General features: G+C 37.8%; 95 protein-coding genes and 3 pseudogenes (1 of these 98 cut by a window edge). 55 read left to right on the plus strand and 43 right to left on the minus strand.

What is annotated here, in order from left to right; translation table 11 throughout:
* On the plus strand, positions 1–1,630 hold the 3' portion of the coding sequence (gene ribBA / locus CFPU101_RS05370) for a bifunctional 3,4-dihydroxy-2-butanone-4-phosphate synthase/GTP cyclohydrolase II (RefSeq protein WP_206814299.1). Its footprint begins 38 nt before the window's first position; the window shows 1,630 of its 1,668 coding nt (coding positions 39–1,668); the start codon falls outside the window, past its left edge; its stop codon occupies positions 1,628–1,630.
* A gap of 3 nt (positions 1,631–1,633) precedes the next feature.
* On the opposite strand, the gene CFPU101_RS05375 is transcribed toward ribBA, so the two are convergent.
* Entirely contained in the window at positions 1,634–1,900 is a 267-nt protein-coding gene (locus CFPU101_RS05375; protein WP_206814300.1) for a MoaD/ThiS family protein, read from the minus strand.
* 312 nt (positions 1,901–2,212) lie between these two features.
* Between CFPU101_RS05375 and CFPU101_RS05380 the strand changes: the two genes are divergently transcribed.
* The 9 genes from CFPU101_RS05380 to CFPU101_RS05420 all read left to right on the plus strand — a co-directional run bounded on the left by CFPU101_RS05380 (position 2,213) and on the right by CFPU101_RS05420 (position 6,997).
* Positions 2,213–2,752 (plus strand): type IV pilin protein, encoded by a 540-nt coding sequence (locus CFPU101_RS05380; protein ID WP_206814301.1) that lies wholly within the window; start codon positions 2,213–2,215, stop codon positions 2,750–2,752.
* 214 nt (positions 2,753–2,966) lie between these two features.
* Complete coding sequence (locus CFPU101_RS05385; RefSeq protein WP_206814302.1) at positions 2,967–3,305, plus strand: DNA-binding transcriptional regulator; 339 nt, start codon at positions 2,967–2,969, stop codon at positions 3,303–3,305.
* A 3-nt stretch (positions 3,306–3,308) separates the two neighbouring features.
* A complete protein-coding gene (locus tag CFPU101_RS05390) occupies positions 3,309–3,848 on the plus strand; it encodes an RES domain-containing protein (RefSeq protein WP_206814303.1) in 540 nt (179 codons plus the stop codon).
* A 70-nt stretch (positions 3,849–3,918) separates the two neighbouring features.
* Entirely contained in the window at positions 3,919–4,296 is a 378-nt protein-coding gene (locus CFPU101_RS05395) for a hypothetical protein (protein WP_206814304.1), read from the plus strand.
* Between the two features lie 39 nt (positions 4,297–4,335).
* On the plus strand, positions 4,336–4,695 hold the full coding sequence (locus tag CFPU101_RS05400) for a retropepsin-like aspartic protease (protein WP_206814305.1): 360 nt from the start codon (positions 4,336–4,338) through the stop codon (positions 4,693–4,695).
* 84 nt (positions 4,696–4,779) lie between these two features.
* Entirely contained in the window at positions 4,780–5,172 is a 393-nt protein-coding gene (locus CFPU101_RS05405) for a hypothetical protein (protein ID WP_242577782.1), read from the plus strand.
* Complete coding sequence (locus tag CFPU101_RS05410; protein WP_206814306.1) at positions 5,173–5,571, plus strand: retropepsin-like aspartic protease; 399 nt, start codon at positions 5,173–5,175, stop codon at positions 5,569–5,571.
* 112 nt (positions 5,572–5,683) lie between these two features.
* Entirely contained in the window at positions 5,684–6,196 is a 513-nt protein-coding gene (locus CFPU101_RS05415) for a type IV pilin-like G/H family protein (RefSeq protein WP_206814307.1), read from the plus strand.
* Between the two features lie 21 nt (positions 6,197–6,217).
* Positions 6,218–6,997: a hypothetical protein gene (locus CFPU101_RS05420; RefSeq protein ID WP_206814308.1), complete on the plus strand. Its 780-nt coding sequence runs from the start codon at positions 6,218–6,220 to the stop codon at positions 6,995–6,997.
* A gap of 6 nt (positions 6,998–7,003) precedes the next feature.
* On the opposite strand, the gene CFPU101_RS05425 is transcribed toward CFPU101_RS05420, so the two are convergent.
* From CFPU101_RS05425 to CFPU101_RS05435, 3 genes are all read right to left on the minus strand, one after another.
* Positions 7,004–7,621 (minus strand): Uma2 family endonuclease, encoded by a 618-nt coding sequence (locus tag CFPU101_RS05425; RefSeq protein ID WP_206814309.1) that lies wholly within the window; start codon positions 7,619–7,621, stop codon positions 7,004–7,006.
* A 137-nt stretch (positions 7,622–7,758) separates the two neighbouring features.
* Complete coding sequence (locus tag CFPU101_RS05430; protein WP_242577783.1) at positions 7,759–8,013, minus strand: hypothetical protein; 255 nt, start codon at positions 8,011–8,013, stop codon at positions 7,759–7,761.
* Between the two features lies 1 nt (position 8,014).
* Positions 8,015–8,239 (minus strand): hypothetical protein, encoded by a 225-nt coding sequence (locus CFPU101_RS05435; protein WP_206814310.1) that lies wholly within the window; start codon positions 8,237–8,239, stop codon positions 8,015–8,017.
* Positions 8,240–8,314: 75 nt separating this feature from the next.
* Between CFPU101_RS05435 and trmFO the strand changes: the two genes are divergently transcribed.
* The 6 genes from trmFO to CFPU101_RS05465 are packed head-to-tail and all read left to right on the plus strand — an operon-like array spanning position 8,315 to position 14,932.
* On the plus strand, positions 8,315–9,655 hold the full coding sequence (gene trmFO, locus CFPU101_RS05440) for an FADH(2)-oxidizing methylenetetrahydrofolate--tRNA-(uracil(54)-C(5))-methyltransferase TrmFO (RefSeq protein WP_206814311.1): 1,341 nt from the start codon (positions 8,315–8,317) through the stop codon (positions 9,653–9,655).
* Positions 9,652–10,563: a homoserine kinase gene (thrB, locus tag CFPU101_RS05445; protein ID WP_206814312.1), complete on the plus strand. Its 912-nt coding sequence runs from the start codon at positions 9,652–9,654 to the stop codon at positions 10,561–10,563. The genes trmFO and thrB overlap by 4 nt, the downstream gene beginning before the upstream one ends.
* 12 nt (positions 10,564–10,575) lie before the next feature.
* Entirely contained in the window at positions 10,576–11,790 is a 1,215-nt protein-coding gene (locus CFPU101_RS05450) for a glycosyltransferase family 4 protein (protein WP_206814313.1), read from the plus strand.
* 18 nt (positions 11,791–11,808) lie between these two features.
* Complete coding sequence (locus CFPU101_RS05455; RefSeq protein ID WP_206814314.1) at positions 11,809–12,738, plus strand: glycosyltransferase family 2 protein; 930 nt, start codon at positions 11,809–11,811, stop codon at positions 12,736–12,738.
* A gap of 14 nt (positions 12,739–12,752) precedes the next feature.
* Positions 12,753–13,718, plus strand: a complete 966-nt coding sequence (locus CFPU101_RS05460; RefSeq protein WP_206814315.1) for a GDP-mannose 4,6-dehydratase — start codon at positions 12,753–12,755, stop codon at positions 13,716–13,718.
* A complete protein-coding gene (locus tag CFPU101_RS05465; RefSeq protein WP_206814316.1) occupies positions 13,715–14,932 on the plus strand; it encodes a glycosyltransferase family 4 protein in 1,218 nt (405 codons plus the stop codon). The genes CFPU101_RS05460 and CFPU101_RS05465 overlap by 4 nt, the downstream gene beginning before the upstream one ends.
* A gap of 38 nt (positions 14,933–14,970) precedes the next feature.
* Here CFPU101_RS05465 and CFPU101_RS05470 read toward each other — a convergent pair whose 3' ends face one another.
* A complete protein-coding gene (locus CFPU101_RS05470; protein ID WP_206814317.1) occupies positions 14,971–15,183 on the minus strand; it encodes a hypothetical protein in 213 nt (70 codons plus the stop codon).
* Between the two features lie 315 nt (positions 15,184–15,498).
* Between CFPU101_RS05470 and purU the strand changes: the two genes are divergently transcribed.
* The 4 genes from purU (at position 15,499) to CFPU101_RS05490 (ending at position 19,135) form a co-directional block, all read left to right on the plus strand.
* Positions 15,499–16,353, plus strand: coding sequence for a formyltetrahydrofolate deformylase (gene purU / locus CFPU101_RS05475; RefSeq protein ID WP_206814318.1), 855 nt, complete (start codon positions 15,499–15,501; stop codon positions 16,351–16,353).
* 281 nt (positions 16,354–16,634) lie between these two features.
* Positions 16,635–16,796, plus strand: coding sequence for a hypothetical protein (locus tag CFPU101_RS05480; RefSeq protein WP_206814402.1), 162 nt, complete (start codon positions 16,635–16,637; stop codon positions 16,794–16,796).
* A gap of 5 nt (positions 16,797–16,801) precedes the next feature.
* Positions 16,802–18,727: an AAA family ATPase gene (locus CFPU101_RS05485; protein WP_206814319.1), complete on the plus strand. Its 1,926-nt coding sequence runs from the start codon at positions 16,802–16,804 to the stop codon at positions 18,725–18,727.
* Between the two features lie 9 nt (positions 18,728–18,736).
* Positions 18,737–19,135 carry a hypothetical protein gene (locus tag CFPU101_RS05490; protein ID WP_206814320.1) on the plus strand — a complete coding sequence of 133 codons (399 nt, stop codon included), beginning with the start codon at positions 18,737–18,739 and terminating at the stop codon, positions 19,133–19,135.
* Positions 19,136–19,177: 42 nt separating this feature from the next.
* Here CFPU101_RS05490 and CFPU101_RS05495 read toward each other — a convergent pair whose 3' ends face one another.
* Positions 19,178–20,347, minus strand: coding sequence for a DNA sulfur modification protein DndB (locus tag CFPU101_RS05495; protein ID WP_206814321.1), 1,170 nt, complete (start codon positions 20,345–20,347; stop codon positions 19,178–19,180).
* Positions 20,348–20,437: 90 nt separating this feature from the next.
* Here CFPU101_RS05495 and dndC point away from each other — a divergent pair, with 90 nt between their 5' ends.
* A complete protein-coding gene (dndC, locus tag CFPU101_RS05500) occupies positions 20,438–22,054 on the plus strand; it encodes a DNA phosphorothioation system sulfurtransferase DndC (protein ID WP_206814322.1) in 1,617 nt (538 codons plus the stop codon).
* 50 nt (positions 22,055–22,104) lie between these two features.
* On the opposite strand, the gene CFPU101_RS05505 is transcribed toward dndC, so the two are convergent.
* Together CFPU101_RS05505 and CFPU101_RS05510 are read right to left on the minus strand one after the other, a co-directional pair.
* Entirely contained in the window at positions 22,105–22,305 is a 201-nt protein-coding gene (locus CFPU101_RS05505; RefSeq protein ID WP_206814323.1) for a hypothetical protein, read from the minus strand.
* Between the two features lie 88 nt (positions 22,306–22,393).
* A complete protein-coding gene (locus tag CFPU101_RS05510; protein ID WP_206814324.1) occupies positions 22,394–22,642 on the minus strand; it encodes a hypothetical protein in 249 nt (82 codons plus the stop codon).
* A 56-nt stretch (positions 22,643–22,698) separates the two neighbouring features.
* Here CFPU101_RS05510 and dndD point away from each other — a divergent pair, with 56 nt between their 5' ends.
* From dndD to dndE, 4 genes are all read left to right on the plus strand, one after another.
* A complete protein-coding gene (gene dndD, locus CFPU101_RS05515; RefSeq protein WP_206814325.1) occupies positions 22,699–24,687 on the plus strand; it encodes a DNA sulfur modification protein DndD in 1,989 nt (662 codons plus the stop codon).
* Positions 24,688–24,690: 3 nt separating this feature from the next.
* The gene (locus tag CFPU101_RS05520; protein WP_242577784.1) at positions 24,691–25,128 is read left to right on the plus strand and encodes a GUN4 domain-containing protein; all 438 of its coding nucleotides are present in this window, start codon (positions 24,691–24,693) and stop codon (positions 25,126–25,128) included.
* Positions 25,107–25,250, plus strand: a complete 144-nt coding sequence (locus CFPU101_RS25455) for a GUN4 domain-containing protein (protein ID WP_242577785.1) — start codon at positions 25,107–25,109, stop codon at positions 25,248–25,250. Before CFPU101_RS05520 ends, CFPU101_RS25455 begins: the two co-directional genes overlap by 22 nt.
* A 193-nt stretch (positions 25,251–25,443) precedes the next feature.
* Complete coding sequence (gene dndE, locus CFPU101_RS05525) at positions 25,444–25,884, plus strand: DNA sulfur modification protein DndE (protein ID WP_206814326.1); 441 nt, start codon at positions 25,444–25,446, stop codon at positions 25,882–25,884.
* Here the strand turns inward: dndE and CFPU101_RS05530 are convergent.
* Entirely contained in the window at positions 25,874–26,410 is a 537-nt protein-coding gene (locus tag CFPU101_RS05530; protein ID WP_206814327.1) for a DUF2062 domain-containing protein, read from the minus strand. The two genes, dndE and CFPU101_RS05530, sit on opposite strands and share 11 nt — an antisense overlap.
* 56 nt (positions 26,411–26,466) lie before the next feature.
* Between CFPU101_RS05530 and mnmE the strand changes: the two genes are divergently transcribed.
* On the plus strand, positions 26,467–27,834 hold the full coding sequence (gene mnmE / locus CFPU101_RS05535; RefSeq protein WP_374191932.1) for a tRNA uridine-5-carboxymethylaminomethyl(34) synthesis GTPase MnmE: 1,368 nt from the start codon (positions 26,467–26,469) through the stop codon (positions 27,832–27,834).
* Between the two features lie 69 nt (positions 27,835–27,903).
* On the opposite strand, the gene psbA is transcribed toward mnmE, so the two are convergent.
* Positions 27,904–28,974: a photosystem II q(b) protein gene (psbA, locus tag CFPU101_RS05540; RefSeq protein ID WP_206814329.1), complete on the minus strand. Its 1,071-nt coding sequence runs from the start codon at positions 28,972–28,974 to the stop codon at positions 27,904–27,906.
* A 352-nt stretch (positions 28,975–29,326) separates the two neighbouring features.
* Between psbA and CFPU101_RS05545 the strand changes: the two genes are divergently transcribed.
* Positions 29,327–29,554 carry a DNA-directed RNA polymerase subunit omega gene (locus CFPU101_RS05545; RefSeq protein ID WP_206814330.1) on the plus strand — a complete coding sequence of 76 codons (228 nt, stop codon included), beginning with the start codon at positions 29,327–29,329 and terminating at the stop codon, positions 29,552–29,554.
* 101 nt (positions 29,555–29,655) lie between these two features.
* A complete protein-coding gene (locus CFPU101_RS05550; protein WP_206814331.1) occupies positions 29,656–30,078 on the plus strand; it encodes a SufE family protein in 423 nt (140 codons plus the stop codon).
* 16 nt (positions 30,079–30,094) lie between these two features.
* Here the strand turns inward: CFPU101_RS05550 and CFPU101_RS05555 are convergent, their stop codons facing one another.
* The 3 genes from CFPU101_RS05555 to CFPU101_RS05565 form a co-directional block, all read right to left on the minus strand.
* Positions 30,095–30,643, minus strand: a complete 549-nt coding sequence (locus tag CFPU101_RS05555; protein ID WP_206814332.1) for a transcriptional repressor — start codon at positions 30,641–30,643, stop codon at positions 30,095–30,097.
* A gap of 119 nt (positions 30,644–30,762) precedes the next feature.
* Complete coding sequence (locus tag CFPU101_RS05560; RefSeq protein WP_206814333.1) at positions 30,763–31,629, minus strand: pentapeptide repeat-containing protein; 867 nt, start codon at positions 31,627–31,629, stop codon at positions 30,763–30,765.
* Positions 31,630–31,942: 313 nt separating this feature from the next.
* Positions 31,943–32,185: a DUF433 domain-containing protein gene (locus CFPU101_RS05565; RefSeq protein WP_206814398.1), complete on the minus strand. Its 243-nt coding sequence runs from the start codon at positions 32,183–32,185 to the stop codon at positions 31,943–31,945.
* Positions 32,186–32,461: 276 nt separating this feature from the next.
* Between CFPU101_RS05565 and CFPU101_RS05570 the strand changes: the two genes are divergently transcribed.
* Positions 32,462–33,976, plus strand: a complete 1,515-nt coding sequence (locus CFPU101_RS05570; protein ID WP_206814334.1) for a sodium:alanine symporter family protein — start codon at positions 32,462–32,464, stop codon at positions 33,974–33,976.
* Between the two features lie 2 nt (positions 33,977–33,978).
* On the opposite strand, the gene CFPU101_RS05575 is transcribed toward CFPU101_RS05570, so the two are convergent.
* On the minus strand, positions 33,979–34,413 hold the full coding sequence (locus tag CFPU101_RS05575; RefSeq protein ID WP_206814335.1) for a nucleoside deaminase: 435 nt from the start codon (positions 34,411–34,413) through the stop codon (positions 33,979–33,981).
* Positions 34,414–34,560: 147 nt separating this feature from the next.
* Between CFPU101_RS05575 and CFPU101_RS05580 the strand changes: the two genes are divergently transcribed.
* Positions 34,561–35,739 carry an RNA-guided endonuclease TnpB family protein gene (locus CFPU101_RS05580; RefSeq protein WP_206814336.1) on the plus strand — a complete coding sequence of 393 codons (1,179 nt, stop codon included), beginning with the start codon at positions 34,561–34,563 and terminating at the stop codon, positions 35,737–35,739.
* Positions 35,740–35,826: 87 nt separating this feature from the next.
* Here the strand turns inward: CFPU101_RS05580 and CFPU101_RS05585 are convergent, their stop codons facing one another.
* The 4 genes from CFPU101_RS05585 to smc form a co-directional block, all read right to left on the minus strand.
* A complete protein-coding gene (locus tag CFPU101_RS05585) occupies positions 35,827–36,111 on the minus strand; it encodes a YkvA family protein (RefSeq protein ID WP_206814337.1) in 285 nt (94 codons plus the stop codon).
* Between the two features lie 153 nt (positions 36,112–36,264).
* Complete coding sequence (locus CFPU101_RS05590) at positions 36,265–36,948, minus strand: hypothetical protein (protein ID WP_206814338.1); 684 nt, start codon at positions 36,946–36,948, stop codon at positions 36,265–36,267.
* Positions 36,949–37,050: 102 nt separating this feature from the next.
* Positions 37,051–37,788 carry a PD-(D/E)XK nuclease family protein gene (locus tag CFPU101_RS05595; RefSeq protein WP_206814339.1) on the minus strand — a complete coding sequence of 246 codons (738 nt, stop codon included), beginning with the start codon at positions 37,786–37,788 and terminating at the stop codon, positions 37,051–37,053.
* Positions 37,789–37,820: 32 nt separating this feature from the next.
* Positions 37,821–41,381: a chromosome segregation protein SMC gene (gene smc / locus CFPU101_RS05600; protein WP_206814340.1), complete on the minus strand. Its 3,561-nt coding sequence runs from the start codon at positions 41,379–41,381 to the stop codon at positions 37,821–37,823.
* Positions 41,382–41,763: 382 nt separating this feature from the next.
* Here smc and CFPU101_RS05605 point away from each other — a divergent pair, with 382 nt between their 5' ends.
* Positions 41,764–41,976: a peptidoglycan-binding protein gene (locus CFPU101_RS05605; protein ID WP_206814341.1), complete on the plus strand. Its 213-nt coding sequence runs from the start codon at positions 41,764–41,766 to the stop codon at positions 41,974–41,976.
* 19 nt (positions 41,977–41,995) lie between these two features.
* Here CFPU101_RS05605 and murG read toward each other — a convergent pair whose 3' ends face one another.
* Positions 41,996–43,060, minus strand: coding sequence for an undecaprenyldiphospho-muramoylpentapeptide beta-N-acetylglucosaminyltransferase (gene murG / locus CFPU101_RS05610; RefSeq protein WP_206814342.1), 1,065 nt, complete (start codon positions 43,058–43,060; stop codon positions 41,996–41,998).
* Between the two features lie 75 nt (positions 43,061–43,135).
* On the opposite strand from murG, the gene CFPU101_RS05615 reads away from it, so the two are divergent.
* From CFPU101_RS05615 to CFPU101_RS05625, 3 genes are all read left to right on the plus strand, one after another.
* A complete protein-coding gene (locus CFPU101_RS05615; RefSeq protein WP_206814343.1) occupies positions 43,136–43,945 on the plus strand; it encodes a nuclear transport factor 2 family protein in 810 nt (269 codons plus the stop codon).
* Positions 43,946–44,052: 107 nt separating this feature from the next.
* Complete coding sequence (locus CFPU101_RS25460; RefSeq protein WP_242577787.1) at positions 44,053–46,971, plus strand: valine--tRNA ligase; 2,919 nt, start codon at positions 44,053–44,055, stop codon at positions 46,969–46,971.
* Between the two features lie 204 nt (positions 46,972–47,175).
* Positions 47,176–48,156, plus strand: coding sequence for a GTP-binding protein (locus tag CFPU101_RS05625; protein ID WP_206814344.1), 981 nt, complete (start codon positions 47,176–47,178; stop codon positions 48,154–48,156).
* A 25-nt stretch (positions 48,157–48,181) separates the two neighbouring features.
* On the opposite strand, the gene CFPU101_RS05630 is transcribed toward CFPU101_RS05625, so the two are convergent.
* Positions 48,182–51,472, minus strand: a complete 3,291-nt coding sequence (locus tag CFPU101_RS05630; RefSeq protein WP_206814345.1) for a PAS domain S-box protein — start codon at positions 51,470–51,472, stop codon at positions 48,182–48,184.
* A gap of 222 nt (positions 51,473–51,694) precedes the next feature.
* Here CFPU101_RS05630 and CFPU101_RS05635 point away from each other — a divergent pair, with 222 nt between their 5' ends.
* Genes CFPU101_RS05635 through CFPU101_RS05645 form a run of 3 tightly spaced genes read left to right on the plus strand, consistent with a single transcriptional unit; the run spans position 51,695 to position 53,968 of the window.
* The gene (locus tag CFPU101_RS05635) at positions 51,695–52,465 is read left to right on the plus strand and encodes a GTP-binding protein (RefSeq protein ID WP_206814346.1); all 771 of its coding nucleotides are present in this window, start codon (positions 51,695–51,697) and stop codon (positions 52,463–52,465) included.
* Complete coding sequence (locus CFPU101_RS05640; RefSeq protein ID WP_206814347.1) at positions 52,462–53,271, plus strand: metallophosphoesterase; 810 nt, start codon at positions 52,462–52,464, stop codon at positions 53,269–53,271. Before CFPU101_RS05635 ends, CFPU101_RS05640 begins: the two co-directional genes overlap by 4 nt.
* Before the next feature lie 10 nt (positions 53,272–53,281).
* Positions 53,282–53,968, plus strand: a complete 687-nt coding sequence (locus CFPU101_RS05645; RefSeq protein ID WP_206814348.1) for a metallophosphatase — start codon at positions 53,282–53,284, stop codon at positions 53,966–53,968.
* Positions 53,969–54,248: 280 nt separating this feature from the next.
* Here the strand turns inward: CFPU101_RS05645 and rppB are convergent, their stop codons facing one another.
* From rppB to CFPU101_RS05670, 5 genes and pseudogenes are all read right to left on the minus strand, one after another.
* Complete coding sequence (rppB, locus tag CFPU101_RS05650) at positions 54,249–55,622, minus strand: two-component system sensor histidine kinase RppB (protein WP_206814349.1); 1,374 nt, start codon at positions 55,620–55,622, stop codon at positions 54,249–54,251.
* Positions 55,609–56,310 (minus strand): two-component system response regulator RppA, encoded by a 702-nt coding sequence (rppA, locus tag CFPU101_RS05655; protein ID WP_206814350.1) that lies wholly within the window; start codon positions 56,308–56,310, stop codon positions 55,609–55,611. The genes rppB and rppA overlap by 14 nt, the downstream gene beginning before the upstream one ends.
* Positions 56,311–56,412: 102 nt before the next feature.
* On the minus strand, positions 56,413–57,120 hold the full coding sequence (locus CFPU101_RS05660; protein WP_206814351.1) for a phosphate ABC transporter permease: 708 nt from the start codon (positions 57,118–57,120) through the stop codon (positions 56,413–56,415).
* 50 nt (positions 57,121–57,170) lie between these two features.
* Positions 57,171–57,997, minus strand: a pseudogene (gene dapB, locus CFPU101_RS05665) (4-hydroxy-tetrahydrodipicolinate reductase).
* 47 nt (positions 57,998–58,044) lie between these two features.
* A complete protein-coding gene (locus tag CFPU101_RS05670) occupies positions 58,045–59,253 on the minus strand; it encodes a glycoside hydrolase family 10 protein (protein WP_206814352.1) in 1,209 nt (402 codons plus the stop codon).
* 118 nt (positions 59,254–59,371) lie between these two features.
* Here CFPU101_RS05670 and CFPU101_RS05675 point away from each other — a divergent pair, with 118 nt between their 5' ends.
* Complete coding sequence (locus CFPU101_RS05675) at positions 59,372–59,602, plus strand: hypothetical protein (protein ID WP_206814353.1); 231 nt, start codon at positions 59,372–59,374, stop codon at positions 59,600–59,602.
* 29 nt (positions 59,603–59,631) lie between these two features.
* Here CFPU101_RS05675 and CFPU101_RS05680 read toward each other — a convergent pair whose 3' ends face one another.
* From CFPU101_RS05680 to CFPU101_RS05690, 3 genes are all read right to left on the minus strand, one after another.
* Positions 59,632–60,762 carry an ABC transporter permease gene (locus tag CFPU101_RS05680; protein WP_206814354.1) on the minus strand — a complete coding sequence of 377 codons (1,131 nt, stop codon included), beginning with the start codon at positions 60,760–60,762 and terminating at the stop codon, positions 59,632–59,634.
* Positions 60,763–60,825: 63 nt separating this feature from the next.
* Positions 60,826–60,984 carry a type II toxin-antitoxin system HicB family antitoxin gene (locus CFPU101_RS05685; RefSeq protein ID WP_206814355.1) on the minus strand — a complete coding sequence of 53 codons (159 nt, stop codon included), beginning with the start codon at positions 60,982–60,984 and terminating at the stop codon, positions 60,826–60,828.
* A gap of 302 nt (positions 60,985–61,286) precedes the next feature.
* Positions 61,287–62,798, minus strand: coding sequence for a UbiD family decarboxylase (locus tag CFPU101_RS05690; RefSeq protein ID WP_206814356.1), 1,512 nt, complete (start codon positions 62,796–62,798; stop codon positions 61,287–61,289).
* A 152-nt stretch (positions 62,799–62,950) separates the two neighbouring features.
* Here CFPU101_RS05690 and CFPU101_RS05695 point away from each other — a divergent pair, with 152 nt between their 5' ends.
* Genes CFPU101_RS05695 through brnA form a run of 3 tightly spaced genes read left to right on the plus strand, consistent with a single transcriptional unit; the run spans position 62,951 to position 63,765 of the window.
* Positions 62,951–63,199, plus strand: a complete 249-nt coding sequence (locus tag CFPU101_RS05695; protein ID WP_206814357.1) for an AbrB/MazE/SpoVT family DNA-binding domain-containing protein — start codon at positions 62,951–62,953, stop codon at positions 63,197–63,199.
* Complete coding sequence (locus tag CFPU101_RS05700) at positions 63,186–63,530, plus strand: type II toxin-antitoxin system PemK/MazF family toxin (protein ID WP_206814358.1); 345 nt, start codon at positions 63,186–63,188, stop codon at positions 63,528–63,530. The genes CFPU101_RS05695 and CFPU101_RS05700 overlap by 14 nt, the downstream gene beginning before the upstream one ends.
* A 13-nt stretch (positions 63,531–63,543) precedes the next feature.
* On the plus strand, positions 63,544–63,765 hold the full coding sequence (gene brnA / locus CFPU101_RS05705) for a type II toxin-antitoxin system BrnA family antitoxin (RefSeq protein ID WP_206814359.1): 222 nt from the start codon (positions 63,544–63,546) through the stop codon (positions 63,763–63,765).
* Positions 63,766–63,769: 4 nt separating this feature from the next.
* Here brnA and CFPU101_RS05710 read toward each other — a convergent pair whose 3' ends face one another.
* Positions 63,770–64,894, minus strand: coding sequence for a TIGR03032 family protein (locus CFPU101_RS05710; protein WP_206814360.1), 1,125 nt, complete (start codon positions 64,892–64,894; stop codon positions 63,770–63,772).
* Positions 64,895–65,089: 195 nt separating this feature from the next.
* On the opposite strand from CFPU101_RS05710, the gene CFPU101_RS05715 reads away from it, so the two are divergent.
* Positions 65,090–66,124 carry a PEP-CTERM sorting domain-containing protein gene (locus CFPU101_RS05715; RefSeq protein WP_206814361.1) on the plus strand — a complete coding sequence of 345 codons (1,035 nt, stop codon included), beginning with the start codon at positions 65,090–65,092 and terminating at the stop codon, positions 66,122–66,124.
* A gap of 500 nt (positions 66,125–66,624) precedes the next feature.
* A complete protein-coding gene (locus CFPU101_RS05720) occupies positions 66,625–66,960 on the plus strand; it encodes a hypothetical protein (RefSeq protein ID WP_206814362.1) in 336 nt (111 codons plus the stop codon).
* A 35-nt stretch (positions 66,961–66,995) separates the two neighbouring features.
* Here the strand turns inward: CFPU101_RS05720 and CFPU101_RS05725 are convergent, their stop codons facing one another.
* The 3 genes from CFPU101_RS05725 to CFPU101_RS05735 form a co-directional block, all read right to left on the minus strand.
* Positions 66,996–68,249 (minus strand): MFS transporter, encoded by a 1,254-nt coding sequence (locus CFPU101_RS05725; RefSeq protein ID WP_206814363.1) that lies wholly within the window; start codon positions 68,247–68,249, stop codon positions 66,996–66,998.
* A 162-nt stretch (positions 68,250–68,411) separates the two neighbouring features.
* On the minus strand, positions 68,412–68,948 hold the full coding sequence (dps, locus tag CFPU101_RS05730) for a DNA starvation/stationary phase protection protein Dps (RefSeq protein ID WP_206814364.1): 537 nt from the start codon (positions 68,946–68,948) through the stop codon (positions 68,412–68,414).
* A 163-nt stretch (positions 68,949–69,111) separates the two neighbouring features.
* Positions 69,112–69,843: a glutathione peroxidase gene (locus CFPU101_RS05735; RefSeq protein WP_206814365.1), complete on the minus strand. Its 732-nt coding sequence runs from the start codon at positions 69,841–69,843 to the stop codon at positions 69,112–69,114.
* Positions 69,844–69,967: 124 nt separating this feature from the next.
* Here CFPU101_RS05735 and CFPU101_RS05740 point away from each other — a divergent pair, with 124 nt between their 5' ends.
* Positions 69,968–70,189 (plus strand): hypothetical protein, encoded by a 222-nt coding sequence (locus tag CFPU101_RS05740; protein ID WP_206814366.1) that lies wholly within the window; start codon positions 69,968–69,970, stop codon positions 70,187–70,189.
* A gap of 45 nt (positions 70,190–70,234) precedes the next feature.
* Here the strand turns inward: CFPU101_RS05740 and CFPU101_RS05745 are convergent, their stop codons facing one another.
* From CFPU101_RS05745 to CFPU101_RS05755, 3 genes are read right to left on the minus strand one after another with little or no spacing between them, the layout of a single operon-like run.
* Complete coding sequence (locus CFPU101_RS05745; RefSeq protein ID WP_206814367.1) at positions 70,235–71,119, minus strand: PD-(D/E)XK nuclease family protein; 885 nt, start codon at positions 71,117–71,119, stop codon at positions 70,235–70,237.
* 1 nt (position 71,120) lies between these two features.
* The gene (locus tag CFPU101_RS05750) at positions 71,121–73,190 is read right to left on the minus strand and encodes an ATP-binding protein (RefSeq protein ID WP_206814368.1); all 2,070 of its coding nucleotides are present in this window, start codon (positions 73,188–73,190) and stop codon (positions 71,121–71,123) included.
* 9 nt (positions 73,191–73,199) lie between these two features.
* Positions 73,200–73,958, minus strand: coding sequence for a hypothetical protein (locus tag CFPU101_RS05755; protein WP_206814369.1), 759 nt, complete (start codon positions 73,956–73,958; stop codon positions 73,200–73,202).
* A 155-nt stretch (positions 73,959–74,113) separates the two neighbouring features.
* Between CFPU101_RS05755 and CFPU101_RS05760 the strand changes: the two genes are divergently transcribed.
* Positions 74,114–75,391 carry a dihydroorotase gene (locus CFPU101_RS05760; protein WP_206814370.1) on the plus strand — a complete coding sequence of 426 codons (1,278 nt, stop codon included), beginning with the start codon at positions 74,114–74,116 and terminating at the stop codon, positions 75,389–75,391.
* A gap of 5 nt (positions 75,392–75,396) precedes the next feature.
* Complete coding sequence (locus CFPU101_RS05765) at positions 75,397–76,578, plus strand: lipopolysaccharide assembly protein LapB (RefSeq protein WP_206814371.1); 1,182 nt, start codon at positions 75,397–75,399, stop codon at positions 76,576–76,578.
* A 152-nt stretch (positions 76,579–76,730) separates the two neighbouring features.
* Here the strand turns inward: CFPU101_RS05765 and CFPU101_RS05770 are convergent, their stop codons facing one another.
* Together CFPU101_RS05770 and CFPU101_RS05775 are read right to left on the minus strand one after the other, a co-directional pair.
* On the minus strand, positions 76,731–77,360 hold the full coding sequence (locus tag CFPU101_RS05770; RefSeq protein WP_206814372.1) for a hypothetical protein: 630 nt from the start codon (positions 77,358–77,360) through the stop codon (positions 76,731–76,733).
* 820 nt (positions 77,361–78,180) lie between these two features.
* Positions 78,181–78,363, minus strand: a complete 183-nt coding sequence (locus tag CFPU101_RS05775; protein WP_206814373.1) for a hypothetical protein — start codon at positions 78,361–78,363, stop codon at positions 78,181–78,183.
* A 100-nt stretch (positions 78,364–78,463) separates the two neighbouring features.
* On the opposite strand from CFPU101_RS05775, the gene coaD reads away from it, so the two are divergent.
* Positions 78,464–78,937, plus strand: a complete 474-nt coding sequence (coaD, locus tag CFPU101_RS05780; protein WP_206814374.1) for a pantetheine-phosphate adenylyltransferase — start codon at positions 78,464–78,466, stop codon at positions 78,935–78,937.
* Between the two features lie 39 nt (positions 78,938–78,976).
* The gene (locus tag CFPU101_RS05785; protein WP_206814375.1) at positions 78,977–79,654 is read left to right on the plus strand and encodes a transposase; all 678 of its coding nucleotides are present in this window, start codon (positions 78,977–78,979) and stop codon (positions 79,652–79,654) included.
* Positions 79,655–80,030: 376 nt separating this feature from the next.
* Here CFPU101_RS05785 and CFPU101_RS05790 read toward each other — a convergent pair whose 3' ends face one another.
* The 6 genes and pseudogenes from CFPU101_RS05790 to CFPU101_RS05815 all read right to left on the minus strand — a co-directional run bounded on the left by CFPU101_RS05790 (position 80,031) and on the right by CFPU101_RS05815 (position 81,392).
* Positions 80,031–80,225 carry a hypothetical protein gene (locus tag CFPU101_RS05790; RefSeq protein WP_206814376.1) on the minus strand — a complete coding sequence of 65 codons (195 nt, stop codon included), beginning with the start codon at positions 80,223–80,225 and terminating at the stop codon, positions 80,031–80,033.
* A 52-nt stretch (positions 80,226–80,277) separates the two neighbouring features.
* Positions 80,278–80,430, minus strand: a pseudogene (locus CFPU101_RS26230) (integrase core domain-containing protein); the annotation flags it as partial.
* A gap of 15 nt (positions 80,431–80,445) precedes the next feature.
* Entirely contained in the window at positions 80,446–80,766 is a 321-nt protein-coding gene (locus tag CFPU101_RS05800) for a DDE-type integrase/transposase/recombinase (protein ID WP_206814377.1), read from the minus strand.
* Between the two features lie 36 nt (positions 80,767–80,802).
* On the minus strand, positions 80,803–80,955 hold the full coding sequence (locus CFPU101_RS26235) for an IS3 family transposase (protein ID WP_206814400.1): 153 nt from the start codon (positions 80,953–80,955) through the stop codon (positions 80,803–80,805).
* A gap of 14 nt (positions 80,956–80,969) precedes the next feature.
* Positions 80,970–81,155, minus strand: coding sequence for a hypothetical protein (locus CFPU101_RS05810; RefSeq protein ID WP_206814378.1), 186 nt, complete (start codon positions 81,153–81,155; stop codon positions 80,970–80,972).
* A 99-nt stretch (positions 81,156–81,254) separates the two neighbouring features.
* Positions 81,255–81,392 (minus strand): hypothetical protein, encoded by a 138-nt coding sequence (locus CFPU101_RS05815; RefSeq protein ID WP_206814379.1) that lies wholly within the window; start codon positions 81,390–81,392, stop codon positions 81,255–81,257.
* A gap of 478 nt (positions 81,393–81,870) precedes the next feature.
* Here CFPU101_RS05815 and CFPU101_RS05820 point away from each other — a divergent pair, with 478 nt between their 5' ends.
* From CFPU101_RS05820 to CFPU101_RS05850, 7 genes and pseudogenes are all read left to right on the plus strand, one after another.
* The gene (locus tag CFPU101_RS05820; protein ID WP_206814380.1) at positions 81,871–82,368 is read left to right on the plus strand and encodes a glycine zipper family protein; all 498 of its coding nucleotides are present in this window, start codon (positions 81,871–81,873) and stop codon (positions 82,366–82,368) included.
* A gap of 23 nt (positions 82,369–82,391) precedes the next feature.
* A complete protein-coding gene (locus tag CFPU101_RS05825) occupies positions 82,392–83,888 on the plus strand; it encodes a DUF1254 domain-containing protein (RefSeq protein ID WP_206814381.1) in 1,497 nt (498 codons plus the stop codon).
* 100 nt (positions 83,889–83,988) lie between these two features.
* Positions 83,989–84,495, plus strand: a complete 507-nt coding sequence (locus CFPU101_RS05830; protein ID WP_206814382.1) for a hypothetical protein — start codon at positions 83,989–83,991, stop codon at positions 84,493–84,495.
* Between the two features lie 136 nt (positions 84,496–84,631).
* Positions 84,632–85,111 (plus strand): hypothetical protein, encoded by a 480-nt coding sequence (locus CFPU101_RS05835; RefSeq protein WP_206814383.1) that lies wholly within the window; start codon positions 84,632–84,634, stop codon positions 85,109–85,111.
* Positions 85,112–85,951: 840 nt separating this feature from the next.
* The gene (locus CFPU101_RS05840) at positions 85,952–86,278 is read left to right on the plus strand and encodes a hypothetical protein (RefSeq protein ID WP_206814384.1); all 327 of its coding nucleotides are present in this window, start codon (positions 85,952–85,954) and stop codon (positions 86,276–86,278) included.
* A 63-nt stretch (positions 86,279–86,341) separates the two neighbouring features.
* On the plus strand, positions 86,342–87,148 hold the full coding sequence (locus CFPU101_RS05845; protein ID WP_242577788.1) for a DUF2092 domain-containing protein: 807 nt from the start codon (positions 86,342–86,344) through the stop codon (positions 87,146–87,148).
* 22 nt (positions 87,149–87,170) lie between these two features.
* Positions 87,171–87,379: pseudogene (locus CFPU101_RS05850) on the plus strand (RNA-binding protein); the annotation flags it as partial.

Genomic DNA, 87,379 nt, shown 5'->3' on the forward strand with positions numbered 1-87,379 from the left:
AATTGACGCTGCTTTAGCAGAAATTAAGGCAGGACGTTTGATCGTTGTTGTAGATGACGAAAACCGAGAAAATGAGGGAGATCTGATCTGTGCGGCTCAATTTGCTACCCCTGACATTATAAATTTTATGGCTGTCCATGCCAGAGGTCTAATCTGTCTGGCAATGACGGGAGAACGGCTAGACGCATTGGATTTACCCTTGATGGTGACAAAAAATACCGATAGTAATCAAACAGCTTTTACGGTTAGTATTGATGCCTCGCCACGTTTGGGGGTTTCTACAGGCATTTCCGCAGACGATCGCGCTAAAACCATCCAAATCGCCATTAATCCCGCCTCACGCCCCGATGATCTGACTCGTCCTGGTCATATCTTCCCCATTCGTGCTAAACAAGGTGGAGTTCTCAAACGGGCAGGACATACCGAAGCGGCGGTAGATTTAGCCCGTTTAGCAGGGTTGTATCCAGCAGGGGTGATTTGTGAAATCCAAAATTCTGATGGCTCGATGGCTAGATTACCACAGTTAGCCGAATATGCGAAAAAATATAATCTGAAGCTGATTAGTATTGCAGATCTGATTAGTTATCGATTAAAACACGATCGCTTTGTTTATCGTGAAAGTGTTTGTAATTTTCCCAGTCAATTCGGTGAGTTTAAACTGTATGCCTATCGTAATACATTAGATAATACAGAACATTTGGCGATCGTGAAAGGAGATCCGTCACAGTTTGGTGATCAGACTGTAATGGTACGAATGCACTCAGAATGTCTTACAGGAGATGCGTTAGGATCACTACGCTGTGACTGTCGGATGCAGCTACAAGCGGCTTTAAAAATGATCGAACAGGCGGGGTTAGGTGTTGTGGTGTATCTGCGTCAGGAAGGGCGCGGTATTGGTCTGGTGAATAAATTAAAAGCTTATTCCTTACAAGATTTGGGACTTGATACCGTAGAAGCAAATGAACGATTAGGATTTCCCGCCGATTTGCGCGATTATGGAATGGGCGCACAAATGTTAAATGATTTGGGTGTGAAGAATATTCGACTGATTACCAATAATCCGCGAAAAATTGCAGGATTAAAGGGTTATGGTTTAGAAGTGGTGGAAAGAATGCCCTTACTCATTGAAGCAAATGATTATAATTCCAGTTATTTAGCCACCAAAGCCGAAAAATTAGGTCATTTACTGCTTAATAATTATTTAGTCACCATTGGGATCGATTGGCAAGAACCTACAGAAACCGTCGCCCAACGCTATGAGAAATTAGAAAAACTTCGACATTTAGGTCGATCCGCGCAATTATTATTACAGGAAGAAGTTAGACCCGTTGCGATCGCACTTTTTAATAAAGCATCTTTAATCTTCCATCTCGGAGTTGATCAATCTCAAGAAATTCCCCTAGATTGGTATCAAAATCAAGATTCTCCAATTCTTAAAGGAATTTTCGACATTTTAGATCATTTAGTCACTCTCGCACCGATTAAACGTTTAGAGTTTCTAGTCTCTGATGGTACTGATCCGATGCTAAAACTACAAGTGAATCTCGATCGTAAAACCTTTTCTTTAGCTCAAAAACCTTCAGAAATTCTACAACACTTAGAAACACAACTGATTTATCACTTTAGCTAAAAACTAACCCCCACTGACAGGAGGAATTAAAACTACTTCATCCCCATCATTAACTAAAGTATCAGCATCGACAAATTGAAGATTTAGCCCAAAACGGGTGACACTTTGCCATTGTGCTAACTCAGGATGGTCGAGTAGGATTTGATTAAGGATATCCTTTACAGGAACCGAAGACGAAAAATACAGTATTATTTCTGGTACACCGTATGCCTCTTGATAAGCGGCAAATAATTTAACCGTAACTGCAATCTCAGAAGAATTCGTGATCATAAGCATTTGAGAACAACACTCGCATCTATTTTAAACGATCGCTTATGTAGGGATTTTGTACTATTTTTTTCTTAATTATACCTCTCCCCGCCTTCGGCACCCCTCTCCTACAGGAGAGGGGCAGGGGTGAGGTCATTAATTTATACCGATTATTTCAACAGATTTGCTAATGGTATCCAACAACCCAAAACCCTTACTAAACCAAGCTTTTAGGAAAACTCAAAAAATTTTTTTTTTAGGTGATATGTAAATTGATCGAAGTGGGTACATTGTATCTAGAAGAAAAAAACTACCTACCACAAGGAAAAATCAATGAATACCCAATTTAAAGTTAAATTTCTCAACCACCTCGCTAAAAAGAAAAAAGATAACAAAGGTTTTACATTAATTGAACTATTAGTTGTTGTCATCATCATCGGTGTACTTGCTGCGATCGCTCTCCCCAACCTCCTCGGTCAAGTTGCTAAAGGCAGACAGGCTGAAGCCAGAACCACTCTTGGCGCACTCAACCGCGCTCAACAGGCTTATCGTCTAGAAAAAGCTGTGTTTGCTCCAGGCCTTAGTTCTCTACCCGTTACAGCCAATTCCCTTCAATACTATGGCCAACCCAGTGTTGCGGCATCGTCTACTCCTGCCTTAGGTGCGAATGCACAAATGCTTCCTACCACTGCATATACCAATGATATAAAATCTTATGCTTCTGCGGTAGGTCAACAAAACGACGGTACTTATAGTGCAGTTGTTTGTGAAGAGAAAGGTAATCCATCTGCGGGTACAAATGCTACTGCTACTGCTGGAACTGCTAGTGGGCCTGCTACTTGCGATACTGCCAATAGTGATCCAGTCAACTAAGCCTCATCGGTTAAATATCGCTTAAATTCCATATTTGTCTGACGGAAGGATTGATTTTACCTTCCGTATTTTTGTTTAATGTTTTTAACAAATAGTAAACATTCAAAACGACTGTTAACGTAAAAGTTTGAAAAAGGAAGCCTTTCTAATGTCTGGACAAATGACGAGAATATTTTAATATAGTAAGTGTAAGATTTAACTTTTTTTTCTGGTCATGCTCTCAAGCGATGTCTTAAATCCACAAGTTATTCGGCAAATGCTTCATCTATCCCAAGAACGGATGAGTCATTTACTGCACGTTAGTACTAAAACCTTATGGCGATGGGAAAATACATCTACTGCTCCTAATAGCGTAGCTCTTCAACATCTATCTAAGCTAAAGCAAATTGCTTCTCTTGCTTCTAAAGTCTATACTCCTGAAGGGATTGAAACTTTTTTGTTTACCCCAATCGAAGAGTTTGATTTTCTAACCGCTTATGACATGATAGCTTTAGGAAAACACGAACAAGTGCTAGGAGCCTTAGCTGCTGACTATGAAGGGCTTGGTTATTAGCCGATGCTTCTTGATTTAATTGAACCTTGGTCAGGGGAAGCATTTCGACATCTTCCCGATGGTGATTACGATGTTTACGATTTCCGCTATGCAGGTTTGGCTCAGAATAATCGCTGGAATTTATTTGGAGAATCGACGTTATATTTAGCAGGCTCTATTGATGTTGCTGCCGCCGAATGGTCACGTCATTTTCAATTTGATCGCCCTCAGAAATTGGCCGCTCAAACCAAAAGAAGAAAGGTTTACTGTTTTGAAGTAAGTCTAAATCGAACTTTGAATTTATGTGAGCCACAACTCTGGGAAGAATTATCGCTCTTAAATGCGCCAAATTGTTTTCTAGAGAAAAATGTTGCTAGAGCGACTGCCCAGTTTATTCGGCAAACCACTGAGGTCGAAGCAATCTTTGTGCCGTCGATGGCTTTTTTAGATCGGTTGGATAAGTGGGTCTTAGTGATCTTTTTAGAAAAATTGTCTAATGTTGACCCTAAACAGTTTTTGCCAACGGTTAATGACTATGGTTACTTAAATGTTGAAAGTGTCTGAACTGCTATGAACAAGCTATCAGTATTAATAGTAGCTAAAATAAAAAAAAAACCTTATGTCTGAACTCAAAATGACTACACAACAACAGTTAGAAGCTATTGAAGCGCAATGGGAAGAAGAAGACCCCCGAATTTTAGAAGCTGCTAGAGAATTTCTTAAAGATGATCTTTCAACTGATGAAGAAAATGAAAAGCTTAAAAAAGCATATTTACACAGAGGGAGAGAAAAAGAATATGAGTATGAGTCAAAACAAGAATATTTATTTTATAAACACTTACCAAGCTTAATTAAAAATTATTCAGGTTTGTATGTATGGTTTGAAGATGGTGAAGTGAAAGACTATGACCAAGATGAAGTAACTTTATGTGGTAGAGTGGTCAGAAGTGATGCAGTAAGAGAGAGAGAAATACGAGCTATTTATGTTAATAAAGTGCCTGAACTCAATTAAATGATCATTAGTCCATATCGAAAAATCAATAATCTTTACGTGCCATCTATTAAAATTCAATTTGCTAACCCTAATAATTTGCAATTGAACTTATATGAGTATGGACTTTTAGACACAGGTGCAGATGTTACTTTAATCCCAGACTTTATAATTAGAGAACTTAATCTTCGTAATATGCGAGAGGAGAACAGAATAACAGTTAGAGGAATTAATAATAGTCGTATGCAAAGTATTCCATATCTGATAAGTTTTAGTTTTGATTACCAATACTTTTTTGACTCAGTTGTCTATGATATTACTGAAACAGAATTAAGAGAAATCATTATAGGACGAAACATTCTTAATCAATTTTCGATTAGATTTGATGGAATTGACAAAAGAATTATTATTAATCCTTAAAAATATTGTTCATAATAAAATAATAGGTAGTAATCAGTTGGCTGATACTTAATGAATTGTAGCTAAAATCAAGAGAAAAACCTTATGTCAGAACTCAAAATGACTACACAACAGCAGTTAGAAGCTATTGAAGCGCAATGGGACGAAGATGATCCTCGAATTTTAGAAGCTGCAAGAGAATTTCTTAAAGATGATCTTTCAACCGAGGAAGAAAAAGAAAAAATTAGAACAGTTCAATTTCAAAGGGGTAGAGAAAAAGAATATATTTATGAGGAAAGACAAAGTGAGCTATTTTATCAACACTTACCAAACTTGATCAAAAAGTATTCAGGTTTGTATGTCTGGTTTGAAGATGGTGAAGTCAAAGATTATGACCAAGATGAAGTAATCTTATGTGGTAGAGTAATTAGAAATGATCTTGTACGGAATAGAGAACTAAATGCTATCTATGTTAATAAAGTTCCTGAACTCAACTAAATGATTATTCGTCCTTATCAAAAAATTAATAATCTTTACGTTCCTTCTATCAAAATTCAATTCGCTAATTCTAATAATTTACAATTAAACTTATATGAATATAGTCTGTTAGACACGGGAGCGGATGTTACTTTAATCCCCTATTTTCTAATTAATGAGCTTAATCTTCCTCAAATCAAAAACCAAAATCGTATAACAGTTAAGGGAATTAATAATCGTCGCCTAGAAAGTCTTCTATATCTTATAAGTTTTAGTTTCGATTACCAATATTTTTTTGACTCAATTGTTTATCATATTCCTGAAATAGAATTAAGAGAAATCATTATTGGTCGCAACATTCTTAATCGGTTTTCTATTAGATTTGATGGAATTGACAGAAGAATTATTATTAATCCTTAAAACTATTATCGGCTAAAGCGAAAAAACTAAGTTTTAACTAACGTGACAGGTTTTTAGCGCAATGTGGGTACTCTGTATCTAAAGACATCCCTACCACAAAGATACAAAGACGATGAATACCTACTTTACAGCCCAATTTCTGCAAAACCTTGTACGAAAGAAAGAAAATAAAGGTTTTACGCTAATTGAACTTTTAGTAGTGGTCATTATTGTCGGTGTTCTTGCTGCTATTGCCATGCCATCACTTTTAGGACAAGTTGTTAAAGGAAGGCACGCTGAGGCTAGAGCGATGTTAGGGGCGTTGAACCGCGCACAAATGGCGTATCGCTACGAAAAGGCGATTTTTACCAAAATACAAGATTTACCGATCGTAGTTCCTGCACCTGGTTTATACTACTCTTTTGTCGATGATGGAACTCCCGACACATTTCATGGCGCACAGAAAGCAGTCGCTTTACCCGCTTACGACAATGATATTAATAATCACGCATCAGCAGCAGGACAAACCGCATCGGGTGGATATACTGCGGTGTTATGCGAAGATGAAGAACCTACTCAGGATGATGTGACCACGACTCATACATCAGGTGTTGTCTCTTGTGTCAATGGTATTAGTTTAAAATAAAATTTATCTAATTAGCAGTTTATGATAACAAGTTTTAATCAACAGTGGCTTAAAACAATTGGTTTAGTGAGTGGGTTAATTGCCTGCTTAGGTGGCATCAGTTTTTTACAACAAACTCGTATTAATGTTGTAACCAGCCAACTCAGTTCTAGAGACTTTCAACAGGAAGCCAATACCGATAAAATTCAAGTTAATGTCCTAAAAAATATGCCTGCTTTTGGGTTGAAAAATTTATTAGCAGACTGGTCACTCTTGCAGTTTATTCAATACTATGGGGATGAGGAAGCCAGAAAAGTCACTGGATATGAATTGAGTCCAGATTATTTAGATATTATTGTCAAAAATGATCCTCGTTTTGTGAAATCCTATTTATTAATTTCTCCTGCTTCTTCGATTAATGCAGGACTACCTCAAAGAACAATTTTGGCAATGAATCAAGGTTTAGAAAAATTAAATCCTCAGATTTCCGATGCTTATCTTATTTGGCTCTATAAAGGTGTTGATGAACTCTTATTTTTAGGAGATATTCCAGCCGCTAAACACTCCTATACAATGGCAGCAGATTGGGCTAAAATTGCCAATAACCCACGTTTAGAACAAGCGGCTCGTGGCACAGTAGAATATCTTTCTAATAATCCTGATAGTAGTCAGGCGCAAGTCGGAGCATGGTTTTTAGTTTGGGTAAATTCTCGCGATAAAAACACTCGTACAATGGCTCAAAATATGATTGAAAAGTTAGGTGGCAAAATTGTTATGGGTGAGCATGGTCAAGTTTTCGCAGTTCCTCCAAAAAAACGTTAATCTAATTTACTCTCCTCTAAATATTTCTTCTACGGTTAATTTTAAATCAGAAAAATTCTTAGATTTAGTTAACTGATTACCTCTAAATTGTTTCGATTGATATTCACCATTTTCTAAATGATAAATGGTTAGAGTTGGTTGCTTAGGAGAACCGATAAATTTCCTGCCACCCAAACCTAAATAATCAATAATCCAATATTCAGCAATTTCCAAGGTTTCATAAACATCTAACTTGAGGGCATAGTCATCACTCCAATTACTACTAACTACTTCAATCACTAACTGAATTGTTTGTCCAAAGATAATTGTAGATTCTTTTTCCCATCTTGGTTCACTTTTGATTAATTCTTTTTTTGAAACTATAACATCTGGCTCATAACCCGACAAATCATCAACCTTAATCAGACATTCTTTAGGAATAAAATAAGGTAAACCTAATCGCTTAATTTCAAAACTCAATTCATTCATGGAAAAACTCGCAATTTGAGAATGCTTTCCTCGCGGTTTAGGTATTCTAGTAATGACTCCATTGTGCAATTCATAGCAATATTCTGCGTTCTCTGGATACCATTCAATAAACTCATCGAAATCAAACAAATTAGGTTGAGAGAATGCTTTAATCATAAAACTTAAGGATTACTTAATAAGTCTAATTCTTGAATAAAACGATAATCTTTTTGATTTTTAGTTAATAATGGAATAAATTCAATAATAGTTGTTGCTGCAATCCAAGAATCAGGAATTAATAACCCATGACTAAGTCAATAAGTTTTAATTAAATTTAAAGCTTTTTCTGAAATATTGCATTCAATAAGAACTTGATAATTTCTCAAAAAACTTTCGAGTTTTTGCAATTCTGTTTTATTTTTACAGCCGACTACTAACTCCATTTGAGTAATAATACTAATCGCTAATGTTGATGATTTCGATTCTTGTTGAATTCTATTAACAGCATTAATGACTCCCATACCTACATCAATCAAAATATCAGTATCTACTAAAATTTTATTGGGCATCTTAAATCATCCATTCTGAGCGACGTAGTTGGCGTACCCATTCGTTACTTTCTTTTAGATCTTCTCGATCTTGCCACATTCCAATAAAATGTTCATTTTCCATCCTTAAAGGTTGCACTTGTACGGGTTGAGAAGTTTTCTTTAACTCAATATCAAGTAAGTGCCTTTCCTCTAGACTTAAAGAATTAATAATATTTACTAAAGAATTAATTAATTGAGTATTCATAATCAGCGTTCAATAATAGTTCTAGAATTCTTTTATTGTACAAAGAGACACAACTCTAAGTTAAAATAGCGATCTATGAATGATTCTACTGTTCACGTTATTGGCGGTGGTTTGGCTGGAACTGAGGCAGCATGGCAACTCGCAAACGCGGGTATTCCAGTGGTTTTTTCGGAGATGCGTCCAGTGCGAACCAGTCCCGCTCATCATACTGCTTTCTTAGCCGAGTTAGTCTGTAGTAACTCCTTTGGTGCCAAAGAAAGTGATCGCGCTACAGGTCTCCTGCATGAAGAATTACGCCGTCTTAACTCTATTATTATCCAAAAAGCCGATCAACACGCGGTACCTGCGGGCGGGGCTTTAGCGGTAGACCGAGCGATCTTTAGTCGAGAACTCACGGAAACCCTAGCCAGTCATCCGTTGATTGAATTTCGTCGTGAAGAAGTAACAGAAATCCAGAAAGATAGTATAGTTGTTCTAACCACTGGCCCGCTTACCAGTCCCGCTTTAGCACAAGACTTACAACGCTTTACAGGGATGGAATATCTCAGCTTTTTTGATGCAGCGAGTCCCATTGTGACGGGAGATTCGATTAATCGAGATGTTGCTTTCTTGGCTTCTCGCTACGATAAAGGGGAAGCAGCCTACTTAAATTGTCCGTTTACTAAAGAACAATATATTGACTTTTATCGTGAATTGTGCATAGCCGAGCAAGCCGAATTAAAAGACTTTGAACGAGAAACGGCGAAATTTTTTGAAGCTTGTCTCCCCATTGAAGAACTTGCTAGACGCGGTGAAGAAACGATGCGTTATGGCCCACTGAAACCTGTTGGACTATCAGATGCGCGTTATGAAAGACAAAGACCCTATGCGGTGGTTCAATTGCGTCAAGAAGATAAAGCGGGGCAACTCTGGAACATGGTTGGTTTTCAGACGAATTTAAAATGGGGTGAACAGAAACGCATTTTTAGTATGATTCCAGGGCTAGAAAATGCTGAATTTGTCCGAATGGGTGTCATGCACCGTAATACTTTTATTAACTCCCCTCAGTTACTTTCCCCCAGTTTACAGTTTAAATCTCGTCCGACTCTACTCGCAGCAGGGCAGTTAGTCGGGACTGAAGGTTATATCGCAGCCGCAGCAGGAGGATGGTTAGCGGGAACGAATGCAGCAAGATTAGTTTTAGGACTTGAACCTCTAACCTTACCTGTAACAACCATGATGGGGTCATTATTTGAGTTTATCAGTTCCGCTTCTCCTAAGCACTTTCAGCCAATGCCCCCGAACTTTGGTATTTTACCTAGTTTAGAAAAGCAAATTAAGAGTAAACGGGAACGATATCAAGCATATCGCGATCGCGCTTTAGCGGATCTAGACACTTGGAAACTTCAACTTAAACAACCTTGTTTAACCCTATGACTTCTGTTACTGTCACTGTTCCTGCAACAACCGCAAATATCGGCCCTGGTTTTGACTGTCTGGGGGCCGCTTTAACCTTATACAATGAGTTCACTTTTACTACTGTTGATTCCCAAACTCCCCTAGAAATTATTGTTAGAGGGGATGAAGCGGCTAAAGTAGGAACAGACAAAGATAATTTACTCTATCAGGCTTTTTTAAGGTTATATCATCATGCAGGACTCACCCCACCCCCAGTAAAAATCGAAATTGGTTTAAAAGTACCTCTAGCGCGGGGTTTGGGAAGTTCGGCGACGGCTATTGTTGGTGGGTTAGTTGGTGCAAATGAACTAGCGGGAAAACCGTTTAGTCAGAATGATGTGATGGAACTTGCGATCGCTATTGAAGGTCATCCTGATAACGTGGTACCTGCTTTGTTGGGCAAATGTCAGTTATCGGTAGGTGAAGCAGGAAACTGGCAAATATGCGAAATTCCCTGGCATGATGATATTGTTCCAATTGTAGCAATTCCAGACTTTGAACTCTCGACTGAAGCAGCACGCGCCGTATTACCCAAAGAGTATAGCCGACAGGATGCAATCTTTAATGTTGCTCATATGGGTTTGTTGATACGCGGACTTGAAACAGGAAATGGAAATTGGTTAAGTAAGGCAATGGATGATATGATTCATCAACCCTATCGTTTAACCTTAATAAAAGGATATGATGCGGTTAAACTGGCCGCTTTAGCGAGTGGGGCTTATAATGTGGTGATTAGTGGTGCAGGCCCGACTTTACTCGCTTTAGCCTATCGTCAGCAAGCTGAATATGTGGTGACAGCGATGCGCGAAACTTGGATGATGGAGGATGTCGAAGCAGATGTACAGATTTTATCTTTAGATCAGATGGGAACAAAAGTTATCTATTAATGAACCCAAGTTATGAAAATTTTAGCCCTTTCCTCGATTTTTCCCTACCCACCCACAAAAGGGAAAAGTGAGAGGAGAACCTATAATTTTCTCAAATATTTGAATGAAAATCATTCGGTGACACTGGTTATACAAATTGAGCAAGATTCAAGACCAGAACTCGATCACGTGAGAGAATGTGTCGATGATGTGATAATTTTCCCAAAAAATACCGAAAAACTATCTAAATTCAGTCAATGGCAATATTTTCTACAACAAGCAACGCCGTTTAATCTCCTAGAAGACTATAACCCAAAGATCCAGAGTTGGTTAGATGAGAAAATAAAAACTCATCAGTTTGATGTCATTACGTGTGAAGGTAGCGAAACAGCAATTTATATTCCTTCCCATTGGCAGAATATTTTACCAACTATACTTAATGTACATCGATCGCCCTATGGTATTAGTCAACATAAAATCAATCATCATATCTCAGAGAAACAATGGACAGAACCGCTAAATTTACCGTTGTTGCGACGCTATGAGCAGAAATTGTATCCAAAATTTTCTTCAATTGTCACAATGACCTATGAAGATCGACAAGCCCTTAAAACTTTTGATTTAGAAGTACCGATTACAACGATTCCCAATGGAATTGATCTGATTTTATATCCCAAACGTCCCACAAATCAAGGCGGACAACGTATTGTATTAATGGGAGCAATGGATAAACCTGCCAATATTGATGCAGCGCGATTTTTCAGTCTAGAAGTTTTTCCCCATCTACGACAACGTTATCCAGATGCAACTTTAGAAATTGTCGGTCTTCGTTTAACTCCTCCAGTCATTGAATTAGGACAATATGCAGGAATTACTATTGTTGATGAAGGCGTTTCTATCGTTGAATATCTTCATTGGGCGACTGTTTGTGTACTACCATTACGTCAAGGTCGAGGAATTAAGCGTAAAACCGTAGAAGCTTTAGCCGTCGGTATTCCCGTCGTCGCTAGTGATATCGCCTTGCAACATCTCACAGTTGATGGTTCTGATGTACCACTTTGTGCCATGCGGGCGAATAGTGTGGCTGAATATGTTTATGCGCTCGCTCGTTTGTTTGAAGATGCTAAATTACGGGAAAAACTATCCGTCAATGGACGAACCCTGATCGAACAAGAATTCAGTTGGGAAAAAAGATCGCAACGTTATGAGCAAGTTTTGTGTCAAACATACGATAAATTTACTAATTAAATAGAAACAATATTACATATGTCGATTCCTAAAATTGCTGGCATCATCTGCACATACAACCGAGATTATTTTCTCGGTGGTGCGATCGATAGTCTATTAGCCCAAGACTGCCAAGACATTGAGCTAGTGGTAGTGGATAATGGCTCAAGCGATCGTACATCAGAAGTCGTCGAAAAACGGCTTTCTGACCCACGCTTAAAATATGTTTATGAACCCGTCGTTGGTTTATCGGTCGCTCGTAACACAGGTGCCGCTAAAAGTCAAGCCCCCATTTTAGCTTATTTAGATGATGATGCCGTCGCGAGTCCCCAATGGTTGCGCCTGTTACTAGAAGCCTATACCACTAATGAAAAACTCGGCGTAGCTGGTGGAAAAGTCACCCTGATTTGGCCCAATGGTCAAACCCCACCTAAATGGATGTCAGATAGCCTTGCTGGTGGATTAGGGGCGTTTGATTTAGGAGATCAACCCCTACTGATTGAACAGCCGAATCTTACTCCTAGAGGCGTAAATTACTCACTCAGACGGGCTTTCTTAGAACAGGTGGGCGGCTTTGATCCCAACTTAGGACGCATTGGTAAACGTTTACTTTCCAATGAAGAATTGTATATGACGGAGTTAGCCTTAAACAATGGCTGGCAAGTGGCTTATTTACCAGATGCTTTGGTCGAACACAATGTCTCACCCGAACGCATTAACCCCAACTGGTTTTTACAACGGGGTTGGTGGCAAGGAGTCAGCGAACACTATCGAGAAGAAATAGCGGGACGAACGGGGTTAAGACAAATCACCAGAGGAAGTGAACGTCTCGTTAGAGGATTATACAAAGCCACAAAATATATTAATAATCCCTCACTGCGTTTTGATAATTTAGTCTATGCTTATGGTCAAATTGGCTATCTCAGTGAAGCGGTTAAAGGAATGGTTAGTAAAGAAAAACCAGAATAAGGAAATTAAATAAAATGACTAAAAAAGCATTAATTTGTGGAATTTCAGGACAAGATGGGGCTTATTTAGCTCAATTACTGCTGCAAAAAGGTTATACGGTGTGTGGCACTTCACGGGATGCACAAGCTTCATCGTTTCGGAATTTAATTCGTTTGGGGATCAAAGATCAAGTCAAACTAGAATCAGCCTCCCTCAATGATTTTCGGAGTGTGTTACAGGTTTTACTCAAAATTCAACCCGATGAGGTTTATAATCTAGCAGGTCAAAGTTCGGTCGGTCTTTCCTTTGAACAACCCGTCGAAACCCTCGAAAGTATTACTATAGGAACCTTAAATCTACTCGAAGCCATTCGCTTTACGGGTGCGCCGATTCGCTTCTATAATGCAGGTTCAAGTGAATGTTTTGGCGATATTGGAGATTGTGCTGCTGATGAAATGACTCCGTTTCGTCCCCGAAGTCCCTATGCAGTGGCTAAGTCGGCTGCCTTTTGGGAGGTGGCAAATTATCGGGAAGCTTATGGGATTTTTGCTTGTTCGGGTATTTTATTTAACCACGATTCACCGTTACGTCCAGAACGCTTTGTGACACAAAAAATTATTGCGGCTGCTTGTCGGATGGCTAAAGGGAGTTCACATAAGCTTTATTTAGGGAATATATCCATTCAACGGGACTGGGGATGGGCCCCTGAGTATGTTGAAGCAATGTATTTGATGTTACAGCATGATCAACCTGATGATTATGTGATTGCTACTGGAGAAAGTCGCAGTTTAGAAGATTTTGTCAAAGAAGCTTTTGCTGTGGTGGGATTAAATTGGGAAGATCATGTATCGACAGATGCGAGTTTATTACGTCCGACGGATCTCGCTATTAGTCGCGGTAATCCCACTAAAGCGAGAGTACAATTAGGCTGGCAAGCTCAATATAAAATGAATGACATTGTGCGGATGATGGTTGAAAGTAAAATGCAGGGTGAGATATGAAGATTTTGATGATTAGTTCGACTTTTCCCTATCCACCTACACGCGGGGGAACTTGGAATAGAACCTTTAATCTTCTAGCTAGAGTGGCTAAAGAATATCCCGTTACTTTGGTTGCCCAGCGTTCACCAGAAGTTACTGATGACCAAGTAGAAGCATTAAGGCAGTTTGTTGATGAACTCGTTTTATTTCCACGTCCCCCTGAAGTGACTTACGGACTGGTGGGAAAATTAAAAAATGTTGGTCAGTTTCTTTGGGATGGAACACCCCCAAATGTCCGTTTTCTCCATTCTCAGGTAATGCAGGATTGGATTGATCAAGCGGTAAAATCAAAAAAGTTTGATGTAATTACCGCAGAACACCACGCGAATGAAGTTTTTATTCGTCCAGAATGGAAAAATCAGCTAACAACGGTGATTGATGTTCATAGTTCAGTATATCGGACTTGCAAAAATCAGTTAGAAACAGGAATATCGTCTAATCCTTGGCGCGATCGTCTTTTTCTCCCTCTCTTACGTCGTTATGAACAACAAACGATGCAGGATTTTTCTTGCGTGGTGGTGACAACTGATGAAGATGTTAAACAGATGCAAGAGTTTGTCCCCAGTGACAAGATTCATCTGATCGCTAATGGGGTTGATTTAGAAACGTTTCCCTATCGTAATGGTGATCCTGAGGGTCATCATTTGGTGTTTGTTGGGAGTTTGGATTATTTCGTGAATATCGATGCGGCGATTTTTTTGGGAACGGAGATTTTACCCGCACTTCAAGAAAAATACAGTAATGCAACTTTAACATTAGTGGGTGCAAAACCTTGTGCAGAAGTGCTTGCTTTGGCTGAACGTCCAGGAATTAAGGTAACAGGTAGTGTTCCCTCGGTCGCAGAATATCTTCACCATGCTACCGTTGCGGTGATGCCATTACGGACGGGTTTTGGGATGAAGTTAAAGACTCTTGAGGCCTTAGCGGCTGGTGTTCCTCTAGTGGGAAGCGATCGCGCTTTAGAAGGAATTGAAGTCGATTCTTCTAATGTACCATTACGGGCGTTACGAGCAAATCAAGTGTCTGAATATGTCGAAGCGATTAGCCGTTTATTTGAAGATGCAACACTTAGAAATACTTTATCCCAGAATGGACGTGCTTTGATTGAACAAGAATATACGTGGGATTATTTAGGTAAGCAATATACCCAATTAATTACACAAAAGTTCGTGTAATCTGATTTAGAGGCGCGTTGGTTGGCGCGTCTCATCAATTATTGCTCATTCAAATCTAGTTTTACCGTCGGTCTCGGTGTTTCTTTTAGTCCTTGCCGATAGTCTGTCAGTTTCTTCTGAAAATATCCGATAACCTGCTGAGGTTGGATAATTTGCTGTCCAATCAGATCGGGTTTAGATGAGTTTTCTAGAGCAATGACAAAATAAAGTGGAATGGTGACTGTTGCTGCCCAAAAAATTCGTTTTAGCATTTCCTCCTCCACTACACATCTAAAAATTGAAAATCGTTATTTCTTACAATAGATGGATGTTGTATTTATTGTAAAAGTTTCTGTGACACTCTTTGAATTGGATCAAGTATTTTATGTTTGGTGAAATAACACTTAATCAAAAAATTTACAGATTGATTTAATAATTCAATAAATGATAGGTTACTTTACTTTTGTTTACAAGATTAAATTCAGCAAATGATGACATAACAAATAAAGTTTAAAAGCTTAACTGTCTTCCCAAGAAAGAAATAAAATAGGTGTTTACACATCAAATCAATCCGTCATGCTTGTGTTATGAATAGTCCCACTGCTACTTTATTAATTTCTTGTCCAGACCAAAAGGGTTTAGTTGCGAAAATTGCTAATTTTATTTATGCTAATGGCGGAAATATTATTCATGCTGACCAACATACTGATTTTTCGGCGGGTTTATTTTTGATGCGAATTGAATGGCAGTTAGAAGGATTTAATTTACCTAGAGATGTCATTGCACCGGCTTTTGCTGCGATCGCCAAACCTCTCCAAGCCGTTTGGCAGCTTCATTTCTCGGATACTATTCCCCGTATAGCGATCTGGGTCACGAAACAAGATCATTGCTTGCTAGATTTATTGTGGCGAATAAAATCTAGGGAATTTCTAGCAGACGTTCCCCTTGTTATTAGTAATCATAACACACTAGAAGCGATCGCCCAACAATTTGGAATTGAATTTTGTCACCTTCCCATCACAGCAGAAAACAAAAATCAACAAGAAGCAAGACAGTTAAAACTTTTAAGAGAATTAAAAATCGACTTGGTGGTTTTAGCGAAGTATATGCAGGTATTGACTCCAGAGTTTATTAACTATTTTCCCAATGTGATAAATATCCATCATTCATTTTTACCTGCTTTTGCGGGAGCGAATCCTTACTCTAGAGCGTATGATAGGGGTGTTAAAATTATTGGTGCAACAGCCCATTATGTAACAGCAGATTTAGATGAAGGGCCGATAATAGAACAAGATGTAGTTAGAGTCTCTCATCGGGATACTGTCACTGATTTAATCCGAAAAGGAAAAGACTTAGAACGAGTGGTTTTAGCGCGGGCCGTTCGAGTACACTTACAGAATCGAGTATTAGTGTATGGTAATAGAACTGTCGTTTTTGCTTAGATTTTGGGCTTTCTTAAGATAACAGTTTGAGATAGTGGGACGTAAGACAATACAACGTAGAGACGTGTTAGGTATTGTGCACGTGCGGCGCGGAATCAATCTGAGGTTATTGTTAGATTAGTAGAAGAATTGGGTCATTATGGGATAAGCTATTCGGATTTACTGTAAACGAGGTATCAACCAATGAATATTACTTTAACATCGGAACTAGAACAGTTGATTACAACTCAGCTAAAAATAGGTCAATATCAAAAAGCAGTCTCTCAACAATAAACTTGGTTATGGACAAAAAAATTAAAGAACTCGCAGCAAAATATAACATTCCAGAACAACTGCTCAAAGAAGCAATGGAATTAGAAAAAGACAAGGTAAACTTGAATAATCGTCGATTAGTGCCGAAGTTAATCGAATTGATAGAACGATACACAGACTCCTCGGACTAAATTCTATGTCACTGCAACTTAGGCAAATTCGCTTAAAAAACTGGAAATGTTATCAAAAGCAGCAATTACGACTCAATCCTCAGATTAATTGTAATGTTTGGATTATTTTCGGACAAAATGGTTATGGCAAAACGTCTATTTTAGAAGCAATACTTTGGTGTCTCTATGGAAATGAAGGGGTACCGACAAAAGACCTATCTAAATATTTTAATCGCGTGGCAGTCAAGAAAAATCCCTCATTAGATATGTGCGTTGAACTGTCTTTTCATGAAACCACCCAAAGCAGAAATTATTATATCAGTCGAACCGCTAAACGAGTGATTCGGGGAAATACTGAGTATGCAGAGGTAGAGGAAGCAACATTTAATATTGATGGAACGAGTAAGAATAATGCTAGAGAGTATATAGAAAGTTTATTACCGCGTCTGTGTAAGGATTTTTTCTTTTTCGATGGGGTGAAGATAGAACAATATGCAGTACTGACACAAACCGATGAAACCAAAGACGCGATAGAGAAGATTTTGGGTATTCCAGAACTGAGAAATCTTAAAGAAGATGCTGAGAAAGTGTTACAGAGTCTAGAAAAGAAAATTAGGGAATTAGGACAAGCAAATCATAAATTGCAGCAAAATACAAAACAATTACAGGAGATACAAGTTAATATCGAACTCCATTGCGGACAACTCGAACACGCAAAACAAACCCTAGAAGTCGATGTAAAAATCTATAACGATGCAAAAGAACGCGCTAAACAAATTGAAGATTTACGCAGTAAGCTTGAAACAGTAGCTAGATTAGAACAAAGGCAAGAAATTCTTAAAGATAAGCTTAAAAATGCCGAGAAAGAAGTCGAAAATGCGCTAAAGAAAGCATCCATGCCACTTTTAATCGGATTTGTTCGAGAAATGGTCGAAGAATTACAACGCCAAACCATTAAAACCACTCGTTTCTCTGCGTCACTGATCCAACTACAAGAACTCTTAAACAGTAAAAATTGTTTATGTGGTCGTTGTTTGGATGAAAGTTCGCGTAACTATATTCGAGAACAACTCACACAAATTGAAGCAGGAAAATTAACTCAAGAAGCTATCAAACAGGATGAATTAAAGACTAGACTATCTCTCCTTTTACAATATCATAAACCTAATTTGGAGGATATTTTAACTACACGCGATCGCCTAGGCGAAGATTTAGATAACCTCAAACAAGAAATTACTCGCTATAAACACGAGACAGAAGGAACAAACCAACAAGAAGCCGCCGAAATCTGGCGTAAAGTTGGAATAAGTGAACGAAAAGTCCAAGAAACCAGAGAAATAACCGAACGATTGACCAAAGACATCGAAGAATTGAAAAATCAAGAAAAAAAACTACGCCAAACCATCGAAACCTTAGCAGGACAAGATAAAGAAACCGCAACCCTCAGCTTACAAGTTAGACTAGCAACAGGACTTAAAGCAGCAGCAGAAGAACTGATTAACTGGCATATCCATCAGAGTAAGCGTACCATTGAAGAACATACCACCGCACGTTATCTTCAAGTCACCAACAAACCCGAAGAATATACAGGAATAGAAATTAAAAATAATTATACTCTGGGAGTCAGAACCGTCACAGGAGATATCCTCAACCCAGAAATCTTAAGTCCAGGGGAAAAAGAAGCATTAGCCTTTGCCTTTATTACAGGTTTAAATCTAGCATCGAATACCGCCGCACCGCTAGTCATGGATACCCCGTTCGGTCATCTTGATACTGCACATCAGAAGAATATTGTCAAGTCTTTAGGACAAATGTCTTCTCAAGTCATTTTACTCGCAACAGACCGAGATTTCCCCGATCCCTTACTCCAAGAAATTAAACCTTATCTTGCCGAAATTCACTACATTCGTCGTAAAAATGCCAGTGAAGATGCGTCCATTATCGAATCATAATTATATAGTATGCAACGTTTTGATATTAATGCGATCGTTCGTCCCACACCAGAAGCAAAAAGATACTTAGACGTTTTGAAAAATAACGGGTCATTTAATCGAATGATTGATGCGTATATTTTTGCTGCTTCCTATGCGATGAAACATGATTTAGATATACTTCCCCTTCCTACTGGACGTTCAGACCTAGTATCATTGAGTCTGATTGATGAAGATATTCGACTCGCATTAGAAGCAAGCATTCATATCCTTTGTCAGCGCAAGGGTGAAAATACTCCTAGCGATAGTAAAGAAGTCCTCGACATACTCACCCAATACGCAGAAGCAGGAATCAAAGTCTTAAAACAGCGTTGGAAGGGAAAAGTAGGTATTCAAATTCAAGATGACATTCGTCGAATTGTTATGTAGGGTTTTGGAAACCAAGCCCTTTTAAACTTAAAATGTATTTAATTACTCTAATTGATTTTTGACGCTATCAATAGCCATTTGTACTAAGCCCATAGTAGCACTGATTCTATAAGGGTTCGCAGCATTTTTAGAATTTGGATTAACTTTAACAATATTTCCTCTCCACAATTCACTACTTGTTGACCAATCTAATTTTGCTAATTGTGAGATTTGCTCTGAATTAAAAATATTGCTGTCTTGTTCATAAGTTCCATGTATTAAACGTCCCAAAACTTCTAAGCCAACGCTACGCCCTAAAATACAATTTACTTTAAATTTATTAATTTGTTCAACTGTTAAATTATCAATCTGCAATCTTGATATATCCCGTGTTTGAGCGCATTCGGAGAAAAATTGATTTAGACAAATACTTAAAGCTTTCGATGCTTCTTCAACGTTTATATCTTCTAGATCTCCATCAAGCTTACCAGTAAAAGAAAAACTAACTAGCTTGACTATGTAATTAGCCGTATAAAGTAATTTCTTTTTAGCTGTAGGAGTATCTTTGATTCTCTCAGTTTTATTTTTAAAGATAAAAACTTGTTTAATCAAATTTTTAACAATTCCAACTTTTCCTTCAAATTCTCCAAATGATAAAAGTAATGACTTATCTAATGACCTAGTTTGTGCCATATCTTTAAAATCAGTTTGACATTGATTAAAATTTTCTTCTAGAACAAGTGTGATAGGAAAGTCATTATCTCCAATCAACTCACCAGTTGGACTTTCAATTAATTCATGAATCGCCCGTTTCCGATGTTGTCCATCTGTAATATCAAGTTTGACACCTCGTGGAATAACGACAAAACAGATTCCTCTTGCTAACTCAGTTATTGTAATTCTATTTGGAGCGATATTAGCTGTTAATGTTCCTAAAATCCATGGTTTATTATTTTTAATGCGCTTAATTATATAGTCTTTTACTTCTTCTACATGACCTTGTACTTCTGGTCTATTTTTTCCCGAATCTGGATCATTGTTGTCAGACGGTTTAGCTTGTAGTAAAGTTGGTAAATCATGTGCTGGAACATTAATTTGCACCATTTTTCGCTTACCTTGCTGAAAAATTAAACCGATATAGCACTTATCACGATAGTGTTGAGCAAAGTAAGGTTCTAGAGCTTCATTCAATCGTCGATTAAGCTCTGTGGGGAAAAGCGTATCGTTAGACATAAAATGGAGATGTGCAGGAAAAAATGCAGATATATCTATGCTAATAATCCCTGACCAGCCCTGAAATCCCAAAAAATACTGATCTTAGTTATGCATGAACCTCAAACATCCCTTTTTCCAAACCGTACAATTACGGAATTGGTAGAAGATATAGAAAACTTAACTAGGGAAATTCAGGAGTTATATTGTTTTGATGATATTCCTTGGATTATTGGGGTATCTTGGGGAAAAGATAGTACAACAGTTTTACAGTTAATTTGGAATGCGATCGCTACTTTACCACTAGAAAAACGACGTAAGACTATTTACGTTATCACTACAGATACTATGGTAGAAAATCCTATTGTTTCTTGTTGGGTACAGAAATGTATAGTACAGCTTAAAAATGCTGCTCAAAAACAAGAAATGCCAATTCAACCCTATTTGCTTCATCCATCATATAATGCTACTTTTTGGGGATGTTTAATTGGAAAAGGCTATCCCGCACCTCGTCCTAGTTTTCGTTGGTGTACGGATCGCATGAAAATTAACCCAGTTAATAACTTTATTCGGAATTTAGTTAGAACACATGGCGAAACAATAGTAGTTTTAGGAATTCGCAAAGCGGAGAGTATTCAGCGTGCCACAATCATGAAAAAATATGAACAAAATAGAGTAAGAGAGCGTCTTAGTCCTAATGTTCGTTTACTTAATTCTCTAGTTTATACTCCTATAGAAGATTGGCGAACTGATGAAATATGGTTGTATTTGATGCAGTGGGAAAATCCTTGGGGGGGTAATAATCAAGATTTATTTGCGTTATATAGAGGCGCAACAGCAGATAATGAATGTCCTTTAGTTGTCGATACTTCTACGCCTAGTTGTGGTGATTCTCGTCTAGGTTGTTGGGTTTGCACAATGGTAAGCAGGGATAAATCGATGGAAGCGATGATTCAGAATGACGAAGAGAAAGAATGGCTACAACCTCTATTAGATATTCGTAACGAATTAGGAATAGAAGACGATCGAGATAAAAGAGACTTTCGACGAATTTACGGTAAAGTAGAACTTTTTGGAAAAGAAAAAATCGAACCGATACCAGGTCCGTATACTAAAAAATGGCGAGAATATTGGTTAAAACGAGTCCTAGAAGCGCAGGTACAAGTGAGAAACACCGCACCTGATGAGTACAAAAATATTACACTGATTACACCTGAAGAACTCAGTGAAATTCGTCGTATCTGGTTAGAGGAGAAACACGAATTTGATGACAGTTTACCTAAAATATATGAGGAAGTGACAGGAGAAACTTATCAAGATACTCGTTTGGTCGTCGATAACCATTTTCTCGGTAGCGATGAATGGGATATCTTAGCGGATATCTGTCAAGATGATACAATGCACTTGGAATTAATGGCAAAACTCCTCGATACTGAACGACAATTTTATGCGAAGTCTCAGCGTAAGGGAATCTATCAAGATTTAGAAAAATGTTTTGAGTCGAGTTCTCGTCAAAAAGATGATGCTATTGAAAATGCCCACCTACAACGTAATTTAAAAATGTCTTCAGAGTCGGGTGATATTGACGAATTTAAAGCACATCTTAATCAAGAAAATAATGAAAGACAGCAACCAGTCAAACAACCAACTAAAGAAGATACTACTAATAAACAACTCTCTCTATCTTGGGCAAATCTTAAATATCCTTCTCAACAGGAAGAAGAATAATTTCTTCGTATAAAGTTTTTGTTTCTCTGTTCATCGGGAGACACCTTTAATTATTCAGATTGGGTCATTTTCTGTATTCTTCTTAACCGATAAGCTGTTAGAGGACTGTTTTGGATATCTTCTTCTAATTTTTCAATTAAATTATCTAGTTGAGTAATACCTTCATCCATACGCTTCACTACAGCCTGTAATTGTTCTACTTCTTTCTTTCTAGTTTCTGCGTCAGGTATTCTCGGTGTTTGACTTGTCATAAATTCCAATTCCTTTTAATATCTTCAATACTGGCTTGAATGACATTTATTGTCAATTCTGCGTCAAAGAGCGTTCTATTTAACAATTCTAGATTAGCACGATCGGCTCTGGCTGTGACTCGTAGATTCTTTTTAACACAACATGAAAGCGATCGTAGTAAAATAAAGAACGTTCTTTAATATTTTGTAATTCTTCTAATTCAGCTAAAGTTTCTATAGTCTCTCCAAATTGTTCAAAAATTACAAATTCTATTCGAGTCGTTTGGTCAGTAATGTCTAAAAAAGTTTTCTGTAATTCAAAAATATGATAAATCACCTCATTTGCTAATTTTGCCATTGCTTTATAATCTTTTATATTTCATAATTATTTTATCACTATAATTTTAAAACTCGATGATTTTTACTGAATTAGTTTTACAAAACTTTGGCCCCTATTTAGGTCGTCAAGTCATTAATCTAAACCCACAAATTAACCCTGATGAAAGCCGTCCTATTATTCTTTTAGGAGGAATGAATGGCGGGGGCAAAACAACGTTAATGGATGCGATTAGACTAGCTTTATATGGACAACGATCGCAATGTTCTACTCGTAATAATCTTAGTTATAGTGACTTTCTGATTCAAGCGGTAAATAGTCAAGCTACAGCCGTTGATCAAACTAGAATTGAACTGGCTTTTAAACAAATTATTAATCACGAATGGCGAGAATTTAGAGTTGTACGTTATTGGGATAAATTTCTTAAAGATGGCAAGGAACATTTAGGTATTCTTGATGAAGACTGGCCAGATGAAGCACTTTCTAATACTTGGGATGAATATATTGAAAATTTATTACCTTTAGGCATATCTAATCTCTTTTTATTTGATGGTGAACAAGTCAAAGAATTAGCAGAACAAGAAATACCACCGCCAACAGTAATTGAGGCTATTCAATCATTATTAGGATTAGAATTAATTGAAAGATTATCAGTAGATTTAGATGTTTTAGCCAATCGGAAACGAAAAAATATCGTTGATAAAAATCAACTTTATGATTTAGAAGAAATAGAAACTAAAATTAATCAAGCAAAATTAAATAAAGAAGAAATAGAACAAAAAATAGAATTTATTAAAGAACAGCTAGACCAAGCAAAACAAAAATATGATGAAGCTTTAGATAAATTTAGAATTGAAGGTGGAAAAATAGCCAGCGATCAAAGTCAAAAAGAAAGTCAGAAAAAAGCTTTGGAAAATACAATTAATTCTTTACGTGACGAATTTCGAGAAATAGCGGCTGATGTTTTGCCGTTAGGTTTAATGACCCCACTTCTCAAACAAGCTAAACTACAAACTCAACAAGAATTAAAAGTTATTCAAAATAAAGCAACACAAGGTGTTTTGGTAGATAGAGATAACCGTCTATTAGAATATCTTGCCTCACTTTCACTAACACCAGATAATATCGCAAAAATAGAATTTTTTCTACAACAGGATAACCAAACACTACAACAAGAAATTAACACTTACGGAGAACCTTGGTTAGGACTAGAAGAAGAAGGACTAAAACAACTTGAAACGATTCTAAATCATCGTCTAATTTATCAAATTAACTTGACTAGAGATAAATTTAAACAGGTACAAACTCTAGAAACAGAAATTGATACTATAGACAGAGAATTAGTAGCAGCAGCTTCACCTGAAGACTATGAAGTTTTAGATACTATGGTTAAAACAACTCAAAAAGAATATTTTGATTTACAAGAACAATTATCGATATTCACTCGTCGTCAACAAGAAGCACAAAAAGTGTTTGAACAAGCTAAAAAAGAATTGATTAAATATGGTGAACAGTATTTAGCAAGACAAAATAATGAACACATTATACAATCGGCAGGAAAAGTTCAACAAACCTTAGCGATCTTTAAAGAACGTCTTACCTTGAAAAAACTCAATAAATTAGAAGGAGAAGTAACCGAATGTTTTCGTTATCTCTTACATAAATCTAATTTGGTTCATCGCATTGCTATTAATACCCAAAATTTTAGCCTTTCTCTGTTTGACCCCGAAGGACAACCCATTGCAAAACATCGTCTTTCTGCTGGCGAAAAACAGTTACTTGCTATATCATTTCTCTGGGGACTTGCTAGGGTAACAGGGCGCAATTTACCCATTGCTATTGATACTCCTTTAGGTCGTTTAGATTCCTCTCACCGTAATAATTTAATTGAACGATATTTCCCAACGGCTTCCCACCAAGTTATACTGCTTTCAACTGATACGGAGATTGGCGAAAATGAAGTTAAGCAACTCACCGAACAAGGAAGCATCGCACGACAATATCTGTTAGAATACGATCCACAAAAGCGTCAAACTATTATTCACCCTAATCGTTATTTCTGGTAATTTATGTCTGATCAAACATATGATGAAATCCTGACACAACTCAAAACATTGAATGAGAAGATAGCACATTTAGAAGATATGTTTCTTCTGGTTCCAGATCTCTACCGCTACCAAAAACTACAGAAATGTTTAATTGAGGGTGACTGGTTTGAAGCAGACTTAGAAACGATAAAAGTGATCTTAGCAGTGACTGGAAAAGAACAAGATAATCTTAGACCTGAAGATATTCTCTCCTTTCCTCTTGATGTTCTTAAAGTGATTGACCAACTTTGGCTAAAATATAGTAAAAATCGTTTTGGTTTTAGTCTGCAATTAAAAGCCTATCAAAAACTAGGCGGCAATAAATCCACTACCATTTCTCACGATCGTAAATTACTCGAACAATGGGGAGAACAATTAGGCTGGCGACAAAAAGACCAATGCGTAAATGTGATGAATTAGACTATAGCTTAAATGCCCCTCTTGGCTGTCATCCCTCTCAATGGTGGAACTCTCCTTATGGCTCAAAAATGACTCATTTCTTTCTTTCTCGTCTGATGGACTGCAATTATTGTCAGGGGTAAAAAATTCATTAAAAAAAGAAAAGGGGACTTGACAAAAGCTACAAATTTTGCGAAAATTCTTATATAATGGAAATCCGTGCATTTTAGGATAAATAATCATATTTCCATTATTTGACAGTCTAAATATAAAGATACCAGAAACAAGAAAAACTAGCAAGAAAAACTCGAAAAATTTTTCCTCTATTTCAAAAAAATGGAATCACCGATCGAACGATTTCGCCTTTCCCAAACCGCTAAAGATCAACTGATTAAACTGAAACGCTACACCAAGATCGATCAATGGAATATCTTATGTCGTTGGGCGTTTTGTCGTTCCCTAGCTGAACCCAGTATCCCTTCACCAATTCCTATTCCTGCAGACAGTAACCTAGAGATGTCGTGGCGAGTCTTTGGGGGAGAAATGGCAGATATATTATTAGTCGTCCTCAAACAACGCTGTCATAACGATGGACTCGGAACCGACAAAGAAACCCTTACTCAACAATTTCGCTTACACCTACATCGAGGTATTGGTTATTTAGCAGGGAGTGAACCCCCTATTAAGAAGATTGAAGATTTATTGATTCTGGCATTAGATAATACAGAAGAAGAAACTAAACCGAAAGGGAAAAAGAAAACAAGAATTAGGGGATAAAATTTCTTCGTCTTCTATTTCGCCACCGATAAATCACACGAAGACTCACGAAATAGCTAATTGTAGCAACAATAACACCAACAACAAACGAACCAAAAAACAGAGTAATCACAAAACTCCAGCCTAATTGCATCATCGCATCAAAAGACTGCCAACTCTGCTCAAAACGTTGCTCAGTAACAGACGAATTCCATGAACCTAATAACCATTCGCCTACCTTATAATTAAAGCCAAAAATCGGCACATAAGTTAGAGGATTACTCACCCAAGTTGCGGCAGCAGCAGCTATTTTATTCCCTCGAATTAAAATGGACAAAAACACTGCAATAATAATTTGTAACCCCATCCAAGGAAACCAACCCGCAAAGACACCCGATGCTATTCCTCTAGCTATTTCTTTTGGATGACCATTAAGACGAACAAACCTAAGATACCAATAGCGAAAAAATCTTGTTCCATTCCAGCTATTACGCCGAGATTTGCTTTTTTCCCGAAAGGCGACCGCAGAAAGACGCTTTTTAGTCATTAGATTATCGTAATAAAATATTAAATATCTCAATTGTAATCTAGAAATTTGTGACACTGATCCCCGCAGATACTATTGTAGCGATCGCTACTGCCATTGTCCCACAACAAGGTAGTATCGGTATTGTGCGTTTATCGGGACAAAATGCCCTAAAGATTGCCAAAACGCTTTTTTACAGCCCAGGAAAGCAAATTTGGGAAAGCCACCGCATCTTATACGGTTATATTCGCCATCCCCAAACTCAACAAGTAATCGATGAAGTTCTATTACTTCTTATGTTAGCCCCTCGTTCCTACACCACTGAAGACGTAATTGAAATTCATTGTCATGGGGGAATTATCCCTGTACAACAAATCTTACAACTGTGTATAGAACAAGGCGCAAGACTTGCCCAAGCAGGAGAATTTACCCTGAGAGCCTTCCTCAATGGTAGACTCGATTTAACCCAAGCTGAAAGTATATCAGATCTAGTCGGTGCCAAATCTCCCCAAGCGGCACAAATTGCCCTTTCTGGGTTACGAGGAAAACTTGCCCACTCGATCCATCGTCTTAGAACCACTTGTTTAGATATTTTGGCTGAAATAGAAGCGAGGATCGATTTTGAAGAAGATTTACCCCCACTTAACGAACAAGAAATACAAGAAAACTTAACCCAAGTTTTGCACCAAGTCCATCAAATTCTAGCGACAGCAGATCGCGGTGAACTCCTCAGAAGTGGGCTAAAAGTTGCGATCGTCGGTCGTCCTAATGTGGGAAAATCAAGCTTATTAAATGCGTGGAGTCGAAGCGATCGCGCCATTGTAACGGACTTACCTGGAACTACCCGCGATGTCGTCGAATCTCAATTAGTTGTAGAAGGAATACCGATCCAAGTCTTAGATACAGCAGGCATTCGTGAAACCGAAGATACCGTCGAAAAAATTGGCGTAGAACGATCGCGCCAAGCTGCCCAAAATGCCGATCTCATTTTATTCACCATTGATGCCCAAACAGGATGGATAACCGAAGATCACGAAATTTACCAACAAGTCCAAGACCGTCCTCTAATTCTCGTGATCAATAAAATCGATCTCGCTGATCCCCAACTCGCCGCCAATGCACATTTTGCTAAAATTGTCAAGACATCTGCTGCTAACAATCAAGGAATCGACGCACTCGAACAAGCAATCTTAGAAACGGTCAAAAGCGAAAACTTAACCGCTAGTAATCTAGATCTAGCTATTAACCAACGCCAAGCGGCTGCTCTCACCCAAGCCAAAATGGCCTTAGAACAAGTCCAAGAAACCATGAATAACCAACTTCCCCTAGACTTTTGGACGATCGATCTAAGAAGTGCCATTCAATTCCTTGGCGAAATCACAGGAGAAGAAGTCACTGAATCCGTCTTAGACCGAATTTTTAGCCGCTTTTGTATTGGGAAATAAAATAAAGACGCACTTTCTTTAGCACGTCTCTACTTTGATTATTCTATTTTACAATTCTTAACGAATTGCTTATCCTGCGATTGAAGGAGCAGAAATCGGTTCAGCCGAAGCTAAATCTAAGGGGAAGTTGTGAGCATTTCTTTCGTGCATAACTTCCATACCAATTCCTGCGCGGTTTAACACATCAGCCCAAGTACCAATGACACGACCTTGAGAGTCGAGAACCGACTGGTTAAAGTTAAAACCATTGAGGTTGAATGCCATTGTGCTGACACCCATTGCAGTAAACCAAATACCAACGACGGGCCAAGCACCGAGGAAGAAGTGTAAAGAACGACTGTTGTTGAATGAAGCATATTGGAAGATTAAACGTCCAAAGTAGCCATGAGCAGCAACAATGTTATAGGTTTCTTCTTCTTGTCCGAACTTGTAACCATAGTTGAGAGACTCGCTTTCAGTGGTTTCACGAACTAAGGATGAAGTTACTAGAGAACCGTGCATCGCACTGAACAAAGAACCACCAAAGACACCAGCCACACCTAACATATGGAAGGGGTGCATGAGGATGTTATGTTCAGCTTGGAAGACAAACATAAAGTTAAAAGTTCCAGAGATCCCTAGAGGCATTCCATCAGAGAAAGAACCTTGACCAATGGGATAGATTAAGAATACGGAGGTCGCTGCGGCTACAGGTGCGCTGTATGCAACACAGATCCAAGGACGCATTCCTAAACGGTAGGATAATTCCCACTGACGACCCATCCAACAGAAGATTCCAATTAAGAAATGGAATACAACAAGCTGGTAGGGGCCACCATTGTACAGCCATTCATCTAAGGAGGCTGCTTCCCAAATGGGGTAAAAATGTAGACCAATAGCGTTAGAAGATGGCACAACTGCACCAGAGATGATGTTGTTTCCTGTTAATAAGGAACCAGCAACAGGCTCTCTGATCCCGTCGATATCAACAGGAGGAGCAGCAATAAAGGCAATAATGAAGCAAATGGTAGCGGTTAGCAGTGTGGGGATCAAAATCACACCAAACCAGCCGACATAAATACGGTTGTTGGTGCTGGTGATCCACTGACAAAAACGCTCCCATGTGGAGTAATTGTCTTGTGAACGTAAGGTAGTAGTCATGAATAATACATTTGATGAAACAAAAAAAATGAATGTAGCAAAGATAACTTTGCATCATATGTTCAAGTATATTTACATCTCTTTGAATTGACGCATTTTTTTTTGTATATTTATATTAAAAATTATTGTTAAATTTTAATATAAATGTTGTTTTATTAAAGAATGACTGTTCAATTTAATATAACTTTATAAAAACATCCCAACCGTTAATACGTCGTTGCTCAAATCTCAATTGATTTTACATTCCTTAAACAAAATTAAGTTTATCGTAATATTGGCCCGATAGTGTTAAATTTTCATCTAGTGGGCTATCCTGCTCGATTTCTTTTAAACACTCAATAGTCTGAAAAATATGCTCAAACGATTTACCATTAATTCATCTGAAATGATGTATAGAACCGATCGACTAATGGGTGCTACAACAAACCGTTATCGGATAGTTGTACAGGTCGCACGACGAGCCAAACGCTGTCGTCTCGAAGACTTAGAAAATATAGATGACCCAATGATGAAACCCGTCATTCGTGCAATTGTCGAAATGTCCGACGAACTGACCGAACCCGAATTATTAGGAGACTAATCCTAGTTAAAATGTTAAGATAAATTTACATAAAAATTTTTGTTAGGTGAATCGTTCTCACCTAGCAAATGACTTGAAAAAAAGATCTGTGATTTTGCCAGATGACAGCTACATCATTACCCCCAAACTTAGCGCGTATCGTTGAAAAATTCCAACGCCGTACCGACCCAAAACAGAAATATGAACAACTTCTCTGGTATGCCAAAAAACTAGAACCGTTTCCAGAAGAAGACAAAATCCCAGATAATAAAGTGAGTGGCTGTGTCTCTCAGGTGTACATTACGGCTGAATTAAAAGACGGAAAAGTTTGGTATAAAGGTGATTCTGATGCTCAACTGGTCAAAGGTTTAGCGGCTTTTTTAATTGAAGGACTGAGCGGGTTAACCCCTGAAGAAATCATCCAAATTACGCCAGATTTTATCGAAGATACGGGATTAAAGGTGAGTTTAACCCCGTCACGTGCTAATGGTTTTTATAACATCCTGCAATTAATGAAGAAAAAAGCCTTGGTGAAAGCAACTTGAAACCTCAGCTTACTTCTTATTCATCATCTAAATCATCATCATCTAACAAATGTAGATGAGAAACATGACCCGACATAATGGCCCGACTGCATGACCAATTACTTGGTAAAGCGGATGGCCAACCCATGCGTAAAGCTTCTGGACAAATCGCCATCACCGTTAACTGACAATCAATCAGTTGAAACCCTTCTTTCTCAGACTGTTTTAGACTGTGTTTAAGAATCGAATCATTATTAAATTCGATCGTCTTATTACATTGAATACAGACGAGGTGGTGATGATGATGAGGATAGGGTTGATTTAGTTCATAGTGTTTATGACCTTCTGCTAATTCAAGTTCTCGCAAAATTCCCATCCGAGACATTAACTTAACGCTACGGTAAATCGTCGATAAACTAATTCCTTCTCCGCGTTTATCCAAAAGAAGATGTAATTCTTCAGCACTTAAATGATTTCCCTTGGGAAGATTTTGGAAAACGTGCAGAATCTTTTCGCGTTGGGGTGTTAAACGCCATCCTCTGGCATTCAATTCAGCTTTCAAGGACGAGGCAGTATATGGAGGCATAAGCGATAACCCTTCAAAAAGTGCTGCTTACAAAGACCATGATAGACGTTATAAGCTCTCATTTGCAACAACTCTGAATAATTGAGAACTTCTATCGATATCAAATTCTTAACCCATTCTTAAGTATGAATGGAACCATCGGGCAAAATTGCACCTTTTAAAAACGCACCCGTCAATTTAACCATAATTTTTTTGCCATAACCCACTTTTGCTCCTCGTAAGTCAGCTTCTCTTAAATCTGCTCCGCTTAGGTCAGCCCCGATTAAATTTGCTTCTTGTAAATTAGCACCTCTAAGATTCGCTTCTAACAGATTAGCTCGAAACAAATTAGCGCCTGTTAGATTTGCTTTCTCCAAATTAATTTGATGCAAAAAACTATCACTAAGATCTGCACCAGAAAGATCAGCTTCAGTTAAATTTCGACCTGATAAATCTCTCTCTTTTAAATTAGCTCCCCGAAAATCGGCTTTAGAGTAATCTCGATAATAAGGTCGTTTAGTTGATTGATTGTCGTAATAATCAGAAGAACGGGGATAAGGTGAAGACGGGTAAGTCGTCTGATGAAATTGATCTGAATTAGTGGAAGAACGGGGATAGGGTGAAGACGGATAAGTTTGGTGAGAATGAGAAGATTTTGTAGAACGATGGGAAGAAGATGGGTTAGTCTTAGCTGAATGATTGGACTGATTTTTGCTAGACGAGGAATTTTGAGACTGAGTAGAAGTCGTTTTAGCCGACTTAGTTTGAGAATTTGATGTAGCCTCAGAGATTTTACCATTTTTCTTATACAATAGACGCAACTGATCCCGCGCATGATTAATTTCTTGTAACTTCGCGGTAGCCTTTTCTAAAAGACGCTCATTATCTTTCGGCAACCGGTCAGGATGCCAAATAAAAACCAAATCCTTATAAGCTTGGTTGATTTCTTCGAGGGACGCTCCAGAATCTAAACCCAATGCCTTATAGTAACGCTCTAATTCTTCCATCCACAAGCTCCCCTACCTGTTTAGTGATTGGCGTTCGCTAGATACGAGTGTTTGATGAGTCATCTGCTTTTTATGCGGTGCTTGCTCAGTCATTACTTCTAGAATAAACTTCTTAGGGCAAACTTGGTCAAAACCTTATAAAAAATACCGAAAGCAATAAAGAGCCTCCAAGCATGAATTGATCTTAGATACCTCAAGTGATTAACAGCAAGCGTCGAGAACGAATACGGTTCGGCTTAACTGTAACCATTGCTCCATATTCTAAATCATCACTTCACAAAGTAAAGTAGAAGCAGAATAAGGCAAACCTTGATCAAGCAGCAGTTTCATTATTTTGAGAGAATGCAATAATGCGATCATCTAGATATGAAGAGGCAAAAATGAGGGCTTGTTGAATATCTTCATCTTCTAATTCTGGAAATTCTTGTCGTAATTCTTCTTGACTGGGATAAGTAGCTAATAGCTTAATCACTCGACGAACAGTAAGACGTAGGTTACGAATACAAGGTTGTCCGTTCATGCGAACAGGATTGATAGTTATCCGATCTAATTTCATACCTAAAGTTTTGTGCAATTTTTATATTGGTGATCCTAGCGTACAATGCTAGACAGAGTGGGTAGCTTGCTCAGAACTTTTCGGCTAATCTATTGATCTAAAACTAAATCCAATTGTCATTATTGATCAGCTATAAAACTTTTTAAAAAATTGCAGAATTGTTGACGTACTGAATTAACCAAAGTTTAAAAAAATCTAAAAAAGCTTAATTCGTACGATTTTATAGAGAATTAACTTGTAATATATGATGCACTTATTTTTCTGTTAAATTCCTGCATGGTATTTCAAAAACGATTTTGGTTATCCATCGTCATCATCATTGCTAGTATCCCCAGTGTTGCTCTAGCCTTCAATCAAACAACGGAACCAACAGGATTATTAAATCAGCTTTTCCAAGGCGTTTATCAAATTCTTTCGGCAATTTTGGGGTTTAGTATCGCTGGAATGCCCTTAATCGTCTTGTGGTTGATTGCAGGCTCATTTTTCTTCACCATACGAATGAAGTTTATTAATTTTCGAGCCTTGAAACACGCCATTGATATCACACGGGGAAAATATGATGATCTCGATGAACCGGGGGAGGTAACCCATTTTCAAGCTTTAGCAACCGCCCTTTCTGGAACAGTGGGTTTAGGAAATATTGCAGGTGTAGCCCTTGCAATTAGTGTCGGTGGGCCGGGTGCCGCTTTTTGGATGACGGTGGCGGGTTTTTTGGCGATGACGATGAAGTTTGTCGAGTGTACCCTAGGTCAAAAATATCGTATCCTTCGCCCTGATGGGACGATCGCAGGTGGCCCGATGCACTATCTCGAACAAGGTCTAGCCGAAAAAGGATACCCTAAATTAGGAAAGCTATTAGCCATTCTATTTTGTATTTTCGCCATGATCGGTGGTGGTTGTGGTTCAACCATGTTTCAAACCAATCAATCTTATCTGGCAGTGGCGCAAGTTTTCCCTTGGTTTGTAACTCATGCTTGGGTTTACGGACTTATTATGGTGTTATTAGTAGGTCTGGTCATTTTAGGCGGTATTCAAAGCATTGGCGCAGTTGCAGGTACCATCGTTCCTTTGATGTGTGGGATCTATGTTCTAGCGGCGTTATGGGTCATCAGCGCGAACATTTCTATGCTACCTACAGCAATTAGCCAAATTATTACAGAAGCTTTTCACCCGCAAGCAGTGGCAGGTGGCATGATGGGAACTTTAGTACAAGGGTTTCGACGGGCGGCTTATTCTAATACCGCAGGGCAAGGTGTTGCGGCGATCGCTCATGCAGCAGCCCAAACGAATGAACCCGTTAGAGAGGGTATTGTTTCCCTGCTCGAACCTTTGATCGATACTATTATTGTTTGTAATTTGACGGCTTTAGTAATGGTAATTACGGGTGCTTATAATAATCCTCAATTTAGCGGACTGAATGGAACCCAATTAACCCAAGTGGCTTTCGGTAGTGTTATTTCTTGGTTTCCCTATATCTTAGCGGTTTGTATTTTCTTATTTGCCTACTCAACGGTGATGTCTTGGGGATACTACAGTGAGTTGTGTTGGGAATATCTGTTTGGGAAAAAAGGTAATTTGTTATTAAAATCAGGTTTTTTAATGATTGTCTTTTTAGGTGCGGTGATTAATCCGAAAATTTTTATTAATCTAAGCGATTTAATGCTAATTTCTGTCGCTTTTCCGAATTTACTCGGCTGTTATTTCCTCGGTAACGATGTGGCTTTAGATTTAAAAAGTTATATGACGCGACTGCAAAGAGGAGAATTTCAGCTAGAATTGATCTCTAGATAGAACTATTCTCCGATATCTTCATTCCATAATTCGGGCTTTTCTTGAATAAAATCTTGCATCAGTTTTTGACAGTCTTCTAAATCAAGATCAATTACTTCTACACCCTGAGATTCCATAAATTCTCTGGCACCAGGAAAAGTCTTAGATTCTCCTGCAATCACTTTTTTAATCCCAAACTGTACCACCGCCCCCGCACACAAATAACAAGGCATCAAAGTAGAGTAAAGTGTTGTCCCTTTATAATTACCAATTCGTCCCGCATTCCTTAGACAATCAATTTCTGCATGAGTCATCGGATCACCCTCTTGTACTCGTTTATTATGACCCTTACCGATGATTTTGCCATCTCTTACCAAAACAGAACCGATAGGAATCCCCCCCTCACTTAATCCTTGTTTGGCTTGGGTGATCGCTTCTTGCATAAATTCATCGTTCATCTGATGTTAACCTCTTGAAATTAACCAAATTATCGAAAATTTTGGGTTGTTCTACCCCGTCCTTCTACGACAACGACTTTTAAAAGTCGCAGGCTTTACATTTTCCTAATTTTAAATTACCATAATAATGCAGGTTTGGTAAGATAAATGTTAAAAGCGTATAAATACCGTATTTACCCAACGAGTGAACAGCAAAACCTGTTAATTAGGTCGATGGGTTGTTGTCGTTGGTTTTACAACTACGCTCTTAACTTAACGTCTTCTACTTACAAAGAAACTGGTAAAGGATTAAGTCGCAATGACATCATTAATCTTTTGCCAACCCTCAAAAAAGAGTATGAATGGTTAGCAGAAGCTCCATCTCAATCTCTACAACAAGTAGCCTTAGACTTATCTAGTGCTTTTCTTAATTTCTTTGAGAAACGAGCTAAGTATCCTAACTTTAGGAAAAAGCATAAAGTACAGTCAATTAGATTTCCTCAACAAGTTAAATTAGATGGGGAATATTTAACGCTACCTAAACTTAAAAAAGTTTACTGTAAGGTTTCTAGATTGCCAAAGGGTCAACTTAAATCTGTTACTGTTTCGATGACACCTACTGGGCAATTCTATGCTTCTTGTTTATATGATGATGGGCTTTTAAAGCCAGCGATTAATACTAAGGGTAAAGCTGTTGGTATTGATGTCGGGCTAACTTCCTACATTGTTACTTCTAATGGTAGCAAGTATGGCAATCCTAAATACTACAGAAAATATGAAGAGAAATTAGCTAAAAAACAAAAACAACTAACTCGTAAACAAAAAAGTTCTAACAATCGTAATAAAGTGCGAGTAGTTGTAGCTAAGGTTCATGAAAAAATAGCTCGATGTCGAGAAGATTTTCTACACAAACTAACCCGTAAATTAGTAGACGAAAACCAAGTCATAGTAGTGGAAAATCTAGCAGTCAGAAACATGGTCAAGAACTCAAAACTAGCTAGGTCAATTAGTGACGCTTCTTGGGGAATGTTTTGTACTATGCTTAAATACAAGGCAGAATGGGAAGGGAAAATCTATATTGAAGTTGATAGGTTTTTTCCTAGTTCCAAAACCTGTAATATTTGTTTGAATCAAGTTGGTAGCTTGCCACTTGATGTCAGGTTCTGGGATTGTTCTAACTGTGGAGCTAAAAATATTGATCGTGACATTAACGCGGCTAGAAACATCAGAGATGAAGGTTTACGGATTTTGGCGGGAGGGCATCTCGCTACAGCTTCTGGAGGAAGAGTAAGGCCAAGTAAAGGCACTGCTTTTACGAGGCGTTTTTCGATGAAGGAAGAATCCTAGCCGTAAAAGGCGGGAGTTGTCAAACCAACTTAAAGCAAAAAGTGAGCCATACTACAGCCCACTTCTTTTTTAAAAAGATTTTATCTTCTAACCAATAGTTTCGCTTTTAATTTCTACTTCAACGGGTTGATCATTCGTTGGATTTTTGCTTTTTGCTTGGAGTTTCTGAGTTAATAAAGCGGAAACTTCAGACACCAGTAAAGTCACGATAATTCCGTCATCAAGCCAGCCAATAATCGGAATAAAATCTGGAGCGAAATCAATCGGACTAATTAAGTAAAGGATAGATGCACCAATTAATAACCAACGATATTTAGGATTGCGGATCGTTTCTTTATACCAGTTATAAAAAGATTGAGCAAAGTTGTTCATGAAAGAAAACCCCAAAACATTTCACATACTTTTATCTTCTAAGAAATTTTCGGGTTAGATAAGTGAGGATTCTACTCGCTCTAAGGCGTGAAAACCCCACTCAGAACACGGATAAGCGTTGTGAGCAGCTTTTAGACTTGTGTCTATCTAAAGTTAAAATGATTGTCCAATATCTATAACTTTAGTCGTACTTCCACGATTGAGAAAAACTTGTTGATTCTGGATTTTCATGACAACCCAACCATTAACATTTTCACCGATCGTAGCTCGTTTAGTGGCTCCATTGGTATCGAATAATGCAGAAGAACGATCGCCCAATTCCAAAATCCCAACCAATTTACCTCCACTCTTATGCAACTGCATAGGAGGAGGTGAGGGAATCGCTGAGGGTGCGACTGTGACGACTGGAGGCGGTGGTGGTGGGATTTTGACAGCAGTGGGGGCTACTTTTTTAGGTTTATCGGGCGTAAATGAGGGATTTTGTGGATAAACAGGGATATAAATACGTTCGACTGGAGACGCAGGAGGTGTCATCACGGGTGGGGGTGGGGGTAAGGGAGACGCTACCTTAACTACAGGTGGAATGGGTATCTGTTTAGGGGTTGGTTTGGCGACTGGTGGAGTGACTATTTTAGATTCAGTTGTTGGTACACTAGCGACAACCTCTTGATTTGCTGAAGAGATGTTTGTGTTGGTTGATGCGATGCTGATGGGTTTGGCTTTTTGGTGAGTAAATATCCACGTGACGGTTAACCCAAAGTAAAGACTTGCGATAACAAACAATAGTTTATCTAGGGGTACTTGTACAACCTGTCTGGATCTGGAGTAGTAAGTCATTTTCTTGATTAAGCTGCTCTACAAATGTCTCTATACTCTGTTTACCCAAAAAACGGAGTAAATTTAACAATCTGCTTAATGCTCAAAAAAATTTAATAATTTCTAACTTACGGTAGTTGTGTTATTGCCTAAGTTTACATCCTCAGCATAACTATAAACTTCGATGCCTAAATTTTGGGCTACACTTAAAGCAGCAGGATGTACCATCGGCGAGATCACCAGTTTACGAGTTGCTTGACGTTGATGACGCTTCTCGTAAAACATGACTTTCTTCATAAAACTATACATATCGGGTTTACTCATTGATGATTTAATTTCAGCAATGATGAGTGTACCGTTTTGGATAATCAAATCTAATTCTATCTGTTCAGGGCGACCAAATACTTCTCCTTGATCATCATATTCTGTAATACTAACGACTTGGACTTGAAAAGAGTCTTGTAAAATACCTTGTAAAGCACTCCGAAAAGATTGCTCTGTATACAAACCCCATCTAGCACCCAAAGCACTGATCGTACTATCATGCTTGTTACCTAAACGTTTAATTTCTTGTAACATTTGATCAAGACGCTTATCGTTTTCCTGCCATTGACGCTGGTTTTCGTCCCACTTAAGTTGGTTTTCCTGCCATTGACGCTGGTTTTCATCCCATTTGCGTTTCTGTTCTTCTCTATCTTGTCGCAATTCGGCTAAAATCTGATCGAAACGGCTTTCGGTTTCTTGTTTGCCAGCAAAATAGTTATCCACCGCTTGTACAATGATTCTTCGCATTTCTGTGTCTTGTAAAAGCGACGGTAATTCTCTTTTGATGATTTGTTTGATATCATCTTCTGTTGTCATATAAACCGTTGTTTTTAAGCCTATTCTCTATCTTATACTTTAATTCCCAAAACTTGAGTATAAGACCCTCTAGCCTGTGTAACTCCTATGGTACGTTGAGATGCTTCAATCATAGGACGACGTAAACTAACAACAATAAACTGCGCTTGTTGCGCTTGTTTTTGGATCATTTTAGAAAGTTTTTCGACATTGGCACCATCTAAAAACATATCCACTTCATCAAAAGCATAAAAAGGAGAAGGACGATATCTTTGTAAAGAAAAGATAAAACTCAAAGCGGTTAAAGATTTTTCACCACCTGACATAGAACTTAATCTCTGCACGGGTTTTCCTTTAGGATGAGCGACTAAAGTTAATCCCCCATTAAATGGATTTTCTGCATCTTCTAATTGTAAATAGCCATCACCATCAGAAAGTGTGGCAAAAATCTTTTTGAAATTTTCATTAACGGCATCAAACGCTTCTTGGAAGGCTCGCATTCTGAGGGTAGTAAAGTTTTCAATTCTCAAAAGTAACTCGGTTCTCTCTCCTGCCAGTGTCGTTAATTTATCATTTAATTCTTCGATTCTTTCTTTGGTTTTATCATACTCTTCTAGTGCCAACATATTTACAGGTTCCATTGCTTCTAAGCGTTTTTGTCCTAAACGGATTTCATTTTGTAGTTTATCAATCTGACTCGTTAAACTGTCCTGATTTTGTAGAATTTCAGATGAGTTTGATGTTTCAGGTAATTCACTTTGTTGTTGTTGGATTTGCTCTAGTAATATTTTTAAATTATCTTGTCTTTCTTGTTGAGTCGTATTGATTTTTTCTTGTTGCCAGATTAATTGTTGTTGTTGATTTTGCAAAGAATGTAAACTATTTTCTTTTTGCTCTCGTTGTTGTTTAGTTTCTCCTAATTTTTCTGTGGCTCGTTCTAGTAATATTTGTGTTTCAGTGATTTGTTCAGTCAAGATTTTAATTTGATTTTGTAACTCAAGTTGTTGTTGAGTATTATTTTCTCTTTGTTCAGTTAAAATATTTAATTTCTGATTAAGTTCCTGATTTTGCTCATGATTTCTTCTTAAGTTATTAACTAAATCTTTTAAAATCGATTCTTGTTGTCTTAAATATTGGTCTTTTTGATAGAGTTCTTGTTCTGCTTTTTTAATAACCGTTTGTATATTTTGCCATTCTTGATGAGTTTGAGATTGTTCTAACTCTGATAATTTTTTTTGTTCTTGATGCAAATTTTTTTCTAAATCAGGAATTTCTAACTCTAAAATTTTTAAACGTTGTTGAGCCGTTTCTAAATTGTGTTTATTTTGTAAAACTTGTTGTTTTAGTTCTACTTTTTCGGTCTCTAAACGCTGTAAATCCTTTTGTATCTGTGAAAATTGTAATTGTTTTTCTCGCCCATTTTGACGAAATTCTGTAATTTCCTGAGTTGTTTTTTTAACTTGTAAACTTTTTTCTAATATTAACTCTTCACTGCGTCCTAAAATTTGTTCAATTTCTGCTAAACGACGTTTTAAAAGTTCGGCTTCTTCTGATTCTTTATTATTCGATATCCCAAAATGAATCGTTGAGCGTGTGGGTTGGCTTCCTCCTGTCATGGCACCACTCATTTCTAATAATTCGCCTTCTAAAGTAACAATTCGATAATTCCCTAAATATCGTCTTGCATCATCAATATTTTCAAAAACAATCGTGCTACCAAAAACATAACCAAAAACATCTTTATAACGAGACTCATAAATAATCAAATTAACCGCTAAATCAATAAAACCTCTAGCCGTTTTCAGTGATGAAATATCTTGAAATCGTTGAGAACGTATTTTATTAAGAGGTAAAAATGTAGCGCGTCCTGCTCGTTTTTGTTTGAGTAAAGCAATACCCGCCGATGCTACACTATCATCATCGACAACAATATTACTTAATCTAGCACCCGCAGCAATTTCTAAAGCTAATTGATATTGGGGTTGAACGTCTCCTAATTTTGCGACTAACCCACAAACCCCAGATAAGTCTGATTGTAAAATAATTTGTGTTGTATAAGTTCCTTGTGCTTCCTGTTGTGCTTCCTTAGTTGCTTCGAGTTTATCGAGTTCTCTTTGTTTGTCTCTTTGTTCTTTTTGCAGACGTTTTTGAGTATCTTGTTGTAGAGTTAGAACTTGTTCTTGTATTGTTAACTGTTGTGCTTTTTCTTGAAAAATTTGTTCAAAGTTCTCCACATCTTGATGAAGATTTTCTGCTTCAGTTTTTTTCGTTATAATTTCGGTTTCTAAAAGCTGTAAACGTTGAGTTTGTTCAACAATGAGACTTTGTAAACGTTGGGTTCGTTCTGTCAATTGTGCTTGTTCAGTGCGATAGGGATTAAGCTGTTCTTGTAAACTATTAATTTGACGCGTTAAATTAGTTTGTTCCTGTACCCATGCTTCTGATGCTACTGCAATAATTTGTGCTTGTTCTCGATTTTGTTCAAGAGTATTTTTAGCTTGCTGATACTGTTGAGTTAGAAAAGGAAGTTGTTCAGTTTCTACCGTATTTTTTTCTTGATTGAGTTGTGTTAATTGTTGTTGATATTGTGCTATTTCTTTTTGAATTCGTTCAATATCAGATTTATGAGTCTGAAACAATGCTTCTAATTCTTGTTGTCGTTGTATGAATTGCTGACGTTGTACTTTTTGGGTAGCGAGTTTTTCAGAAAGTGATAAATGTTCCTCCTCTCCTAATGCTTTGACTTTAATATTAAGTTGTTCGAGTTCTGTTGCAGTTTGCTGTATTTGTGTAGTTAATGTAGTGAGTTGGGTTTGTAGTTGAACTAATTCATTTTCTCCAGTCGTAATTTGAGTCTGTAGTTGCTCAGATTGTTCTTGCAGGAGATACCATTTTAAAATGACTTCGGTGCGTTGTTTCTCTTGAATATCTGCTTTAAGTTTTTTGTATTTTTCTGCTTTCACTCGGTCGGTGTCGAGACGTAAGAGCGATCGCATTAATTCTTGTTCTATAATATGACAACGCTCTTCTCGTTCGCGGACTGATTCTAGAGTTTCTTTCGTCTTCTCAATTTTACGGTCAAATTCAGCAACTCCCGCTAATTCGTCAATAATTTCGCGTCTTTCTTTGGAGTTCATCGTAATAATTCGCGTCACATCCCCCTGCAACACGACATTATATCCTTCGGGATAAATCCGAAAATGGTTTAATTGTTCGTGTAATTCGCTAACGGTACAGGACTCACCATTGATATAGTAATTGGATGTATAATTGCCCCCTTTTCCCACCCGTAAGCGTCGGGTAACCGTCCATTCCCGATGATGTCCATTCCCGTTGTTTTCTGTGTCGTCTGATAAATCAAAGGTTACCGACACACTTGCTTCAGGGGTATGGCGGTTACTACCATGATTATGATTGACTAAATCAGGTAATCTTTCGGCCCGCATTCCCTTAGAAGACGCTAACCCTAAACAAAACAGTAGCGCGTCTAGAATATTGGATTTTCCTGAACCATTGGGGCCAGAAACAACCGTAAATCCAGGTAAAAGGGGTATCGGAGTTGTCCCCCCAAAAGATTTAAAGTGGGATAATTCCACCCGCTTAATATAGACCATAAGCGCAAAAATCTAAGAAAATCGGGGTAGTTTTATCAGATTAATTTATCTAGTTTAACAGCTTCGACAGCAAGAACGGGCTTGATGTTCCGAAGTCCATACATCACAAAATGGCATTTTACAAAACAATTTATGTAATTTCATGCAAAAATAGTATTCTTTCAATGCTAATTGTCAAAAGAATTTATCATTAAATTTGCTTATATATAAAAATTTGTTGTTAAATAAAAGTAGTTTCACCCACTTGGATGAATCAATCTTGTGAAGTCTACTAAGTTTAATTACTTTAATCTAGTTAATAAAGGGGAGATTGAATCAGAGTAATACTGTAGAGATTCTTTCATGAGCATCTATTTTTAATCCTAAAATTCCGAGTGATACCATGCCTACATTACATCTAGGAAGTCAAGGAGAGCTAGTCATGATCTTACAGGAATATTTGTCTCAAATCGGTCATTATGATGGCTTGATTGATGGTTATTTTAATCTCCAAACCTATGAGGCAATCAGAGAATTTCAAAAACAAGTTGGCATTTTCCCGCGTGGTATTGTAGACTCGAAAACTTGGAAAGCGATCATCAATTATTCTTTTTGAGAATAAACCATATTTCTAACTACTTTTTCACTAAATTACGGATTAAATCAGCTAATCGACTGGCACTATCTACATCAGCTAAACTGACAGCTTGAATTGCCATCTCTTCGAGTTTTTGAGGTGATTTGAGTAAATCTAAAACGGTACTTTCTAACCATTGTGCTGAAATTTCATTCTGACGGCAAAGATAGGCTGCACCCGCATCAGCAAATACTTTCGCGTTATAAAACTGATGGTCTTCGGCCGCAAAGGGATAAGGAATGAGAATAGATGGCGTTTTGGTTACTGCTAATTCTGTTAATGTTCCTGAACCTGAACGGCTCACCGCAAGAGTAGCACGCTGCAATAGTCCAGCCATATTATCATAAAACGGTAAAGAAATATAATGGGGATGCTTCAAACTATTGGCTTCTGGGTCTTTTTCTCCAGTTAAATGTACAATATAAGCACCTGTGGCTAACCATGCGATCGCACATTGTCTGACAATTTGATTAAGTGCCACTGCACCCTGTGACCCCCCAACGACGACAATCAGGGGAACATCAGTCGGAATATCCAAATCTATCGGTTGAGGTGTGAGAAATGAAAAGCGAACGGGCGTACTAACCCATTGAGTTTTAGAACGTTTGAGATACTTTGCCGTTTCCTGAAATCCAATAGCAACCACATCACAGAAAGGGCCTAACAAAGTCGTCACTTTCCCTGGAATCGAATTGGATTCATGTAGAATAACAGAAATACCTTGGAGACGTGCGGCCAAAATTGCAGGCCCTGCAATATAACCTCCAGTACTAAAAACAACATCAATTTTTTTTTGTCTCAGCAGTTGTTGTACTTGGAAAACAGCCGCAATTTGCCGTACCAGAATTTGTAACGTCTTAAGACCTAAACGAGTTTGAAATCCCTCAATCGGTATAGTATGAAGAGGATAAGACTTTGGAACTAAAGTTTGTTCTAAACGGTCTGGAACGCCTAACCATTCAATTTCATAATCATTTAATTGTTCTGCTACTGCAAGTGCTGGGAAAAGATGTCCCCCTGTTCCACTAGCAGCAATCAATAATCGAGTGGGTATTTTAGTCATTCGTTTACCAATCAAAATGAATGGTTAAATATTACTACCAACTAACTCTCATTACAACTAAACTACAAATTAATAATGCGTCATTCTAATTCACTCCAGCCACGTTTCCTCCTAAAATTATTTAGCTATACACTTCCTTTTATTTTAAGTTTCGGACTAACTTTAAGCATTACAAAAACCTTGCAAGCGGCTAATAGTGCTACCAACGCTCCTGCAGAATTGAAAAATCTGATTAGTCAACTTGAAACCGCCGCTAATCAAAGAAATCATAAACAGGTGATGGAATTCTACAGCCCTAAGTTTACTAATTCAGATGGATTAACTTATAATACCGTCAGCCAATCTTTAACCAAATTTTGGGAGCAATATAATCAAGTTAAGTACACAACAACGATAGACTCTTGGGAAAAAAAGGGTGATCAATTAATTGCAACCACAACAACAACCATTCAAGGAACAGGAAAATTTAAAGGCAGACCCATGACTTTAAATAGTACGATCAAATCTCGTCAACAGTTCCAAGGCAATAAACTAATTTATCAAGAAGTTTTATCCGAACGCAATGAAATTACATCGGGTCAAAATCCGCCTAAAGTTGAAATTCGTATTCCAGATCAAGTCAAAGTAGGACAAGATTTCGATTTTGATGTTATTCTAGCCGAACCCTTGGGCGATAGTTTACTCGCAGGGGCCGCAATAGATGAAAAAGTAGAAAGTGATCGTTATTTAGACCCCAAAACCTTAGACTTAGAATTATTACCAGGTGGTGGCATTTTCAAACGCGCCAAAGCACCCATTACTCCCGAAAATCGCTGGTTATCTGCTATACTGATTCGCGGCGATGGCATGGTTCTCATTACCCAACGAATCAAAGTAGAAAAATAATCACTATTTCTAATTACCTTAAGCCCTAGTTAAACAGCTAGGGTTTCTTTTGTCGTAGAATGATTAAATTAGGATCTTAAAATGGCATATCCTTCACTCTTTTATTCATGACTGCAACCATTCCCAATCTATCGACTCAATACGACCCGAAAACAACCGAAACAAAATGGCAAAAGTATTGGGAAGAAAACGAGATCTTTAAAGCAAACCCAAACCATTCAGGTGAACCGTTTTGTGTTGTGATCCCTCCCCCAAATGTAACGGGAAGTCTCCACATGGGTCACGCATTTGAGGAAGCCCTGATTGATACAATTGTACGCTATCAACGGATGAAAGGACGTAATACCCTCTGGTTACCAGGGACGGATCATGCTAGTATTGCTGTCCAAACCGTATTAGAAAGACAACTCAAAGAGACGGGAAAAACCCGTTTTGACATTGGACGGGATGCCTTTTTAGAACGCGCTTGGCAATGGAAAGAACAGTCAGGAGGTACCATTGTTAATCAGTTGCGACGTTTGGGTGTATCGGTAGACTGGACACGAGAACGCTTTACCATGGATGAAGGTTTATCCCACGCGGTTAGAACTGCTTTTGTCCAACTCTACGAAAACGGATTAATCTATCGGGGAAATTATTTAGTCAACTGGTGTCCTGCGTCTCAGTCTGCGGTTTCTGACTTAGAAGTTGATAGTAAAGAAGTTGATGGTAATCTTTGGCATTTTCGCTATCCTCTCACGGATGGTAGCGGATTTATCGAAGTTGCAACAACTCGCCCAGAAACCATGTTAGGGGATACCGCCGTAGCTGTAAACCCCAATGATGATCGCTACAAACATCTCATCGGAAAAACCCTTACTTTACCCATTATGGGTCGAGAAATCCCCATTATTGCTGATGAACTCGTTGATCCTTCTTTTGGGACAGGCTGTGTTAAAGTAACTCCCGCGCATGACCCTAATGATTTTGAGATGGGAAAACGTCACAATCTTCCATTCATTAACATCATGAATAAGGATGGAACGCTAAATGAGAATGCAGGGGAGTTTGTTGGACAAGATCGTTTTGATGCGCGTAAAAATGTCGTAAAACGCCTTGAAACTGACGGAGTATTAGTAAAAGTAGAAAATTATCGCCATACCATTCCCTATAGTGAACGGGGTAAAGTTCCCGTCGAACCGTTACTATCTACCCAATGGTTTGTTAAAATCGCGCCTTTATCCCAAAAAGCGTTAACCTGTTTAGATGATGCAAACTCCCCTCGTTTTGTCCCCGAACGTTGGACAAAAGTGTATCGAGATTGGTTAGTAAAATTAAAAGATTGGTGTATCTCGCGTCAGTTATGGTGGGGTCATCAGATCCCCGCATGGTATGTAAAGAGTGAAACCAATGGGGAAATAACTGATAATACTCCTTTTATTGTCGCTTATTCAGAAACAGAAGCAATTCACAAAGCCAAACAACAATATGGCGAAAATATTCAACTTGAACAAGATCCCGATGTCTTAGATACATGGTTTTCGTCGGGTTTATGGCCGTTTTCTACAATGGGATGGCCCGAAAACACCAAAGATTTAGAAACATATTATCCTACAACCACTCTAGTAACAGGATTTGACATTATCTTTTTCTGGGTAGCCCGTATGACTATGATGGCAGGATATTTTACCAATCAAATGCCATTTAAAGATGTTTATATTCACGGTTTGGTCAGAGACGAAAACGGGAAAAAAATGTCTAAAACGGCTAATAACGGCGTTGATCCCCTCGTTTTAATCGATCAATATGGCACCGATGCACTACGCTATACTCTCATTAGAGAAATTGTAGGGGCAGGACAAGATGTCAGCTTACAACTTAATCGTTTATTGTATCGGATTAAAAATGATCCATCCGAGATTACAAAATTAACAAAGAAAGAAAAAGAAGAATTAATCAAACCCTTGTTACCGATCTCTGACTCTATTCCCCTACTCGGACGAATTAAAAATAAACCCTCGGAATGGGAAAAATTATCGGATGCAGAACAGGAAGAATTAATCAAGATATTTTCAGAAAACTTAACATTATCGGAGTCTGTCGAAGCATCCCGCAACTTCGCAAATAAGTTATGGAATGCGTCGCGTTTCGTCATGATGAATCTAGACGGGAACACACCGCAAGAATTGGGTTATCCGAATGTAGATGATTTAGAGTTATGCGATCGCTGGATTCTCTCCCGTTTTTCCCAAGTCGTTCAACAAACCCAACAGTATCTAGATGTTTATGGACTAGGAGAAGCAGCGAAAGGACTTTATGAATTTATCTGGAATGATTTTTGTGACTGGTATATCGAATTAGTCAAAACCCGTCTCTGGCAAAAAGAGACAACATCCCGTGTCGTTGCACAACAAACCTTAGCCTATGTTTTGGAAGGAATTTTAAAACTGCTCCATCCTTTTATGCCTCACATCACTGAGGAAATTTGGCACACCCTGACACAAAAAACCGATGCAGTCCTCGCATTACAAGCTTATCCCTCAATTGATGTCGAAAAAATTGATCTAAATCTCGAAAAAACCTTTGATCTCCTGTTTGGAACCATTCGTACCCTGCGAAATCTCCGCGCTGAAGCTGAAATTAAACCAGGGGTAAGCGTGAACGTCATTTTGCAAACAGAAAGCGAACTCGAACGCGAAATACTCAACGCGGGCAAATCATATATTAACGATATTGTCAAGGTAGAAAGCTTAACAATTACGCCGCAATTACAGGAAGAAATCAAACAAGCGATCGCAGGAGTCATCGGCACAGTTCAAGCATTGATCCCCTTATCTGGAATTGTTGATATTAGCGTCTTACGAACCAAACTTGAAAAGAATCTCAGTAAACTAGAAGGAGAAATTAAAGGAATTAGCGATCGTTTAAATAATCCCAATTTCGTCGGCAAAGCCCCCGAAGAAGTAGTACAAAAGACCAGAGAAGCACTAGCAGAAGCGCAAAAACAAGCCGAAATTCTGCGAGAACGCTTAAAACGACTTGAATAAATCTCTACTATCAATGACTCGCTCATTAAAAGGCGAGTTTATTTTTACCTCACCCCAGCCCCTCTCCTACAGGAGAGGGGCTGGGGTGAGGTCATTAATTTATATAAGTTATTTCAAAGGATTCAATATTACTTTAATATTAAATGTAAAAAGATTTAAACTAATATGTAATGCAAGTGTTCTGTTTTTAAAGTTTGAGCAGAAATGACTAATTTACCCAGTATTGCTAAACGAGGATTACCTGTCACAATTATTACAGGTTTTTTAGGAAGTGGAAAAACGACTTTAGTCAATGAAATTTTACAAAATAAGCAAAATCTAAAAGTAGCTGTTTTAGTTAATGAATTTGGTAATATCAATATCGATGCTCAATTGCTGATGTCTATCGATGAAAATATGGTTGAGCTAAGTAATGGCTGTATTTGTTGTACGATTAATGATGGTTTAGTAGAAGCAATTTATCGAATCTTAGAACGAAAAGATCAAATCGATTATGTCATTATTGAAACCACAGGGATAGCCGATCCACTGCCAATTATTTTGACTTTTGTCGGAACAAAATTACAAGATTTAACTTATTTAGATTCGATTATTACGGTTGTTGATGCAGAGGGATTTAATACAGAACATTTTCATAGTGAAGCTGCATTAAAACAGATTCGTTATGCAGATATTATTTTACTGAATAAAACAGATTTAGCAACACCGCAAAAACTCTCCGAATTAGAAAATTATCTGAAGAAAACTAAAAAAGAAGCTAGAATATTATTGTGTCAATATAGCCAAGTCCCGTTACCTTTACTTTTAGATCTTCAATTAACACCTATTGAAACCTATCAATTAGAAGCCTTAAAAGAAGAAAAACATCATCACCACTCAGATCATTTAGAAAACGATGGATTTGTAGCCGTATCTTTTCAAAGCAATCAGCCTTTTGATGTTTATAAATTTGAGAAATTTATCATTAATGAAATACCTATAGAAGTCTTTAGGGGTAAAGGAATTATTCGATTTGCAGGAAGTAAATTACGGCATATATTTCAACTCAGTGGGACACGTTATGATCTCAAATCTGAAGCTTGGAAAGATGCGCCAAATAGTCAATTAGTGTTTATTGGTCGTCATTTAGAATCTGAGAAAATTATTCAATTACTTCAAGAATGTTTAGTTACAGAAAAAATATAGCGATCGCACACTACGAACAAATTTCTTAATGAGTTAAAGGTTGTTTTGGCCAAGTAAAGCGAAATGTTGCACCGCTACCTAATTTAGATGTTACAGAAATCTCGCCGCCTTCGGTTTCTATAATTTTTTTAACAATTGATAAACCAATTCCCGTACTTTCTTTGACATCACGAGAGTTAAGGGTTTGAAAAATGCCGAAGATCTTTTCGTGGTTTTCGGGAGCAATGCCATTACCATCATCAGAAACAGCAAATTCATAAAATTGTCCCTTTTCAGTAGCCGAAATCTCAAGCTGTCCATCGAGGCGAGGATGGTGTTTAATTGCATTGCTGATGAGATTAGCAAAAACTTGAGAAAGAAGCAAACGTTTAGTAACAATTGTGGGTAACTCTGATTCAATTTTAATGCTAAAAGTTGGGGGTATTACAAGAGAGTCAAAGATTTCGTCAAGCAATTCTCTAACCTTCACTGATTGGGTTTCCACTTCTGTACGTCCCACTCTAGAATAGACCAGTAATCCATCGATCATTGCTTCCATTCGTTCGACTCGATTCCGTAAAAGCTGCATTTGACGTTGATTGTTTTCGTCTAATTGTTCTTGAAGATCGTCTTCAATCCATTGGGAGAGATTAGAAATCGCCCTCAATGGTGCTTTTAAATCATGTGAGACAATATATGTAAAATTATTTAATTCTTGATTACGCTCAGCTAAAAGATCAGTTGTTCGTATCAAAGAATGATTTAACTGAGCTAGTTCTTTTGCTCTTTGTTTTTGTTGAATTTCAGCTTGCTTGCGTTCAGTAATATCTTTAAAAAAGATGGCGACTTTGCGGCTTTCTGGCTGCTCAAAGCGGAAAGCATAAACATCAAACCAACGATTCATTTCTTCGGCTTTATTTTCAAAGCGAATCGGTTCCCCAGTCACTGCGACTTTACCATAAATTTCAAACCAATGATGATCATGATTGGGAATTAACTGACGTATTGTTTTACCCTCTACATCTTTAAGCCCTGTTTGTTTTTCAAACGCTGGATTAATTTCTAAAAAGCGGAAATCAAGCGGTTGAGCGTTTTCATCAAACAGCATCTCAATAACGCAAAAACCATCCTCAATCGATTCAAACAGCGATCGATAGCGTTCTTCGGAACGGCGTAAACTTTCCTCGGCTTGCTTACGCTCGGTAATGTCCATAACTGAGCCGATATAACCCTTGAATTCACCATCGATTCCAAACCAGGGACTAGCCGCATCAATGCAAGTACGATATTCACCGTCTTTGCGCCGTAAGCGATATTCTAGTTGAAACGCACTCTTCTGACGATTAGCATCAAGAAAGATATTTTTAGAGGTTTCGCTATCTTCGGGATGTACTACCTCTAGCCAACCTAAACCTAATCCTGTTTCCTCAGTTTGTCCAGAAAATTCGTACCAACTTTGGCTAAGGTAAGTGCAGTAACCAGTGGCATCAGTGACCCAAACCATGACGGGAGCATTATCCGCCATATTTCGGAATTTCTCTTCATTCTCACGCAACAAGTCTTCTACTTGCTTTTGTTGGGTGATATCCCGCGAAATAGCAACGAGTTGTGTGACTTCTCCAGACGCATCTCGAATCGGTGTAATAATGCTATCCCACCACTTTGGCTTACCTTTCCTTGTAAGACGGTAGCCTTTAAATTGACCAATTTTACCTAAAGCGGCTGTGGCGATCGCTTTTTTCGCCTTCTCTTGATCTTCACCCTGCCAGAAACTCAGCCAGTCGGCATTACGGACAGATGTAAAATTGTCAATTTCTAAAAGGCGTAGCCCACTTGGATTCATGTATAGAATTTCGTTGTTCAATGATAAAACTTTAATACAGTCATTAGAGCTTTCTAAAATCCGTTCCTTTAGCTCCTCACTGTCTCGTAGCGCCTTTACTGCTTGTTGACGCTCAGTAATATCTATAGCTATTCCAATCAGCTTTTGAACATTTCCCTTTTCATCTAGCCATGCTTCACCGCGTTCATCTAGCCAGACAATTTCGCCATTATCAGGACGAATAAAACGGAAAACTGAATGATAGCCTTTTCCAGTCACCACCGCATTTTCTACTAACCTCTGATGTCGTGCGCGATCTTCTGGATGAATTAACGCAAATCCTTGCACGGATGCTTCAATTTTACTCAGACCATAGATTGACGATAAATTATCCGTAGTAATAATCGTATCGGTGAATGGGTTCCATTCCCAAGCGACTATTCTTCCCACTTCTACAGCCAGTCGTAACCGTTCTTCATTTTGCCTTAAAGCTGTTTCTGTTTGTTTACGTTCACTAATATCACTATAAATAAGCGCAAACTTTCCATCATCGTTTTTACCAACTTTATAAGCGTAAATATCAAACCAGCGACTTAAACTCGATACATAGCTTTCAAATCGAATCGTTTCGCTTTTTTGTGCCACACGGAAACAAGTTTCATACCAACTATCATCAAGATTGGGAATCAAACTCCGCATGGTATTACCGATCGTTTCTTCGATTGTAAATCCAGTCATCGCCTCATGAGCGGGATTAACTTCAAGGATCAATACATCAAACGGCTTACCATCGTCATCTAAAATAATTTTACACAGGGCAAAAGCTTCACCCATCGAATTGAACAGTGTTCGATATTGTTCTTCAGATTCGTTTAAAGCTTTGTTCGACTGTTCGCGTTCAAAAACAATACTAGCGACTTGGGTACCATACTCGGCTAATCGGTATTCCCAATCCGTCGGCGATCGCGCCTCATCAAAACACAACATCAAAGAACCCAGAGCCAAGTTATCCACGCCCAGTATCGGTGTAGAATAACACGCTAGTATTCCATGAGCGACACATAAATTTCGCCATTCTTGTGACCACCGAGTATCATTGGCGATATCTGTACAGATAACTGGCTTACCACAATATACTGCTGTACCACAGGTACCAATGGCAAGCTCATTAATGGGAGCATCCTTAAGTCCTTGTCCGAATGACGACGGAAAAGTTGGAGTAATGGAACGGTAAAATTTAAGCCGTAGGTCATCAGCCAGTAGAATACAAGCCCGTACACCTGAATTAAGTTTAGACACGGAGGCACACAGGGATTTCAGACATTCATCTATCGGTTTTCCAGATGCGATCAACTTTAATAATCTATTCTGTTCAAGCAGCAAAAGTTCAGCCGATTTCTGTTCGGTCATTTCTTCGGCAACTATCAATCTATTTTGGTTTTCAGACTCCCAACTAGAAGGTCTAGGCGAGTTCTGTAGCAATTCATCTAGGAGCAGATTAGTGTCTTCAGTCATCGACTTTGCTTCTTTCTTGAGAGATGTTTACTTAGAACAAAAGTATTAAGGTAATTACCAGTTTAAATCACTTAGACGTTATAGTTTCGCATAATTGATGAAATATTAAAATAATCTAAAGATAGATAGTTATTAACTTTCAGAGCCGAAATTTGAGCCTTCACATCGTTTGATTACGAAGTTATCTACTATAATGATAATCATTATCATTTTAAGAACATCATGATTACTGCTGTTACTGGGCCACCTGGAACGGGTAAAACATATTGGATACAAGAACAGATGGCTAAAGCAAAAGAAAATATAGGTTATTATAGCCCTCGTACTGAATCCATTCCTATTGACATCATTTATTTACAAAGCGAATATCCTCACCTAAAAATCTTGACGACAGAAAATTTAAAACTAATATCGGAAAAGACCAATATTTATCTAGAACTTCCTTGGTATTTAGATTTATTGAGTATCGAACCCTTTTTAAAACAACTTAATTGTCATCGAGTAGCGATCCTTCCCCCCAATATCTCTAATACAGGGTGGCACAGTTGGGCCGATGAAGTTATTCCTAGTATTGGTTTAGAACATCAAGAATTAACTTTAGAGGCAAAAACTCCTTTAGAAGTTCATCGAGGAATTTTAACAGGAGAAGTTCTAGACTATACGAGTTTAATAACGTTCTGGAGTGAATTAACACAAAATGCTTATGGGGAAATTAAACGCATTAAAGGCATTTTTGATATTTTTGATGGGCAATCCATCTATGGTGATTTTGTTCAAGGATTTACACAAGAAGAATTTTCTACCCTAGACTTACCCCGACATTTAGAAGGTAGACCCACCCGTTTTAGTGGTTTTGAAATCGTCGGACGAGATTTAGATAAAACAGGAATTGCTCAAAGTATCAATGATTGCTGTTTAAGCGACTCAGCCATTAATTACTATCAACAACAAGTCAAAGCAACCTTAGAATTAGAAGTAGAGATGAGCCGATGAAAATAGCCGTTATCTCTTGTATTCACGGGAATATTAAAGCCCTCAATGCTGTTTTACGGGATATCGCTCAAAACACCTGTGATCAAATTTATTGTTTGGGAGATTTAGTGGGATATGGCCCCTATCCAAATGAAGTCGTTGAAACGATTGCTGCACTAGAAATACCTACCGTACAGGGATGCTGGGATGAGGATATTATAGAAGGATTAAATGCTTGTGAGTGTAGTTATCCGTCTCTTTTAGCAGAAAGAAGAGGAAAAATCGCCCATGAATGGACAAACCAACAAATTACCTCAGAAAATCGTGATTTTTTAGCACAACTTCCCCATACTCTCAAAAAAAATAACCTTTGTTTTGTACACGGAAGTCCTCACAGTAATCATGAATATCTTTTACCTGAAATCGATTCTTTTACGGCATTAGAACGAGTGTTATCATCGGGTGCAGATATTTTATTCTGCGGTCATACTCATATTCCCTATGTACGTTCATTAAAATCGGGAAATTTACAAATCAGTGTTATTAAACCGCAGGAAAACGAGCATCTAAGTTTTACAGCACCCCTGAAGCGCATCATTAATGTTGGTTCAGTAGGTGAACCGCGTCACGGTCGCCCAAATGCAACTTATGTTATTTATAACACTGATACGGATACTGTAACTTTGCGAGAAATTGAATATGATTACCAGTCGGTTTGTGCCGAAATTATTGAAGTCGGTTTACCTTCGATCTTTGCTTGGCGTTTAGCAAAAGGTCTAGAATTCGCCGAAAAAGCCGATGATCCAACTCATATATGTGAACGCTAGGGGGGGGACTATGTGGGCAATTTTAAGTGGGATAGAGGGCAATCTAACCGCATATGAAGCAGTTTTAGAAGACCTCTCCGAATCAGTCGAATCATTGTATATTTTAGGGGATTTGGTGGGGATTCGAGGAGACAGCGACAAACTCATTCAGCGTGTACAGTTTCCCTATTTAGACGAACTAGAACCGAATATCTGTTTAGGTTGGTGGGAAGAACAGTGTTTTATTCTACATGGTATCGGCAAAACAGGAGAACCCACCGAGTTAATCGAGCAATATGGTACAGAGATTATTAAAACTTTATGGAATGCTGTTTCTCATGAGTCGGTGGAATGGTTACGAGGTTTAGATTTTGGTTTTGTTGAACTCGATTTATTATTGATTCATGGTAGCAGTATCAGTGTCAGTGAAGCGTTAAACCCTCAGACCCCCGCTTGGTTAATGCTAGATAGAATACAACGAATGCAAGTCAATCAGCTTTTTTGTGGACGATCAGGACAAACTTTTATCTATGATGTACAAGAAGGTTCTTTAGTGGATTCTGTTCAAACCTTAGATCATCAACACACACAAACCGTATCTACATCTAATAAACGTGTTGTCGGGGTGGGAAATGTCGGCAAAGAATTCGGTAAAGCAACTTATACTCTTTATCACCCCCATAACAATAAAGTTGAGTTTAAAACAGTGATCTATTAACTCGAAAAATCGAAGTCATCTATAAATGATCGCCACATTAATAATACTAACGACGACAAACGGCAATAAAATTAAACAAATCTTGTAGAAATACAACTACGGTAGGGCATACCGAAAGTAAACGTGCAGGCGTGAGAACCACCTAGGTAAGAATGATATTACAAGGCCGAATACGTTTAAGTGGACTCGTTAAATCAAGAATCTCACGCCCTAAAAAGGCGGAGAGAGTGTCAAATCCTGTATTCAGAAAAATAGGAATTTAATTTCTTTTTTTTTCTCATCAATAATCTGCTAAGGATAAGTGAATTGTAAAAATACTACCTTTGCCTAGTTCACTTTGTACATTTATACTACCCTGATGAGCTTGTACAATAGCAGAAGCGATCGCTAATCCTAATCCTGAACCTCCTGTTTTGCGAGAACGTGCGCTATCCACTCGATAGAAGCGATCAAAAATTCGTTGCTGTTCAGAAAGTGGAATACCAATACCTGTATCATGGATCTCAATTATTCCATAATGATCAACACGATTTAATGTAACTTGTATTTTTCCTGTAGTAGGTGTGTACTGAATTGCATTGATGATTAAATTAGAAACCAGTCGATACAGTTGTTCTAGATTCCCTTTCACATTGAGGGATTGATTGACTAAAATATTTTTAGTTAGTGTAATGTCGGCTGATATAGCGAGTGCGGATAATTCTTCAACTAAATCACTAACAAGATCATTAAGACAACACAATTGATTAAGCTGTGTCATTGGTTGTCTATCTAAGCGGGATAATAGCAGTAGATCATTTACCAGTGTGGCTAATCTTCGATTTTGTCGTTCAATAGTCGTTAAAATTTCTTGTGTTTCTAAAGGATCTAAACGATTTCTAGTTGATTCTATAGTTGCTAAGATAGCTGCTAATGGGGTGCGTAATTCATGGGCTACATCTGCTGTAAACTGTTGAATTTGCTGATAAGATTGATAGATGGGTTTCATGGCTAATCCTGCTAACCACCAACTAGAAGCCCCAATTACAAGCAGAACGATCGGCAAACCTAAAAATAAAATTAATCTAATCGTTGAAAGATAATCATCAAATTCTTGAAAACTTTTTCCGATTTGTAAGTATCCCCAGTTATCGTGATGATTTGTGTGTAATGTTAAAGTAATCTGATGATAGCGTTTTCCTTTTTGATTTTGAATAATTTGCCATTGTTGATCAATAGGAAATGAAGAGACTTGCGGAGGCATTCCGACAAAGGCAAGCAGACATCCTTTTGTATTTAATAAACGTAAATAATAGTTACCTTGTCCGATTACACTTAAGACATGACGATTGGATACTTTAGGTTTATCAATAGCAACAGAACAGTTGTTATTAGAATAAAGTTCAGAAAAACAAGAATTACCCTGAGTGCAAAGATCGGGTAAAAGCTGATAAACAAGCGGTTCAAGCTGTCCGACGTTTTGCAATTTAAGCTCTAGATTATCATGTATCGTTCCTGCTACTGAAGTGATTTCTCGATCAATTGCCACCATATGAGCATGAGCGATCGCCTTATATACCCCAAATCCTGATAGACTTAAGATAATCCCCATAACGCCCGCATACCAAAACGCCAAACGTACACGAGTTTGATTAAATAAGCTATTTTGCTGCATGAGAATTTAAACGATAGCCAACTCCGTGTAGGGTTTCAATTAATTCCCCACAGTTGAGTGTTTCTAATTTACGACGTAACAAGCGAATTTGAGCCGCTACTACATTACTAACAGGTTCGGCTCCAATTTCCCAGATTTGATTCCGAATTTGTTCGCTTTTTAGAATTTGATTTGGATGTTCCATGAGATACTCTAATAGTTGAAACTCTTTTGTAGTTAAAGTAATTACTTGTTGTTGTCCAAAATGCGCTTCAACATAAACGGTACGTGTGCCATAATCAAGTGTTAGTCTATTAACCTGTAATCTTTGGGGATGAAGTTGTGGCGATCGTCTTTGTAAAGCGCGAATTCTCGCTAGTAATTCTGCACGACGAAACGGTTTAACCAGATAGTCGTCTGCACCTGCATCAAGACCTTCTACCTTATCTTCTAATTGATCTTTTGCTGTTAACATTAAAATTAATAACGGACAATTTTTTGTTCTCAATCGTCTACACAGTTCAATTCCCGATAGCCCAGGTAACAACCAATCAAAAATAGCTAAAGTATAATCTGTCCATTTATTCTGTAGATAAGACCAAGCTTCATCGCCATTTTGTACCCAGTCAACAATATATTTTTCCTGAGTTAAAATTCTTTTAATTGCTTCTCCTAAATCTGTTTCATCCTCAACTAACAAAACCCTCATACAATTTACTACCGATTATTTGAGCTAACTTGTTCATTATCCAATATTAAATAAAAGCTTTGATTTCTATAGTTTTGCTAAAGTGCTAATCAATCATCATCTTTAATTTCGTCGTTTTCGCTTCACAATATAACTACCTGGGCGACGTTCTTTTGTATTAGTTTTCCCAGTACCCCCTAATTCTTGACTCACTTGTCTAAAAACATCCCGACGCAGATAAGGATATTCTCCCACCCAGAGATTTTGTTGCGGTAGATATACATCTGTAATTTGAGAAATTGTCTCTAAATCGGGTTGTTTGGATAAGACTAATAATTCGGCAACTGCACCTGGACGAATACCTTTATAGATGCGACGTAATGGGGCTTGTACCGTGACTTTAAACCCAGATTGATCCCCTACTAATAGATTAATCCGTTTTTCGATATTTTCAATAATTACAAGATCACCGCGTTGATTAACGGTTTCTTCTTCTCCCACTAATTCTTCAGTAATAAACGCATCTAAAACCCTACCACGCCAAAAACCACTATAGGGAATACGACGATAAGTATTATTTCTGAGACTGGCTAAATAAACAGGACACCATAACCAATAGAGTCCCGCAATAATATCTAAAATTAGTTTAATCGTAAATCCACCTGGCCCGAATAAGTTTCCCACTAACCAAGTGATGGTTAAAGCTACCACCGAAATGAGTAAACGTCTTAATAAATCTGACCATTTGCCCCAATAATAACCATACTGCGCTCCAGTAGCAATAATGGGGATAATCTGTTCAAAAGTTTCACGAGTGAGAGGAACAAGCATAGTTTCAGTTATTAGTCATCAGTCATCAGATTTTATTGATTTATGTTTTTCTAGAGAATCTTTTCTAAACCATAAACTAAGCTTTTAAGTTCAGTCACTTTACGAATGGAGAGTAAGACACCTGGCATATAACAAGACCGATCGCTGGTATCATGTCTAAGGGTGTAAATTTCACCTAGTGCGCCAAAAATTACCTCTTGATGGGCGATTAAACCAGGTAAACGAATACTGTGGATGTTAATATTTTCGCCAACAATACCGCCTCTAGCTCCTTTGATTGTTTCTTTTTCCTTGACTTTTTGTGGATTATATGCACTACCTAGTTCGGATAAAAGTTCAGCCGTTTTGATAGCGGTTCCACTGGGTGCATCGGCTTTTTGATTGTGGTGTAGTTCGATGATTTCAACGTGTTCAAAATATTGGGATGCTTGCAATGCAGCTTGTTGTAAGAGTACCATCCCGATACTGAAATTAGGAATAATTAAACATCCTGTACTTGCTTTTTCGGCAAATTCGGCAAGATCTTGAATTTGCACGGGGGTTAGTCCCGTTGTACCAACCACAGGACGCACCCCATAGGCGATCGCACTCCGCACATTATCGTAAACCCCTTCAGGATGGGTAAAATCGACCATTACGCCTTGTACTTTTTCTTGGGTAGCCAGCACCAAAATACTTTGTAAATCGTCTAAAACAGGCACTTCTAAGGCACCACAGCCCGCGATTTCGCCGATGTCCTCGCCTCGATTTCAGGGTTGCGATCGACTGCACCAACTAACATCAGATCGTCTGCATTGGCGATCGCTTTGATGACTTCGCGTCCCATTTTTCCAGCCGCGCCGTTGACTACTACGGGTATCGGTGCATTCATCGTCATTGTGATAGATTTATTCTAGGTTCCTTTTGCAATTGTAAACGAATTGACTACCCTTTTGAGGCTTGGGGACTCCATCCTCGAAAGATATTAGGATGAATGGCAGAAGTGGGAAACAAATCTTTAAAAATAGTACGACGTTGTTCAAGGGGTTCATCTGCTATGTTCCACAAACTTTCATAGAAGAAAAACGAAACACCAGCAAAACCATTTTCACGAGCGATTTTAACTTGTTCAGCAATATTTTTTCGATTAACGGGACGACCTTTTAAACCTGAGAGAATACCAATTCCTACAGGGATATGAGTTTTAGCCAGTTGTAATTCACTTTTTTGTAATTCCCGAATATAATCATTGATATTAGAGCGATAGACTTGGATCACTAATTCTTCAATTAAACCCATACGTTCCCAGGTATGCCAATCTAAAAGAAAAGCTTCTAAAGAGAAAGTTTGAGGATTTGGGGACACGGAAACAACAGCCTCAGAATTATTAAGTTTAATGGCTTGAACTAACTGCTCCATATATGCTGTAATTTTATCTGCTCTCCATTGAATCCAATCTTTATCTAAATGATTAGTAGGTGGTAATTTTCCTTGATGTTCTTGTTGATAAAGTTGTACGGTGAGTGAATCATAACCAAAATCAGACGGATAACCAAAATGATCATCAAATTGAATCCCATCAATGTCATAATTATTCAATAACTCAACGACTAAATCTGTAATAAATTCTTGGACTTCGGGATGTAAAGGATTTAACCAAACACGTTGATGTACCTTTCCTTCTAACCAAATAGTACTTTTGTCTCGACGTTGAGTTAACCATTCAGGATGACGTTTTGCTAATTCCGAGTCTGCGGGTGCCATAAAACCAAATTCAAACCAAGGAATAACCGTCATTCCTTTTCGATGTCCTTGATCTAAAATTTCTTGGATAATATCTCGATTTTGTAATGCTTCAGTGGGATCGATTTCTTTTCCGATCACTTGTTTAGCGACTTTACTAGGATACAGCGTATATCCCCAATTCCACACCGTCGGATAAAGAGTATTGAAATTCAGTTGTTTAAGAGTAGAAATTGATTCAGTTAGTTTTTGTTTGCTAAATAATATATCACTATCAATATTCGTTAACCAAACCCCTCGCAGTTCCGATGATTGAGATAAAGGGAAAGATAAGACTTTTTGGGATTCTAAGCTAATTAATAGTACTAGGCTGAGAAAAAATAGAAAAATATATTGAAAACGATAAAACATATAGATATCGAGAAAAAGATCCTGATATAGTGATCGTTAACTGATCGTTTCTGTTCCTCATGACTCAATAATTAGATTATAATATCAAATTAATCAACTTATTTTAGAAAGATATAGTATGTCATCTACAGCAATTGATGAAGTAGTAAAAATGATGGAAGATTTACCAGTTGATCTTCAAGATAGACTTGTAGAACATATGCGAGAGTATGTTGATGATTTACTAGAGGAAAAACGATGGGATGAATCTTTTAATAAAACAGAAAATCAATTAATAATTGCTGCTAAACGAGCTAAACAAAAAATTGCAGAAGGTAAAGCAGTAGAACTAAATTATAATCTGCTATGAAATCTGCTGTACTTCTGATTTTTCTCCTTTTACTGATTCGATAAACTTCTGGGATCTAAGGCATCACGTAAACCGTCACCTAATAAATTAAACGCTAAAACTGTCAGAATAATTAATATAGCAGGTGGCCAAATTAGCCAAGGTTGTAGAACAATAATTGAGGCATTTGTGGCAACAGATAATAAATTTCCCCAACTTGGATCAGGTTGTTGTATTCCTAAACCAATTAGACTTAAAACCGATTCTAAGGCAATAAATCCAGGCACAGCTAAGGTTGCAGAAATAATAATATAGCTGGCAGTTTGGGGCAAAATATGGCGTACAATAATATACAGTGGATTGGCTCCTAATGCTTTGGCTGCTTGCACAAATTCTTGTTCTTTGAGTGATAAAACTTGTCCACGAATTACTCTAGCTAGTCCAGACCAACCGATAAAAGATGTAATTAAAACAATTAATAAAAATCGTTGTGCGCTACTTAATCCAGGGGGTAAAACGGCAGCTAAAGCTACTAAAAGATAAATCCCTGGAATGGTCATTAAAACTTCGACTAAGCGCATGAGAACGGCATCTAACCAGCCACCAAAATAGCCCGAAATCCCACCGATTAACATTCCTAAAGGAAAAGATATCGCTACGCCAATTAAACCAATAAATAAGCTAATTCTACCACCAAATAATAGACGACTAAATTGATCTCTCCCCTGTTCATCAGTTCCAAGTATATTAATTTTTCCTTTTCCTTCAGTACCAAATAAATGACGGTCTATTTTAATTCCTTTAAAAAGAGTAACTTCTTCAAAACGGGGTGGTAATGGAAGACGAATTTGTAAAAATTGATAAGGTGTTCCTTTTGTAAATAATCTAATTGGTGACGGTTGAGTAAAATCTTCAATAATTTTGCGATCGCCTGTTTCTAAATTTGTCGGACTTTGGCTAGTTGGATAAACATGAGGCCCGATCCATTGTCCTTTGTTTTCTCCTCCCTGTGCTTGAAAATAGATCTTTGTTGGAGGTAATAAAGAGCCATCAACTTGTGAAGAATAAGCATCATAAGGAGCTACAAAATCAGCCGCAATTACCATTAGATAGAATACTAATAATAGAATTGCACCAAAACGAGCTAAAGGATTATTTCTAAGTTTACGCCACCAGTCCATAATAATTTATTTCTCTATAGACATTAATCGATTTTTCGGTACGGGAATAGAGCGACCATTTGCTTATGCAGTTTCAATCCATTCTTGTCTGATTATTTCAGCATTCTTTACAGCCTCTTGACAAGTTAGTCCATCAGCCATACATCCCGCTAACTCTGGAACTTCAACAATAAAAGCGTTGTCTTCTTCACTCCAATAAATTACTAATTCATATTTAATCATTTTGATTTACCAACCGATACTTAATGATTAAGGTTCTAACTTGTTTAACTTGATAAGATTTAGCTTTTGCTCCTTTGGATTGTAAATTAATTATTTCCTCTACATTTTTTTTACTAAATATATAATGCTCTCCTTTAATTCTCTCCTCAAAACTAACGCGTAACAAAAGTTGACGCAATTTCTGAAAAATCTATATTTGCATCTGATGTACCACTCAAAATCTTCTGACGTAGCTTTTCATATTTTCCTATTGATAATTTAGCTAATTACAATATCTACATTATTTTTGTAGGTTAGAAATACTATTTTACGTCATAACCAAACAAATTCGGGTTAACTTCTTTATTCAAGTCTAGATCATCAAGTCCGTATTCTTGCCAGCGTCGAGATACCATTGCAGCAATACCAGAATCTGATTCTAACGGTTCTCCCCATTCGTGTTCGGTTTCGGGATACATTTTCGTCGTTGCATCTATACCCATTCTTCCACCTAAACCGAGTTTTTGACTGGCAAAATCAAGGGTATCAAAAGGAGTTTCTGGTAAGATAAAAACATCTCGTGAGGGGTCAACTTTTGAACTAATGGCCCAAACCACCTGACGCGGGTCACGGATATTGATATCTTTATCGACAACAATAACAAATTTTGTATAAGTGAACTGGGGTAAGGCACTCCAAAAGGCTAAGGCGGCACGTCTCGCTTGTCCGGGGTATGCTTTATCTATAGAAATAATAGCCGCTTTATAACTTAACGCTTCCATCGGTAGGAAAAAATCGGTAATTTCTGAAACCTGTTGTCTAAGGATGGGGGTATAGATGCGGTTTAAAGCAATAGCCATCATTGCTTCTTCTTTCGGGGGACGACCACTAAAAGTAGTAAGATAAATGGGATCTTTGCGATGGGTCATGCAGTGAAAGCGAACCAAGGGCGAATCTTCCACACCGCCATAATAACCCATATGATCGCCGAATGGCCCATCGGGTAGGACTTCACCTGGGGTAATAGTTCCTTCTAATACAATTTCTGAGTCTGCGGGAACTTCTAGATCTACGGTTTTGCATTTGGCTAATTGTACCCCAGAACCGCCATATAATCCTGCAAATAACCATTCTGAGAGATCGACGGGAATGGGTGTTGCTGCTGCCATTATAATCATAGGATCGACACCCAATGCGATCGCAATTTCTAACTTCTTCCCTTGTTCTGCTGCTTTTCTCAAGTGTCTTGCACCCCCGCGCACTGATAACCAATGAACGGTCATGGTATTGTTAGACTGGAGTTGTAAGCGATAGACCCCGACATTTGGTGTACCTGTCTCGCAGTCTCTGGTAATAACTAAACCCAAGGTGATGATTTTTCCTGCATCACCTGCATAGGGTCGGATCATAGGAATCGTATTAAGATCAATATCATCCCCCTCAATAACCACTTGCTGACAGGGAGGAAAGAAACTTTTACCAGGTTTAGCTTTGAGGACATCGAACAACACTTTACCAAAATTGATCGCTTGTGAGAGTTTTTTCGGCGGTTTGGGTTGTTGCAATAATGCGAGTTTTCGCCCTAAATCTTCCAATTCTTCGGGTTTCTCCATATTCATCGCCCAGCAGATGCGTTCTACTGTACCCATCAGGTTTATAGCAACGGGAAACGATGCACCTTTAACGTTTTCAAATAGTAACGCAGGCCCACCGACTTGTAACATTCGGTTTGAGATTTCAGCGATTTCTAAGTCTGAGTCTACCAAAGTCTTGATGCGTCTCAGTTGTCCTTTTTCTTCTAAGAGTTTGATAAATCCCCGTAAGTCTCTGGCCATTTTGATAAGTTTTGTTTCGTAGGTCTGTTCTTTATTTTATCTTGATTTTCCAATGCGTAGTTTACGGGATCACTATACTAAAGTGTTTTTCAGAATTTATACCTTTTTTCTTAATTATGGTATAGTCAATGTATAAACAAGATTGTTTGACTATGATTACTCAAAAAATATCTATGTGGGGAAACTCTTTAGGAGTTAGACTCCCACAAGCGATCATTCAACAGATAGGATGGGAAGAGGGAGCTTTAGTTACTATTTCTATTGAAGACAATCGAATTATTTTGACCTCAACTAAACCCAAATATACTCTCGAAGAATTACTTAAAAATGTCACACCCGAAATGCAGCACGATGAAATCGATTTTGGAGAACCTGTAGGAGAAGAAATTGGTAAAAATTGAGGGGCGTATTCCTGAACGAGGAGATATTATAAGACTACAATTAGATCCCCGCACAGGTAGCGAACAATCTGGATATCGTCCTGCACTGGTCATTTCTCCATTAATATATAATCAAATTTCAAAGCTGATCTTAGTGTGTCCAATTACAAGCCGTAAGAAAGGTTGGCCTTTTGAAATAGAATTACCTGAGCAAATGCAAACTTATGGATTTATTTTAGTCGATCAAATTAGAACAGTTGACTGTAATGCTCGAAAAGCAATTTTTATCGAAAAAGCTCCTTTAGATTTAATTAATGAAGTGCTAGGTAAATTAGTAACTATTGTTACTTAAATCTCATAAAATTATGAAATCTTCTGAATTTGATAAAAAAGTTGATGATGGCGAAGATATTATCGAATATTTAGATTTATCTCAAGCTAAACGACCTCAATACAATCAAATTAATCTTGATTTACCGAGTTGGATGCTAGAGAAAATCGAACAAGAGGCAATTAGACAAGGGTTATCTCAGCAAGTTATTCTTCAAACTTGGATTGCAGAAAAATTAGAACAATTGCAAGCTTAAGCTATTAACCAAATCCCTTTTTACTCTTTTTCAGTTTCTCTATAATCTGTTTTTGATGGGTGGGAACTTCGGCTAATGCTTCATCTGGCAATACATACGAACTAGCGATTAATTGTTCATCCCAATCAATAATCTCAGGAAAGCGAATACCAAGCAATACTTGTACGGCAAAGATTTCTTGTACTGCTTCCTCAAATTTTAAGAAAGCGATCGTTTCTCCAGTTTCGATATTTACTACCCAAATCCCGCAAGTTCTTTCGGTGAGTCTTTCAGTCAGAGGAATACCACTAAATACGGCTGTTTCTCGCACTTGGGATAAACCAATAAAAGCTAATTTTCCACAAAAATCGATACCGCGTGTAAATCCAGGTAAAATTGCAACTGTTTCTAATTTTCCCGTATTTAGATCGACTGTGGAAAGACTTCCATTACCTGATTCTAGTACCCAGAGACGGCCATCATACCATCTTGGAGAATGAGGCATCGATAAACCTTGGCTAATAAATTCATGAGTTTCTACATCAATTAAAACCCCTCCGTTTGCTTTGTTTTCTCGCCATCCATTTAATATATCTGTAGTACCTAATGCGGTGACATATTTCGGTTTATTGTCTACTATTCCCAAACCGTTGAGATGACATCGATCTTCAGGAGAATAAGCAGTAACAAATTTTGGTCGCCAACGGGGGACAAAACTATATTCAGAATTCAAAGTACACAAACAAGAAAAACGAGTATTAACAAACCATAATTCATCATTTACCCAAGCCATTTCATGAATATCAATATCCCCTGTAATATGGCAACTGCGGGGTAAATAACAAGCGTCATGTTTGCCTTGTGGTTCGATTTTTCGTGCTACAGCAGGAACGTTTTTGAGTTGCCAGATTTGTGAGGTTGTCCCAATTGCTAAACGATTTTGATCTCCCGCTAATCCCATCGGTTTATTAAAGACGCGAAAATGTGTATTAATCACATTTCCATCCGCCCGTAAAGCAATTAGTTTACCCGCTTGATAAGTAGAAACGACTAAAGAAATACCAAAATGATTAAGGATGTGGGGAAAATTAGAAGTATGAATACTCCGTAATGGTGTTCTTTCGAGGCAGGTTTGAGGCGTTTGGCTCATAAGTTTACTATGGATGAATGTTCTTTAAAGAATAGCTGATTTAGAGTTGACTAAATAATTATCTAAAAAGTTTTGTTATTTTTATTACTAAGTTCATCATCAAACACTTGACCAAGACATATATAGATATATTACAGCTTTCAAAATAATCCTAATCAAAAGATAAATTATTTAACAACTTATACTCTTAAAAACATGGCACTTTTTAACGTTACCAATCTTTTTGATTCGGGTGTGGGAAGTTTGCGTCAAGCCATTCTAGATTCTAATGCGATGGCAGGAGCAGATACAATTCAGTTTAGTGGTGTGACAGGGACAATTACCCTCACCAGGGGCGAGTTATCGATTACTGATAATCTAACCATTAACGGGCCTGGAGCGAATAATTTCTCGGTATCAGGAAATAACAATTCTAGGGTATTTTATATATACAATCCTTCTACAACAATTGATGTTTTTATCGACGGATTGACAATTACTAGAGGCATTGCTTTCTTTGCAGGAGGTATCTTTAACAGAGAGGAAAACCTTACTCTCAGCAACAGCACGGTCTCTAGAAATTTGAGTAGCTATGGCGGCGGTGTTCTCAACTCAAATGGCACAACGAGCATCAGCAACAGCACGATCTCTGGCAATTTGGCAAACGACGGCGGCGGTGTTCTCAACTCAAATGGCATAACGAGCATCAGCAACAGCACCATTTCTAACAATTCGGCATACTATGGCGGCGGTGTTTCCAACTCCTATGGAACAACGAGCATCAGCAACAGCACGGTCTCTGGTAATTTGGCAAACGACGGCGGCGGTGTTTTCAACAGAGGTACACTTAACCTAGCCAACACCATTATCGCTAACAGTACTGGAGGTGATTGTGCCACCTTTGGGCTGGACACCAATGTTAATAATCTTATCGAAGATGGTAGCTGTGACCCCACACTATCAGGAAATCCTAACCTCGGCCCCTTGCAGGATAATGGTGGCCCAACTTTTACCCAAGCTTTACTCCCTGGTAGTATTGCCATCGATGCGGGAAGTAATGCAGCCATTCCCCCAGGTATCACCACTGACCAACGTGGCGCAGGTTTCTCCCGTATTGTTAATGGTACTGTCGATATCGGTGCCTATGAAGCAAGTCCGAATGTTCCCCCTGTTCCTGAACCCTCATCGTTGTTTGGTATTTTAACCCTTGGCTTGGTGGCAATTGGTTCATTGCGACGACGAAGAAAGTAGGGGTTTGATCTCCAAACTCTCTTAAATATTTATATTTCATCTTGATGGGTTTCGTACAGTTTAAGGCTTGCTTGTTTCATTTCTTCAATAGGTGTGTGAGATACAATAACATCTGAATTGGTACTGATCTTTATTTCTCCAACTTGTCCAATAGTCCAAATAACTTGATAAGTTAGGATAATGGGTACTTGCCAAACCTAGCCCGTTTTACTAAGGATAGCTTGGTCGGGCGTGACGCGATCGCCTAGATGATTGCTCAGAAAGTAATTAGCACTCGCTTGAGCTTGTTGTGCCGTATTCAGTGGAACAGTTTTCATTGTTGATCTTAAGAATACTAATTTCTTTACCCGCTTTCTCTACTTTATCAGTCAGTCATCTATCTGAGTATTAACATTAATCTGGTCATAAAAGAACGCTTGGTATCTCCTTTCAATCTTCACCAAAACTGTCATTTTAAGATTACACTTGTATTACTGATAGATTTAAAGGAGATTCATTCCATGCGTACATTAACACGTGCCACAACGACTGATATGGAAGTCACTAGCATCCGTCTAGAAAAAGCACTAAAAGAGAAGCTAAAAGAATTATCAGGCAATCAGGGCTATCAAGCAATGATTCGTGATATTCTCTGGAATTTTGTTCATCAACGCTCAGGTGATTATCGACCACAATTTTGTAAAGCTGATATTCGTGCTACTATTGACGCTACAGCGAAAAAGGATGAAAGTTGCGCCTTGACGGGAAAATTAATTTTAGAAGATGAACCGATGCTGTTGGGACTGACGATACATGGTGATTTTGTCCCTTTGAGTGTGGATAGTGTAGAAGGTTAAATCTGTGTCTGTAGAGACGTGAGTAGATCTCGTCTCTACCTAGAATTCACTAATGAATATTGATCTTTTTCTTTTCCAAGAGCATAACGAAGCGAAGACATTAAATCTTTATTAGAATAACCCACAAAGATGACAAGAGCGATCGCCGCAAAACTTCCTGCAATCATAAATAATTCTCGGTATTCTATCATCAAAGCCCCTAAAACTGGCCCTGCAAGAGCCGTTCCGACATCAAAACCACTGGTACAAACCGCAAAAACTCGACCTCTTTCACTAGCATAAGAGCGATCAGAAATCAAGGCTAAAATCATTGGAATAATAATCCCGCCGCCAGTTCCTTCTAGAATAGCGGATAAAGTGAGTATGCTATAATTTTGGGCATGAGACAACAATAGCATCGATAACCCATAACAAATGATGCTAAATGTAATAAAAATTCCTCGACCAAAACGATCGGATGCTCTGCCTGATAAAATACGAGAGGTAAAACTTGCGATCGCTGCTGTGGTATAAAATAAACCTGCACTAAAATCGATCTCACTCTGACGCATATATAAAGGTAAAAATGTTACCAAAACCCCAAATAATAACCCGACTAAAAATAGAATCAGGGTAGGAACTAAAATAGCACGAGAAAATAATATTTCTTTTAAACTTCGATTAATCTCTTGTTGCTGAATTTTCTCCTCATTACTCATAACAGGTGGTTGGCCTGCTGTTATACAATTGGCTAAAATAAAAGATAATAAGCCCGCCGTTGCTGAAAACAAAAACAACGCTTGATAGTCCATATTTTCCTGTATGAAACTTCCCAAAGCTGGCCCGATCGCCATCCCAATTGGAACGACTAAACTCATATAGCCAATGATTTCCCCGCGTTGTTTAATGGGAGATAAATCGACCACTAAGGCACTATATCCTGTCGTAAATGCTGCGATCGCAACGCCATGAAAAGCGCGTACACTGATTAAAGGATAGACCGATTTAATCAATAAATAACCAAAAGGTGCAATGGCGGCGACTATAGTCCCAATAATAACAACTAATTTACGGCTACGTTGGTCGGCTAATTTTCCTAACCAGACACGGGAAGCGAGTAGCCCAATAGCAAAACTTCCCATCACTAAACCAATTTGTTGTTTACTTGCTCCGATATCTTCTAGATAAGCGGGTAAGGTGGGCAATAAATTAGTAATACTAATCCAAAATAATAAGCCTGTAACAAAAAGAATTAAGAGATTTTGTAAACTTTTAGAATCGATCGTTTTAAAGATTTTGAGGGCTTTCATTCAAAAAAAGGTGAAAGGCATGAGGTAAAAAATCACCCTTTTCTTAGGATAAACTTTTTTTTAGGGCTTGGAAACCAAACCCCTACAGATTAAACGAAAAATTGATCTTTGTAGGGGTAAAGTCTCTAAATTTTCTTTTTTTCTTAAGCAGAAATTACAGTTCTATCCTGCAAAATCTTCTTTTTTGGTCAGATGCGCTTCAAGGAACCATAAACGCATATCGATATTACGGGAAATCTCGGTATAAAGATCCGCCGTATCTGCATCACCTAATTCATCGGTACTATTGATCGCTTCACGAAGATGGGCTGCATACATCGCATAGCGTTCCGTGAGGGCGGTTAGATGTTCGATTCCATCAACTGCATCTAATGGATATTCAGGTAAAATAGACTTTTCAGCAGCAACACGGGCCGTTCCTAAGGCAGTTCCACCGAGTGAGGTAATACGTTCTGCTACTAGGTCGATATGTCCTTCTAATTCGGTCGCAAGTAGGTCAAAGAGTTCATGCAACTGAAAGAAGTGAATACCTTTAACGTTCCAGTGTGCTTGTTTTGCTTGAGTTTTGAGGTCTAAAGTAGCTGCTAAGGTTTGAGAGAGAATATCAACAACTGATTTACGGATATCTTCGCTCAAATCAAGGCGTGTTTTGCGAAATTTCACAGATGATTTAGCTTTGGCTTTCAGTGTAGTAGTCATATATGTTACTCCTGTGTCTAATTAAGGTTTAACAAATTCTCAAGTTAATAAACACTAAATTTTGTAGGACTAAAAAGCCATGTCCTTAAAATGATGACAAACGATACCATAATGCTTAGAGTCTCTGATTAACCAAGCCCCTTAAGAATGATTAGGATAAGCTTTAGGTATTAAGATAAGCTTCTAATTCCTCGGAACCCCCAATATGCTTACCATCTATAAATACTTGAGGTGTGGTGGTTCTGCCACTGACAGCACGTAACGATACGGTTGAGGCATCTTGACCTAAAAGAATCTCTTCATATTTTAGACCTTTTTCAGTTAACATTTTCTTGGCACGAGTACAGTAAGGACATCCAACTTTAGAAAACATGGAAACTAAAGGACGTGCTTTCGCCTCAGCATTAATGTACTTTAGCATGGTTTCAGCATCGGAGACTTTAAAGGGATCTCCTGGTTCTTCGGGTTCGATGAACATTTTTTGAACCACCCCGTCTTTTACTAGCATCGAGTAACGCCAAGACCGTTTACCAAACCCTAAATCAGCTTTATCGACTAGCATCCCCATGCCTTCAGAAAATTCACCATTACCATCGGGAATTAGGGTCACGTTATCACATTCTTGATCTTTTGCCCATTCATTCATGACAAAGGTATCATTGACTGAAATACAAACGATTTCATCTACACCGTTTTCTTTAAATACGGGAGCGAGTTCGTTATACCCTGGTAAATGAGTTGTTGAACAAGTTGGGGTGAATGCACCAGGTAGCGCAAAGACGATAACGGTTTTACCCGAAAATAGTTCATCACTGGTTATTTTAATCCATTCATTGTCCTTGCGGATAGGAAAGGTAACGCTAGGTACTTTTTGTCCTTCATTGTTCGGTAGCATTGGCTTAACTCCTCTTTTAATAAGTCGTACTCATTCCGTGTTTGTTATTTATAGTGTAGTCATAACGAGTATGACTTGTCAAGTGACTACGAGATTTACAGTAGAAGTTTAATACATTCTGGCGATGATAGAATCGATTGAAAAAGGTAAAACGGCAACTATGGCAGAATTAACGATACAAATACCCGATGAACTTGCCGAGCAATTAGAACCTTTACGAGATCACATTCCTCAACTGCTGTCAAATATAGAACCAGATTTATCTATAGTTAGAAAAAAGAGCTTCAGCCGTCATCAGTTTAATACATCTAGCCGTATTCTTGAGCATCAAATTTTAGGAAATTAAGGTTCTTATCCTTAAATTAATTTAAAGCTATTAAAACTTTTTATTTTACAACTGTTCTATAAAAAATTGTTGACAGGTTGCTTGTTGTGGACAGATTTCGCATAGATGAGATTTGATTGCTGTTGGTGGTGGATTTAGTGTATTTTGTTGCCATTTTATCCAATTTTGCATCTGTTGAAGTTTATGAGGAATCAGTTGATAAACCGTATTTTCTAAGTCTTCCCAAGCGTAATAATACTCTTGAAAAGTAGGTAAGACTTGCTGTACTGAGGAATTAACTGGAGTAGCAATACTTTTAGTTTTTTTAAGCATATAGCTATAAAGTGCAACTTGAGCTAATTGTGCGGCTAAATCACTCGGTTGGTAGGTTTTATATTCAACAACACAATAACGACGCTTTTGAAAGTCATAGATTAAACTATCTAGTCTCCCAATTAGTTTAATTTGATTTTCATTAGGTAGAGTAAAAATATGTTCTAGACGAATTTCTTCAGCAGTAAAGGTTTTTTTCAGTAAAACATCAGGTTGACAAAAAGAGCGATTTTTAATTAATAGCGTGACCCAATGACCAATCAGTTGAATAATACCTTGCCAAACTTGATAATATATATGTATTAATTTTGAGTTATTTTGTTGAATATCTTTTTTAATTATGGGAAAAAAAACAAGTTTATAAAATAGCTGCTGAATTCGTAAGGTGATTTCTTCTACATCTAATTGCTCAGATTCAGGTAAAAAAAGCTTAGTAAACTGAGAATTATGTTTTGCTGTATAGATTAATTTTTCTGCTAATTGATAAAATAAAGTGCCAAGTCCCTTACTATAATCAGTAGGTACAAATAAAGTTTGTCCTCGAAAATGATAGTTTACATAAAATAATCGTGGACATTCAAAAGCGACTCTAACTTGTGTAACACTAAAAGTCATCATGTTAAATTTTGGTAGTGGGGTTTAAACAAATTAACTGTTTTTCTATCGGTTCATCAGAGTGAGTTATGATAGCTAAGTTTTGATTACAAATTTCTTGGGTTAATTGATGTACTTGATCAAAGTTGAGTAAATAGTTATTAGAAAAATGCTCTAAAGCTTTTTCAATTAAAGCAGGCAGGCTAATAAAGTTTTGAGTTTGAATAATTTTTAATAAATAATCTTTTATTTGATCATTTTCTTCCTGATGACTTTGTTTTTTGGCTGAATTCACTTCTACCGTTTTTTGAATTAATCTCAAATCTAATAAAAGCTGGCAATTTTCAAAAATACGAGATTGACGAATTAAATTTTCTAAGGTTGGTAAATCGATAATTTTACCGCCAATTACTAATTCTTTTGATTTGGCATTCATCATTAATTGATGATAAGTAACAAGATAATGAATTGAAGTGAGTGTTGGTTGTATATGACGGGGTATACAAGCTCCTGAATTCGATTCAGGAGACAGCCCCTCACGATGGGGAGGCTTAAAAATACTTCGATAAATTTGATAACCTTTATTAGCTGGATTTCCTAATGTCGAGTTTCGTAATAAATATAAGTGGCGATAAGTTTTTGCTTCAATTTCCTTATTACAGAACTTCATAACATTACAAAAATAGTTCATATTCTGATCTTCTGTCCAAATTAGACAAATTTTTTCTGAAGCATTTAAAAAACTTAAATAACTACTATTGACATTATTGGGTGAAAACTTTAATGCTCTTTTTGTATATTTTAAAAATTGTAAAACTTCATCTAACATTTTCATTAATTCTAAAGCTGTAAGTTGATTTACTTTTATAATTTTGTTTTTAGATATTTGAAATTCTTCAGACCAAGATAATTTAAAAAGAGACAATAGATCGTTTTGTGGTGTTTGTCTGCTCGCTGAATTTTCTAGATGATTTAACAATAAACCATCTTTATAAGTTTGATATAACTTTCGACCAACTACTAAAGCATTTCTTGGTAAAGTTTTTCCACTTGGAAAATTAAGATCTATTTGCTGTTGGTTTAAAGGATAAATTGAAGAATTAGATTTAGGATTAACTGGTGAGTGAAGCCTAGATAATTTCAAAGACCAAATTGCTTCTATTTGTTTTTTGTCAATTGTTTTGAGAATAATCTTTTGATGTAACCTTCCTTCTGCTAAATCAGCAGGTTGTATTCTTTTTTCATTATCTTTCCAAGTGCTGGTCGGCATTGAAATAATCATCAAAAAATTCTTGATTATTTGTGTATGAATATTAGAATTGACATTAAAAAGAGATTGTAAGTCAATAAAACCAGAGGAAGACACTGGAAGATTATCTAATTGATCAAAACAAAGAATAAAGGGTAAAGAACCGACAGAAATTCTTCCTAAATTTTCTAAAATTCCTCTTGCGTAGTCTTCATTATTAATCGATGAACTCACTCTTAAATCTTTTAAGTCTTCTTCTGATAGATGATCTCCTTTGAGCCAATCACTAGCGAGATCTGATAAGCTAGGATTCAGCAAATCATACAAAATACCAAAAAACTCTCTAGCATTATTGATTCCGTCAGAATAAGAGTTTTTTAATTGCACTATAAATCTTTTTCTTTCCTCATTATTAAAAATTTTTTGAAATTTACTATTTTGAATAATCGGTAAATTTTTTAGCCATAAGACTAACTGAGAATAACTTTGATTTTCAGGCTTATATAAAAGACTACTAATGGTTTTTCTGAGGATATGTCGCCAAAGAAATCGACTATCTACCCAAGGATCAATATAAATAAAAAAAGCTTTATTATTTAATTGTCTTTTGAGTCTTCCTAATAAATAACTTTTTCCTGATCCTGAGTCACCTAAAAGCAACAAAGTCCGACTAGAATGCTCGGAAGAAACTAAATCTAAAGAAGATTCAATCTTTTTCATCTCCTCTAAATGAATAGACTCAACAGTTTGTCTGGTGTCTTGTTGTTCAAGCCAAAAATTTCCCGCTTTTAAATTTTCATCAAAAGGATTAATCGATTGACAGATTAAAGAATCAATAGTTACCATATCAACACCTTAGTTAACAATAATAAAAAATAGTGGCCCACCAACAGGTTGAGGAATACCTGTCTCAATTTCATCTATACTATATGCTTTGACTTCTGCTAGGGTACTAAACTCAATTTTATCTTCCCTTTGTAAACGATACAGGGCTTGATCTAATTCTTCACGTGATAAAGGAGGTTGTAACGCTTTCCTGAGATGAAAAATCGGTAAATAATTATTCGTTTCTAATTCTTGATCTAGTTGAATAATCATTTGTAGAATAGCTGCATCAGTGGGTTTTTCTTTCGATTGTTCGGGAACCTTAGTAAAAATATTTTCCCAAGTTAAAAAATAATCATTGACTTGCTGAATACACTCTAAACCTTTTTGAGTTAACCACACTTCGCAATGATTTCTTTTCTTTTTAGTCGTTGTCGAAATTAAACCCTTTTCACAAAAACTATTAATTATAAATTGACAGTCTCCTGCTTTTAAAGACTTACCCAAAAGCTTACTCGGTGTAATCTCGGAAAAATTGGCAATTTTTTTTAAAACTTTATACTCTATATCAGAAATCAATAAATTTACAGTATTTAACTCCAGTAACCCTTTTCCTGCTGGAGTAATCTTAACTGTAGCAATCTCTCGCGTAAAATCAATTAATCCTCGTTCTCCCAATTGTTCACAAATCTGATTTTTTCCCGTAAAATTCTGCCATTTTACCAGATAAACGCGATGATGATTCGATTCATACAGTCTCAGTAGGAATTTTAAACAATCGATATCCATAAATTAAGCGATCGTAATTCATTTTCTACATTACTTGATTACTCAGCAGTTGTACCATATCAATTTTACGGAATTTGCGCTTTACAAAATCAATACCGCGAAAGCTCCATCTCTTGCTATGATCTGATGGACTGTTCAATACTCATTGACTACATTTGCTTACCGCGTCTCCTATATTACTAAGACAAGTTAGAGTCTTAAATCCCCTAACCAGAGAGGATCACATTGCCGATATACTGATTAGTGAAGGTCAAATTTCCGCAATTTCCACCTCACTCTTACCCTCTCCAGACACCGAAATTATCGAAGCACAAGGATTAATCCTCGCACCTGGTTTAGTAGACTTATATAGTAGAAGTGGTGAACCAGGACACGAAGAACGAGAAACCCTAAAAACACTGATTGACTCAGCAACCGCAGGAGGGTTTACCCGTGTTTCTATCCTCCCAAACACTCTTCCTTCTCTCGACACTCCAGAAGTCGTTCAATCTCTCTATCAAAAAAGTCAAGCAATAACTCATAGTTCTTCTTCTCGTCTTTCTTTCTGGGGAAATCTTACCCTTGGAGGAAAAGGGGAACAGATGACAGAATTAGATGATTTAGCAAACGCTGATATTGTTGGATTTACCGATGGAAAACCTGTCGAGAATCTTGTGTTACTCAGAAGACTATTAGAATATCTCCAACATGATGATCTTCCTGTTGCTTTATATCCACTGAATACTCTTCTGAAAGGAAATGGAGTCATCAGAGAAGGAACTGAGTCTATTTTATATGGTTTACCCGGTAATCCAGATCTTTCGGAAACCACTGCGATCGCTGCTATCCTAGAAATGATCGCTTCAATAAAAACACCTGTCCATCTGATGCGGGTTTCGACACGTCGCGGAGTTGAACTTATTGGAGAAGCAAAAGAAAAAGGTTTACCCGTGACTGCGAGTACCTCGTGGATGCACTTAGTGTTTAATACGGAGGATATCAAAACCTATGACCCCAATTTACACTTAGATCCTCCTCTTGGAAATGAAAGCGATCGCATAGCATTAGTAGAAGGTGTAAAATCTGGAATTATTGACGCAATTGCCATCGATCATAGTCCATATACCTATGAAGAAAAAACCGTTGCTTTTGCAGAAGCTCCCCCTGGTGCGATCGGATTAGAATTAGCATTAGCAATACTGTGGGAAAAATTTGTCAAAACTGGACAATGGACAGCATTAGAACTGATTCAAGCACTTAGTATCAACCCGCTTCGGTGTCTCGGAAAACAACCCACACCCATCCAACCCCAACAAAGTGCGGAAGTTATTTTATTTGACCCTGAGAAACTTTGGACAGTTGATCTCAATCATATTAAATCTCGGAGTAACAATACTCCTTGGTGGGGAAAAGAAATCAAAGGACAAGTGATTAGAATTTGGAATTATCATTAATTTCTATGAAAAGTTTTTTTATCTTAGCATTAACCACACTGCTCATTGAAGGAACCATCTATCAAGCTTCAGCGCAAAATCAACCCTCACCCATTGAGCAACCTGTTACTCATCCCATCTTACCTAAAATTAATCGTCCTTTATCTCCCTTAGAACGTCGTATTTTAAGAGAGTCATTAGATCAGATGAATGTTGAAGCACAAGCACAATTAAATGCAGGAAATGAACCCGAAGCGTTTAATATTTGGTACAAAGAATTAGCATTAAGAAGATATCTCGGCCCAAACGAAGAAATACCCGCATTAGGAAGAGTGGGTGCTATTGCTTGGAATAAGGATCGAACCGATGATGTTCGTAGCTTTACCGAACGAATTAATACACTGCAACTAGATACAGAAACCAAAGGACAATTAACCCCCGAAACTCTACCGATTTATGCTCAAGCGTATCAAGAATTACACAGTCTAGATGATTCTCTAGACATTTATCAAAAAATGTTAGCTAATGCACGTCAAAGTGGTGATCAAGTTGTAGTAGAAGAATTATTAAATAAAATCGGTGAATTACATCTATCGCGTTTTGACTATCCCAATGCAGCACCAGTTTATGAAGAATTATTAGATATTGTGCAAGCGCGATCGGATTCTTTAAAAGAAGGAGTTTATCTGCAAAAATTAGCGGAAATCTATCGAGAAATGCTACAGCCAGGGAATTCATTGAAATATAAAGAAGAATTAGTGGAAAATTATTTAAAAAATCAAAGAGTACAAGAATTACCTAATTTAAAAATATCAATTGGTGAAGATTATGAAGCCTTAAAACAACCTGAAAGAGCCAGTCAAAGTTATCAAGAAGCTTATTCATTGGCTTGGTCACTCTTACAATTTGGGACAGCAGGAGAAGCATTAAATAAACTGGCTAAATTGTATGAAAATAGTCAGCAATACGATTTAGCACTACAAATTTATCAAGAATTAATTAAAGTTCAACAAAGAGGTTATGATTATTACGGTTTAATGGGAACTTATGACCAAATGGGGGAAATTTATCTTATTCAAAAAAATCTACCTTTAGCTTTAGATTCGTTTCAAAAGGGGTTAGAACTAGCTAGGGCAATTAGTTATAAAGAAGAATATTTTTCTAATAAAATTGCTCAGGTGAACCAACAAATTAATTTACCGAAATAATCTTCTTTATTAGACCTTAATCAAACAAGGATATAGACGCGTCTTGGAGGACTTGACGACTAAAGTGCCTGAATTGGAAACATGATTAGTATCTGTATAGTAATAGCTTATTTCTTAGTTAATTCAGTAATCCTAAATACTGAGCAATATCTTTAAATAAATTCACGATAAAACTCAGGATTTTGCTTAATTTTATCAAAAATTTCTTGACTGATCTGGTCATTTTTGTTGATGATATTTCTTTTTATCTTAATTCGTGTTGAGATCAAAGAAGCTAATTTTTTTTCAACTTTTCTACTAGGAATAATCATTAATAATTTGTCTAAAATCCTAGTAAAAATGTTCATATCTACTAAGTCTTTTCTTGTAAGCGACGAACGAAAACCAGAACCATGATGATAAATTAAATCCTCATAAACTCCTAAATTAACTGGATGATAGTTAATTTTATTACTTCTTAGTAAAGGATACCAACTAATTTTCCTGTCTTCTAGATTTTTAAGAAGATTAGCTCCAACATCTGTTATCAGATCACCGCGTGGATTTTGCCAGTAATAACCCGCTTTCCAGTCCCCCTTAATTTCCTTCCAAAATCCAACAGTTGTTGCACAAAATAAAGGGTGTGGATGATTATCTTGATCATTTTCAAATCTTTTAACCGCCATCAGAGGATAGTTTTTAAACTTTTCATAGAGCCAAGGCATAATTGGCTGGATGGGAAAAGCATCTCCATCAATAAAAATTAAAATATCGTCTTGGCTAACCGCATTAAAGATAGCCATTTCTGCTAACAAATTTAGCTTAATAGCATGACTCTTGATGGGTTCACTTGAGGCATAAAAAAATTTTTCTGAGTGATCTTGAGGTAAATAATTTAAAAAAGTATAGATCTGATAAGGCTGATTAATATTTTTCTGAAAATATCTCAGTTGAATATCTATAAAACGATCATCTTTCCAATGAACAGTTAAAATGTGAATCATGAGCGTCAAAATCTCACTTAAAAATAAGTTATTTCTGAAAAAGATGATCGATTTAAGATTTTTTTGTTAGTCAATAAAAAATTTCTTGATTGACCTCGAAATCAATTTCGTTTTTGCCTTTCATTCGCCTTGTAAACAGAGATATAAGCAATTATAGTCCATTTTATCAATATATATAATAATTTTTGCTTTTATTAGTTCGCCTCTTCGACTAAGATATTCGCTCAATCGATTCTCGGCTCTAAGCTTGTAGTCAAAAGCTTTATTTCAGCATCTACTTTAACAGTATCGGCGGTCACACTAGCATTCGATACTAGGTTAAAGAGATAACAATTCAAGTTAGACAAGAATCGGAAGTTCATGATGAAACACCAAATTTGGCTCATCTATTAGTTTCTATGCTTGATGCTTACACAGTTACTTATGTTTAGATTCCTCCTGAGAAGTCTTAGGTCGTAAGCAAGTCCTCTATAACGCGTCTAAGACATTATTTGGCTAGCTTAGATTACTCTATTGTGTTAGTTAACTGAGCTATTTATTGTGTGAGATCTTTAGTTATTTGATGAACGCCTTCAAATTAAAAATTCTTATTTAAAACTTAAATGGCTAAAAAAATTATTCAGCTAAATTTTTCAATGACCGCTTGTCCTAACTTGAATAACTCAAAGGCAATGAATAAACTTAAAATAACTGTAACTAGCTGATTTAAAATTGGAATATTTCCTTTACCAAAAATAGACGCAATAAATTTAACAACAACCAACAATGCAGCAGCGATCACCAAAAATTTTAGTACAATCATATTAGTCTCCTCAGAAGTTTAAGAGTAACTACTTGCTTTGTGACTCCATCAAGCAGAATAATAACTCTCGTAATCTTTTTAGAATATCACCATCTTTGAAGTGCTTGCTATTTATCCTGGTAGTTTTGATCCAATCACATTAGGACACCTAGACGTTATCGAACGAGGTGCCAAGATGTTTGAACACGTCGTTGTCGCAGTTCTCTATAACCCTGATAAAAAAGCCATTTTTCCCGTAGAAAAACGAATCGAACAAATTCGCTGCTGTACTCAACATCTACCAAGTGTAGAGGTTGATAGTTTTGTGGGTCTGACGGTAGAATATGCTAAATTACGACAAGCCAATGTTTTACTCAGAGGTTTAAGAGTCTTATCTGACTTTGAAAAAGAGTTACAAATGGCTCATACTAATAAAACCCTCTGGAGTGGGATTGAAACGGTTTTTTTAGCAACCAACAAAGAATATAGTTTTCTTAGTAGTAGTGTTGTTAAAGAAATTGCTCGCTTTGGTGGTTCTGTCGCTCATTTAGTTCCCGAAAATGTGGCCAAAGACCTCCACCTATATTACAGTTAATGTACGAGATTGTTTGCTTCTTCAGATAACACTTTACCTATGGCACGTAAAAACTCATCTTCTCGCAAGGGAGTAGATTCCACTAACCATAATCATTCAGGCTATAGTCATGGTATAGAGCCTGATGTTTATCAGGAGTTAGCGAGACTCCAAGAGATTATCTATGAAAGCTTTCATATTCCGATGACTCGCTGGACAGTCATTGATGAAGGAAAAGTTTTAGATCAACTAGAAATGATTAGCGATCATGTGCCAGACGCTATTAATCGCGCTTTATCTATTCTAGAAAAGGAACAAGAAATTATTGCTGATGCAGAAGCCTACGCTCAACAAATGGTACAATCTGCTCAACAAAAGGCTAACCAAATTTTAGATCAGACAGGAATCGTTCAACAGGCTGAATATCAAGCGAATCAACTTCGTCAACAAGTGCAACAAGAATGTGAAGCGTATCAACAGCAGACTCTTTCTGAAGTTGAACAGATGCGTCGTCAGATGACCCAAGAATTAGACCAAATTCGTCAACAAGCTTTAGCCGAATGTGATGCGATTCAAAATGACGCGGATCAATATGCGGACGCGGTTTTAATTCATCTCGAAGAACAATTAGACGATATGTTGCGGGTGGTTCGCAATGGACGCGCTCAAATTAGCCAAAATTCTTTACCTGATGAACCGACACCGAAAAACTTACCCGAAGGGAATGGACACAACTAAATAAAACAACAGCGAAACTTGTTCGTCAAGAATATTATGAGAAGCTTAATGTAACAAAATTTATTAAAAAACTTTTTTTGGCAGGAAATACAAAGAAATCTTTTTGTAAAAAAGACAGAACTATTTTTTGCTGTGTGGGCTTTAGTGGCCTTACAAAGTATCGACACAATCTTTATGGATAGTAAGATTCAACAAATTTTCATAAAAGCTGCTGTATTTAATTATACACAAACATTTTTAATTAATATCTTGTTTAAGTAATATTAACCTGAGTTCGGGTTAAACAAAAGTCGGTAAAGCCCACTCCATTTGAAGGGAAGGCTTCTTAGGTTGATGGCAATAAGTAATTAAACCACAAAGTTGGTCGATAATCGTTTCAATAACCCTTGCGTTTACAAGCTAAAAGTTGATCGTGAAGACGCATTAATGAATTTTTAATATTCTGTCGAGGTTTGGCAAAAAACCCTAAACCGAAATCTTGCCTTAATTGCGTTGCTAAAGCTTGAGTAACATATCCAAGGGAGAGCAAAAATTTTACCGAATAATGAGGTGGCCCCAATCGATTGGACAATTTTAGTGGGTAGTTAAGCTCTAACTTGATTACTGCCTCTAACTCAAGCTTTCTAAGTAGTTTTCAAACTTTGCCAATAAACTTCATCGGGAGTTTGATAATTTAAAGCTTGATGAAATCTTTTTTGATTGTAACAATTAAACCATTTCTTGATCTCTTGAGTCAAGTGTTTTCCACTATTAAATGAATTTAGATAAATTAATTCATATTTAAGCGAACGTCATAACCGTTCAATAAAAATATTGTTATGGCAACGTCCTCGTCCATCCATACTTATTTTGACCCTAGCTTGTTTCAAGCATTCAATAAACTCTTTTGAGGTAAATTGACATTCTTGAACACTATTAAATATTTCTGGGTTGCCATAATTTAACAATGCTTCCTCCAAAGCTGACTTACAAAAATAAACATCCATTGTGTTGCTAATCCGCCACGATAAAACTTTACAGCTAAACCAATCCATAATTGCTACTAGATAAAAATGTCCTTTGCCTCTTGGAAAATAGGTAATATCAGTACACCACACTTGATTGACTGGCACGAGTGTTAACTCTCTTAATAAGTAGAGATAGATTTGCTAATTAGGGTTAGACACTGTTTTCTTCTTGGGATAAATTGCCTGTACTCCTAATTTATTCATTAATCGTATCACTCTTTTTCGATTTATTTCATAACCTAATGAGCGCAGATATACTGTATATTTTCGACTTTCATAGAAAGGGGTTTTCAGATATTATTCATCCACTAACCTCCGCAATATTGTAGAGTTAGTAAAATTTGGTCGGGTATTGATAATTTAGAATGGCAGCCTCGCCTACCTACTTTAGCTTCTAGCACCACCTCGCTCATTTTTTGAAACATCTCTCGACTCATACCATAGGCACTTTTAAAGTCGGAAGGTGGTATTTTTAAGGCTTGTCTGTATCGCATTATTAACTGATTTTAGTTATGTTTTCCTCTTTTACGCAAGATGTCTACGGTAATGTTTTTGATGGAAGGCGATGAGGATGGTCATTATTTCGCTCAAAATTAAGCTTCTCGCTCGTTTACGGCTTCTTCTCGGTTGAGAGATGATCTGTGAGTGCTACTGAAGTTCAAATAACGTACAAAAGCGGTGCGACCCCGCGCCGTTGCATGGCGCAAGGGAACGCCCACCAAGACAATCATCTACATGACAGAATAATGCTGTCTTTACTAGACATAGGTGGGGGTGCTGAATCATTGCAATATCTTTCAGCTTACTAGCCCCCGCCTTTTCTTAGTCTTCTTATCCCGAACTCAGGTTAATATTACTAAATAATCATGATTTTAAATTTTCTTAATGTTATTTTTAGTGCTTGACGTGTACTGTATACTTATAGAAAAGTAAATTTTGAGTTGGTTTGGTCTAGAATTAAGAACTCATACTAAAAAAAATCATCAAGGCTATCTCAGCAAAAAAAATCGACCATTAATTCGATTAAAAATTACTGGGTTGAATAACCCCAAAACAAATAAATTAAAAGAGTTTTAAAGCTCAAAACATTGAACAAAAGTAATATTTGTGAGCTATTGTGATATTTTTCTTGGTTTTTTGACAAGGTTTGATTATTCCCGTCTCATTCCATCTCAATCATTAAAACTAAAACTCATTAAATAGCATTTCATGAAGAAAGTATCTAAATTAATTGGTTTAAGTTTTCTAGGAATTATCCTCTTTCAAGCAGATTTAAACCTAGCTCAAGCACCGTCGCCACCTTTTGCCTATCCAAGTCGAGGACAAAACGTGGAAGAGCAGCAGCAAGATCATTTCGCTTGTTATACGTGGGCAAAACAACAAACAGGAATCGATCCGGCAGCTTTTTCGGCACAATTTGCAGCACAATCTGCACAATCTTTTCCTAAACCAGGAGGAGCTATTCGAGGAGCAGCAGGAGGGGCGGCTCTAGGTGCCGTTGGGGGTGCTATTGGCGGTAATGCGGGTGAAGGAGCAGCGATCGGAGCAGGAGTAGGAGCCTTAGCAGGATTGTTCCGCAGACATCGAGCCGAAGAACAAGCACAGCAAGCCTCTGCCCAAGCAGCCACTCAAGAACAACAGGCTGTTCAACTGTATTATCGAGCTTGGACGACTTGTATGCAGGCACGAGGTTACACCGTCAATTAATAATTGATTTTTGGAAACAAACAATGTTAAGTCAAAAACGTTTTTTATCTTTTTTATTAACAGCCACACTGACGACAACTTTATGGATCAGTTTTGGACTGTGGGGAAATCAATTTTTTCAGCCTATCGGAGAAAAGGTTAATGCTGCTCCTTCGATGGCTGCGGCACCGACTGAAGCCGAAGCTGTCCAAATAGCCACAGAAGCCTATATTTACGGCTACTCACTGATCACGACGGAAGTTACCCGCGTACAGATGTCCAATGTGCCTAAAGTCGAGGGACTGCGTGCGCCGATGGGTCAGTTTATCAACGTTAAGCGATATCCACCTGGCGACTATCGCGGTGTGTCGGCCCCTAATGCAGATACACTGTATTCTTTAGCTTGGCTCGACGTGGGGTCTGAGCCGATGGTGTTCTCCCATCCAGACATGGGCGATCGCTACTTCCTCTTCCCGATGTATAGCCTATGGATGCCAGTGATCGAATCGCCAGGCAGCCGTACTACCGAACAAAAGGCCGCCACCTATCTAGTCACTGGGCCAAACTGGAAAGGCGAAGTACCCAAAGGCATGACGCAAATTAAATCACCAACACGCTATCTTGTCATCATCGGCCGCACCTACGCCGATGGTACAGAACAAGACTACAAGATCGTTAATGGGCTGCAAGCACAGTACAAGCTTGTTCCCTTGAGTGCGTATGGTAAGCCCTATACCCCCGTAGCACCAAAAGTCGATCCAAATCCTGGCTTTAGCATGACAGACAAGCCACAAGCCGTGATTGATGCGATGGATATTTCCACCTACTTCAACATGATGGCGAAACTGATGGACAGTGCCGCACCGCCAGCACCAGAAGACGCGCCCATCGTAGCCAAAATGGCTAAGATCGGTCTTGTTCCAGGGAAATCCTTTGACATCACCAAACTCGACCCAGCTATTCAGACGGCTCTCAAGAACGTTCCTAAAACCAGCTTCGAGAAAATCATCGCCCTGCAAAAGACGGGAGGTAAGGTCGAAAACGGTTGGCTTATTCCAGCCGCCGCCGGGAGCTACGGAACTAATTATCTGGGGCGTGCGCTCATTGCTGCCGTTGGCTGGCCTGCTAATCTTCCAGAAGATGCCGTCTATCCTACGGCGATGGTGGATGGTAACGGCAAGACACTCAATGGTGCCAACCAGTACACGATGACTTTTCCAAAGGGTCAAACCCCTCCCGTTCAGGGCTTCTGGTCAATCACTATGTATTTTGATGACGGTGGTTGGTGGTTTTACCCAAACAAGCTAAATAAATTCACCGTCAGCATGAGAGACAACCCGAAGTTGAATCCCGATGGCTCCTTGACGCTATACTTTCAGAACGAATCCCCAGGTCAGGACAAGGAGGCGAATTGGTTGCCATCACCCCAAGGTGACTTTATTCTGACGATGCGTATGTACTGGCCAAACGAAAAGCCACCCTCAATCCTTCCTCCTGGTTCTGGCACTTGGAAGCCCCCAGCAGTACAACAGGTCAAATAAATCCTATCGAGGATCTCAATGACTGATTAGGCGACCTCTCTTGTGGGGTTGCCCCTCTGGTTCTAACACCCATGTCATAAATCGGAGCGAATTTAACACTATGCAAGCCCTCAAACGTGAACTTAAAAAAATTGGCTCTCTCGCCTTGTTTTTTTTCATTGGGTTTGGTTACATCCTCCTCTTGATGAAACTCTTTTTAAAAGAATATTCAATTAGTAGCTATGTATTATCAAAAGCTTTTGTTGGCTCATTAATAGCCGCTAAAGCAGTCGTTTTGATGGAAATGTCGCCTTGGATGGAGCGATTTCGAGGCTCTGCACGTTATGTCAGCGTTTTGTATAAGACGTTTGTCTATACCTTAGCCGTACTGCTCATCGGGTTAATTGAGAAACTAATTGATGGCTACTTAAAAACGAGATCACTTCCTGGTGCGATTGAAACATTGATTCACAGTGAACACTTTTATCCTTTTCTGGCGACGATTCTCTGTATTGCTGTCGTTTTCCTCATTCACAATATTTTTACAGAAATCGACACCTATCTAGGCAAGGGAAATTTACTCAAATTTTTCTTTAACCGTCCGCAAACTCAGCAAAACCGTTTATAAGAGCAAAAGGTGAGTAAATTATGCTTTTAAATGTAAATCTTTGCCAAAAATAGAAGCTCTAATCCCAAAAATGAAACAGCGAATTTTTCCTGTTTAACCAGAAACTTTTCCCAATCATTATTTTAGGAGATTTTTTATGTTCTATCATGTCATGATTTTTGGACTCTTAGCCTCAATACTGAGTCTTAATTTACCCGTTCAAGCTGAAACCTGTATCCCTATCCCAGTCGTCGGTAGTCAGGAAAACACAATTACTAAAAAAGTTTCTCCACCTACTATTCCTGCTGGACCTTTAGGAATAGTGGGAGTTGATGTCACTCGCAATAACTGGAATACCGATTGGGCAGTTCCTGGAGATGTCAAATTCCGTCGCTTTCTTGTCACCATCAACTCTGATGATGGAGGCCCTTTTGAGATCAGAATGTATCTCAAATACAGTGACCAAACGACGGGTGAGTTCTACAATTCTACGGGCGTACAATTCCAATCAGGTAATCCCTTAAAACTTGAAGCTACACCGCGTCCTGAAGATGAGCCCTATCAAGTCAATTTATTTGTTGATGGGATAGAAGCACTAGGTAAGACTTACACTGCTTCAGTCGTTGGCTGTCGCTAAAAATTTATACACTGGTTAATCTTTCAGGGCAATTTTCTGACCCTGATGGGGTTCTAGACGGGCAGTGAGGGAAGGGGCTTGATTCATGCGGCCTCTTCATAGATAACGAAAGATTGTAAGGAATACCCCATTATTTTCTCTTTCTCTAACTTAATCTAACTGTTGAGAATAAATGATCTATCGAGAAGAAAAATTCTTCGCAGAGTGTTACCTACTATTGAATCACGCCCAATTTTTTTATCACTTTATTGATTACTATAGATTTAGACAATTAATATTTTATTATTAGCTTTTCTTAACTAACTTGATTTTGAGCTTAGTTGAGTTTTTTTAAATTAATAAAGCTTTACTTAATAATTAATTTTTGTAATAAATATGCTTTATTGTTCTTAACAATAGCATAAATTAAATTACTAAAAACCCTGTTGACTCTACTTTTTATATCTTTTCTCTTTTTATTAAGAAATATTTAACTATAGAATAGCTATGGTATAAAGCATAACGTCTTCTGATATTTAATAGCAATTATCATTAATATTTGTTGCATAAATACAACAAATATTTCTATAAACCTTTAAGATATATATTGTTTAAAAATATAAATGTATGATGAACGAACAAGTAGACTCAGATTTTTAGTCATGTAATAAATCTGTTAATCATCTAAACAAAAAACGGTAGTTCTTTTCGTCAGGGGGGTAAGAAGTCAAAACGAAAGAATCACAACCTTTTTTTAAAGTCAAAAACTAACAAATTGAAAACATAACCAAAATTTTTATGTAAGATGAAGCTATTTCGCCAAACTAAAAATAGTAACTTAGTAAGGAACAGTATTTCGCAATGAACAGCCTAAAAAAATCTTTCCCTTTATTAGTATTATTGCCCCAACTTTTGCTTGGGGCTGCTTCCCTAAAAGCATTGGCTCAACAACCTCAACAGCCTCAAGGCAATGTTCGCAAAGAACACCTAGAATATTGTATTAAGCAACTTACCGTTCAAGTCGGTCAGCTAGAAGCAATCGAGGGTGTGAAGAAACAGACAAATCTCACCCCTATGCAAAAACTTGAAGCAATCAATCAAATTCTTTCACCTCAGCAAAAACAGCAGTTAAGACAGTGTATGCAGCAACCTATGCCACCCCAGCAGCAACCTATGTCACCCCAATAAAGGCGAGTATATATGATGAGACTTCTGATGTGGATGTGGACGCTCCCGCTCTGCTCGCTCGCCTTGAGTGGACTCTTGATTTCTCTGGGGGCGCGTGCCGAGAACGTTCAGCAGACATCGCCTATTGACAGACGGGACACGACCGAAGAATCCCATCTGGCGCTCGAACCGAAGGCGATCGCTCTCTTAAAGGCGATGAGTAGCCGTTTAGCCGTTGCCCGCACGATGACTTTTACATCGGTTACCACCTATGAGAGTCCGAGTCGAATTGGCCCTCCCCTTGTCTATACGACTCTCTCTGAAGTAACCTTACAGCGACCAGACAATCTTCGGGTCATCGTGCTAGGGGACGGTTCTGCTTCTGAATTCTATTACGACGGCAAGACAATGATGGCCTACACACCTAGCGAGAATCTCGTCGCTGTAGCCGACGCTCCACCTACGCTCGATGCTGCTTTGAAGGCAGCCTACGACTTGGCTGCGATCTACTTTCCCTTCACCGATGCGATCGTAGCTGACCCCTATCAGGATATTGCTGATGGACTGAAGCAGGCTTTCTACATTGGTCAATCCCGTGTAGTTGGTGGAACGACAACGGATATGATTGCGATCGCTACCGATAAAGTATTTGCCCAGATCTGGATTGGTGCAGAAGATAAACTACCCCGAATGATCCGCGCTGTTTACCGAGACGATCCCGCTCGACTTCGCCATCAAGTCACTTTTGATAACTGGAAACTGAATATCCCGATCGCCTCGGATACCTTTACCTTCTCAAACACGAGTCGCGCAAGGCAAATACCCTTCGCTCGACCCGAACCGACGACTTCTCCATCCCCCCCGACAAGCAACAAACCTTCAACCCGTTAAACACTTTAGGAGGATTCCGATCATGAAAACGCTCGCGCTTAGATTTACAGGTCTTCTTACTACCGTTCTTCTTTCCGCATCTCCTGCGGCCGCCTGGTTTCACGCAGGTGGGGGATCTTGGAATGCTGGTGGTTTTCGCGGTGGGACGGCTTCAGGTGGCGATGGCTCTTGGAGCGGTACAGGCTTTCGCGGTGGGACGGTTTCAGGTGGCGATGGCTCTTGGAGCGGTAC

The sequence above is a fragment of the Chroococcus sp. FPU101 genome, from assembly GCF_017312365.1.
Classification (GTDB): Bacteria; Cyanobacteriota; Cyanobacteriia; order Cyanobacteriales; family Microcystaceae; genus Chroococcus.

Excerpts from the sequence above, each read along its gene's own strand:
- CFPU101_RS05375 (WP_206814300.1), bottom strand. The coding sequence starts at position 1,900 with ATGATCACGAATTCTTCTGAGATTGCAGTTACGGTTAAATTATTTGCC.
- CFPU101_RS05380 (WP_206814301.1), top strand. The coding sequence starts at position 2,213 with ATGAATACCCAATTTAAAGTTAAATTTCTCAACCACCTCGCTAAAAAG.
- CFPU101_RS05385 (WP_206814302.1), top strand. The coding sequence starts at position 2,967 with ATGCTCTCAAGCGATGTCTTAAATCCACAAGTTATTCGGCAAATGCTT.
- CFPU101_RS05390 (WP_206814303.1), top strand. The coding sequence starts at position 3,309 with ATGCTTCTTGATTTAATTGAACCTTGGTCAGGGGAAGCATTTCGACAT.
- CFPU101_RS05395 (WP_206814304.1), top strand. The coding sequence starts at position 3,919 with ATGACTACACAACAACAGTTAGAAGCTATTGAAGCGCAATGGGAAGAA.
- CFPU101_RS05405 (WP_242577782.1), top strand. The coding sequence starts at position 4,780 with ATGTCAGAACTCAAAATGACTACACAACAGCAGTTAGAAGCTATTGAA.
- CFPU101_RS05410 (WP_206814306.1), top strand. The coding sequence starts at position 5,173 with ATGATTATTCGTCCTTATCAAAAAATTAATAATCTTTACGTTCCTTCT.
- CFPU101_RS05415 (WP_206814307.1), top strand. The coding sequence starts at position 5,684 with ATGAATACCTACTTTACAGCCCAATTTCTGCAAAACCTTGTACGAAAG.
- CFPU101_RS05420 (WP_206814308.1), top strand. The coding sequence starts at position 6,218 with ATGATAACAAGTTTTAATCAACAGTGGCTTAAAACAATTGGTTTAGTG.
- CFPU101_RS05425 (WP_206814309.1), bottom strand. The coding sequence starts at position 7,621 with ATGATTAAAGCATTCTCTCAACCTAATTTGTTTGATTTCGATGAGTTT.
- CFPU101_RS05430 (WP_242577783.1), bottom strand. The coding sequence starts at position 8,013 with ATGCCCAATAAAATTTTAGTAGATACTGATATTTTGATTGATGTAGGT.
- CFPU101_RS05435 (WP_206814310.1), bottom strand. The coding sequence starts at position 8,239 with ATGAATACTCAATTAATTAATTCTTTAGTAAATATTATTAATTCTTTA.
- trmFO (WP_206814311.1), top strand. The coding sequence starts at position 8,315 with ATGAATGATTCTACTGTTCACGTTATTGGCGGTGGTTTGGCTGGAACT.
- thrB (WP_206814312.1), top strand. The coding sequence starts at position 9,652 with ATGACTTCTGTTACTGTCACTGTTCCTGCAACAACCGCAAATATCGGC.
- CFPU101_RS05450 (WP_206814313.1), top strand. The coding sequence starts at position 10,576 with ATGAAAATTTTAGCCCTTTCCTCGATTTTTCCCTACCCACCCACAAAA.
- CFPU101_RS05455 (WP_206814314.1), top strand. The coding sequence starts at position 11,809 with ATGTCGATTCCTAAAATTGCTGGCATCATCTGCACATACAACCGAGAT.
- CFPU101_RS05460 (WP_206814315.1), top strand. The coding sequence starts at position 12,753 with ATGACTAAAAAAGCATTAATTTGTGGAATTTCAGGACAAGATGGGGCT.
- CFPU101_RS05465 (WP_206814316.1), top strand. The coding sequence starts at position 13,715 with ATGAAGATTTTGATGATTAGTTCGACTTTTCCCTATCCACCTACACGC.
- CFPU101_RS05470 (WP_206814317.1), bottom strand. The coding sequence starts at position 15,183 with ATGCTAAAACGAATTTTTTGGGCAGCAACAGTCACCATTCCACTTTAT.
- purU (WP_206814318.1), top strand. The coding sequence starts at position 15,499 with ATGAATAGTCCCACTGCTACTTTATTAATTTCTTGTCCAGACCAAAAG.
- CFPU101_RS05480 (WP_206814402.1), top strand. The coding sequence starts at position 16,635 with ATGGACAAAAAAATTAAAGAACTCGCAGCAAAATATAACATTCCAGAA.
- CFPU101_RS05485 (WP_206814319.1), top strand. The coding sequence starts at position 16,802 with ATGTCACTGCAACTTAGGCAAATTCGCTTAAAAAACTGGAAATGTTAT.
- CFPU101_RS05490 (WP_206814320.1), top strand. The coding sequence starts at position 18,737 with ATGCAACGTTTTGATATTAATGCGATCGTTCGTCCCACACCAGAAGCA.
- CFPU101_RS05495 (WP_206814321.1), bottom strand. The coding sequence starts at position 20,347 with ATGTCTAACGATACGCTTTTCCCCACAGAGCTTAATCGACGATTGAAT.
- dndC (WP_206814322.1), top strand. The coding sequence starts at position 20,438 with ATGCATGAACCTCAAACATCCCTTTTTCCAAACCGTACAATTACGGAA.
- CFPU101_RS05505 (WP_206814323.1), bottom strand. The coding sequence starts at position 22,305 with ATGACAAGTCAAACACCGAGAATACCTGACGCAGAAACTAGAAAGAAA.
- CFPU101_RS05510 (WP_206814324.1), bottom strand. The coding sequence starts at position 22,642 with ATGGCAAAATTAGCAAATGAGGTGATTTATCATATTTTTGAATTACAG.
- dndD (WP_206814325.1), top strand. The coding sequence starts at position 22,699 with ATGATTTTTACTGAATTAGTTTTACAAAACTTTGGCCCCTATTTAGGT.
- CFPU101_RS05520 (WP_242577784.1), top strand. The coding sequence starts at position 24,691 with ATGTCTGATCAAACATATGATGAAATCCTGACACAACTCAAAACATTG.
- CFPU101_RS25455 (WP_242577785.1), top strand. The coding sequence starts at position 25,107 with ATGCGTAAATGTGATGAATTAGACTATAGCTTAAATGCCCCTCTTGGC.
- dndE (WP_206814326.1), top strand. The coding sequence starts at position 25,444 with ATGGAATCACCGATCGAACGATTTCGCCTTTCCCAAACCGCTAAAGAT.
- CFPU101_RS05530 (WP_206814327.1), bottom strand. The coding sequence starts at position 26,410 with ATGACTAAAAAGCGTCTTTCTGCGGTCGCCTTTCGGGAAAAAAGCAAA.
- psbA (WP_206814329.1), bottom strand. The coding sequence starts at position 28,974 with ATGACTACTACCTTACGTTCACAAGACAATTACTCCACATGGGAGCGT.
- CFPU101_RS05545 (WP_206814330.1), top strand. The coding sequence starts at position 29,327 with ATGCTCAAACGATTTACCATTAATTCATCTGAAATGATGTATAGAACC.
- CFPU101_RS05550 (WP_206814331.1), top strand. The coding sequence starts at position 29,656 with ATGACAGCTACATCATTACCCCCAAACTTAGCGCGTATCGTTGAAAAA.
- CFPU101_RS05555 (WP_206814332.1), bottom strand. The coding sequence starts at position 30,643 with ATGCCTCCATATACTGCCTCGTCCTTGAAAGCTGAATTGAATGCCAGA.
- CFPU101_RS05560 (WP_206814333.1), bottom strand. The coding sequence starts at position 31,629 with ATGGAAGAATTAGAGCGTTACTATAAGGCATTGGGTTTAGATTCTGGA.
- CFPU101_RS05565 (WP_206814398.1), bottom strand. The coding sequence starts at position 32,185 with ATGAAATTAGATCGGATAACTATCAATCCTGTTCGCATGAACGGACAA.
- CFPU101_RS05570 (WP_206814334.1), top strand. The coding sequence starts at position 32,462 with ATGGTATTTCAAAAACGATTTTGGTTATCCATCGTCATCATCATTGCT.
- CFPU101_RS05575 (WP_206814335.1), bottom strand. The coding sequence starts at position 34,413 with ATGAACGATGAATTTATGCAAGAAGCGATCACCCAAGCCAAACAAGGA.
- CFPU101_RS05580 (WP_206814336.1), top strand. The coding sequence starts at position 34,561 with ATGTTAAAAGCGTATAAATACCGTATTTACCCAACGAGTGAACAGCAA.
- CFPU101_RS05585 (WP_206814337.1), bottom strand. The coding sequence starts at position 36,111 with ATGAACAACTTTGCTCAATCTTTTTATAACTGGTATAAAGAAACGATC.
- CFPU101_RS05590 (WP_206814338.1), bottom strand. The coding sequence starts at position 36,948 with ATGACTTACTACTCCAGATCCAGACAGGTTGTACAAGTACCCCTAGAT.
- CFPU101_RS05595 (WP_206814339.1), bottom strand. The coding sequence starts at position 37,788 with ATGACAACAGAAGATGATATCAAACAAATCATCAAAAGAGAATTACCG.
- smc (WP_206814340.1), bottom strand. The coding sequence starts at position 41,381 with ATGGTCTATATTAAGCGGGTGGAATTATCCCACTTTAAATCTTTTGGG.
- CFPU101_RS05605 (WP_206814341.1), top strand. The coding sequence starts at position 41,764 with ATGCCTACATTACATCTAGGAAGTCAAGGAGAGCTAGTCATGATCTTA.
- murG (WP_206814342.1), bottom strand. The coding sequence starts at position 43,060 with ATGACTAAAATACCCACTCGATTATTGATTGCTGCTAGTGGAACAGGG.
- CFPU101_RS05615 (WP_206814343.1), top strand. The coding sequence starts at position 43,136 with ATGCGTCATTCTAATTCACTCCAGCCACGTTTCCTCCTAAAATTATTT.
- CFPU101_RS25460 (WP_242577787.1), top strand. The coding sequence starts at position 44,053 with ATGACTGCAACCATTCCCAATCTATCGACTCAATACGACCCGAAAACA.
- CFPU101_RS05625 (WP_206814344.1), top strand. The coding sequence starts at position 47,176 with ATGACTAATTTACCCAGTATTGCTAAACGAGGATTACCTGTCACAATT.
- CFPU101_RS05630 (WP_206814345.1), bottom strand. The coding sequence starts at position 51,472 with ATGACTGAAGACACTAATCTGCTCCTAGATGAATTGCTACAGAACTCG.
- CFPU101_RS05635 (WP_206814346.1), top strand. The coding sequence starts at position 51,695 with ATGATTACTGCTGTTACTGGGCCACCTGGAACGGGTAAAACATATTGG.
- CFPU101_RS05640 (WP_206814347.1), top strand. The coding sequence starts at position 52,462 with ATGAAAATAGCCGTTATCTCTTGTATTCACGGGAATATTAAAGCCCTC.
- CFPU101_RS05645 (WP_206814348.1), top strand. The coding sequence starts at position 53,282 with ATGTGGGCAATTTTAAGTGGGATAGAGGGCAATCTAACCGCATATGAA.
- rppB (WP_206814349.1), bottom strand. The coding sequence starts at position 55,622 with ATGCAGCAAAATAGCTTATTTAATCAAACTCGTGTACGTTTGGCGTTT.
- rppA (WP_206814350.1), bottom strand. The coding sequence starts at position 56,310 with ATGAGGGTTTTGTTAGTTGAGGATGAAACAGATTTAGGAGAAGCAATT.
- CFPU101_RS05660 (WP_206814351.1), bottom strand. The coding sequence starts at position 57,120 with ATGCTTGTTCCTCTCACTCGTGAAACTTTTGAACAGATTATCCCCATT.
- CFPU101_RS05670 (WP_206814352.1), bottom strand. The coding sequence starts at position 59,253 with ATGTTTTATCGTTTTCAATATATTTTTCTATTTTTTCTCAGCCTAGTA.
- CFPU101_RS05675 (WP_206814353.1), top strand. The coding sequence starts at position 59,372 with ATGTCATCTACAGCAATTGATGAAGTAGTAAAAATGATGGAAGATTTA.
- CFPU101_RS05680 (WP_206814354.1), bottom strand. The coding sequence starts at position 60,762 with ATGGACTGGTGGCGTAAACTTAGAAATAATCCTTTAGCTCGTTTTGGT.
- CFPU101_RS05685 (WP_206814355.1), bottom strand. The coding sequence starts at position 60,984 with ATGATTAAATATGAATTAGTAATTTATTGGAGTGAAGAAGACAACGCT.
- CFPU101_RS05690 (WP_206814356.1), bottom strand. The coding sequence starts at position 62,798 with ATGGCCAGAGACTTACGGGGATTTATCAAACTCTTAGAAGAAAAAGGA.
- CFPU101_RS05695 (WP_206814357.1), top strand. The coding sequence starts at position 62,951 with ATGATTACTCAAAAAATATCTATGTGGGGAAACTCTTTAGGAGTTAGA.
- brnA (WP_206814359.1), top strand. The coding sequence starts at position 63,544 with ATGAAATCTTCTGAATTTGATAAAAAAGTTGATGATGGCGAAGATATT.
- CFPU101_RS05710 (WP_206814360.1), bottom strand. The coding sequence starts at position 64,894 with ATGAGCCAAACGCCTCAAACCTGCCTCGAAAGAACACCATTACGGAGT.
- CFPU101_RS05715 (WP_206814361.1), top strand. The coding sequence starts at position 65,090 with ATGGCACTTTTTAACGTTACCAATCTTTTTGATTCGGGTGTGGGAAGT.
- CFPU101_RS05720 (WP_206814362.1), top strand. The coding sequence starts at position 66,625 with ATGCGTACATTAACACGTGCCACAACGACTGATATGGAAGTCACTAGC.
- CFPU101_RS05725 (WP_206814363.1), bottom strand. The coding sequence starts at position 68,249 with ATGAAAGCCCTCAAAATCTTTAAAACGATCGATTCTAAAAGTTTACAA.
- dps (WP_206814364.1), bottom strand. The coding sequence starts at position 68,948 with ATGACTACTACACTGAAAGCCAAAGCTAAATCATCTGTGAAATTTCGC.
- CFPU101_RS05735 (WP_206814365.1), bottom strand. The coding sequence starts at position 69,843 with ATGCTACCGAACAATGAAGGACAAAAAGTACCTAGCGTTACCTTTCCT.
- CFPU101_RS05740 (WP_206814366.1), top strand. The coding sequence starts at position 69,968 with ATGATAGAATCGATTGAAAAAGGTAAAACGGCAACTATGGCAGAATTA.
- CFPU101_RS05745 (WP_206814367.1), bottom strand. The coding sequence starts at position 71,119 with ATGATGACTTTTAGTGTTACACAAGTTAGAGTCGCTTTTGAATGTCCA.
- CFPU101_RS05750 (WP_206814368.1), bottom strand. The coding sequence starts at position 73,190 with ATGGTAACTATTGATTCTTTAATCTGTCAATCGATTAATCCTTTTGAT.
- CFPU101_RS05755 (WP_206814369.1), bottom strand. The coding sequence starts at position 73,958 with ATGGATATCGATTGTTTAAAATTCCTACTGAGACTGTATGAATCGAAT.
- CFPU101_RS05765 (WP_206814371.1), top strand. The coding sequence starts at position 75,397 with ATGAAAAGTTTTTTTATCTTAGCATTAACCACACTGCTCATTGAAGGA.
- CFPU101_RS05770 (WP_206814372.1), bottom strand. The coding sequence starts at position 77,360 with ATGGCTATCTTTAATGCGGTTAGCCAAGACGATATTTTAATTTTTATT.
- CFPU101_RS05775 (WP_206814373.1), bottom strand. The coding sequence starts at position 78,363 with ATGATTGTACTAAAATTTTTGGTGATCGCTGCTGCATTGTTGGTTGTT.
- CFPU101_RS05785 (WP_206814375.1), top strand. The coding sequence starts at position 78,977 with ATGGCACGTAAAAACTCATCTTCTCGCAAGGGAGTAGATTCCACTAAC.
- CFPU101_RS05810 (WP_206814378.1), bottom strand. The coding sequence starts at position 81,155 with ATGCGATACAGACAAGCCTTAAAAATACCACCTTCCGACTTTAAAAGT.
- CFPU101_RS05815 (WP_206814379.1), bottom strand. The coding sequence starts at position 81,392 with ATGATTGTCTTGGTGGGCGTTCCCTTGCGCCATGCAACGGCGCGGGGT.
- CFPU101_RS05820 (WP_206814380.1), top strand. The coding sequence starts at position 81,871 with ATGAAGAAAGTATCTAAATTAATTGGTTTAAGTTTTCTAGGAATTATC.
- CFPU101_RS05825 (WP_206814381.1), top strand. The coding sequence starts at position 82,392 with ATGTTAAGTCAAAAACGTTTTTTATCTTTTTTATTAACAGCCACACTG.
- CFPU101_RS05830 (WP_206814382.1), top strand. The coding sequence starts at position 83,989 with ATGCAAGCCCTCAAACGTGAACTTAAAAAAATTGGCTCTCTCGCCTTG.
- CFPU101_RS05835 (WP_206814383.1), top strand. The coding sequence starts at position 84,632 with ATGTTCTATCATGTCATGATTTTTGGACTCTTAGCCTCAATACTGAGT.
- CFPU101_RS05840 (WP_206814384.1), top strand. The coding sequence starts at position 85,952 with ATGAACAGCCTAAAAAAATCTTTCCCTTTATTAGTATTATTGCCCCAA.